At 55.9% G+C, this 115343-nt stretch carries 77 protein-coding genes and 1 tRNA gene (2 of these 78 cut by a window edge); 43 read left to right on the top strand and 35 right to left on the bottom strand.

The window, feature by feature from the left end:
* Both CEE69_RS19560 and CEE69_RS19555 read left to right on the top strand, forming a co-directional pair.
* Positions 1–78 carry the 3' portion of a DUF1573 domain-containing protein gene (locus CEE69_RS19560; RefSeq protein ID WP_099262292.1) on the top strand. It extends 1185 nt beyond the left edge of the window, so 78 of the gene's 1263 nt are visible here — the last part of the coding sequence; its start codon lies off the left edge, out of view; it ends in the stop codon at positions 76–78.
* 29 nt (positions 79–107) lie between these two features.
* Positions 108–2471: a multiheme c-type cytochrome gene (locus CEE69_RS19555; RefSeq protein WP_099262291.1), complete on the top strand. Its 2364-nt coding sequence runs from the start codon at positions 108–110 to the stop codon at positions 2469–2471.
* Positions 2472–2689: 218 nt separating this feature from the next.
* On the opposite strand, the gene CEE69_RS19550 is transcribed toward CEE69_RS19555, so the two are convergent.
* Together CEE69_RS19550 and CEE69_RS19545 are read right to left on the bottom strand one after the other, a co-directional pair.
* Positions 2690–3457, bottom strand: a complete 768-nt coding sequence (locus tag CEE69_RS19550; protein ID WP_099262290.1) for an ABC transporter ATP-binding protein — start codon at positions 3455–3457, stop codon at positions 2690–2692.
* An 84-nt stretch (positions 3458–3541) separates the two neighbouring features.
* Complete coding sequence (locus CEE69_RS19545) at positions 3542–5140, bottom strand: ABC transporter permease (protein WP_099262289.1); 1599 nt, start codon at positions 5138–5140, stop codon at positions 3542–3544.
* Positions 5141–5461: 321 nt separating this feature from the next.
* Here CEE69_RS19545 and CEE69_RS19535 point away from each other — a divergent pair.
* Positions 5462–5535: transfer RNA gene (locus CEE69_RS19535), tRNA-Met, on the top strand.
* Between the two features lie 171 nt (positions 5536–5706).
* On the opposite strand, the gene CEE69_RS19530 is transcribed toward CEE69_RS19535, so the two are convergent.
* Positions 5707–6852 carry an SGNH/GDSL hydrolase family protein gene (locus tag CEE69_RS19530; RefSeq protein ID WP_099262287.1) on the bottom strand — a complete coding sequence of 382 codons (1146 nt, stop codon included), beginning with the start codon at positions 6850–6852 and terminating at the stop codon, positions 5707–5709.
* 367 nt (positions 6853–7219) lie between these two features.
* On the opposite strand from CEE69_RS19530, the gene CEE69_RS19525 reads away from it, so the two are divergent.
* Together CEE69_RS19525 and CEE69_RS19520 are read left to right on the top strand one after the other, a co-directional pair.
* Positions 7220–8785, top strand: coding sequence for a DUF1570 domain-containing protein (locus CEE69_RS19525; protein ID WP_233215419.1), 1566 nt, complete (start codon positions 7220–7222; stop codon positions 8783–8785).
* The gene (locus CEE69_RS19520) at positions 8782–10248 is read left to right on the top strand and encodes an SHD1 domain-containing protein (protein WP_099262286.1); all 1467 of its coding nucleotides are present in this window, start codon (positions 8782–8784) and stop codon (positions 10246–10248) included. Before CEE69_RS19525 ends, CEE69_RS19520 begins: the two co-directional genes overlap by 4 nt.
* A 9-nt stretch (positions 10249–10257) precedes the next feature.
* On the opposite strand, the gene CEE69_RS19515 is transcribed toward CEE69_RS19520, so the two are convergent.
* Positions 10258–11007 (bottom strand): hypothetical protein, encoded by a 750-nt coding sequence (locus CEE69_RS19515; RefSeq protein ID WP_099262330.1) that lies wholly within the window; start codon positions 11005–11007, stop codon positions 10258–10260.
* A gap of 332 nt (positions 11008–11339) precedes the next feature.
* Between CEE69_RS19515 and CEE69_RS19510 the strand changes: the two genes are divergently transcribed.
* The 4 genes from CEE69_RS19510 to CEE69_RS19490 all read left to right on the top strand — a co-directional run bounded on the left by CEE69_RS19510 (position 11340) and on the right by CEE69_RS19490 (position 17101).
* Complete coding sequence (locus CEE69_RS19510; protein ID WP_099262285.1) at positions 11340–12764, top strand: Gfo/Idh/MocA family protein; 1425 nt, start codon at positions 11340–11342, stop codon at positions 12762–12764.
* 65 nt (positions 12765–12829) lie between these two features.
* On the top strand, positions 12830–13855 hold the full coding sequence (locus CEE69_RS19505; protein WP_099262284.1) for a Gfo/Idh/MocA family protein: 1026 nt from the start codon (positions 12830–12832) through the stop codon (positions 13853–13855).
* Positions 13856–14277: 422 nt separating this feature from the next.
* Positions 14278–15510 carry a DUF1559 domain-containing protein gene (locus CEE69_RS19495; RefSeq protein WP_099262282.1) on the top strand — a complete coding sequence of 411 codons (1233 nt, stop codon included), beginning with the start codon at positions 14278–14280 and terminating at the stop codon, positions 15508–15510.
* Between the two features lie 361 nt (positions 15511–15871).
* Positions 15872–17101, top strand: coding sequence for a DUF1559 domain-containing protein (locus CEE69_RS19490; RefSeq protein ID WP_099262281.1), 1230 nt, complete (start codon positions 15872–15874; stop codon positions 17099–17101).
* A 110-nt stretch (positions 17102–17211) separates the two neighbouring features.
* On the opposite strand, the gene CEE69_RS19485 is transcribed toward CEE69_RS19490, so the two are convergent.
* On the bottom strand, positions 17212–17406 hold the full coding sequence (locus CEE69_RS19485; RefSeq protein WP_233215416.1) for a hypothetical protein: 195 nt from the start codon (positions 17404–17406) through the stop codon (positions 17212–17214).
* Between the two features lie 487 nt (positions 17407–17893).
* On the opposite strand from CEE69_RS19485, the gene CEE69_RS19480 reads away from it, so the two are divergent.
* A complete protein-coding gene (locus CEE69_RS19480; protein WP_233215415.1) occupies positions 17894–19465 on the top strand; it encodes a hypothetical protein in 1572 nt (523 codons plus the stop codon).
* 13 nt (positions 19466–19478) lie between these two features.
* The gene (locus tag CEE69_RS19475; protein WP_099262279.1) at positions 19479–20975 is read left to right on the top strand and encodes a tyrosine-protein kinase family protein; all 1497 of its coding nucleotides are present in this window, start codon (positions 19479–19481) and stop codon (positions 20973–20975) included.
* Positions 20976–20998: 23 nt separating this feature from the next.
* On the opposite strand, the gene CEE69_RS19470 is transcribed toward CEE69_RS19475, so the two are convergent.
* Entirely contained in the window at positions 20999–21949 is a 951-nt protein-coding gene (locus CEE69_RS19470) for a ribose-phosphate diphosphokinase (protein ID WP_099262278.1), read from the bottom strand.
* The gene (locus CEE69_RS19465; protein ID WP_099262277.1) at positions 21942–22739 is read right to left on the bottom strand and encodes a sugar phosphate nucleotidyltransferase; all 798 of its coding nucleotides are present in this window, start codon (positions 22737–22739) and stop codon (positions 21942–21944) included. The genes CEE69_RS19470 and CEE69_RS19465 overlap by 8 nt, the downstream gene beginning before the upstream one ends.
* A gap of 802 nt (positions 22740–23541) precedes the next feature.
* On the opposite strand from CEE69_RS19465, the gene CEE69_RS19455 reads away from it, so the two are divergent.
* Complete coding sequence (locus CEE69_RS19455) at positions 23542–23862, top strand: flagellar biosynthesis anti-sigma factor FlgM (protein ID WP_099262329.1); 321 nt, start codon at positions 23542–23544, stop codon at positions 23860–23862.
* Positions 23859–24350 carry a hypothetical protein gene (locus CEE69_RS19450; protein ID WP_099262276.1) on the top strand — a complete coding sequence of 164 codons (492 nt, stop codon included), beginning with the start codon at positions 23859–23861 and terminating at the stop codon, positions 24348–24350. The genes CEE69_RS19455 and CEE69_RS19450 overlap by 4 nt, the downstream gene beginning before the upstream one ends.
* On the opposite strand, the gene hemL is transcribed toward CEE69_RS19450, so the two are convergent.
* Both hemL and hemC read right to left on the bottom strand, forming a co-directional pair.
* A complete protein-coding gene (hemL, locus tag CEE69_RS19445; RefSeq protein ID WP_099262275.1) occupies positions 24347–25666 on the bottom strand; it encodes a glutamate-1-semialdehyde 2,1-aminomutase in 1320 nt (439 codons plus the stop codon). The genes CEE69_RS19450 and hemL overlap by 4 nt on opposite strands.
* 65 nt (positions 25667–25731) lie before the next feature.
* Positions 25732–26706: a hydroxymethylbilane synthase gene (gene hemC, locus CEE69_RS19440; protein ID WP_261341357.1), complete on the bottom strand. Its 975-nt coding sequence runs from the start codon at positions 26704–26706 to the stop codon at positions 25732–25734.
* A 239-nt stretch (positions 26707–26945) separates the two neighbouring features.
* Here hemC and CEE69_RS19435 point away from each other — a divergent pair, with 239 nt between their 5' ends.
* Complete coding sequence (locus CEE69_RS19435) at positions 26946–29771, top strand: protein kinase domain-containing protein (protein WP_099262273.1); 2826 nt, start codon at positions 26946–26948, stop codon at positions 29769–29771.
* A 35-nt stretch (positions 29772–29806) separates the two neighbouring features.
* Here CEE69_RS19435 and CEE69_RS19430 read toward each other — a convergent pair whose 3' ends face one another.
* Positions 29807–33061, bottom strand: coding sequence for a [protein-PII] uridylyltransferase family protein (locus tag CEE69_RS19430; protein ID WP_233215413.1), 3255 nt, complete (start codon positions 33059–33061; stop codon positions 29807–29809).
* A gap of 495 nt (positions 33062–33556) precedes the next feature.
* Here CEE69_RS19430 and CEE69_RS19425 point away from each other — a divergent pair, with 495 nt between their 5' ends.
* Positions 33557–35245 carry an RNA polymerase sigma factor RpoD/SigA gene (locus tag CEE69_RS19425; RefSeq protein WP_099262272.1) on the top strand — a complete coding sequence of 563 codons (1689 nt, stop codon included), beginning with the start codon at positions 33557–33559 and terminating at the stop codon, positions 35243–35245.
* Between the two features lie 55 nt (positions 35246–35300).
* Here CEE69_RS19425 and CEE69_RS19420 read toward each other — a convergent pair whose 3' ends face one another.
* Positions 35301–36515, bottom strand: coding sequence for a chorismate synthase (locus tag CEE69_RS19420; RefSeq protein ID WP_099262271.1), 1215 nt, complete (start codon positions 36513–36515; stop codon positions 35301–35303).
* On the bottom strand, positions 36503–37777 hold the full coding sequence (locus CEE69_RS19415; RefSeq protein ID WP_099262270.1) for an LL-diaminopimelate aminotransferase: 1275 nt from the start codon (positions 37775–37777) through the stop codon (positions 36503–36505). Before CEE69_RS19415 ends, CEE69_RS19420 begins: the two co-directional genes overlap by 13 nt.
* A gap of 491 nt (positions 37778–38268) precedes the next feature.
* Here CEE69_RS19415 and CEE69_RS19410 point away from each other — a divergent pair, with 491 nt between their 5' ends.
* From CEE69_RS19410 to CEE69_RS19395, 4 genes are all read left to right on the top strand, one after another.
* A complete protein-coding gene (locus tag CEE69_RS19410) occupies positions 38269–39105 on the top strand; it encodes a sensor histidine kinase (RefSeq protein ID WP_099262269.1) in 837 nt (278 codons plus the stop codon).
* Between the two features lie 166 nt (positions 39106–39271).
* Entirely contained in the window at positions 39272–40363 is a 1092-nt protein-coding gene (locus tag CEE69_RS19405; RefSeq protein ID WP_099262268.1) for a redoxin domain-containing protein, read from the top strand.
* A gap of 88 nt (positions 40364–40451) precedes the next feature.
* Positions 40452–41402 (top strand): thiamine-phosphate kinase, encoded by a 951-nt coding sequence (locus tag CEE69_RS19400; RefSeq protein WP_099262267.1) that lies wholly within the window; start codon positions 40452–40454, stop codon positions 41400–41402.
* Positions 41403–41421: 19 nt separating this feature from the next.
* Positions 41422–41934: a glycine cleavage system protein H gene (locus CEE69_RS19395; RefSeq protein WP_099262327.1), complete on the top strand. Its 513-nt coding sequence runs from the start codon at positions 41422–41424 to the stop codon at positions 41932–41934.
* A gap of 201 nt (positions 41935–42135) precedes the next feature.
* Here CEE69_RS19395 and CEE69_RS19390 read toward each other — a convergent pair whose 3' ends face one another.
* Genes CEE69_RS19390 through CEE69_RS19380 form a run of 3 tightly spaced genes read right to left on the bottom strand, consistent with a single transcriptional unit; the run spans position 42136 to position 46292 of the window.
* On the bottom strand, positions 42136–44334 hold the full coding sequence (locus CEE69_RS19390; protein ID WP_099262266.1) for a sialate O-acetylesterase: 2199 nt from the start codon (positions 44332–44334) through the stop codon (positions 42136–42138).
* 42 nt (positions 44335–44376) lie between these two features.
* On the bottom strand, positions 44377–45237 hold the full coding sequence (locus CEE69_RS19385; RefSeq protein WP_099262265.1) for an SDR family NAD(P)-dependent oxidoreductase: 861 nt from the start codon (positions 45235–45237) through the stop codon (positions 44377–44379).
* A complete protein-coding gene (locus tag CEE69_RS19380) occupies positions 45234–46292 on the bottom strand; it encodes a DUF6807 domain-containing protein (protein WP_233215412.1) in 1059 nt (352 codons plus the stop codon). Before CEE69_RS19380 ends, CEE69_RS19385 begins: the two co-directional genes overlap by 4 nt.
* Before the next feature lie 237 nt (positions 46293–46529).
* Between CEE69_RS19380 and CEE69_RS19375 the strand changes: the two genes are divergently transcribed.
* The 6 genes from CEE69_RS19375 (at position 46530) to CEE69_RS19345 (ending at position 55245) form a co-directional block, all read left to right on the top strand.
* Positions 46530–48527 (top strand): DUF1549 and DUF1553 domain-containing protein, encoded by a 1998-nt coding sequence (locus CEE69_RS19375; RefSeq protein WP_099262325.1) that lies wholly within the window; start codon positions 46530–46532, stop codon positions 48525–48527.
* A gap of 93 nt (positions 48528–48620) precedes the next feature.
* The gene (locus tag CEE69_RS19370; protein ID WP_099262264.1) at positions 48621–49928 is read left to right on the top strand and encodes a DUF1501 domain-containing protein; all 1308 of its coding nucleotides are present in this window, start codon (positions 48621–48623) and stop codon (positions 49926–49928) included.
* Positions 49929–49940: 12 nt separating this feature from the next.
* Positions 49941–51002, top strand: a complete 1062-nt coding sequence (locus CEE69_RS19365) for a DMT family transporter (RefSeq protein ID WP_099262263.1) — start codon at positions 49941–49943, stop codon at positions 51000–51002.
* A 383-nt stretch (positions 51003–51385) separates the two neighbouring features.
* Positions 51386–52231, top strand: coding sequence for a 4,5-DOPA-extradiol-dioxygenase (ygiD, locus tag CEE69_RS19355; protein ID WP_233215410.1), 846 nt, complete (start codon positions 51386–51388; stop codon positions 52229–52231).
* Between the two features lie 384 nt (positions 52232–52615).
* Positions 52616–53794: a DUF5658 family protein gene (locus CEE69_RS19350; protein WP_233215409.1), complete on the top strand. Its 1179-nt coding sequence runs from the start codon at positions 52616–52618 to the stop codon at positions 53792–53794.
* Positions 53795–54435: 641 nt separating this feature from the next.
* Positions 54436–55245: a hypothetical protein gene (locus tag CEE69_RS19345; RefSeq protein WP_233215408.1), complete on the top strand. Its 810-nt coding sequence runs from the start codon at positions 54436–54438 to the stop codon at positions 55243–55245.
* 347 nt (positions 55246–55592) lie between these two features.
* Here CEE69_RS19345 and CEE69_RS19335 read toward each other — a convergent pair whose 3' ends face one another.
* Positions 55593–57026: a sulfatase-like hydrolase/transferase gene (locus CEE69_RS19335; RefSeq protein ID WP_099262259.1), complete on the bottom strand. Its 1434-nt coding sequence runs from the start codon at positions 57024–57026 to the stop codon at positions 55593–55595.
* Between the two features lie 83 nt (positions 57027–57109).
* Complete coding sequence (locus CEE69_RS19330) at positions 57110–58783, bottom strand: sigma-70 family RNA polymerase sigma factor (protein WP_099262258.1); 1674 nt, start codon at positions 58781–58783, stop codon at positions 57110–57112.
* A 763-nt stretch (positions 58784–59546) separates the two neighbouring features.
* Here CEE69_RS19330 and CEE69_RS19315 point away from each other — a divergent pair.
* The 4 genes from CEE69_RS19315 to CEE69_RS19300 are packed head-to-tail and all read left to right on the top strand — an operon-like array spanning position 59547 to position 64585.
* A complete protein-coding gene (locus CEE69_RS19315) occupies positions 59547–61160 on the top strand; it encodes a hypothetical protein (protein WP_099262256.1) in 1614 nt (537 codons plus the stop codon).
* Positions 61161–61172: 12 nt separating this feature from the next.
* The gene (locus CEE69_RS19310; protein WP_099262255.1) at positions 61173–62240 is read left to right on the top strand and encodes a hypothetical protein; all 1068 of its coding nucleotides are present in this window, start codon (positions 61173–61175) and stop codon (positions 62238–62240) included.
* A 58-nt stretch (positions 62241–62298) separates the two neighbouring features.
* Positions 62299–62544, top strand: a complete 246-nt coding sequence (rpmA, locus tag CEE69_RS19305) for a 50S ribosomal protein L27 (protein ID WP_007327901.1) — start codon at positions 62299–62301, stop codon at positions 62542–62544.
* A 25-nt stretch (positions 62545–62569) separates the two neighbouring features.
* Positions 62570–64585 carry an ATP-dependent helicase gene (locus CEE69_RS19300; RefSeq protein ID WP_099262254.1) on the top strand — a complete coding sequence of 672 codons (2016 nt, stop codon included), beginning with the start codon at positions 62570–62572 and terminating at the stop codon, positions 64583–64585.
* 226 nt (positions 64586–64811) lie between these two features.
* On the opposite strand, the gene CEE69_RS19295 is transcribed toward CEE69_RS19300, so the two are convergent.
* From CEE69_RS19295 to CEE69_RS19285, 3 genes are read right to left on the bottom strand one after another with little or no spacing between them, the layout of a single operon-like run.
* Positions 64812–66302 carry a sulfatase gene (locus CEE69_RS19295; protein ID WP_099262253.1) on the bottom strand — a complete coding sequence of 497 codons (1491 nt, stop codon included), beginning with the start codon at positions 66300–66302 and terminating at the stop codon, positions 64812–64814.
* Between the two features lie 47 nt (positions 66303–66349).
* On the bottom strand, positions 66350–67456 hold the full coding sequence (locus CEE69_RS19290) for an oxidoreductase family protein (RefSeq protein WP_099262252.1): 1107 nt from the start codon (positions 67454–67456) through the stop codon (positions 66350–66352).
* Complete coding sequence (locus tag CEE69_RS19285; RefSeq protein ID WP_099262251.1) at positions 67453–68046, bottom strand: peroxiredoxin family protein; 594 nt, start codon at positions 68044–68046, stop codon at positions 67453–67455. Before CEE69_RS19285 ends, CEE69_RS19290 begins: the two co-directional genes overlap by 4 nt.
* 140 nt (positions 68047–68186) lie before the next feature.
* Here CEE69_RS19285 and mch point away from each other — a divergent pair, with 140 nt between their 5' ends.
* The 3 genes from mch to CEE69_RS19270 are packed head-to-tail and all read left to right on the top strand — an operon-like array spanning position 68187 to position 71907.
* Complete coding sequence (mch, locus tag CEE69_RS19280; protein ID WP_099262250.1) at positions 68187–69188, top strand: methenyltetrahydromethanopterin cyclohydrolase; 1002 nt, start codon at positions 68187–68189, stop codon at positions 69186–69188.
* Complete coding sequence (locus CEE69_RS19275) at positions 69185–70165, top strand: ATP-grasp domain-containing protein (protein WP_099262249.1); 981 nt, start codon at positions 69185–69187, stop codon at positions 70163–70165. The genes mch and CEE69_RS19275 overlap by 4 nt, the downstream gene beginning before the upstream one ends.
* A complete protein-coding gene (locus tag CEE69_RS19270; protein WP_099262248.1) occupies positions 70162–71907 on the top strand; it encodes a fatty acid CoA ligase family protein in 1746 nt (581 codons plus the stop codon). The genes CEE69_RS19275 and CEE69_RS19270 overlap by 4 nt, the downstream gene beginning before the upstream one ends.
* 161 nt (positions 71908–72068) lie before the next feature.
* Here the strand turns inward: CEE69_RS19270 and CEE69_RS19265 are convergent, their stop codons facing one another.
* Both CEE69_RS19265 and CEE69_RS19260 read right to left on the bottom strand, forming a co-directional pair.
* Positions 72069–73529: an anthranilate synthase component I family protein gene (locus CEE69_RS19265; protein ID WP_099262247.1), complete on the bottom strand. Its 1461-nt coding sequence runs from the start codon at positions 73527–73529 to the stop codon at positions 72069–72071.
* 115 nt (positions 73530–73644) lie between these two features.
* Positions 73645–76224, bottom strand: coding sequence for an ATP-dependent Clp protease ATP-binding subunit (locus CEE69_RS19260; RefSeq protein ID WP_099262246.1), 2580 nt, complete (start codon positions 76222–76224; stop codon positions 73645–73647).
* A gap of 408 nt (positions 76225–76632) precedes the next feature.
* Here CEE69_RS19260 and arsS point away from each other — a divergent pair, with 408 nt between their 5' ends.
* The 3 genes from arsS (at position 76633) to CEE69_RS19240 (ending at position 81730) form a co-directional block, all read left to right on the top strand.
* Positions 76633–77631 (top strand): arsenosugar biosynthesis radical SAM (seleno)protein ArsS, encoded by a 999-nt coding sequence (arsS, locus tag CEE69_RS19250; protein WP_099262245.1) that lies wholly within the window; start codon positions 76633–76635, stop codon positions 77629–77631.
* A 77-nt stretch (positions 77632–77708) separates the two neighbouring features.
* Complete coding sequence (locus tag CEE69_RS19245; RefSeq protein ID WP_099262322.1) at positions 77709–78797, top strand: methyltransferase domain-containing protein; 1089 nt, start codon at positions 77709–77711, stop codon at positions 78795–78797.
* A 185-nt stretch (positions 78798–78982) separates the two neighbouring features.
* Entirely contained in the window at positions 78983–81730 is a 2748-nt protein-coding gene (locus CEE69_RS19240; protein ID WP_099262321.1) for a hypothetical protein, read from the top strand.
* A gap of 124 nt (positions 81731–81854) precedes the next feature.
* Here CEE69_RS19240 and CEE69_RS19235 read toward each other — a convergent pair whose 3' ends face one another.
* A complete protein-coding gene (locus tag CEE69_RS19235) occupies positions 81855–82847 on the bottom strand; it encodes an HAD family hydrolase (RefSeq protein WP_099262244.1) in 993 nt (330 codons plus the stop codon).
* Between the two features lie 778 nt (positions 82848–83625).
* Between CEE69_RS19235 and CEE69_RS19225 the strand changes: the two genes are divergently transcribed.
* Positions 83626–86328: a hypothetical protein gene (locus CEE69_RS19225; protein ID WP_158231049.1), complete on the top strand. Its 2703-nt coding sequence runs from the start codon at positions 83626–83628 to the stop codon at positions 86326–86328.
* A 340-nt stretch (positions 86329–86668) separates the two neighbouring features.
* Positions 86669–88222, top strand: coding sequence for an SGNH/GDSL hydrolase family protein (locus CEE69_RS19220; protein ID WP_099262241.1), 1554 nt, complete (start codon positions 86669–86671; stop codon positions 88220–88222).
* Between the two features lie 27 nt (positions 88223–88249).
* Here the strand turns inward: CEE69_RS19220 and deoC are convergent, their stop codons facing one another.
* Complete coding sequence (gene deoC, locus CEE69_RS19215) at positions 88250–88975, bottom strand: deoxyribose-phosphate aldolase (RefSeq protein ID WP_099262240.1); 726 nt, start codon at positions 88973–88975, stop codon at positions 88250–88252.
* A 278-nt stretch (positions 88976–89253) separates the two neighbouring features.
* Here deoC and CEE69_RS19210 point away from each other — a divergent pair, with 278 nt between their 5' ends.
* The 3 genes from CEE69_RS19210 (at position 89254) to CEE69_RS19200 (ending at position 92694) form a co-directional block, all read left to right on the top strand.
* Complete coding sequence (locus CEE69_RS19210) at positions 89254–90225, top strand: alpha/beta hydrolase (RefSeq protein WP_099262239.1); 972 nt, start codon at positions 89254–89256, stop codon at positions 90223–90225.
* Between the two features lie 85 nt (positions 90226–90310).
* A complete protein-coding gene (locus tag CEE69_RS19205; protein WP_099262238.1) occupies positions 90311–91717 on the top strand; it encodes an ArsB/NhaD family transporter in 1407 nt (468 codons plus the stop codon).
* Between the two features lie 29 nt (positions 91718–91746).
* Positions 91747–92694 (top strand): universal stress protein, encoded by a 948-nt coding sequence (locus tag CEE69_RS19200; protein WP_099262237.1) that lies wholly within the window; start codon positions 91747–91749, stop codon positions 92692–92694.
* 414 nt (positions 92695–93108) lie between these two features.
* Here CEE69_RS19200 and CEE69_RS19195 read toward each other — a convergent pair whose 3' ends face one another.
* From CEE69_RS19195 to CEE69_RS19175, 5 genes are all read right to left on the bottom strand, one after another.
* On the bottom strand, positions 93109–93471 hold the full coding sequence (locus CEE69_RS19195; protein ID WP_099262236.1) for a SpoIIAA family protein: 363 nt from the start codon (positions 93469–93471) through the stop codon (positions 93109–93111).
* Between the two features lie 318 nt (positions 93472–93789).
* Entirely contained in the window at positions 93790–97521 is a 3732-nt protein-coding gene (locus CEE69_RS19190; protein ID WP_099262235.1) for a PIN domain-containing protein, read from the bottom strand.
* A gap of 723 nt (positions 97522–98244) precedes the next feature.
* Positions 98245–99267: a class II fructose-bisphosphate aldolase gene (gene fba / locus CEE69_RS19185; protein ID WP_099262234.1), complete on the bottom strand. Its 1023-nt coding sequence runs from the start codon at positions 99265–99267 to the stop codon at positions 98245–98247.
* A gap of 148 nt (positions 99268–99415) precedes the next feature.
* Entirely contained in the window at positions 99416–100039 is a 624-nt protein-coding gene (locus CEE69_RS19180) for a superoxide dismutase (RefSeq protein WP_099262233.1), read from the bottom strand.
* Between the two features lie 85 nt (positions 100040–100124).
* A complete protein-coding gene (locus tag CEE69_RS19175) occupies positions 100125–100877 on the bottom strand; it encodes a response regulator transcription factor (RefSeq protein WP_099262232.1) in 753 nt (250 codons plus the stop codon).
* A gap of 323 nt (positions 100878–101200) precedes the next feature.
* On the opposite strand from CEE69_RS19175, the gene CEE69_RS19170 reads away from it, so the two are divergent.
* Complete coding sequence (locus CEE69_RS19170; protein ID WP_099262231.1) at positions 101201–102517, top strand: citrate synthase; 1317 nt, start codon at positions 101201–101203, stop codon at positions 102515–102517.
* Between the two features lie 30 nt (positions 102518–102547).
* On the opposite strand, the gene CEE69_RS19165 is transcribed toward CEE69_RS19170, so the two are convergent.
* Positions 102548–102901, bottom strand: a complete 354-nt coding sequence (locus CEE69_RS19165; RefSeq protein WP_233215405.1) for a hypothetical protein — start codon at positions 102899–102901, stop codon at positions 102548–102550.
* A 123-nt stretch (positions 102902–103024) separates the two neighbouring features.
* Positions 103025–103195, bottom strand: coding sequence for a hypothetical protein (locus tag CEE69_RS19160; RefSeq protein WP_233215404.1), 171 nt, complete (start codon positions 103193–103195; stop codon positions 103025–103027).
* 970 nt (positions 103196–104165) lie between these two features.
* Here CEE69_RS19160 and CEE69_RS19140 point away from each other — a divergent pair.
* Complete coding sequence (locus tag CEE69_RS19140; protein WP_233215403.1) at positions 104166–105248, top strand: tetratricopeptide repeat protein; 1083 nt, start codon at positions 104166–104168, stop codon at positions 105246–105248.
* 126 nt (positions 105249–105374) lie between these two features.
* Here the strand turns inward: CEE69_RS19140 and CEE69_RS19135 are convergent, their stop codons facing one another.
* The 4 genes from CEE69_RS19135 to CEE69_RS19120 all read right to left on the bottom strand — a co-directional run bounded on the left by CEE69_RS19135 (position 105375) and on the right by CEE69_RS19120 (position 114766).
* Positions 105375–106463 carry an L-threonylcarbamoyladenylate synthase gene (locus CEE69_RS19135; RefSeq protein WP_099262225.1) on the bottom strand — a complete coding sequence of 363 codons (1089 nt, stop codon included), beginning with the start codon at positions 106461–106463 and terminating at the stop codon, positions 105375–105377.
* Positions 106464–106514: 51 nt separating this feature from the next.
* Complete coding sequence (locus tag CEE69_RS19130) at positions 106515–111875, bottom strand: DNA repair ATPase (protein ID WP_099262224.1); 5361 nt, start codon at positions 111873–111875, stop codon at positions 106515–106517.
* Positions 111876–111877: 2 nt separating this feature from the next.
* Positions 111878–113938 carry a flotillin family protein gene (locus CEE69_RS19125; RefSeq protein ID WP_099262320.1) on the bottom strand — a complete coding sequence of 687 codons (2061 nt, stop codon included), beginning with the start codon at positions 113936–113938 and terminating at the stop codon, positions 111878–111880.
* A 105-nt stretch (positions 113939–114043) separates the two neighbouring features.
* Positions 114044–114766 carry an OB-fold-containig protein gene (locus CEE69_RS19120; RefSeq protein WP_099262223.1) on the bottom strand — a complete coding sequence of 241 codons (723 nt, stop codon included), beginning with the start codon at positions 114764–114766 and terminating at the stop codon, positions 114044–114046.
* A gap of 159 nt (positions 114767–114925) precedes the next feature.
* Between CEE69_RS19120 and CEE69_RS19115 the strand changes: the two genes are divergently transcribed.
* On the top strand, positions 114926–115343 hold the 5' end (the start) of the coding sequence (locus CEE69_RS19115; protein ID WP_099262222.1) for an MFS transporter. 968 nt of this gene lie beyond the right edge of the window; 418 of the gene's 1386 nt are visible here — the first part of the coding sequence; the start codon lies at positions 114926–114928; its stop codon lies beyond the right edge, outside the window.

Below are 115343 nucleotides of genomic sequence, written 5' to 3'. Positions count from 1 at the left end.
TTGGTGACGATTTTGTCCGATAACCCCAATGTGCCTTCCATGAAATTACGGCTGAAATTTTCGCTGCCGGCGCGTTAAGATAAACGGGTCGCGTAACCAAGGGGATCATGACGATGTCGTCGCTGCGATCGAATCAAAATATCAATGACGATCGCGGCCCCTTCTGCGTTGAACGTGAATCGTCGGAAAGAAGCTCTTTCAACGCCGTTGATCAGGCCCGGATGAACTCGCTACGCACCCATTTTCGCAATTTGTCAGCCCCGAATGGTGCGCGGACAAGGTCGTCTGTTAAACGCTCTCGATGGTCTTGCTTGATGGCCATCCTGGGGGCGTCCGCGATTGCGATGCCCGGGTGCAACTCGCCCACACCGGTGGCAGAACAATCCGAAGAAGAGCAGATCGCTTCGCTGAGGCCACCCGAATTGGTGGCGGTCAAACCTGTCGCAGTTGATGCAGACGCAGACTACCACGGTCGCGTCCAGCTACTGCCGGAAGATTGGCGTTTCGCTCGCGAGCAACCGCTTTCCTTCGCTACTTCTGCTGCGTTGAATGCGACTGAAAGGGAATCCGAACGGGAATTGACTTGGACGGTTGAAACCGATCAGGAGCCCTCCGCCGAGGAGCCTCAAACGCCGAAGAAAGAGGCAACGGGCAAGTTTGACGGTGAGATTGACCTGAGTCAGATCGACACCAGCGAAGACGCTCAGACGGAAAAGTCAGCTTCGGATCTGGGCAAAGTTGAAATCGTCCCCACGCCTGTGGCTCGCAAAGAGATCGAAGCGGAAATCGTTCCGACGCCGTTGGGGTTGCCGGAGAACCATCGTTCGACCGCTGCGAAGACAGCCGGTGTCGCTGGTCCCACCGCGGCACGCCGAGGCAATGCCCCCGCAGCGGATTTGTCGGACTCGCCAATCGATTTGATCTCGCCCGAGAAGATGATCGCCAAGCGTCCCGTCAACGATGCGGAGAGCTCGGCGGCTGAACGATTGAGTTTGCCCGCCGAAGCAGACGCCGCGTTCCAATTGACTGGACCCGATTCTCCCATCATCGACACGCTGATCGATGCGGAAACGGTCGGCGGAGGTCAGGAACCCGAGGACTACAACAGTTGGCCTGAGCCTTCGCTGACTTTGTTTGTGACCGGGCAACAACACGGCTACATCGAGCCATGCGGATGCACGGGGTTGGAAAATCAGAAGGGCGGCGTCGCTCGCCGGATGACTTTCCTGAATCAGCTTCGCGAGAAAGGTTGGGATATGGCTCCCATCGACGCGGGCAATCTGGTCCGTCGTTATGGTCGGCAAGCTGAGATCAAATTCCACCGCTCGCTCGAAGCTCTTCGCGAAATGGATTACGTCTCGGTTGGGCTAGGCCCAGACGACGTTCGTTTGAGCGTGAATGACTTGATCCAGGAAGCGTCGCCCGGCGATTCCGAAGAGGCGATTTATGTGTCCGCCAATGTGATCCCTTTTGATCGTTCGTTGATGCCAGCGCATCGCGTCGTTCGCAAAGGCGGAATGACGTTGGCCGTCACCACGCTTCTCGACCCTGATTCGTTGGAAACGAAACTCAGCGCCGATATTCAAATGACCGATCTGGTTGACTCAGCAAAAGAAGCTTTGGCATCGATTCAGAAAGAGAACCCTGACTACACCGTGCTGACGTTCTATGGCAAGGAAGAGAATGCTCAGGAGTTGGTTCGTGCGGTTCCCGGTTTCGATTTGGTCGTGATCGCGGGCGGATACGGCGAGCCAACGTACCAACCTCAATTGATTGAAGGCACCGAAACGAAGGCGATCTTGACCGGCGACAAAGGCATGTACGCGGGACTGGTTGGTCTGTATCCCGATGCTCCGATTCGTTACGCCCGCGTGCCTTTGACCCACGAGTTTGAAGACTCGCAAGAAATGCGAGACTTGATGAAGGACTACCAGTTCCAACTTCGAGACGTTGGTTTCGAAGGATTGGGTCTGAAACCCATCCAGCATCCATCAGGCGACAAGTTTGTTGGGGCGGAAGCTTGCGGCAAGTGTCACACAACCGCATTTGATATATGGGAAAGCTCTGCTCACTTCGAGGCAACCGAGCACCTTGTCAATCCAGGCGAACGCGGCGACGTTTCGCGGCACTTCGATCCCGAATGCATTTCTTGCCATGTGACCGGTTGGAACCCGCAAGGTTACTACCCGTACGTTTCCGGCTACTTGGAATTGGAAGCCAGTTCGCACTTGCATGGCAACGGTTGCGAAAACTGCCACGGACCTGGGGCGGCTCACACGAAAGCGGAAGAAGCCGACAGTGGAGTCAGCGACGAAGAAAAGACTCGATTGCGGGAAGCGATGAAGCTACCGCTGGATGAGGCTCGCGAATCGTGCATGAAGTGCCACGATCTGGACAACAGCCCTGACTTCCACGCCGACGGTGCTTTCAATGATTATTGGGCCGAGATCGAGCACTACGGTCTCGACTGATTGCGGGTGAGAAGATTGGTGGGATTGCAAATTGCATTGAACAATTCGCACTTTGCAATCATCCCACCGATGCAACCTCGTAGGTCAGGTCCCACCTGACACTGGTTCTTCGCCGGTGAATGTTGTTCTCGAGACAGAGTTTGAACCACGCCTCGCTTTGTTCCAAAGCATCGGCCTGGTCGCCAGGTCATGACCTGGCCTACGCCATCGACCGTCGATCAGGCAGCAACTGTTTCCAATTTTGCGGAACCTGAATGGTCGCTTGCGTCACGGTTGGATGCGTTGTCTTCGAGCAACCCATCGCACATCCGGTAGCAACGGTCGGCGGTTTCGGCGATTGAGTCATCGTGGGTGATCATCACGATTGTCAGATCGTCTTCCTGATTCAATTCGCGAAGTAGAGTCAGGATCGTTGCTCCGGTTTCCGTGTCGAGGTTGCCGGTCGGCTCATCAGCCAGTAGCAACTTGGGGTTGGACATCAACGATCTCGCGATGGCCACCCGTTGCATTTCACCGCCCGACATTTCCGATGGTTGGTGCTGACTTCGATTCAGCAATCCGACTCGGTCCAGCATCGCTTCGGCTCGAAGACGCAATGACTTTCGATCGCGAAGGTAGCCCAGAACGCTGCGGCGGATCATGGCGGGAGCCAACACGTTTTCGATCGCAGAGAGTTCCGGCAGCAGGTGATAGAACTGAAAGATGATTCCGATCTGCGAGTTGCGATACTGATCGCGACGGGCGCGGCTCTGGTTGTCGATGCGTGATCCGTCAAACCAGACTTCTCCCGAATCGGGTTGATCGAGCGTCGCGAGCAAGTGCATCAAAGTGCTCTTGCCGCTTCCGCTTCGTCCGACCAACGCCGACATTTCACCCGCGGCAAACCCCACATCGATGCCGCGAAGAATTGGCAGTTCGATTTTGTCCTTGTGGTAACTCTTGCGAATTCCACGGGCTTCCAGCAGCAGTTCAGGCGAGGAATGCATGGATCAAATCGTTGGTCGAAGGAGGGGGAATGGGGAGAGGTGTTACACAGCTGCGAACGGACGGCTCGCTTGAAACGACATCGATCACTCGAATCGCAACGCGGCGACAGGATGCATACGAGCGGCACGGATCGCAGGCAGAACACTGGCGGTGGTCGCAATCGCGACGGCTCCTGCCATGACCCAGGCCAACGTGAACGGGTTGAGGATTGTGGGGATCTCTGTGAAGTAATAAACCGTCGGGTCAAAGACTTCTTGACCGGTGATGGTTTCAATCACCGACGCGATATCGTTGATGTTGTGGACAAAAGCGATTCCGCCAACCAAACCCACTCCGCTGCCAACGATGCCAAGCAACAGACCGTAGCTGAGGAAGATGCTCATCACGCCGCTGCCACTGGCACCGAGCGCTTTCAAGGTTCCGATGTCGCGGGTCTTTTCCACAACAATCATGAAGAACGTTGCCAGAATGCCAAAACCAGCAACAGCAATGATCAGGAACAACAGGATGTTCAGGATGGTGGTTTCCAAGCGAACGGCGGCCAGCAAGGGGCCCTGCATATCACGCCATGTTTGGATGCTGTAGGCGTAGGTGTCGGGTGGAAAGCGTTGACGCAGAGCGTCGCGAACGGCGTTGAGGTCCGCTCCTTCGATCAGCTTCAATTGGATGGTGGTGACGCTGGTGGTATTCGAGATTGGGTCGATCATCCCGCGGAAATCTTGCAGTTGATCCAATCGCACGAACGCGAACGTGCTGTCGTATTCGCTCATGCCGGACTCGTACAAATCCACCACGGTGAACTTTTGATTGACGACCTTAGGTTTGTCGGATGCATTGGGGAACATCAAGCGGACGTCGTCGCCGGGGCGGCAATAGTAGTGGTCGCGGACGTTGCCTTCGGCATCACGAGACTTGTTGCTGCAGGTCGCAATTCCCAGGATGATGCCCGGGTATTGGTCGGCTTCTGGATCGAAATAGACCGGTTTGTCACCAGCCCCTTCTTCTCGAAGTCCCTCGGGGAGATTGGTCCCGATCGTAGGACCACCGAACCCGATCGATGGACCGTCGGAATCAACCATTTCTGTGTTGTCTTCTTGTGGTCGACCGCTGGCCAAGCGTGCTGCTTCACGGCTCAAGTCTTCAATTCGTTTGCGTTCGGCTTCCCAAGCCTTTTCCATTCGAGCGTGATCGCGACGATACTTCCATCCTGAATTGGGAAAACCTTCGCGTGCTTCTTCGTAGCCGTCTTCTCGCAAATCGAAGGAAACGGCGGTTTGGTTGTCGGGGTGAAGAAGATAGCGGCCAAAGTGGCTGACGTTGTCATAAGTCTCCGCGTCGATGCCGACGAGGTTGACGTGATGCGTGATCAACTGGCCGTTGAAATCGATACCGAGCATGCTGGGGACATGGACGCTGACCGACGAACCCGCGATTTGGTCACCGACGATTCGATTGATTTCGTCGAGGTGGGCATCAGGATCGGGCATGCCGCCGGAAGCGTGGCATTCGATGACGATGTCGGAGGCCAGTCCGTGCAGGCGTTCGTGCATCTCCGCGGAAAAACCCGCCATCACGCTGTTCACGACAATCAGAGTGGCCACGCCCAGCGTGACGCTGATGATTGACGCCAATGCGATGTAGCGTGTTCGCAAATAGCGAAAACAAAGCAGCAGTCGGTACATCCGAGTTCCTTCTCAGGGGGCGATCAAAAGGGTGATCGGTTCGCGCGATCGGTACGGTCCTTCGTCCCAAGGGGTGTTTGTAGCGGTCCGGGGGAAACCGCGACAACGTCAATCTGGCGAAGTCGGCTCAAGTCCGACGCTCGAAATGCCGATCAGGCTGGCTTCACGCCCGGAGGCGTTGGCGGAAATCGGAATTGCCGTCAAAACCGTCGCGTTGGAAGTGGCTGAACACCAGAAATCCCGCTGGGAAGCGACGAAGCCGTCTTTTCAAGCCTGCCGGATTCGCCTACATTCTCGCCCTCTCGAAATTCAATTTCGAGCGGCGGCATAGCTCAGCTGGTTAGAGCAGCGGAATCATAATCCGCGTGTCGGGGGTTCGAGTCCCTCTGCCGCTACTTCAGGGCCAAGCAGCCCGGGACACTCAAGGCCAAACTCTGTGTGAACACGGGGTTTGGCCTTTTTCTTGCGCCGACTTTCTCGGGGTGTCTCGCACTAACTGCTTCGGAATTTGCTTCGCCTTCATCTTTCGGCGGGCGGCACAGGTCAGCGCTCCGTCGCACCAAATCTCACTTTGCACGAACGTCCAGCTCGGTCCACCGTTTGAAAAGCTGCTCGGCGATTTCTTGATGCCCTTGTTCAGTCAGGTGAATCCGATCGCCCCGAAATCGTTCTGGATCTTTCTCTGTATCCGATTCTTTTCTCCAGTCAGCGGCAACGTCCACCAAGTGAGCGTTCGAGTTTGACTCAGTGAGTTGTCGCACCACATCGTTGTACTGATGGTGCGTTTGCGGAATGGCAGAAACGTCATTGGCATTCATCCCATAAAACTGACCGAAAAAGTCATACGACCAAGGTGGCATTTGGCCGTCGCGATACGCGGAAGGAGCCGTGACGAAGAACGTGGGGCAAGCATGCTCTTCCGAGCGGGAAAGGATCTCTTGCAGGTTCTCTTGATAATGTTCCAGCGGAACACGAACGGGCGCGTCGCGAATCGACTTCAACGGTGCAAGCTTGGTACGCAACGAGTACATGCACCAAAAAATTCGCGACTTCCCCAGCCAAGTGCGTGCTCGGTCGCTCAACATTTGTCTCTGCATCACGTCTCGATCCGTTTGACCGTTCAACGACTTCCAGTGATCGTTCCAACCAAAGTAGGCGACGACGATGTCCGGTTCCCAAGGCCACAGAGCTTGCAAACGTTGCTTGCCTTGGAAGGATGTGTAGCCCGGGCAGCTCGCGTTGACGACTTCAACGTCGAGTTCGGTGGCTTCCTCGATGAGGTTGGCGAAACGAGCCGGGTAAAGCGTTGTTCCGAGAAAGCTGCAGGAGTCGCCAATCACTCCAATTCGGTAAGTGTTGTCTCTCTTTGATTGTTGTTTAGGAGCAGGAAGTCGCAGCCCATCCGTGCCCGTGAACGGTGTGTTGGCGATCGGTTTCCAGAACAAATTCGGGTCGGCTTCGAATAGTGGCACGTCCTGATAGAACTCGCCTTCTCGCTCAATACCATCCCCGTCAAAGATTGGAATGCCAGTGTCGTAGCCAAACCGCAAAACGCCAATTGCGGGCGGCTCGCCAATCCTCGCAACACGCAGCAAGAGCTCGATCGATCCAAGGACTCCAACAACAAACACGAAGGAAAACAGGATCTTCTTCCGAACCGATAGCTGCGGCTTCGATGGCGAGGAAGGGGAACGAGGGCTTGGCGAGGTCATGGCTCACTTTGCGATGTTGCGGAAACGGCTTGTAGGCTTTCCGTCCTGGGATGCCATACCCTGATGCTACCTCGGCTTGAACGAAACGTGAACGTAGGAGCTTCCCTGGAAGAACGAGAGTATCGCTCGCTCGAGTCGCTTCTCGATTGGGGGAAATCAACTGATTTAGCGAGTGGTCTGATTTTGACGGCTGGAACCAGTGAATTGCGAGGATCCTTCCTGCGGTTGCTCGCAACAAAGCACTCTCGACCGAGTTACAATCACTTCTTTTTAGGGGAGGCTGGACACGCCTCAGGAGTAGTTCTGTTCACCCAGGACTGGCGGCTGAATAGTGTCTGGCCGGTGATTGCCACGATGGAGAAATAGGATGACGAGCATCCAGATTGGAGCTCACCAAGCGGACCGATTTCGCGGCCGAAGTGGAGACTTACCTTTGCAGACTTCCTCGCCGCATCGGCTGTGCAGGATTGAAGGTTCAGGTTGGATTCGCGTCATTGCAATCGTCAGTCTGCTGGCGAGTTGTTGCTCGTGGCAGGTTGCTCGGGCGGACTATGCCATCTACCAGATTCCGGGGACGGACGCCGGTTTGTTGCTGGAAGGCACGACGAATTACAACCCTGGAGGCACGGTCACCTTTCGTCATCCTCGCGGATCGCTGTATTTCAACGCTCGCGATTTGCAGGTGATTCAGACGCCAACCCGGCAAACCATCTTCAAACGCAAATCGGGGAAAATCCTCAGCGAAAAGACGGTCGACAACTACATCAAATTGGCCCAGTGGGCACTCCAGCATGGGATGTTGAAGGAGTGCAAGTCACTGCTCAGCGATGCTTGGAAATTGGACCCGTCCGATACGAAGATCAAAAAGTTGGCGTCGTTGATGGTGCACATCAATCGGCCGGTGCCCAATGATTCCGCGAGCGAGGCCCATGTTCGGAACTTGATCGGAGGGAGCCGTATGGAAATGTCGCGGAGCAAGCACTTTGCGTTGTTCCATGATGCCCAAAGCGAAAAAGACGCGGTGACCAAGATGACTCGAGCGGAGATGCGTCTGGAGTTGTTGGAGAAAGTCTACGAGTCGTACTTCCTGACATTTGCCCTGCGTGGGTTTTATTTGAAACCGCCAAGCGAACCGCTCAATGCCGTCTTGTTTTCGGAACACAAAGATTTTTTGTTGATGGAACGACGGCTCGAAATGGGTCTGAAGCAGGTCGCTGGTTTCTACCTCCCTGAGGAGAACGTTTCGTTTTTCTATGACTCGGGCACCACTGAAATCTTTCTGTACTTGAAAGAATTGACGGACAAGCTCGATGAAATGAAGGACCAAGCCAAGCGGACTCGAAGTCCCAACGCGGCTCACATCATTCGGTTCGCGAACACGGTTTCGTTGTTGATCGACATCGAGCACGAGAGCGAAGACGTCGCAACGGTCTCACACGAAGCGGTTCACCAATTGGCCGCCAACACGGGATTGTTCCCGCGGGATGGTGTTTTCATTCGCTGGGTCCACGAAGGTTTGGCGTCCTACTTTGAGTCATCGAAGTTAGCAGTTTGGAGTGGCGTTGGTGTGGTCGACCAGAACCGGATCAGTTACTACCGCGCGTTGGAAGGCGACACGGTTCGCGGAAGTGTGGAGTTCATCGTTTCGGACCTTGGATTCATTGTTGAATCGGCTCTTGGTGACCAGCTTCCTGCTTACGGGCAAGCTTGGGCGTTGACGCATTACTTGTTCACCGAACGGTTTGACGAACTGATTCAGTTTTACGGCAAGTCACGCAAAATTCCCGTCGACACGCCTCCCAAAGAAAAGGGAATGGAACTGGTGGAGTTGTTCAACGAGTGCTTTGGCGACCGAGTCACGTTGGAACTGGAGTGGCGACGCTACATGCGAACGCTCAAGACGGACATGGAACAGTTGGCGGAGGAATTATGAGTTGGGCGACGACGAGTCCATTGCAACGTTTGGTAATCGTGTTGTTCGCTGGAACGCTTGGGATAGCTAGCGAGGCTCGCTGCGAGGACGTTGCCTACTTGCCCGCGGTGGGCGAAACGTTTGACTACGGGATTGAGTACCGGATCATTGAAACCACCGAAGGCGAACGCAATCCCATCATGATCCGCCAACGATGCCGATTGCGTTACGTGGTGACGAAATCGGATTCCAAGGAATGGACAGGGACCTATCAGACGATTCCGTTCATGGGAAACAAGCTTGCCAACAAAGGTGCGCTTGCGACGTACCATCGACGTACGCGGGAGTCCTACGAAGCTGGCCCGAACAACCAATTTGGGCGGACTCCTTCCGATCCGGATATGGCACGTCTGCAACAAGCCGCGAGTCAGCGTGCCGAAGCGATGCGGATGGAGTTGCAGCGGCGAAAACTTGTCGAGCTGGAGCAATATCGGGGGCTGTTTCGCTTTTGCGACGGAGAGATCTGGTGCACGGCTTCAGGCAAAATTCGCGGCAAAGGTGAAAAGGGAAACCTGCCCTTCGCCACCGGTGCGATCGCGGGTTTGATCTTCTTGCAGCTACCGGATGACGGCAAAACAGAGTCGGGATTCAGCTCTCGTAGTGAAAGTGGTTTGAACTTCGTTTCATCGAATAACGACCAAGTTGCTCAGTCAACGATTTCCGTGTTTTCGCTGATGACTCCACGGGAGTCGCTCGAACAAGGTCACTTGGCTTTCGATCGCGAAATTGAAATTGCTGGAGGCGTTTCTGCTGGGAAACAGCTCACGCTTTCAGGTTCCGGGATGTGGGAATTCTCGACCGAAATGGGAATGCCATATGCCGGTAGCGTTGACTACAAAATCGAAGGAGCAAGCTATGTCGGGAAGGCAACCAAATTTGATTTGCGTGTCGGGTTTCATCACCTCGATCCGATTCGAGCGATGTTGTTTGACAATGATTTGATGCCCACGATGGAGGCATTCGATGCCACCAACCTGCCACGGCTGACTTCGAAGCAGCAATCCGAAATGGTGAAGCATTGGGAGCCACGATCTAAGAAAAGTCGGGTTCGACCGAACTATGCGCTGGGGAACCAGTTTGCGCAACTGGCAACCAACAGCGCGCCACCGCCAGCGAATTCGAAGTTGGAGCGTTTGCTGGAGGAAGAACTTCGCGACGAATCCAATTGGAAGAATGACATCCAATTCGAGCAGATTCTCAGTCGTTGGAAATCAATCCGGGAAGTCGCGACCAAGTTTCCGCGAGAGTGGTCGGACGACAGTGGATCGTTCACGATCAAAGCGATGTTGCGATCGGTTGATAAGTCGAACGTCTCGCTGTTGAGATTGGACAACCGGCAAACGATATCCGTGCCGCTCGATAAATTGAGCGAAGAGGATGTCGAGTTTGCTCGCACGTTTGGTGTGCCCGATCAAGGAAGCTGATCGAGTGTCTCACGGTTTGTCTTTGATACCCAAACCATGTTCCAGCACCATTTTTCGCGAATAGGCGAGGACTTCGACGCCGATCTCGGTCACGATGATTCGGCCTTTTGCGAGCCAAGAACTCGCGAAGGACCAAACGGCAATCCATTCTGCCCAGAACAGGAAGTTGTAGCCGTTCAGCCAATCCTTCCAATCTTGTGGCGTCAGGACCATGTAGCCGCCCATGGCGAACGTGATCAGCAAAATCGTCAATCCGCTGGCGCGAAAGGCGGCGGAGCGTTCGAACAGATGGGACTCGGCTTCACGTTTTGAATCCCGAGGAAAGTGATAGAGCGAGTAGAACGCCAGTGTTGTGAAGAACACGCCTCCACTGAAGGTGTGGACGTATCCCACGAACGACTTCTGAATCAGCGGATCACTGCCATAATCCAAAGGGAAAAGGGCGATCCCGATCGCTGCGACTGCCCCGATGTTGGCCGTCCAGTTTTCAATTCGATCGTATCCGCGGTAGCAAAACAAGAAAATGCTGATGGCGCAGAGCGTTCCCACAAACACGTCTCGGAGTGGCGTGTGGTAGTAGCTGCTCATGTTCTCTTGAATTTCGATCCCGAGCAACATTCCGCCGGGCCCCAGAACGAGTGGCAGAACCAAACCGCTCAGCCCGATTGCTCGGCGAATGTCCAGATACGAAAGCACCAAACGATCCATCATCGAGTCGGACGAATCGATTCGGGTGGAGGCTGAATCAGGGAGGCTCATCAGGGTTTCTTGCGCCGTGGAAGCGGTCGACGAATGACGGGAATCAACGTCAATCTCTTTCCCGCGTCGGCTCATGTCCAGGGTCCGAGTGTGAGCACGCGAATCGGGAGTCGCGGGAGCGAGCCCAATGCGGAGTCGATTCTGCGTACAATGAGCAGTCACGTCTCATCATGCACTCGAGTCAAACCCGAGTGCATGGCATCTTGAGTCGGCCGCCAGGCTGGTTCAAACGTCCCACCCAACCCTCCCACCTATCGAATGGGCCTTGGTGTTTCCGATTTGGAATCGCTGAGACCGGCCGCTGGTCGCAGTCGTTTTGAGTTTGTTTTCGCATGCGTCGTTGTTGTGCGAAGTCCAGCTTGTTTGGCGAACCGCGATCAACGCTTTCGATTCAACCAAAGGATTCCGCCGTGACCAAGCGTTCTCAGTATCCTGGTGTCCAGTCTTCTGCGTCGACGCAAACGAATCATCGTGCGCGTGATCGTCGTTTGTTCTTGAAGGCGGGGGCGGCACTGAGTGCGACGGTCGCAACTCGAACGGTGCTCGCCGAGACTTCTCCTTCGAAGTCACCCAACGATGTCGTTCGCATTGGAATCATGGGCGTCAACAATCGTGGAGCCGCCCTGGCAAAGGGCTTCATCAAGGATCCCGGATCCGACGTGGTTGCCATCTGCGATGTGGATTCGCGAGCATCTGAGAAGGTGGCTGGTTCCATTGCGGATGGACAACGGCACCGACCCAAGACGTTCGTTGATGTTCGGAAGATGTTGGACGAAGGCAACGTGGACGCGCTCGTGGTGGCGGCCCCGAACCACTGGCATGCTCCCGCTACGATTTTAGGGTGTGCCGCCGGCAAGCATGTCTACGTCGAAAAACCATGCAGCCAAACCGCCGAGGAAGGTGTGTTGGCTGTCGAAGCGGCACGGAAGCACAATCGTGTGGTGCAGATGGGATCGCAGCGTCGCAGTTGGCCGGCGATCATTCGTGCGATCGAATTGGTTCACTCGGGTGGCATCGGCGACGTTTCCTATTCACGCAGTTGGTACAACAACCGGCGCCCATCGATCGGGCACGGCCAAACGGCATCGGTCCCGGATTGGTTGAACTGGGATCTGTGGCAAGGTCCAGCGCCGCGTCGCGAATACGTGGACAATTTGGTTCACTACAACTGGCACTGGCGTTGGCATTGGGGCAACGGCGAACTTGGCAACAACGGCATCCATGTGTTGGATTTGGCTCGTTGGGGATTGCAAGTCACAACACCGAGTCGAGTTCGTGCGGGCGGGGGCAAGTACCGTCACGACGACGATCAAGAAACACCCGACACGATGATGGTGACCTACGATTTCCCCGAGGGAAAGACAGCGACCTGGGAAGGGCTGAGTTGGTCACCGTTGGGCCCCCATGATGCAGCGGTCGGAGTCAGTTTCCACGGCAGCGAAGGTTCGATTGTTATCCGTGGCAATGGTTTCACTCGGTTTGATGACCACAACAAAGAAATCGAAACCGTCAACGATGAAGGTGGCGATACGAGCCACCTGGCCGATTTCCTGGACGCCACTCGCACCGGCCGACTCCCCAATGCCGACATCCAGGAAGCTCACTTGAGCACGTTGCTTTGTCACCTGGGCAACATGGCGTACCGCAGTTCATCGGAACTGGAGATTGATTCGGCTACCGGCAAACCCGTCGGGAATTCCGATGCGTTGTCATATTGGGGCCGTGAGTATCAACCTGGTTGGAAGCCCGTTGTCTGAGCAGAACCAGTCGGCGCCGTTTTCAGTTCATCTAGTTTTTCATCTTTGTTCTTGTGAGTGATTCCATGCGAGTCGGTTTGGTTGTTGCGACAGCGTTTCTAGGCATGAGTGTCTTGTCTTCCGTTGCGACGGTGGTGGCGGACGAGCCCGTTCGGATTGGCATCATCGGGCTGGACACTTCGCACTCGCCAGCGTTTGCAAAGGAGTTCAATGCCGAGCATTCGGCCGATGATCCGTTGGCCGGTTTTCGCGTCGTTGCTGCTTACCCATTCGGCAGCAAATCGATCGAGTCGAGCAGCAGCCGAATTCCCGGCTACACCGAGCAGCTGGAATCGATGGGAATCGAGATTGTTGATTCCATCAGCGATCTGTTGTCCAAGGTGGATTGCGTGTTGCTGGAAACCAACGATGGAACGCTTCACCACGAGCAAGCGTTGCAGGTCTTCGAGGCGGGAAAGCCCGTATTCATCGACAAGCCTGTCGGGTCCGACTTAGCCGAAACGCTGGCCATCTATGCAGCGGCGAAACACTTCGATGTGCCGATGTTCTCCAGTTCCTCGCTGCGTTACAGCAACGGGGCTCAAGCGATTCGATCAGGTTCCGTTGGCAAGGTGCTCGGTTGCAGTGCCCATAGCCCCTGCAAGATTGAGCCATCGCATGTGGATTTGTATTGGTACGGAATCCACGGTGTCGAAACGCTTTACACCTGCATGGGCGTGGGCTGCGATACGGTGTCCCACACGTCAACCGACGATTTTGAGTTTGCCGTTGGTCGCTGGAGCGATGGTCGGATCGGAACGTTTCGAGGCATCCGGGCCGGCAGTTCCGGCTACGGCGGAATGGTCTACGGAGAGAAAGCCGTTCGGGAAATCGGAAAGTACGACGGCTACCGACCGCTGCTCGTCGAGATCGCCAAATTCTTCCGCACCGGTGAATCTCCGATCGATGCCGCGGAAACGATCGAGCTGTATGCCTTCATGCAAGCGGCTTACGAAAGCAAACGCCAAGGCGGCATACCCGTCGAAATCGAAGCCGTGATGCAGTCGGCTGAGAAGCAAGCGAAAATGCTCAACTCATCGCTTTCGAACTGATCGAAACTGATGCTTGGCCGAGCCAAATAGGGCAAGACAACCGGCTCGTTTGCGAGCGTTAGCCGAAGTGCGGTAGCGATGGTTGCTGCGACGCAACCGAGCCGAACGATCATCGGCTGTCAGCCGCCGGTGTTCCAATCCCTCGATGGAGGATGGAAGGCTCTTCGAGAAAAGTTTTTCTCAAAAAATGGTGGCGTTTTGCGGACGATGGCTGGTGGGCGTTCCCCCTCTTTGAAATGTCTGCAGGAGGGTTTGAGCTCCTCTTTTGGGGGTTTTTGGAGGTTCGTTCGACGCCAGCGTTTAATAGTGGTGTTCCTTTGAATATACAGTATGCGAAAAATACGCATTCTCGGTCTGCGCCTTTTGGCACGGCAGATCGAGAGTCTCTCGAACTCTGAACTATTCAAACCAGGAATGTTTCCATGTTAAGTAAAAATCGTTCTCGTCGAGCGTTCACGTTGGTGGAACTGCTCGTCGTGATCGCGATCATCGGCGTGCTCGTTGGGCTGCTTTTGCCCGCGGTGCAGGCCGCTCGTGAAGCCGCTCGGCGGATGAGTTGCAGCAACAACTTCAAGCAACTCGGGCTGGCGATGCACAACTATCACAGCGCGTACAACGGCGCACCGATCCACGGTGTTGGAACGGATGTTGGCGACAGCACCCACAATTGGTGGACCAGCTACACGACTCACAACTACTGGCGATTGAACGCTTTGGTAGGGATGACTCCTTTCATGGAGCAGCAAGCTCTGTGGGAACAGATCACGAACCCCAATTCAGAGCGAACCGATGGCAACACCGGTGCGGGAATTGGAGTTCCAGCCAATCCTTGGCCGCCGATGGGACCTGCACCTGACAACATTCAATACAAGCCATGGGCCACGGAACTCCCGACGCTACGTTGCCCCAGCGATCCAGGTGAAGGCTTGCCGAGCCTTGGTCGAACGAATTACGGAATGTCGATGGGCGATTCGTTTTGGTGGACGATGGACGGAAAGTTACGTCCTTCCAATCCAAGTGTCGCGAGCAATTACGCTCAGCAATCCCGTGCCGCCAACCGTGGTTTCTTCGTGATGCACTCGCAAACCAAATTTCGCGACGTGCTGGATGGTTTGTCCAACACGATTGCGATGGCCGAGATCGCGACTGATCTGGGCGATGCCGACAACCGGACCCGCGGGAAAACCCATTCGGGCGGTCAGGGTGCTCAAGCATCCATGCAGAACAACCCAAGGCTCTGCATCGAAGATGCATCTCCGATGATTGATCCGACTCGCCCGCAGTTTTGGGTCAACAGCGGTTTGGAAGGTGTGACGAAGGGCCGTGGTTTTCGCTGGGCCGATTCTCAGAATGCTCAGTCGAATGTTCACACCATCTTGCCACCAAACGCGCCGTTGTGCGTCGCGCACGATTCGAACGGCAATGCGATCATGACCGCATCCAGTCGCCACCAAGGCGGTGTGCACGTGTTGATGGGTGATGGTGCCGTGAAATTCATCACCTCGTCGATCGAAGCCGGCAACCAGAACAACCCTGTCGTGCACCTGGGCGGTAACGCCGCCAACCAAAACCAAGCCGGTGCGAAGAGCCCCTTCGGCTTGTGGGGTGCACTTGGTTCGCGTGGCGCACGCGAAGTGATTGACGGCGAATTCTAAGATTGGACGAGGTCACTAGACTGAATTTTCGATCGCCACGCTGACTGTTCAGCGTGGCGTATTTTTTTTGATGCTAAAGGAGCCGCGCACCTAACCTCTTTCCTCCCCTGCATGGGAGCGCTTTGCTGGTTCGCAATTTATGTCGAGAATTTTTCAATAAAAGAGTGACATCTTTACGCGTGAAGATTCTCACGTTATGCGCACGAAGAAGGTCCTAATGGCGATTTAGACGCCGTTGGGGGCTAGCTGTGGTTCTTGCGGCGGGATATGAGCATGGGAAACGGTCGGTATTTGGAATGTCTGTGCGAAGGACTTTCATTCAGGAGTCTGGATTCGCACTTCTATTCCGAGGAACGGAGACATGAACTTAAAGAGAAGCAGTCGGCGTGGTTTTACGTTGGTCGAGCTTTTGGTCGTCATTGCAATCATTGGAGTTTTGGTTGGTTTATTGCTGCCTGCAGTTCAAGCGGCACGTGAAGCGGCTCGCAGAATGAGTTGCAGCAACAATTTCAAGCAGCTTGGGCTCGCGATTCACAATTATCACAGCGCCTACAACGGCGCTCCGATGCAGGGCGTCGGAACGGACGTTGGGAACGGTAGCCACAATTGGTGGTCCAGCTACACAACTCATAACTACTGGCGACTGAGCGCTCTGGTTGGGATGACTCCATTCATGGAACAGCAGGGTTTGTGGGAGCAGATCACCAACCCGAATTCAGAACGCACCGATGGCAATACCGGAGCAGGAATCGGAACGACGGCGAATCCGTGGCCACCGATGGGGCCAACGCCTCAAAACATTCAGTACAAACCTTGGGCGACCGAATTGCCGACGTTTCGCTGTCCTAGCGATCCCGGCAAAGGTCTGCCAAGCCTTGGTCGAACGAACTACGCGATGTCGATGGGGGATTCTTTCTGGTGGACCATGCATGGTGACCTTCGGCCGGCCAACTCAGGTGCTGCCAACAATTACGCGCAGCATTCTCGCGCGGCGAATCGTGGATTCTTTGTGAAGCACAAGCAGGTCAAATTTCGAGACGTGCTCGACGGATTGTCAAACACGATCGCAATGGGCGAAATTGCGACCGACCTGGGAGATTTCGACAACCGAACTCGTGCCAAGCGTCACCCCGACCGTCAGCCAGCACAGACTGCCATTCGCCAAAACCCGCGACTGTGCATCGAGGATGGAACAATGATTGACCCACAGCGGCCGCAATTCTGGACTCCGGGTGCTCTCGAGGGAAACAGCAAGGGACGTGGCTTTCGCTGGGCGGATTGTCAAAACGCTCAATCTCAAGTTCACACGATCTTGCCGCCCAACAGCCCCACTTGCATTCCGCACGATTCGAACGGCCCATCCATCATGACAGTTTCGAGCCGTCACCAAGGCGGCGCTCATGTGTTGATGGGTGACGGCGCGGTCAAATTCATCACGTCGTCCATCGAATCGGGGAATCAGAACAACCCCGTGGTTTGGCGAAACGGAAACGATGCCAACATGAACCAGCCCGGAGCACAAAGTCCTTATGGTTTGTGGGGAGCACTGGGATCACGAGGAGCTCGCGAAGTGATCGACGGCGAGTTCTGATTCACCCTCGCAGTGTCACATCGGGTGGCAACATCGAGGCCGAAACAAAGAACGCCACGTTGAAGACAACGTGGCGTTCTTTTTTCAATTTGGCGTGACTGAGTGGCGTCTCACTCGGCTGCTTCCATGCCTTCTTGGGCAGCTTTCTCTTCTTCAGCGATCATGCGTTCGTAATCAGCGATTGCATCGAGGTCAGTTGAATCCACGACCGAAGCTGGTTCGTCGGAGCCACAACCGGGCAATGCACACGCGCCGAACGCGATCAAAGAGGCGAAGCAAACGCCTTGGAAAACTTGTTTCATCATTTAGTACCGAAAGGTTGGATACGGGATCAATCGAATGTCAACTTAGCAGAGTCGACGCGAACTGAGAATTGACCCCATCCGCTCTCCAGGGCAAGTCATTGGCAGAGTTTGAAAATATCGGCCGAGGTACGCTCGCACCGGTTTCTACGAGGCAACCGGGCCTAACGGCCATTGGCTAATAGTTGAAGTTTGAGAACGTGAGTTGCTCGAACAAGCTCTCGCGAAGTGTTTGGGCGGGAGTTGGTTGTTGGCCATCGGGGACGATTTTCTGCGATGGAAATGAAACGCAACTGCGTGAAACTGGTTCGGCGATGTTGGTGGCTTGATCCGTCTTGTCGTCGCCCGCAAAGTTTCGCTATTCCGGATTTCCTTCAAGATCGTTTCCATTTGATGTCGATCATTGATGGGGAGATGTTGCGCCTGGAGAGTCCTGTACGTGGAGGATGTTTCCGTCGACCACTCACGTTCCAAAACGAGAGAAGTACGCATGACAACCGCGTCCAAAAACACTGATCCAAGCCGCCGCTCCAATCCGTCTCAAGCGGACATGGATGCGACGGCGCCAACCTTGCTCCGATTGCCGGACCTTTGCCCGCCAGCGGACTCAGATGAGTCGTATATCGAAGAAGCTTCGGTTTCAAAAGAACCAGAAGACGGTGGGCAGTCATCGATGCAAGAGTTGCTCGATGTGGCAATGGAGGCCACTGATGATGCGGTTGGACAAGCCAGCGTCACACGCCTGCCTGACTTGGCACCGCCCCAAATTGACTTGAGTCCACCGGCAGCGCCAGTGTCTGCTTTTGCAATTCGTGATGCTGCTACGCCAGCCGCAGTCGCTACGTCGCCCGTCGATCAAACACCGAGTTCAACCGCGACGAAGGTTGCCGAATCGGAGCCAACTGGATCCGCGTCCAAACGATCCTGGAAAGAGAGTTCCGAGACGTTGAGCAATCGCGTCTTGGGCGTTGTTGGATCTCGCAACACGTTGCTGGTTTTGCTTGCCGTGATCGCTTGTTGGGCGGTGTTCGCACCGAGACGACATCCCAACGCTCAGCAAAATTCAGAGGCGCTGACGGCAAAAGAACCTGACGCCGATCGGTCTGCTGCGAAGAAGGGTGATCCGACGCCGTTCGAATCAATCGCCGCTGGAAAAACGATTTCGCGACCTAAGAATCCGTCTGGCATCCGCAAGGCAGCGGACAGCATCGCTGCGTCTGAAAGCGTTGCTGCGAACTCGAAGCCGCGAGCCGCTCGAGGTACATCCGGTCAATCCATCGCCGCTACGGCACCAAACGCACCAAAGCAATCAGTCGGCACTTCCACTTTGGGCCAACCTTCCGCTACCAACTCGATGGGGGCGGTTCCAGGTGGAACCAGCTTGGTGGAGTCGCAGTTGGCATCCTCGACGATGCAGCATGGCGTCGGTGGTGCGGCACCTTTCGATTCGGTCCCGTTTCACTTCGAAGCTCCAGCCGAAACGGCCTCGCAATCGGTTCGTAAACCTCAGATGGAAGAAGTGTCCACTGAGGCTGGTATGACAATCGATGCTTTGGCTGCCAATTACGGAGCGGGTTTGCCAGCGGAAACGACCGCGGCTTTGAACGAACCAACCGAGCCGGATGCAACCCAGGAAGCGATCGCAGGCAACGAACCGGCCGGCGCAGTCGCGACACAAGAGAACACGCCTCTAGAAAGTGGACCTGCGGCCGACGACGCACCGCCGGCCATTCCTGTTCCGCTTCAAACCGGAACACCAGGACCGATTTTGAACTGGATTGACTACCTTCCGCCAATGCCATCGGAGATGGGTGAGCAAGCTTCGAGTGCAACCACTGAGCCGACCGATGCTGGTTTGTCGGTGCCAGAGAACAGTGAAGAGGTTGCTTCGGAATACGATTTTCCATCGACGCAGTCTCCCGGAACACCGGACTTTCGCTTTGGATTGCCAGGCGATGGACCGGAGGGTTCCGTCGGAACTCAGACTCCGCCAGCGGGCGATCAGCCCAACGCACGGGTCGCCGCACCGCCTACCTATCCCGATTTTAATCTGCGCCGCTGAGTGACAGGGAAACGTGATGAATCAGCCCAATAATTTCATTCAATCGCACGCTCGGAATCGTCGCTACGTCTCCAAGACGGTGGCGCAAATGCAAGCAGTCGACTCGCTCGACTCTTCCTCCGCAGCACCACGGACAAACGACGCCACGATTCGAGAATCGTTGACCGGATTGGAGCGATCTGAACGAGTCACGCGGCGTTTGGACGAGGCGGTTCTGCGACTGGATCGTGCCGCATCGATGCGTCGTCAGCGCGGAACGGAAGAAACGCTCGGCGAAGCGACCGAGGTCGAGGCCGCACCCGTGGATAACGATCCCGTTGTGCCCGCACCGAAGTCTCATTTGCTCGAAGATTCGCCCTCGGCAATCAAACGGCCATCGGATCGATTGAAGTCGATGCGAGTCGACCGCCGCGATGACGCGACGGGAATGCAGTTGGATGCATCGGTTTCGGAATCGAGTTCCATCTGGATGGAAACCGCTGATCAGTCGACTCGTCTGCGAATCGATCGCCCGGTGGATGCGGAAGACACCGCTCGACGAATTGGCGAACCGCTGATTGTGTCTGGCGTTGCAAAGATTCCTGCTGCTCCAGTCGTCGATGTCGACTCGCTGCACACCGAAGTTTCGCAGCCATCATCGTTCGCTCCCGAAACAATCCAGACGCCGGTTCATCATCCCGAACCGCAACCGATGCCTGACGTTGCTTCTCGCGTGACACAAACGGTGAGCGAAGCGGAACGCTATCTCGCCGAGTCGATGCGTCAGCAAACTGCTCATATGGCCGACCTGGCACCGGTTATCGAACCAGAACCCGCCGCCGTGGTCCAACCGGTCACAGCACCAGTTGATGAACCGGTGGAAGTGGCCAAGCGACCCTTCGTCGCCGCATGGCAAGTGAACGAGCTGGAAATTCCAGACACAGTTTCTGAGTTGTTCTTGTGTGGATCGTTGGCCGACCAACTTGGCCAACACATCGTGGACGCTCAACTCGATGGACTCGGATCAATCGCCGTGACCAGTGTGTTGCCCGGCGAAGGTCGCTCGACCGTTGCCATGGGCATTGCGCTCAGTGTGGCGTACACCGGAATGAAGGTCGCTTTGGTCGATGCTGACAGCAACGGACCAACGCTTGTCGATGACTTCGCGTTGGAGCTGGATCATGACTGGATCGACGCGATTCGCGATGGAATTCCCGTTGAGGAAATCGCAGTGGCGTCCGAGTCTGATGCTTTGACTCTGATTCCATTGTTGCCCGGTGCGGAAGAACTGTCGCCCGCTTCGAGTGAACTGGAACAGGTCATCGAACGCCTCAAGCAATCCTTCGATCTTGTGATCATCGACTGCGGCACATCTGCTCTTTCGACGGCCAGTCTTTGTGACTCGGCTTTGGTCGTGCGAGACGCAGGCAGAACGGATGTTTCCGAAATTGAAACACTCGTTCAAGAGCTGCGTCGCAATGGATTGACCGGCGTTGGCATCGTCGAAAACTTTTGCCAAGACACTGAGTGATCACCGGTCTAATCCGCGATTGATCAACGTTCGCGAAAAAGTTCGCTGATCGATTGATCGTGGTGAATCCGCTTGATCGCTTCGGCCAGCAAAGGTGCCACCGAGAGTTGCACCAAGTTTGGCAGCAGCTTCTCACCGGTCACGGGAATCGTGTCCGTCACCGTGATCGAGTCGATTGGTGCTTCCCGAAGCCGTTCGATGGCGGGACCACACAAAACGCCGTGCGTGCACGCGATGTGGATCTCTTTCGCACCGGCTTCGTGAACCAGTCGGGCCGCCCCGCAGATTGATCCGGCCGTGCTGATCATGTCATCAAACATGAGTGCAACCTTGCCTTCGACTGGGCCGCCGATGATTGTGTTCTGGCGGACTTCCAAGGCATTGGTGCGACGTTTGTCGACGATGGCCAAGTTGCCACCGAGTCGTTTCGTGTGACCCAGTGCACGTTTGATGCTGCCTTCGTCGGGGCTGACCACGACAACTTCGTCACCGGCGAACCGGCGGCTGACAAAGTGATCATTGATCACGGGAGCGGCGTACAAGTGGTCGACGGGCACGTCAAAGAACCCTTGGATCTGAGCCGCATGCAGGTCCATTGTGAGGACTCGATCGGCACCCGCCCGCGTGATCAGGTTGGCAACCAATTTCGCGGTGATCGGCACACGGCCTTCGTCTTTGCGATCCTGGCGTGCGTAACCGAAGTACGGGATGACGGCGGTGATGCGTTCAGCGCTGGCTCGTTTGCAGCAATCGATCATCGTCAACAACTCGATCAAGTTGTCGTTGACGGGTGGGCAAGTTGGTTGCACCAAGAAAACGTCGCGACCGCGAACGTCTTCATCGAGTTTGCAGTAGTTTTCACCGTCCGGGAATTGGCCCAGCGTGATGCGGGCTGGCTTCAAGTGCAGGTGACGACACAGTTTGTCAGCAAGGTCATGGTTTGCTCGGCCACTGAAGATTTTCAGTTCACGCATAACCCATCGCTCGCATTGTTTGGTCGACCAATTGAAGTTCCTCGGGGTTGTTGATGGAAAGCGATTCGCAATCCTGCAAAACGGGCAAAGCTTCGACGGGGCGTCCGGCTTCATGAAGCAGGCGAGCACAATCCGTCAGGTAGTATTCGCCTTGTGCGTTGTCATTGCTGAGTTTGGAAAGTGAGTCCAGCAGGTCCGCGTTGTTGAACAGATACGTGCTCATGTTCACCTCGCGAATTTCGCGTTGTGCATCGGTGGCGTCTTTGTGCTCCACGATGCCGGTGAATTGGCCGCTGTCGTTTCGAACGATTCGGCCGAGCCCCGTTGGATCGTCTTTGGTCAGAGTGCCGAGTAGCAAAGCCGGCTGCGTGGCTTGGAAATGCTCGATCAACTTGATCAAGCTGGACGGCTGAATCAGCGGTGAGTCACCGGCGATGACCAGCGTCAGGCCGTCGTGGTCGGCCAACTGATCGAGGCACATTTGAACGGCATGTCCCGTCCCGAGTTGCTCCGTTTGCTCGGCAAAGGTCAGCGAGTCGTCATCGCGGGATTGCAGCTCCTTGCGAACCAAATCCGCTTCGTAGCCCACGACCGCAATTTTCTTTTGGATCCCAGCTTTGTCTGCGGCGTCCAAAACGAAATGAATCATCGGACGATCGACAACCGGACACAGCACCTTGGGAAGCTCGCTATTCATGCGAGTTCCTTTGCCTGCGGCCAGGACAACCAAGCAGACGTTGGCGGTGGAGTTCGCCGTCGGGGGAGCGGTGGACTCTGAATTCGTAGTCATCGGGGATCCGAAAAAGCCGTTTTGGCGATGGGGATGGCGAATGAAGAACGATGTGGGCCAACATCGTCCCTTGCCAGTACCTTTCGGGCAAGCCGGTAGCCGGGCCAAACTGCTGGTCCCCCGAGGGTCGGTATCAATCCACTTGAGCCCGAGCGGGAAACTCGAAGGTTTCACGCCGAACTGTCGACTAGTCGGGGGAGAATGCGGCGGTTGTTTTGGGGCTGGAGGAATGTGTCTCGGATGGCAACTGGCGAATGGTTTGTCGGTGAAAGATCCCTGGGTGACACAGGACGGCTCAGCCATTCCGCTGCCCAGTTTAGCGGCTGGTTGCGAGCCCTCCGGTTTGACCAACTCCAAGATTCAATCCTGACAAACCACGAGGCTTGAATCAATTCGTTTGTAAAAGCCGATTTTTTTGACTGCGTTGACCTTGCCGGCGGTTTCACGCGATTGATAGTGTGACGGAACAGAATTTTGCCCAGAACTTTCGCTCAGAATTCAATTGAGACTGCAGGCCGGCCGCGTTTTAGGCCGATATCAGACGTGTTCTCGAAACTGCGCTTGCGAAGTCTCCACCGATTCTGACGGATTGATTCCTGGGACAAGGATTGCAACGCTGATAACCGAGTCGAGAGTTCCCTGACTGGATGCGCCCCTTGGCGCTGGCCCATGACGGATCGGTTGTCGCACCCACAATCCTTTTCAAACTTTTGTCGATCGATCGACATGCCATATGGGCCACGAAGGTCCGGCGTGTCACGCGGTTGTCAATTCCGCTTTCCTCCCGGGAGCACACGTCAAGATGCAAATTTACGGTCCATTTCGACTTTCCACGAGCCAAGCCGCCTCGTCGGTTTCCAAGCCAGCTGCCAATGCTGGTGCGAACCGTCTGAAGCCGGATGCAACCACTTCCAAGACATCAGCCGCGCCGGTGGACCAACTCGATCTGTCCAGCGCCGCGACATCCGCGAATCGTTTGGATTCCACATCATCCATCGCTGGTGGTGGTGAAATCCGAATCGACCGCGTTGCTGATATCCGTCGCCAAATTGCCGACGGAAGCTATGACACACCGGAGAAGATGGACGCGGCACTCGACCGCTTCCTCGATGAGCTGGCGTGACCCAAAGCGACGTCAGAGATCTCGATTCGCTCGATGCCCTTCGCAAGGCAGTCGAGCGATTGGCGGACCGCTTGTGTCTGTCCAGCCATTCGATTCACGCGACACTGAATCGCGTTGATGAACACTTCTCGGTCAATCAAGTGACCTACTGGCGAGATCAAACGCGACTGGCCGAACGAGAGCTGACAGCGGCCCAGGATCAGCTCAGTCGAAAACGCTCCACCGTTCGGCCCGGCGAGCGAGTTCCTGCCACGGAAGAAGCCAAGAACGTGGCTCGCTGGAAAACCCGATTGCGATTGTGCCAGGACAAAGAACGCTTGGCGCGGCGAATCGCGATTGAGATTCAACAAGTCTGCGAAAAGACTCGTGGCCCATCCGCCGCCCTCACGGAACTGGGTGAAGTCGCACTGCCCACGGCCGCGAATCGACTGCTTTCATTGATCGATCGCCTGCGTGCTTATCAAGACGGGCAAGACCCGGGAGCTTAAAGCGACTTCAGGACCTTTTCCGCCGCGGCGATTGTTTCGTCGATCATCGCTTCGGTGTGTTGTTGACTGAAAAACAACGCTTCGAACTGGCTGCAAGGCATGTAGATGCCTTCGCTCATCATTCCCCAGAAGTAGCGTCCAAAGGCGTCTCGGTCACAACGATCTGCATCGTCCCAGCAATGGACCGCATCGGGATTGAAGAACAGCGTCAGCATCGCGCCGGCTTTGGCAACAGTGTGTGCCATGCCCGCTGAGGTCGCCGCGCGATCCAAGCCTTCGGCTAAGCGATCTGCCAATCGTTCCAGTTGCTCGTAGGGAGGGTTCTCTTTCAACAAACGAAGCGTTGCTGAACCGGCCGCCACCGCGACGGGGTTGCCGCTCAGCGTTCCGGCTTGAAAGACTTTGCCCGCAGGAAGCACTTGGTTCATGATGTCGGCACGTCCGCCGTAGGCTCCCAGCGGCATCCCTCCACCGACGATTTTGCCGAGTGTCGTCATGTCCGGTGTGACACCGAATCGCTCCTGAGCCCCACCGTATGCCACACGAAAACCTGTCATGACTTCATCAAAGATCAGGATCGATCCATGTTTCGAAGTCAGGTCGCGAGCGGCGTTCAGGAAGTCCATGGTCGGCAGGACGCATCCCATGTTTCCGACGACGGGTTCGAGGATCAAAGCAGCGATGTCATCGCCGTGTTGATCAAACGCGCTCTGCAAACCAGGCACATCGTTGTAAGAAAGCACCAGCGTGTCTTCGGCTGCACCGGGTGTGACACCCGGGGAATCGGGAGCACCCAGTGTCGCGGCGGCGCTTCCGGCAGCGACGAGCAGTGAGTCCACATGACCGTGGTAGTTGCCCGCGAATTTAATGACCTTCTTTCGTCCGGTTGCTCCACGAGCCACGCGGAGCGCGCTCATGGTTGCTTCCGTGCCGCTGTTGACCAAGCGGACTTTCTCGATGCTCGGAACAGCTTCGATGATTTGCTCAGCGAGTTGCGATTCCGCTTCGGTCGGCGCTCCGTAGCTGGTTCCCTTGGCCGCGGCGGCGGTGATTGCGGCAATGACCTCCGGGTGAGCGTGGCCCAGGATCATCGGTCCCCATGATCCGATGTAATCGATGTAGCGGTTGCCATCGATGTCGAACAAATACGGACCTTCGGCTCGTTCGATGAACAGCGGTGTGCCACCAACGGCACCAAACGCTCTGGCCGGTGAGTTGACACCGCCGGGCATCAACTTGGACGCACGTTCGAAAGCGGCAACACTCTTTGGACCAGCGGTGGGCAGAGCGGCAGAAGAGTTCGCGGGTGAGTTCATGGTCGTCGGTGGAGGTGAAGCGAAGTGGTGTTTGAAGGAGGCCGGTGTCGGAGGTCGCAGGGAATTCAGTGTGCGTCACGAACGGTGCTGATCAGTTTGTCCGCACCTTGTTCTCGCAATCGGTTGGCAACGCTTGTTCCCAATTCATGTGCGGTGGCGACTTCCAAGTCGTTGTCGTCCGGTGTGACAGCGATGCGAGCGGATTCTTGCAATCGTTCTTTGCCATCGGCTGACATCACGATCGCGTTGAGGCACAGTTCGGTGCCCGTGTCAGACGTTTCCAATTTGGCATGACAAGCGATCGGAGCCAAGCATCCGCCGTGAAGTTCCGACAAAACCTTTCGCTCCGCCGTCGCCGCCAACCGTGCCGCCGCGTCGTTCAAACTTGAGATAGCGTGCATCGCGTTGGTGTCATCGCTTCGAACTTCGATTCCCAAGGCACCTTGGCCGGGAGCGGGAATCATCTCTTCGAGCGGGAACAATCGGTGAGGCAGGTCGTTCATTTCCAAACGCAAGATTCCGGCGTGGGCCAAGACAATTGCATCGAATTCGCCAGCGTTAAGTTTGGCCAAGCGAGTCTGCACGTTGCCGCGGATGGGCAGGACATCGAGGTCCGGACGAAGCTGTTTCAGTTGAGCCAACCGGCGGGTGCTGCCCGTTCCAACACGTGCTCCTTGCGGCAAGCAGTCCAGTGGCGAGGCCGCGTCCGCCTGCTCCTTCAAATGAGGACTGTCGTCGGCGAAGACGAGGGCGTCCAAGACCGATTCACGTGGGGGAACCGCGGCCAAGGTGAATCGACTGTCCGGTTCAGTTGGCAAATCTTTGAGGGAGTGGACCGCCACATCCGCTTCGTCATCAACCAACGCCTGCTGGATGCGTTTGGTGAACAAACCGACTTGGCGAGTGCCGTCGATGGGGCGCATGTCGGTGTCGCCTTTGCTGACCAACGGCACGATTTCGGTCTGGAAACCACGTTTTTTCAATGATTCAGCAACGTGTTCGGCCTGCCACATGGCCAACGGGCTTTCTCGGGTGGCGATTCGGAGGCGGGGGGTGTCGGAGGGGGGAGTCGAGGCCACGGTTGCGGTTTATTCGGTGGGAAGGGTGGACGGAACGGCCGAAATTGCAAAAATCATGGCGGAAATTCTTCCGCTGCGTCGTTACGCTAGTAGGAAGAGTGTAGGCCGAGGGTGCCAATTCCGGAACCGAGTGCGACTTGGTCAGGAAGAGACTCGGTTGTGCCCTGGTACGCTCGCCATTCCTCATTCTTCGTCCGCCATTGTCCAATTCTTCTGACGAACCGGAACTGTTCGGCGATTCCGCCAGCAAGGCTATGCAACGTCGCGCCGAGAACTCCAGCGAGTCCGGAAGTGGCGATGGCAGTTCGTGGGCTGATTTGTTGGATGCTTCTCACGCGGATTCGATGGGCGAGTTGACTCGCGACCAAACGCATTCGGAAGTCGGATTTGAAGTCGAGAAGTTTCATCGGTCCATCCCTGAAATTGTAGGCGTCTACAAAGTCGGTCGCCCGATCGGACGAGGAGGCATGGGCGAGGTGTTCCTGGCGGAGCACCGATCGATGGGGCGAGTCGTTGCGCTCAAGATACTGCCGACCCGTTGGCTTGATCGTGTCGAGTCGGTCAACCGATTCTACGAAGAGGTCCGAGCGGCCTCGAGTTTGATGCACCCGAACATCGTCACCGCGTTTGATGCGGGCGAAGCGGATGGCATTCACTACATGGCGATGGAGTACGTCGATGGGCGAACGCTGTCGCAATGGGTGAACGACCAAGGACCGATGTCGATCGGTGACGCTGCGTCGGCGATTCGCCAGGCTGCCTTTGCGTTGCACCACGCACACGCGGCGGGCATCGTTCACCGCGATGTCAAACCTGGCAACCTGATGCGAGCCCATGATGGAACGATCAAGTTGTTGGATCTTGGTTTGGCTCGTTTTTCCGCCGAATGGTATCCGTCGCCTCGTGATTTGAAGCCGCAGGAGAAGGACCTGACCGAGGATCACAGTTCGCACAACTCCGCCTCGACCGATGCAAAGAATCGACCTTTGCTCGGGACTTTGTCGTTCATCTCACCCGAACAACTCGAGGACGCGAATTCAGCCGATTCGCGAAGCGACCAGTATTCGCTTGGGGCGACGTTGTTCTATCTGTTGATGGGGCATCCCCCGTTCACCGGTGATTTGGTCGAACAGGTTTACGGTCATCGGCACGGGGAAGTCCCGGATTTGATGACACTTCGAAATGACGTCGACCTGAAACTCGCGGACATCGTGCGAAGGATGTTGGCCAAGGATCCGGCGGAACGTTATGGATCGATGGACGAAGTCGCACGCGCGATGGCTCCATACGACAACGACCGTTCGACCCCGGCTTGGGTATTGGATTTTGCTCGGCGAGAAACTGGCGAAGACCACACAACCGTGGGCGGCGAATCGACCCGTCGTGGATTGCTCAGTGTCATTGGCATTGAACTTGGGATGACTCACGCGGCGACCGCGATCACTCAGTCCGATGGCACAATGCTGGCCGGATGGCCGGGGATGACCTCGCAAGGGCCTCGTCCATTGTGCCGAATCGCCGTTGCTGAAAAAACGGATCGTGACACGGGACAGTCGACAATCTTGTTTGGTCACAATGCCTACGAGCGTCGTGAACGCCATCCGCAACGGGTGGCGCACTGCCAAATGATGTACTTCGGCCGCGATGACATGATGCGGCGGATCGACGGACGAATGTGCCCGCCGGAAGTCACGATGGGATTGTGCTTGCGGCATTTGCTTGGCAACACACTGACTCAATTGGATTCTCCAGGTTCGCTCGATGGTGACTCTTCATCACCAATGGCATTGGGAACCAACTGGAAACGACATGCTCGTTGGCCCGATGCGGTCGCGATCACGGTGCCGTCGAGCTACGACCAACTGCATCGCCGCGCGATTCATCAGTCCGCACAATTGGCAGGGTTGCCCGCGGTACGTCTGATTGAACGAAGCATTGCGGTGACACGATTCGCGATGACGACTCCGCATCGAGGAAGCCACGCCGAAGATCGCCAGCCACCCATTGATTCACAGTCATCGGCGCCGATTTTGTACGTCGGCCTGACGGGGCAGTCGTTGGATATCTCCATCCTGCAAGTCTACGGCGGGCAAATTCGACAGATTGCGACTGCGGGGCATTGGTGCCACAGCACGATGGCGTGGTCTCGACGTTTGGTCGAGATGATTTCGTCACGATTGCCGAGTGCCCCCAAACGCATCCAAGGCTTGGCCACGAATCGCCAAGAATTGATTCATGTCACCCGCATTCAGATGGCGGGCGAACGAGCAATGAACCAATTGTTGCTGATGCCTGAAACTCGGGTCGAGATCGCTCATCAAAACCACGTCGATACCGTGGAGCTGACCCGAGACGAGTGGCTGACCGAGTGCGAAGACTTGTTGTGTTCAATCGAGGAAAGCATTCAATTGGTTTGTCAACGCGCAGGTGTGTTGCCATCTGACTTGAAGCAGTGTTTGGCCATGGGGCCGTTGCTGAGACTTCCCGCGATTCGCGACCGTGTGTTGACGAAGGGCGCACCCAACGCCGCGATCACCTTTTATGATCAAGTCGACGCGGCCCACGGTGCCGCCGCGTGCGTGGCGTCTGAGTTGCCCGGCCAGTTGTGTTCGGAACCGCCTGCGAAAAGCGTTGCTGGACACTCGGTTGGATTTGTTGTCGCTGACCGTGATGGCAAGCGACGAATTTTGCCAATCATCCCGCGTGGCACTCCCACACCGGCGCGCACGAACCGACAACTCAACGGAACGGCACGCGACAATCGAATGACGTTGTCGTTGGTGGAATCCTCGGGCAAGAATGGCGAGAATTGGCAAACGCTAGGTCGTCACATCATCGAAGTGGCGCCGGACGAGGTGAATCCCATGCGGCGTCTCGGCTTTGAACTCGACATCAACGGACTGCTTTCAGTTCACTTGGAACGTCCCGATTTGGGACGCACCGTGATGCTGCCTTCATTGCCAAATTCCGACATGGATGAAATGCAGTGGCAAGATTGGCGCGAGTGGATCGAGGCCACACTTTAGCCATTGGGCTTTTGCGAGGCGATGTCCATTGCCGCTCACTTCGGGACCAGCCGATTCAACAATTCGCGGTTTTCCTGGCGGACGATTTCACATTGGCTCAACAGTTCACCGGGCGATTCGGCTCCCGCTAGACTCGCCAGTTGCTTCAGTTCCAGCGGCGCTTCTTCGTCATCAAACCCAAGTGGCAGTTCATGCCGAGCGACCGTGTTGAGCAAGCGGAGTTTGCCTTCGATGCTTCGTAGCGTTCGGTAGTTGCGAGCCAACGTTTCCACATCGTCGTTGGAATAACAATCGGCACGCGAAAGTTCTTCCAGGCATTTGACCGTGTTGGCGTGCAGTGGAAAGTCGTCATCGCTCGCCATACGCAGAACACCAACGGCGGCGATCAGCTCGATGTCCACCAACCCACCAGCACCGCGTTTCAAATTGTTGGGGCCGGCTGTCGATTCACTGTTCTCTCGCCAATCGCGAAGATCGCCGTTCATGCTGTCTCGCCAGCTGACACCGCGGGTCACGCTGCGAAGCATCTGTTCGATTGATTCGCGAGCTTCGCGAGAGCCGGAGATAGGCCTCGCTTTGCACAAGGTGACGGACTGCCAAAGCGAAGCGGTTCGTTGACGAAACGGTTTGATGAATTGGTCTCGTGACATCGCCAACACGGACTCATCCGCACCACCGGCGAAGGGCAAGTCCATCTCGTACAAACGACCTTCGATGGATTGGTCCATTCGACGAAGGATATTGCCCGCGAGTTGATTGAAGAATTGGCGATTGGAAAGCGTCGATCGAGGGCCACCGACTCGGCGTTTGGTCTCGCCTTCAGCCGTGTACACAAACGTCAGGTCCAGATCGCTGTGGTAGTTCATTTCGCCGCCCGCGAAACGCCCCAACGCCACCGCGACCAATTCTGATCGCTCGCCATTTTTATCGAGGGGATCGCCGTATCGCTGAGCGAGAAGTTCGTGTTCCTGGTCGATCACTCGTCGCAAGCAGGCTTCAGCGATATCGGTCAGCGAACGACTGATTGAGTCAATCGATTCTTTGCCCAGCAAATCGCGAACGCCGATCATCAGATGAGCACTCGCTTTGACGTGACGCAGGACATCGACAATCTCATCGACTCCATCGCACAGCCGAATGGTTTGGGCGTCCAGTCGTTCAGTTGTTGGAAGGCGATCCATCACCAGTGAATCGATCAGCTCGTCGATCATTCCCGGATGATCAATCAAGATGTTCGTCAGATACGGCGCCAGCGAACACATCGAAATGGTCAGCTTTAACGTTGCATCGTTGGTTCGAAGCAGTTCCCAAAGAGTGGCTTTGGCACCAATCGAGTCCGTCATCGCGACCAATCGCGCGAGCGTCGAATCGGGATCGGGCGAAGCTGCGATCTCTTGCAAGACGCGCGGGGCGACGGCGGCGAAGAAGTGACGGCACCGGCGAGGCGAAAGAAACGAAACGGTTTCTTGGCTGAGCGCGAGCACGTTTGAAATGGCTTGCGGCACATTGTCGAATCGATACTGAGCAACCGTTTGTTGGAACACGTCCATGTCTGGAGTAGGATCCAGAATCAGTTCAGTGATGACGGCTAAATCGTGCAGCGATCCAGCTTCATTATTGGCGGCGGAACCAGAGCTTTCGCTGGCTTCTGAAGTCTCGCTCGGCGGGACTTCATCGACCATCAAGTGATTGATGATCTTGCGATTCACATCAAACGTTTCCTGCAGCATCTTCTCGAATCGATCCGCGTCGCCTTGGATATGAATCGCTTTGCCGCTCTCGGATTCCGTGCGGACTCCCAATCGCCAAGCGAGACGGGAACGCACATCGCGTTCTTCGGGCAAGTGTGAGATTCGGTGATCAAACAACACCGCCAACAAATGTTCCAGTCGACAAAGTTTCGCGTGGTTGGTCGACAGGATCGTGGCTTCTTGAGACGTCAGGCAACCGTGGCGTGACAGTTCAGAGATCGCGGGCAGCGTTCCGGTGACACGAACGTCGGGCAGGTCACCTCCGTGCAGCAATTGCAAGAACTGGATTGTGAGTTCAATGTCGCGGCGACCTCCCGGCACATCGGCGATAGGAGTGCCGTTGGTGGAAGAAGTCGCGACGGCTCGCTTTTCCAACTTTCGACGCAGCACACGAATGTCCGCGATTTCGCTGCGGGTCAACAAATGGTGATAGACCCACGGTTCGATGCGTTTTAGAAACGACTGGGACAGAGATTCTTTTCCCGCGGCGTGACGCGCTTTTACAAATGCCAACCGTTGCCAAGTGCGACCATTACGTTCGTAGTGCGTCGCGGCTTCGTTGATGCCAAAGAAATCAACGTCCGCTCCTGAACTGACCGTGCTCGAATTGTCAGACGTTTGTCGTCCCAGTGATGACTGAAGACGAGACGATTGAACGCCCAAGCGTTGCGTGTCCGACAACGTCATTTCGTTCTGTGTCGGTTGATGGTCGAAACGCAGGGTGAAGGGGATCACTTGGCTGCCATTGGATTGCAGCAATTCGACCAGACTTCGAGCCACTTGCCGATGAAATTCAATGTGACTGGCGTTTTTGCGGTCGATTTGGTCACACAGCAGCAACAGGTCCAACTGCGATTCGTAGCCGATTTCTTGACCGCCGTAGTTGCCAAGTGCGATGATCGAAAACTGAGGCTGGCTTCCGTCGATGCGTTGAGGGATGGATCGTTTGGCGGAAATGGAAGAAGTGGCAAAAGCCAGGGCCGCTTCCATGATCGCATCGGTGACAAAGCTGATCTGAGATTGAACCTTGTCCGGCGGAAGTCCCCGAACAAATTCGCCGTACGCGATCCGCAAGATTTCTCGACTCGCGAATCTTCGGATGGCGAACGCAGCACGGCGATTCGATTGGATCGTTTTCATCTCGCCGGACAGCTCGTCGACCAAGACCGATCGTTGGGCTGGGGAGCCATCACTGGCTCGGATCAGATCGAAACTTTCCGGGTCGTTGATCAGCAGTTTCGCGATCGCCGGGCTGGTGCTGAGGACCTGCAGCAACGCTGGCAGCATCATTGGATCACGTTCGAACAACGCGAGCAGAGCCATCGGGCTACGAGAGACGCCGATGAACTGACTCAATCGATCGATCGATTCGTCGGGATCGTCGGTCAGATGCAGGTGCTCCACCAAACTGGACCACAGCAACTGCAACAGGTCATCTGAAACCCCGCTGCCGGCGATCGCAGCCAATGATTTGGCGACACGAGAGGGATCGGCGACATCCTCGGGGCTCAGCGGCGCGTAGTCGGCCCAGTCACTCATCCAATTCATCCAGTCGCATTCGAGGGCTCCACGGAACTTCGCATCGTCGAGGTGCGTCCAATTGTATGGACCGCTTGCGCGACCAAGCAATTTGCTTTGACGCGACGAGCGAGTTTAAACGGTGGGTGGGGATCGTTGTAGCGGACGGTGGGGCACCCTGATTCACCGATGCAGCTCATGGAAGGTTTGCTGTAGCTGGTCGGGTGGAGTGTAGTCCCCACGGACCGGCTTGGTTGTTCCATCCATCGGGCCAAAATGATGACAACGAATTCCGAATCTTGTGTGACATCACTCAGACGTGACCTACGTTTTTGTATGCGAGGCGGGGGAACGTCGTGCATCCAATAGTCACGAAGTTGAGGCGTGTGGTGGTTTTTCATCGAGCGTTGCGGGAACGCAACATTGGTGATGTCTGGAACCCACATGCCACGTCGCAAGCTTATCCACCCCGTAGGCGGTTCGTCCGTCTAAACCTTTATGCGACAACGGTTTGCTATGATTTATGCGTTGCCTCAGCAGGCGACTGGCACCGCCGGTGCTTGGTCTCATTCACCCAACCGTGTTGATGTTGTTTCGGGTGTCGAGGAGACCTTGATGGGAAAGAAGCTCAGCCGCCGTAGCTTGCAGGACGACGCCTTTGATGCCGAGGATTCGGTGAATCGCCGGTCTCGCACAATGGGCCAAGAATTCTCGGATTCTATTTCCGAGGAAATTGAATCGGGTTCGACGGGGGATGAGGACGCTGTTTCGCGTCGCGACGAGTTTCCAACCGACCCGACAGAAGATCCCGTGCGGATGTATCTCATGCAAATGGGGCAGATCCCATTGCTGACACGAGATCAGGAGGTGGCCGCTGCCCAGCAGATCGAAGCCACTCGGGAACGCTATCGTCATTGCATGATGGCAACCGATTTCATGTTGCAAGCAGCCCTGAAATTGCTGCAACAAGTCCGCGACAAACAGTTGCGTCTGGACCGCACCATCGAAGTCAGCGTGACAAACGCGGCCGAGAAAAAAGCGATCATGAAGCGAATCGTTCCAAACACACGGACGCTGGATTACCTGCTGCGTGAAAATCGCGGTGACTACATGGTGGCGATCAATTCGTCGCTACCGATGCGTCGTCGCCGTGCCGCTTGGCGGAACCTGGTGATCCGCCGAAACAAAGCGGTTCGTCTGGTCGAGGAAATGAATCTTCGAACCAACAAGCTGCAACCCATCTTCGAAAAGCTGCGTCGCAGTTGCGAACGCATGCAAGAGATCAAAGCGATCTTGGCCGATGCTCATCGTTCAACCATGCCCGGTATGCCATCGGTGGATGAACTACGATCCGAGCTCCGCAGCCTGATGCGTTTGACCTACGAAACACCTCGCACGTTGTCTCGCCGAGTCGACCGTTGCGACACTTTTCGCGACGACTACGACGCGGCCAAACGAGTCTTGTCAGCGGGCAACTTGCGATTGGTCGTTTCGATCGCGAAGAAGTATCGCAACCGTGGTCTGTCGTTCTTGGACCTGATTCAAGAGGGCAACACAGGGTTGATGCGAGCGGTCGACAAGTTCGAACACGCCCGTGGGTACAAGTTCAGCACCTACGCAACATGGTGGATTCGTCAGGCGATCACGCGAGCGATCGCTGATCAAAGTCGAACGATTCGCGTGCCTGTGCACATGATCGACACGATGAACAAGATTCGCCAAATCACACGTGACTTGGTTCAGGAACACGGTCGCGAACCCACCGCCGAAGAAGTTTCCAAACGCAGTGGTTTGTCGCTCGATGACACACGCGTGATTCTGAAGATGAGCCGTCAACCGTTGTCATTGGATCAACCGGTGGGCGATCATGACGACAGCGTCTTCGGAGAATTCCTGCAAGACCACCGCGACGACGATCCATTGGTCGAAACCAACCGCGAAGCTCTGAAGCATCAGATCGACTTGGCAATGGAAACACTGAACTATCGCGAACGGGAGATCCTTCGTTTGCGATATGGCTTGGCCGACGGCTACACCTACACGTTGGAAGAAGTGGGCCGGATTTTCCAGGTCACCCGCGAACGTGTTCGCCAGATCGAGAGCAAGGCTGTTCGCAAATTGCAACAACCCTACCGAGCCAAGTCACTGGTCAGCTTCCTCGACGGAGCCGAAGTGTCTCTGTTCGAAGGCAGCGAAGCGATCTGAGAATCGTCGATGCATAACTCGCTCGATTTCGACCGAGCGAGCAACGTTCGCTAATTTAAAATAGCTGAATCGAGTCGCCGCAATGAGCGGTGGCTTGATACGCCAACACTGAGTTGAGCAGCTCGATCGCCATGCGTGATTCCAGAGTCACGCCGGCTCGAACGCCAACGCACGGATCGTGCCGGCCCTTCGCCAGCTCGAATTCGATTTCGTCCAATTGCTTGTTGACGGAATCTTGCGGCAGGTTGATCGTCGAAGTGGGTTTGAATCCGACTCTCGCGACCAATGGATTGCCCGTCGTGATGCCACCGATCAATCCACCGTGCGTGTTGGATTGGTATCCTCCGCTGCGAATGGGATCGTTGTTCTCGCTTCCGGTTCGCGGAATGACATCCACGCCCGATCCGATCTCGCAGGACTGCACCGCGTTGAGTCCACCGAGTGCTCCCATCAGGCGAACCTTCAGGCTTTGATACAGTGGTTGTCCCAGCAACGGTGGAACGCCGACGGCAACCACTTCGACGGCCGCGCCGAGGGAATCACCGCGTTTACGAGTTTCTTTGATCAGCTCGCCCGCTTCATTTGCGAAGTCGGAATCGATCGACGCGATCTCCGCCTCGCCGAGCGAGTTTTCAATCTCGTCGACGTTTTCGATTGTCAGTGAATCCGCCAAGCTACGTTCGGCCTTGAGTGAACCGACTTGGCAGATGGAAGAGACGAACCGGGTTCCAAAGCATTCACGCAAGATAATGCGAGCGACACTGCCGCCGATCACATCGGTGATGGTCGATCGGTAGCTCGATCGGCCTCCGCCGCGAACGTCGACGAAGCCTTTGGATTGATGAAACTTCACCAGGTCGGTGTGACCCGGACGGACTTCGCCGGTGGGACCGCTGAACTGGGTGTAGTCGCCCGATTTCTTGCTGGTCGAAAGAACGATTGCAGCGATCGGTTCACCGGTCGTGAAGCCGTTTTCGTAGCCTTCTGTTTCGAACGATTGGTCGTCGACATCAACCGTCAGTCTCGATCCGGTCAGCAACGCGTCGGTGTCGTCCTGGTACAGCCCCGACAGAAAAACGACTTTGTCTTTTTCGTTTCGGGGCGTGCCGTGTTTGTTGCCGCCCGGCCGACGTCGGTCGAGGAACGGTTGCACATCGCTGCGACGAATCCGGAATCCCGCGGGGGATCCATGGATGATCGTGGTGACCGCGGGGCCGTGGCTTTCGCCGGCACCCGCGACTGCGAAGTGGGGACCGCCTAGGATTTCCATTGGAAACCGGCTCCGCTCAACCGGGCTGCCGTTTCGGCCATCAAAGCGTCTTCGGCGGCTTCGTCTTCTGCGATGTAGGTCACGCTGAAGCGAAGGAACGAACCGGCGTCATCCCACGGCACGGTGACGATGCCGTTTTCTTCGATCAGGAATCGGGTTGCGTCTTCGGCCGCGGCAAAGGTTTCGCCGCTCGCGGTTCCCGAAGGAGATTTCGTGTAAAGGAAGTAAGTTCCTCCGGGCATCTCAGCTTCGAAGCCGCAATCACGCAGGACCTTGACCAGTTTTTCCATCCGGCGACGGTACTTGGTGCGAATGCGTTCTGGAATCGAGTCATCGTCCAGCGCCGCGGCAGCCGCTTTTTGAGTGGCGATGAACTGACCGCTGTCGCTGTTGTCTTTGACGTCCGAGAACGCTTTGACGACCAGCGGGTGACCAGCGACGAATCCCATTCGCCATCCGATCATGTCGTAGCCTTTGCTCATCGAGTGGACTTCGACGCCGACATCCAACGCACCCGGAACTTCCAGGAAGCTGGTCGGTTTGCCGTCGAAGGTCAGCATGATGTGAGCGGCATCGTTGACGACGACGAACTCTTTTTCTTTCGCGAGCGCGACCACGTCTTCGAAGAATGACTTTGGTGCCGTGCCGCCGGTGGGCGAATTGGGGTAGTTCAAAATCATCAACTTGGTGCGACGAAACACATCGTCTGGGATCGCGTCCAAGTCGGGCAAGAAATTGTTCTCGGCCAACAATGGCAAACGGTAGACATCGCCGCCGTAGTAACGAGTGTGAGTGCCAGCGACCGGATAGCCTGGCACGGTCATCATGGTGATGTCGCCCGGGTTGATGAAACACGCCGGTAACATCGCGTAGGCTGGTTTGCTGCCGATGCAGTGGTTGATTTGCGTTTCAGGATCCAGCTTCACGCCGAATTGACGCTGCATCAGCCGAGCGGCGGCCTCCTTGTATTCCGAGACGCCATTGTCGGCGTAGCCACGGTTTTCGACTTGATTGATTTCCCGGCCCATCACTTCGCGGATCGAAGCGTCGGCCATGGAATCGTTTTCACCGATTCCGAAATCCAACAGTTGGCGTTCGGGGTGATCAGCCAGGGCCTTTCGCTTGGCTCGCTTGATTTTTTCGAACTTGTAGATCTCGGTGCTTTTGCCGTAGTTCGCTCCGCCAATTCGTTCGGCAAACAGCGATTGAATGTACGGATCGGAGTTCTGAGTGGTTTCGGAAGCTGCGGCAGCGGAGGACATTTGCGACCCATCGAGATCGTTCGGGGAAAGAAATGAGCGAATCGAATGTTTTAGCTGCGAAGCACACGTTCGTCGAGGTCGTGAATGACCTCTCGTCTCCGGTGCGATTCCACGCCGGGGCTGCCTCTGGGCACTCGCCTGGAAAAGGGCGTGCCGTTTTTAACTGCTGTGTTGCCAAGCGTTTCTCATCACCCTCCCCGTGGGAGGGTCGAGCGAAGCGAGGGGAGGGTCGAGCATCGGAACCAGCGCGTAACCCTCCCCGGCCCGAAGCGGGCCGACCCTCCCAAAGGGAGGGTGAAATAAAACTGCACAACCTCCAAGGGGAGGGTGATGAGAAACGCTTTGCAAACCAACAACTTGAAAGCGGCACGACCTCGAAATCGGGAGGGTGGCAATCGGCAGCGGGACGATTGAGCGGTACAATGGACCGGCCCTGAGCCCTCCGGAGAGATGGGGCCGATCCGTTGCCCGCCCTTTTCCCGCGTTCATTCATGTCCGAGCCGATTTTTTCCAGTCACGACGACGCATTGCCTTCGGAAAATCCAGGTGCCCAGTCGGGCGCTGAACGCTCCCCTGCTCATTCGAATCGCAGCGATCGGTCTCGCGAGCAAGCACGGCACGAAGCGGAGATGCAAGAGGCACGCAGCCACTACGAAGAGCTAGCGGAACTCGCTGGGTCGCTGGCCCACGAGATCAAAAACCCGCTTTCCATCATTCACATGAACATCGATTTGCTGAGCGAAGATTTGATGGAGATTGATTCTCCGTCGAGTCGTCGCTGCCAAAATCGAGTCGACATGGTCCGCAATCAATGCGAACGCATGGAAGGGCTGCTGCGGGATTTCTTACGTTTCGCTCGATTGCGCCACATCGATTTGGTCCCCGGCAGTCTGAACGACCAAATTCAACAAGTCCTCGACGCCTACCAGGCTCAAGCCGATTCTCAGGACGTCGAACTGCAGCGCTACCTCGATCCTGATCTGCCGTCGATTCGTTTGCACAGCGACGCGTTGCAGTCGGCACTGATGAATCTGGTGAAAAACGCATTGGAGGCGATGCCCGATGGTGGCCAGCTTTGGGCGCGAACCTACAGCACGCGCGGCGGCGTGAATTTGGATTTAATCGACACCGGAACCGGAGTCGACGACAACACCGTGCTGCACATGTTCGAGCCGTTCTACAGCACGAAAGATGGCGGGTCGGGACTCGGATTGCCGACCGCTCGAAAGATCATTGAAGCCCACGGGGCACGCATTTCCGTCCAAAGCGAAACCGGACGTGGAACTAAATTCAGCCTGCAATTCCCGGTGCCGGCCCGTTTGGGGTGATCGTCACGAAGACGGTTCATTGGCGGGAAGTGGGCGAAAACAACCATTTCGCACCGGATCAGTTGCTTAGGCAACCGCGGCACTTCGTGAATTGAATCTGCCTCAACCATGGTCCTCTAATACTGCTTCTCCTCTAGCGACCCTGTCTTTTTAAAAGAGATTCCCGATGTCGATTCGAGTTTTCTTAATCTTGTTCGCTGGGGTGTTGGGGCTATCGACTGCCTCTTCGGTCTCGCACTCAACCTCGGCCGCCGAGCCCGCGGCTTCGCCTTTCGTCCTGCAGATGATTCGCGACGATTCGGTGCACGCGGAACTGCAGCTTTCGACGGACCAAATCAATCAGGTCTACGAGGCCATCGGCGAGGTCGATCCTCGTTGGTGGGTCAACCGGATCGCTCCTTTGGAGAAGCAATCGACCGAAATTCGCGAATTGACGGCGATGCTGAAAAGCCGATTGTCCAGCGTTTTGTCAGCTGACCAGATGAACCGGTTGAAGCAACTCGAAAAGCAAGCGGCAGGAACCCGCTTCGTCGTTCATCCGGATGCTGTCGCGGCGTTGGAGTTGAGCGAGAGCCAGGTTGAAAAGCTGAAGGAAACCTTTGCGGCGACGGACGAAGAAGTCGCGAAATTGCAGAAGCAGGTCGCGGACAAAGAGATGGAAGCCACCGACGCAGCAAAGGATGTCGCTGCGATTCAGGCTCGTGAGCGGCAGAGTCTGGTTGGCCTTTTGACTCGGGATCAGCAAGCCAAGATCGGAACTCTGTTGGGAAAAACCTTTGACTTTTCAAAGGTCCAACGAACCTACCCACGAGCCCCCGAGTTTGTGCTCGAAGGTGCGGAGTGGATCCAAGGCGAACCCGAAACGATGGAAGATTTGCGTGGCAAAGTCGTCGCGGTTTATTTCTATGCGTTTCAGTGCATCAATTGCCAACGGAACTTCCCGCACTACAAGGCTTGGCATGACGACATGGCCGATCAAGGTTTGGTCGTGATCGGAATCCAAAGGCCCGAAACGTCTGCCGAGCGAAATCGAGAACGCGTTTTGGCTGCTGTGGAAAAGGACGGTTTTGAATACCCGGTTTTGTTCGACGAAGAATCGGGCAATTGGAATGCTTGGGGAAATACCATGTGGCCGACCACCTACTTGATTGACAAGAAGGGGTTCATTCGTCGATGGTGGCAGGGTGAAATGAATTGGCAAGGCACACCCGGCGAGCAACAGATGCGAGGGAGCATCGAGCAATTGCTTGCCGAGTAAGCTGTGAGTGATTGCGATCGGCGAGCCAATTGGCCAATGATGATTGCTCGCTGCCCCAATCCCCCTGACAACGAAGCTGAATTTCAGAATGGAACAGTCCTTTCTCGCTTACCTCCGCGGCCGAACTCGCCAATTGCCCCAGGTCGCCGTCGGTATTGGCGACGATGCAGCCGTGATCGACTGGCCCGGAACCCCCGCGTCCGATCAGCCCCAACTTCGTCAGGTCGCTTGCACCGATCAAATTCTCGATGGCGTTGATTTTCGTTCCCAGGAACAGTCACTGTCCGACATCGGCTTCAAAGCCATGGCGATCAACCTCAGCGACATCGCAGCGATGGGCGCCTCACCTTCGTCGGCTTTGGTGACGCTGGCGTTGCCGGCTGAAAATGCGACGGAGATCGCGGGGGAAGTTTACGAGGGCATTCTCGAAGCAGCTCAGAAGTACAACGTCGCGATTGCCGGCGGTGATCTTTCGACTTACGACGGTCCGCTCTCGATCAGCATCACCTTGCTCGGATGGGTGGAAAAACCTTGGCTGAGAACGGGAGCCGAAGAAGGCGACGCACTGTTCGTCACCGGATCGCTCGGCGGCAGTTTGCTGGGCCGGCACCTTCGACCCGAACCGAGAGTCGAATTGGCTGCGAAGCTGAAAGAGAAAGTCGACGTGCACGCGGCGATCGATGTCAGCGACGGCTTCAGCTTGGATCTGGATCGGATGCTGGCGGCCAGTCGCATGGGAGCGGAATTGGAGCTCGAGACGCTGCCGATTTCGGAAGCCGCACATCGCTTTTCTGAGAAGAGTGGACGGACGCCGCTCGAGCATGCTTGGAGCGACGGGGAAGATTTCGAATTGATCTTTTGCGTTTCACCCGAGCAAGCTGCGATCATAGAATCGACCGACTGGGGCGTTCCGGTGACGCGAGTGGGCAAGGTCGTCGGACGCACAGGATTGTGGAAACGCGTCGCGACCAGCAAGTTCGAACGGGTGTTCCCGCAAGGTTTCGTGCATGGCGAAATTGATATCGCCCCAGCCAATTGATCCACCGAGCTTGATCCAAATGAACGAATCCGATCCGAATCCAGGAGAGCAGTTCAAGTTCGCGATGGGCGAATTTGATGCTTCGTTCCCCAAGGGTTATCGCTACGCGAAAAATCATATGTGGGCGACGCCATCGCCAGACCAATCCGCGGCATCAGGCGATGACCAATGCGTGTGGCGGTTTGGTTTGTCAGCTTACGCGGTGCGTTTGCTACAAGACGTCTATTTTCTTGATTGGCTCGTCGAACCGGGCACACCTTTGACGGCTCGCAAGACAATCGGATCGATCGAGAGCAAGAAAGCCGAGAGCGATTTGTTCTCGCCAATCGCTGGAGAGCTGGTCGCGATCAACGGTGACGCATTGGATGAGCCATCGGTCATCAATGCATCGCCCTACGTTGACGGATGGCTGATCGAAATTCGCGGCAACACGTCGGAAGAAAACCTGCTGTCATCGGATGACTACGCCGAGCACCTGAACGAAGCCTGGGAAGTCGCTCAGCGAACCATCAAAGGCCAAGCCAACCATTGAGGCACCGAACCATCACCGCAAGCCTCAACCTGTAGCTCGGTGGTCCCCCACCGAGATGAGCGCAAACTCACGTTGGAGACCAACGTGCGACAGCTTACTGTCGTTGCTATACGTTGCTGTCGCCCACCGACTCCGTTCGATGGTATCCGATCATCCATCGGTCGGAGCCGAGGGGCGACATTGATACTCGCGGCTTTGGTGTCACTTCACTGGGCGGACCAAGACCTGCAGTTTCTTGCTCGCATACTGCGACGCATTGCTGGTGAATGTCCAATCCTTGTGCTCGCCTGAGTGATTGCCAATTCCCAGATCCGCATTTGGTCCATTCTTCCAATTGTTGATTGCAAATACGGTTTGGCGTGCATCGACATTGTGAACCTGCATGCAGCCATAACCGCTGACCGGCATTCCAGGTTCATCGCCAAAGTCGAAGGCGGTTCCAGACGCGCCGGGAACCTTGTCAGCGTTGCTGGGGCTGTAATTGTTCGGCCAAAACTCGATTCGGCCATTTTTAATTTCGGCACCTGACGACACGCTGCTGTCGCTGCCGTAGACAGTCATCGACTCAACCGACTGTTGAAACTTCGCCTTTGCATCAGCGGTCGGAATGCCAATTTTCGCGATGTCATCGGTGAAGGCATCCATGCTGACGAAGACCGACTTCACATTGCCGCCGGCATCTTCCAGCGACACCAGGTAAGCCACTCGATCGAATTTGGAAATGCTTTCGTGATGGTCGACGTCGTACTGAATCGACGATCCCAGTTTGCTCAAATCCAACTCGTAGACCAATTCGTATTCGTCCGCGCCGGGAATTGTTTGTGCGAATTCGGGGACCTTGCCAGCTCGAAACGCCGAAAGCGGCAGGCCGGTCGCTCCACGCAGATTGGGTTCGGCGAGTTTGTCCCAGCCGAATCGCATCGCGGTTGGTTGCTGGACTTTGTCGGACGACAGGACAATCTCGTCGCCTTCGATCTTCGCCGTTGCCGCTTGGAACCCGCCGGAGTTTGGGCCAATGTTTTCGAACCAATTCGGTGCTTTGCCGTCGCTGGTTTGAAGTGCACCGCCGGTGTTTTTGAAACTCAGACGCAGTTTGCCGTCCTGCGTTTGCACGGAATCCAATTCAGGGCTGTCTGCGACCAAGTCCGTCTTTCCGTAGTCATAACGCAACGCGAGGTCGGCCAGACGTTTACCCACGTCTTGTTTGTTTGGCGGGTGAATGTCGTTGACCGTTGCGATGTCGTTGGTGACCACCATCGCTGTGTTTGGAATGGCCGCGGCCGCCGCTTGAGCTTCCCAGAACTTGGCCAGGACCGTGCCGGATTCATTGCCGTAGTGATACGGAGCGATCTGCACGAAGTAGAACGGGAACGGTCCTTGATCCCACTTGGCTCGCCATCCGTCAATCAAAGCTCGCATCTTGGCGGTGTAGAGCATCCCTTCGCGATGGTTGGCTTCGCCTTGGTACCAGATCGCACCACGGATGGGCATTTGGATCAAAGGATGGATCATACCGTTGTATAGCGTCGTTGGCTGGCCGTGCGATGTGAACGGCGTCAGCGAGCTGGGGTACACCGGTGCTGGTTCGATGAACGAATCTTTCGCGAGTGCTTGTTCAGCTTTCGCGACCCACGCTTTGGTCGATTGCACGTGGTTCTGAAGTGCTGATTCAAATGCGTCTGTTCCTGGTGTGCGCTGAATGACCGATTCGGAGATGTCCTTGAGTTCTTCGATGCCTTCAAACCCAACCGGTGGTGTCCAAGGTTCGATGCGGGTTCCACCCCAAGATGAGTTGACCAATCCGATTGGAACGTTCAATTCTTTGTGCAGTCGTCGAGCCATGAAGTATCCGGCCGCCGTGAACTGGCCCGCTGTCTCCGGCGAACAGACTTGCCATGGCGCTGGCACATCATCAACCGCCATGGGAGACGGTACGCGAGGCACTTTCATGTGCCGAATTTGTGGGTAGTTTGCCGATGCGATTTCCTCCGCCGCGTTCACGCTGGATTGGACTCGCCATTCCATGTTGGATTGGCCCGAGCACAACCAGACCTCACCAATCAGAATGTCTTTGAGCTGAAGCTCATTGTTGCCGGTCACTTTGATTTCAACCGCATCCGAACTCGCCGAACGTGCGGGGAGTTCAACCAACCAGTTTCCGTCTTGATTGGCTTGCGTCGCGGCTTGATCATCGCCGATTGTGACTTGGACTTTCTCAGATGGATCCGCCCAACCCCAAACTCGGATCGGCTTTTCTTGTTGCAGGACCATGTGGTCGGTGAAGAAACCAGGCAGCTTTACATCACCGCGAACGAGGCTTGGTTGCACAACGCTCGCGAAAAAACAGATCGATAGTGCCGCGAACAAGGCGCGTCTTGGGCCGAATCGGTGGTGTGTCATGGTGAGGAACTTCGGTGGGGAAAGGGGGGAGGGGAAAGCGGATCAGTGATCCGCGGGGAGGTCCGGTTGTTGCCACGCACTCATGCCGCCATCGACCAAGAGTGTTTGTCCGTGAACATGTGCTGCGACGTCGCTGAGCAAGAAAATTGCCGCTCCGACGCACGCGTCCGGCGACGGGATTTGCCCGTTGGGTGTGTGCAGTTGCATCCACGACTCGATCGCAGCGTCATGATTGACCACATCCGTGAGCTGTGTTCGAACCAAGCCTGGGGCCATCGAATTGACGCGAATTTGATGCGGTGCCAGCGACACGCAAAGCGAACGGACCATCGAAGCCACCGCACCCTTCGAGGTGTCGTAGGCGGTGTGATCCGGTTCTGCCAAGAACCCATTGATGGACCCGGTGAACAGAACGCGTCCAGCGACTTGGTTTGTCACCCAGCGTTTCGCGAAGGCTTGGGTGAGAAAGTACCCTGCCCCGACGTTGAGATTCATCGTGGCTTGATATCGGTCAGTCGTCATCTCCAAGAATGGAACATCGATGAAGGTGCCCGCGTTGTTGACCAGCGTGTCCACTCCCGGAAGCACTTCGTCGATTTGTGACAACAGTTGATCGATCCAGGTTTCTGCGGAAGTCGAAAGATCGCACAGGACCAACTCCGCACGCTGTCCGCTGTCACGGCAAGCGGTCAGGGTTGCTTCCGCGGCGGCGTCACGTTGGAGTCCAATCAAAACGACGTCCGCGCCGACTCGGGTCAGGCCACGAGCGATCGCTCCGCCGACTCCTTGCGTGCCGCCAGTGACGACAACGCGGCGGCCATCCAAGCGAAACCCGCTGGGATGAAACGCCGTGGAAGCGGACGCCGGCGATGGATCACCGGCAGATGGATCTGGCGAATTCAAAGCGATGGCTTGGTTTCGGCGTAATCAGCGAAGTGTTGCTCCGATTTTTCGCGATCGAAGCCACCGTCGTGCAACACGATTCGGAAGTGAAGGTCCAAGTGCTCTCCATCGGCGATTTTGACGCCTTCGTATTCAGGCTGGCCAAAGTGATGGCGGCCGAACGGGTTTGCTGCGAACAAACCGTAGGTCCGGACGTGCCAGTAGCAATCAGGTTGCGAGTTGCCCGGGTGATAGAACATCGTGATGCCCGCGGTGGGCCAATCGGATGGCTCGTCTGAACCGGCTTGTTGGATCGGGCCACTGTAGTCGACCCACGCTGACTTCTTGCCCCATGCGGCGCCGTCCTTCAGACCTTCTGCGTTTTGTCCGGTTCCACCGAGTTTCGCATCGACTTTCATCGAGCCCGCGACCCGAACACCAAGCGTGCCTTCTTTGGTGTCACCGAATGTAACATCGCCATCGGTCGCTTTGAGTCGAACGTCCAAGTCGATGACGGTGTCGCCTTGTGATTCGGAGAACGTCCATTGCCGCTGATCGCTCAAAACACGGTTGCCATCAGGGTCGTTCCAATCATTGTTCGTGGTCAGCGTGATTCCATCTTCGCCTTCCTCTTTGGACATCGAAGTCTGCACGACGTAGCCGGTGTGTGGCGTTGGTTTGTCCAACCAAAAATCGAGGTCGTTGACGATGCCGTGGGTGAACCACAGCGAACGATGGTGATGGTGGTCGTCCCGTTCATACTTGCCCTTGGCCTTCATCGGGTAGTCACGCGTCAGCGGCAAACCCGAGGGAGAATTCAGCGGATAGAGGCCAGGCGTGCCGAGCAAGCTGGAGTGGTGACGGGCGATCAATTTTCCACCCCGGTAGATCTCCACATCCTGTTGCTTCGAACCCTTGCTATCGGAAGCAACCGTTTTGGTTTCCCAGGTCGCAGCGGCTTCGGCAGCCTCTGGATTCGCGGCTGTCGCAGAGGAGGCGATCGAGCATGCTGCGATAGCAACGCAAGCATGCTGTGTGAGTTGTCGAAGGAACCGGCGAATACGCGGAGGATTCATCAAGGTGGGTCCGTTTGAGTTCATAGTCAGTGGGAATGCGTTTGAACGAGAGGTCGCAACGTTTGCCAAAGTGACCTCGACGCCAGTGGCACCGGCAGTCTCTTCGGATGTTCGTGCAACCATTCGTTGCGAAGGTGGGACTGGGAGGGGGGGGGTGAAAATCAGCGGGCGATCTGAGCGTTTGATTCGCCGGTTGCCCGCGAGTCGATGGATTATGATAGAGGGGGACGGAGCATGATGCCATCTTTTCTGAGTTCTGGTTTTTTCGGAGTGGACGCGATGTGTCACCGAGGCGGTTCGATGCGTTTGATGGGAATGTTTTTGTTGGCCTTTTGTTTGCTTGGCCCGGATGCGTTTGCCCAGCGAGCCAACCAACGAAACGTCAAAAAAACGAACTCGAAAACGAAGATTCGACTTCCAGAAAGCGTGCGTTCGAAGAAAACCGTCGACATGGAAGTCGCCCCTGTTCGCACGTCCAGTCGCCAGGGAATTCGCTACGCCGCGAACGAACTGGATACCTTCATCGAGCGAGAATTGTTGGCCGAGGGCATCACGCCGCAAGAACTGGCCAGCGACGAAGTGTTTTTGCGACGTGTCTACTTGGATGTCGCTGGACGCATTCCGACCTTGGAAGAAGCCAATCGGTTCCTCGAATCCAAATCCAGCGACCGACGCGAAGTGCTGATCGATCAATTGCTCTCCAGCCCCGACTACGTCAGTCATTCGTACAACTGGTGGGCGGACACGTTGCGATTGGTGGATCGTCCCCAGCCAAACTTGGTCGCCGATCCTTACAACGGGTACGTCAAGCAATCGATCGCCGAGAACAAACCCTACGACCAGTGGGTTTACGAGATGCTGACAGCGGACGGCAAAGTCTGGGACAACCCGGCCGTCGGATTTCAGCTCCGCGATGATGGGATGCCGCTGCCTTACATCGACAACACGGTACGAGTTTTCTTGGGGACTCAAATCGGATGCGCTCAATGTCACGACCATCCGTTTGATGAGTGGTCGCAGTACCAGTTTTATCAACTGGCTGCATTCACCGCGGGAACCAGCACTCGGATGCGAAAGGGCGATCCAGGATTCGAGAAAACCAATCCCGCCAACGCGCTGATCAACGAGGGGAAAAAACACTTCGACAAAGGACGCGTTCCCGGCGAGTTTCAACGCATCGCCCGCGCGAACACCTACGTTGTCAGTGAGCGACCGCGACGTCTGCGATTGCCGCATGACTATGCCTATCGCGACGCCAAGCCGAAGGACGTTGTTGAGCCCAAGGTACTGTGGGGCGAAATCCCAACTTCCGCCGCCAATGCGACGCCTCGTGAGCAGTTCGCCGCTTGGGTGACCAGTCCCGAGAATCCTCGGTTCAGTCAAACGATCGTGAACCGGCTTTGGAAGCGTTTGATGGGAGTCGGTTTTGTGGAACCCGTGGATGACTTCCGAGACGAAAACCCTTGTGTCAATGAAGCCGCGATGGATCACCTGTGCGAGGAACTGATTCGACGCGGATTCGATCTGAAGGAACTGACCCGCGTCGTTCTGTACAGCCAAACATACCAACGGCAAGCCGTTGACTATGACATCACCGATGGAGACATGTACTACTTCCCTGGGCCCACCGTTCGGCGGATGACAGCCGAACAAGTCTGGGATTCCATTCTGACATTGGCCGTGAGCAACCCGTGGCCATTCCAACGTCCAACGGCGGAAGAGATGAAGCCCGTTCTGGACCTGGATTTCTCCAAGGTGGATTTTGCGGAGGTCAAGCGGCGTTCCGCGAAGTTCAAAGAATCCTACTTCGCTCCGGTCTACAAACGGAATCTGAATCAGCATGCCTATCAACGCAATGTGCTGTGTCGCGCCAGCGAGCTGCCTGCGCCTTTGCCCGCCGATCACTTTTTACGCCAGTTTGGGCAAGGTGATCGCGAGGTCATCAATGGATCGCAGGATGAGGCCACTGTGCCGCAGATCTTGGCAATGTTCAACGGCCCGATCACGCACGTGATGTTGGAACCAGGCTCAGCTTTGGTGGACAACGTTTTGCAAGTGAACAACGTCAAGAAACGAATCGATGCGATCTTCCTGAGCGTGTTGACTCGCAAACCATCGACGGATGATCGCGTTCTCGCCTCGCGCGAATTGTCCAGCCAAAACCAAACCGGTGTCGGCTACGGCAACATCATTTGGGCGTTGCTCAACACGCGAGAATTCTTGTTCGTCCAGTGACCCACTGGGGCGTTGGTTGGCATTGCATCCCCACTCTTTCCTATCCTTTTTCCTCATCGCCCGCGTTGCGGTTCACCCCCACGAGACCGAATCATGGCCGGAATTGATTTCACCCTGGAAGATCGACGACGATTCATCAGCCGTTTGGCAAAACAAACACTCGGCGTGTCCTTCGCCGGTGGCGCCTTGGGCGGGCCGTGGTGGGATGAGTTGTCGCCCAGCAGTCGCGCTCATGCTGCGTCCGCGTCTGCCAAAAAAGCCAAGCACATCATCTATCTGTTCATGGATGGTGCGATGTCGCATTTGGACACGTTCGATCCCAAAGTCGGTGTGGAAGAGGCAGGCGAGACAAAACCCATTGCGACTCGAGTTCCCGGCATCCAGTTCGGAGATCGCTTTCCAAAGCTTTCTTACCTTGCCGGAGCCATCGCGACGGTTCGTTCGCTGTCCACCGAAACGGGGGCACACGAGCAAGGGCGTTACCTGATGCGGACCGCCTACAAGCAGATCAACTCGATCCAACATCCTGGCATGGGGGCGTGGATGGTGGACCGTAAGGGGCGAGAGAACCGAGAGTTGCCGGGTAACTTTCTGATCGGCAGCGGCAATCGGCATCCCGGTGCGGGCTTCTTGCCGCCAGCGTTGTCGCCAGTCCCGATCGCAAACCCGAACGCAGGTTTGCAAAACATCAAGCTGCCAAAGTATCTGGATGAAAAACTGTTCTATCGCCGATTGGCTCTCGCCAACCGATTCGACAAATCGTTTCAATCGCAGCGGAAGAACAACGATGTCGAAGCTTACAACCAACTCTACTTGGAAACTCGCAAGCTCATGGGAAGCGAGCACTTGAAAGTGTTCGACTTGAACGAAGAGGATTCCAAGATTCGTGACGCCTATGGTCGCAACTCGTTCGGCCAAGGTTGCTTGCTTGCCCGCCGTTTGGTGGAGTCGGGAGCTCGGTTCGTCGAGGTGAATTTCGGTGGATGGGACATGCACCAAGACCTCTATTCGCGTCTGAACGAGAAGGCGACCCAGGTCGACGACGGGATGGGGTTCTTGCTTCGCGATTTGCACTCGAAGGGGTTGCTCGACGAGACGCTGGTGGTTTTGACGACCGAATTTGGCCGCAAGCCGAAGCTGAATGCGAACGCGGGCCGTGATCACCACCCGGGCGTGTTCTGCAGTTTGCTGGCGGGGGCCGGGATCCAAGGTGGGCAAGTCCTGGGGGCATCGGACAAACACGGCAGCTATGTCGATGAGTATCCGGTGAGCGTTTCATCGTTCAACAAGACCATCGCTGCGGCGGCTGGATTGCCGTTGGACGAGGAGTTCTTCGCGCCCAACGGGCGTCCCTTTAAGATCGGGGGCGACGACGATCCCATCCCCGAACTTCTTGCCTGATGTTAGCTCCCATTGTCAGAATCAGCCCAATTGGTCTCGCATCGTCGTGCTGTTCTGGCGTTGGTTGTTGTCAACGTGCTGTGGGGATCTTCGTTCCCATTTATCAAGGCGTTGAACCTGCTCGCGGATGAGCACTTTGGTGTGGATGAGCACACCGCCTCGGGAGCCTTCCGCGCGGCGGCGTCGGCGTGGATGACCGGCTTGCGTTTCGCGTTGGCTGGCGTGTTGTTCGCGGTCTGTTGCAGCGGAGTGCTCCGACGTGTCCGGTGGCCACACTTCCTCGCCGGAATCGCGATTGGGTGCCTGTTCGTCGTCGGCATGGTTTTGCAGGTTTCCGGTCTGTCGACCATTCCCGCGTCTCGGAGCGGTTTTCTGACCAGTCTTGCCGTCGTTTGGACGCCCGTCCTAGCAACACTGTTTGAACGTCAGCGTCCCCGGTCGACCGTTCTGCTCGCCGCCGGAGTTTCCCTGTTCGGTGTCGCGATCCTGACTGGATTGCTGCAGTGGTCCAACGGCGGCCTGCATTTCGCGCCCGATGGGCTGGGGCAATGGAAAACCGGTGACACGCTGACTCTGTTGGCGGTGCTGTTTTTCAGTGGCCAGATCGTGGCGGTCGATTGGTTTGGGAAGCGATTGGATTCGCTCGCGTTCACACCGTCGATGTTCGGAACCACCGCCGTGTTGGCGTTGCTGTTCTTCGCGCTGATTCAACCCAGCATCCCAGAGATTTCGGCGAGCGATTCCACCAACCCTGGGTGGTACGCGTTGACCATCCAGCCTCGCTTCTACGGGCTGATTGTCTTGCTAGCGATCTTCCCATCGTTGGTCGCGTTCTCGCTGATGAATCGATTTCAACCTAGCGTTTCACCAACGCAAGCATCGGTGCTCTACACCCTGGAACCACTGATGGCATCCACCTGGGCCATGTTCATTCCTGGACTGCTCAGCGTTTGGTGTTCCGTCCAGTATGCAAACGAAACGTTGACCTTCGAATTGGTTCTGGGCGGAACAATCCTGATTCTCGCGAACTTGCTGGCGCTCTGGCCAACCAAAAAGTCGCGGACCGTTTCTTGAAACAACACACCCATTACCCCACACGTTTGGGTTTGAACTTAGCCTTTGGCCAAGATGGGAGCGTGTTAATCTGGTCCAGGGGCGTTGCCCGCTGGCTATGTTGAAAAGGCCGTTGGCCATTCAATGAAAAAACGCGGCTTCAAAACGCGTCAGCGAGGCAAGAATCCATTTGCATCGTTCCTCGCTGACACTTCGGGTTACCAAGAGCCAAGAGCCAACGCAAAATTGCAACATAAAAACTTTCGTCCTGCTCACCCCTCATTCACTCTTCGAAAGGGTCGAGCGGAGCGAGGTCGAACGAAGATGCCCCAATCCGAGTACCACCAACCCACCTCTTTTGAACCCAACGCCTTTTGGCTGCCCACATGGAGTGGATGAAAACGATGGCAATGACAAGTGGAGCGGTGACGATCGGAACGTCACTGCGAGCCATGACAGACACCTTGCCCGAAGACGGCCACGTGATGCCCGCTTTCTTCATCGGACACGGAAGCCCGATGAATGCACTGGAAGACAACGAGTTCACACGTGGTTGGAAAGCCGAAATGGCCAACGTGCGCAAACCCGCTGCGATTCTCTGCGTCTCCGCTCACTGGCTCACCCGTGGCACTTGGGTCACTGCGATGGATCACCCCAAGACGATTCATGACTTCGGTGGCTTCCCACGGGAACTTTCTGAGGCTCAGTACACGGCTCCAGGTCTTCCCGAGTTGGCGCGACGGGTCAGTGAAACAGTCCAAGGAACGCCCATTGGTTTGGATCAAGACTGGGGATTGGATCACGGCACTTGGTCCGTGTTGAAGCCCGTCTTCCCCAAGGCAGATCTCCCGGTCGTGCAAGTCAGCATCGACCTGTCCAAACCCGGCGCGTGGCACTATGAATTGGCCAAAGAATTGAGCAATCTTCGCCGTCGCGGGGTGCTGATCCTTGGCAGCGGCAACATTGTTCACAACTTGCGGTGGATGGACGGTCAAAGGCTCGATCAAGGCTTCGACTGGGCGTTGGAGACAAACGAGCTCACCAACCGACTGATTCTCAATCGCGATCATGCGAAGTTGTGTGACTATCAATCGTTGGGCAAGTCAGCCGCACGAGCGATCCCAACGCCGGACCACTACTACCCGCTGCTCTACACGCTGGCTTTGCAGGGACCCCAAGAAGACGTCAAAATTTTCAACGACAAAGCCGTTTTGGGGTCCATCACGATGACCTCTGTTCGCATTGGCTAGCTCGATCACGATCAACCAGACCGGTCGCAGGACTCCGGCGCAGAGCCTCGACAACCTCCGCGATTTCATGCCTGTGTTTCTCACTCGGTCGAACGTCTGAAAAGTTGGTCACAGACAAAACGGCGAGAAAAATCCGGGACGGCTCCCGTGCTGCCTGTTGAAAACCGGCGTGTTTTCAAGTGGGCATTGGATCGTTCTCACGTTGAAAACGTTTTTGCTAGGCAAAACGCAACTTCGGTCCACTTTCGGTGTTCACAGACATAGCCAGCATATCCCCTCCTCTTTTCTCGCATCGTTGTTGGCGAGCGTGAGTGAATCGCGCGCCTGTCGAATGACATCGCGGACGAGATGAACTTCGCACGCTTCTCGATTGCCCCATTGAATATGACTTCTCATCCCCTTCTCTACGCAATCGTTTTCGCCGTCTGTTTCTCAACGAATGCATTGGCACAACCGGGAAACCGAGGCTCCGGCGGCCTGAAACCACTTGAGACCGATCAAGGTTCCTTGCTGATCGATGGTGTCTATGTGGAGACTCCGTACTCGATCGATGTCTCCGCCGATGAACGATCCATCGTGATCAATGGCGTCTCCTATGGCGCCGACTATTTCGATCTTTCGCAGTTAGCCCAGCAGCGCGGCCGCGAAGAACGCGGTCGAGGAATGGGGCGAGGACCAGGAGGAGGACGCCGTGGCGGTGGTGGTCCTCGCGGTTGGGACGACGGATTCGAAACGCAAAACGAACGGTTCCGTGGCGGTCCAAGAGTGAATGGAAACGTGACGGAAAGCGATCCGCTTGAGAAAGACGCGCTGGCGGTTCGCCGTCTACTTCAAAGCCTACAAATGCTGGATTGGGGAGCCATTCACGTTCTCGACCAAGGACAACCGCCCTGGCAGCTTTGGCACGATCAGAGCGGCCATGAACTATTGGAAGCACTGATCGCCAAATCGAAAGGCGAAGCTTACAGCACGGACGTTCCCAAGCAGGCAGCCAGTTCTGGTTATGACGAGCGATGGGCATCCACGATCGTCAACTTTGAACCCAGCCCCAGCTTTCGAGATCGAGCCGAGCAAGCCGTCGCTTTGGTCAACGAAGCGGAAGCCCAGAACGCTTCCGTCCAGGCTGCCAATCTTTTGATCGCGCGGCTCAACTACCCCATGACCATGTTGGCGCTGGTCCTCGTCGTCTTCGCGGTTGGGCATCTGATGGCGGAAGCGTCGCAGATTTTCTCCTCGACCGAAGAACCAACGGACACACCCAATGTTCGCAAGAAACTCGTGATCTCACTGGTCATCATTGGGCTGATGTCCGGCATTGATCTCGCGTGGACCTTGATCGCTCACCAATCGGGAACCATGCGAGAGCTGAATCCGGTTGGCAGTCGCCTGATCGAAAACCCTTATACCCTGGCAGTGTTCAAAATCTTGATCACCAGCATGTCTCTTGCCCTGCTGTTCTACCTGCGTCAGAAACCGTTGGCCCGAAAAGCAACCTGGTGGTGCTGCCTTGTACTCACGCTTTTGACCGCACGATGGCTGACCTTTCAATCGCTGTTCGCATAGGAACAACGACGCAACCCAAGACGATGAAAAGCTGACGAACAAGCCTCGGGTTTCCATTTTGATGGGCTTGGGAGCTCATCGTGCGAGGATGCGCCGAGCGTTCGATATTGAGGCGGCAACCAACTGTCGTCGCTCCGCGACTCAAGAGATGCGTGTCGTTGGCGTGTGACCTTGGGTTGAAAACCCAAGGCTTTCGGCTTCCGTCGCTCCGCGACTGGTTGTGTTTCCGGGGTGATCGAACAACCGCGGAGCGGTGACAGTTGCCAGCCTCGGGTTTTCAACCCGAGGTCTTGGGTGTCGTGACCTCGCTCGGCAAGCCGCGGAGCGGCGGCAGGTGGCGGGAAGCGACGGGGGATGGATTGAAAAAGTGAAATTGTAAATTGGAAATTTCAAAATCGGGGCCGTGGAGGCGATGACGGGGCACGGAACGGAGGAGCATCAGGCGGCCATCCTCGCCCCGGACGGGGCCGTCTTTCTTAGCTCGGGGCGGAAGCCCCGAGACCTTTAGGACCCGATGAAAGCACCGGCGAGCGAGAGTGATCTTCCCCAGCCCTTTGGGTTGTGTAAGCTTGGTGCCCAGTCCTCGGGATCACGATCCTGGCGGTCAACGAACCGAACGCACCTTCTCTGCCGATACCTGCATGTCACACGAATCAGCCGCTGCCCCGAGTTCAAGTGAGCGTTCAGCCGAACCCAATCTCGATTCGACGAAGTTTGCTGAGGTGACATCGGGGGTCTATCGCCGCTTCGATGCGGAATCAGTTTGGATGGCATTGCGTTATGCGATCGGGCAACAATTGTTCGAAGAGAACCCGACGATCATGTTGATGTTCGTTCGAATTGCGGAGATCTATCCGGAGGCTCATGCACGATTGCAGGAGATCCGGTCCCAGGAATCCGGTCCGTTGCGTCAAGCGATTGACTTGATTGTCGATCCCCCCAACGAGCTTCGTGAAGCGAAGTACCTGCCCGATTCGATTCAGTCGCCCGGTGAGATGGATCTGTGTTGGGCGGAATTTCTAGTGACCGGGAAAACGGAAGTCATTACGAAGATTGTCGCCGTGTTGGACCGTGACGACCGGACCCGTGAATTCCTCAATCAAACGCTCTCCAGCGAAACGCCCGATTTGCTATTGTCCGATGCGGAGCGTACTGAGCTTCAACAATTCGGAATCGGAATCGGGAAGTTGTCTGAAGATGCTCGTTGGGAGGTCATGACACCAGGTGATTGCGATCTGTTTCTATGGTTGGCGATCAAAGACCAAAATGCGACCTGTTCGCGGATTTTGCATGCCATGGACGAATCACTGAAACTGCACTTGGCGAGCAAGGGAGCCGCCCTCTGGTCACTTCAGGCGAATGCAACGCAGCACGGAACAATTCGCTTGCTTTGTGAACAGGCAAGCAAGCACCCTGGTGGCTTCGGACGAAAACTCTTGGTTCCGGCCTGATGTTTCACCCACCAAGCCTTGAGTCATTCATGAACGGCTAGAAAAAGGGGACGGGGGTCAAATGAGGTTGGTTGGATCACTTGGGCCTTCGTCTTGAGGGGAGTTTGGCCCACAGGTCGTATTTGTCAGCGAGCTTTTCGCCCGTGTCGATGTTGCCGAAGAGTTCTGAGCGGTGGTAGTTTTCGATTGGCGGGATGGGAGAGTTGCTTCGTTGGTGGTGTCGCTGCAGGATGCGATTGAGGCGGTTCTTTCTTAGGTGGAACCGCCCCTGAAACGTTTTCGATTCAGAGGCGGTAGGTTGTCTGCTTTGCCGTAAGACGCCAAGCAGCTTTTGGTGATCCATCTCTTTAGGAGCCGATCAGTTCGCCGGAAAGTTCGAGGTCGTCGCCGAGTTCTTTTTGCAGGCTTTGGAGTTGCTCGAAGAGGTGTTTGACGATGGGTTGCATGGCGGGATTGGTGGCTAGGTCGGTTTGCTCGCCGGGATCATTTTGCATGTCAAACAGTTGCACTGTTTTGGCCTTGGGGAACACGATGAGCTTGTGTTCAGGCGTGCGAATGCTGCGTTGAAGATCCAGGTAACTTCCGTAGATGGCTGGGTAGGGTGTCACCGCTCCATCCATCAACGGTAGAACGCTGTGGAAGTCGACATGTTCGGGCTTTTCGAACTTTGCCAGTTCCAGCGTCGTTGGCATCACGTCTTGCAAGTAGATCGGCTCGTCAATGCGTGCACCGGGTTTGACGCCAGGACCTTTGACGAGGAACGGCACGCGGACGCTGTGGTCGTACGGGTTTTGCTTTCCAAGAAGACCATGTTGGCCGACAGCGAGACCGTGATCGGCGGTGAAGAAAATCCATGTGTTGTCAGCTTTGTCGGAAGCTTCGACCGCATCGAGAATACGCCCGATCATCGCGTCCATGTGCGTCAGCAACGCGTAGTACTCGCGGCGGTGAACTCGAACGGCGTATTCAGTTCGTGGAAACGGAGCCAGACGCTCGTCACGAAGTTTGCGTCCACATCCAATTTCTTCCGCATAAGGATGCAGCGGTTGATAGTTGGCCGGGACCACGATGTTTTCTGCTGGATACTTATCGAGGTATTCCTGTGGAGCTTGGCGAGGATCGTGCGTGGCGTTGAACGCCAAGTACATGAACGCGGGCTCGTCATGTTGGGCCGCGTCGGCGAAGAAATCGTCGGAGTGGTTCGCGATGACTTCGCTCCAGTGCGTGCCACCTTCCCAAAAGCCACCCCACTTTGGGTCGGACGGCGACCACGGATCGGGTTGGCCTTCGATCGGGCGGTTGTATCCCTCGGGGAAATCTTTGGGCATTCCCGGACGGGTGTCCCGAACGACGTCGAAGGACTTCTCGGCATTGGCCCGACAATGCCATTTCCCGGTCATGTAGGTGCGGTATCCGGCGGCCTTCATCATCTCGCCCCACCAACGCCCTTCAACACGCTCCTTTTCGGATTGATTGTAGATCTCTTGCGCCTGCCAAACGAAGCGTCCTGAGTTCAGCATCGTGCGGCTGGCCAAGCAAACCGCTCCGCTCCACGAACCCATGTTGTAGGTGTGGTTGAACGAGGTTCCTTCGCGGGCCAGGCGGTCGAGGTTGGGCGTCTCGACCTCTTCGTTGCCAAGTTCCGCGATGGAATCGAAGCAGAGGTCATCCGCGAAAATGAAGATGATGTTGGGGCGTTCATCCGCGAAAGATTGGTTCGCGGTGAGGTTCAGAAACAGCGTGCCCAGAGCAAGGCACGCCGCGATCATTGAGCGAGGCATGAGCAAAAAAGCTAGGTGGGAAGGGAGTGGGGAAGCCTCCCAGTCTAGCTCAATGATTTTGACTCGGGTGCACTCTATCGAGTTCAGCTGGCGCCCAGTTCGACATCGATTTTGGCGTCTCGCGCCGCGTCACGCAGTTTGCTGAGTGCACGAGCTTCCAGTTGACGCACTCGTTCTTTCGTCACGCCCATTTCCTCGCCAACCTCCTTCAAGGTCAACGGTTCCACGCCGCGTTGCAAACCGAATCGAGCGGTGATGATTTTCTGTTCTCGTTCATCCAAACGGTCCAGGATGCGAGCCAACTCGCGTTGACGTTGCAATTGAACGGTTTCTTCCAAGTACGGGTCCAAACGCTCGTCTTGATGTGCAACGAACATTTCGTCCGGGGTCGCTCGGAAGCGATCGCGATGTTTGAACTCGTTCGGAATTGTCCGAGCGAAGTTCTTCATGATCGCCCAAGAAGCGTAGGTGCTGAACTTGTTGCCTCGCGAGTAATCGAATTTTTCAACCGCTCGGATCAGGGACATGTTGCCGTCACTGATCAGCGAGAAGAAGTCTTCCGCGGAGGCGACGTGGCGTTTCGCGATCGAGACAACCAATCGCAAGTTCGCTTGCACGATCTTGTTCTTCACTTTGACAGCTTCTTCGTACAGCGATTGGATTTGATCCATCACCGCGGTATCCATGCGGTCCGCGTCCGTCAAAGACTGACGCAGTTTGTTCGCACGGTGCTTCAGGTAGTTCATCTTGCGGAAGAGGTGGCCCTCTTGTTCCCGCGTCAACAAAGGCACGTCGTAAAGAGCCGCCAAGTAACTCGGCAATTCCGAAGGAGCACGCACTTTGCGAGCGGTTTCGGCAACGGGCATTTCAGCCAGGTATTCGCTCTCTCGGGTCGTGTCTTCGAAGTCTTCGTTGTAGATGTACTCCAGAGGCATTTCGAGCAAGTGCTGCATTCGAACTTCGTTCAGAATGCGTTGAATGCTCGTGCGGGTTCGTTTGAACCGTTTGCACAATTGCGGGATCGTTGCACCGTGCAACTGCAGTTGGTGGATGACTCGCTTGTCTTCTTCGCTGAGCGTTTCACGGTGATGCGGGAAGATCGCAAGTTGGCGATTCTTCGCGTCGAAGTTCTTCAGCGTGTAGCGAACCGTTTCGGGCGAACGATGCATGATCGTCGCAATTTGTTGGATCACTTCGGCGAAGGTGGCTCCGCCTTCGACCAACTGACGAGCGCGTTCGACCATCTCGGTCTTTTCGTTGTCCGACAGTTGGCTGAAGCGTTCGCCGCGACGGACCTTGTCGCGATTGTTTGCGATGAATCGATCGACGCTGCTGTTGAGGAAACCAACACGTTTGCGTTTGCCAAATAGGAACTTCCGGCTGACCAATCCGGCATCACGCCAGCGACTGATCGTCTTGGTGGAAACATGGAAGTTGCGGCTGAGGTCGGCCACGGTGTGCACGTGCTCGCCAGCTTCGTTGGCACCGATGTCGGCCGAATCCGAAAGGTCTTCGATCAGCAGACGCAGGTCGTGCACCAAATCGGCCGAGGCGATCGTTTGCCTAAGTGCCGATTCGGGGCGGTAGTTGGTGATGCGGAACGTGACGTAATCCATCGAATAATCGCGATCGGGTTGAACTTCCGACAGCAATTTTTCGGCCAAAAGGGACTGCTCGATCTTCTTGGCTCGAGGGCTAAATCGAGACAATTGATCGCGAAGTTCTTTGACAGCAATGTTTCGGTAAGACGTATGCATGATCTTGGTTTCCCAATGCCAGATTGTCCGTGCCGTTGTCCTTGCGACCCCGGCGGGTCGTCAGCACGTCAATCCAATTTGCCCGGGGGTCGCCTTGTCCGTAAGACGATCGGTTTGATCGGGCGGGGAGACTTTGTTTTCGAGACCACCACATAGGAGTGCTCAAAAACCATCCAATTTCTCACCACCGTCTCGTCCGGCGCGACTCCGTGCCACGCCAGTTGAAGAAGACCGAGCATCAGAGCACTGATTTTCGGCAGACTTCGTGGGCTGTTCTGATTAGAGCGTGTGATCTCACCGAGAGTTCGCTGAGACCACCTTTGATAGCGAAAAAGACGAGTTTTTTCGTCTCCGTCACCTCGCCAAGTTTCCCCCGTCGACCCAAAGTCAAAACGGAAGCGAACTTGCTGAAGTGCGCGGCTACCCTGCCCAAATCAGGACGATGGGGTACTAGTGAAAGTTTCAGGCCAAACAGAGCTGGCAAAGTTCAAAATCGCATTTGACTTTGCAAGTGTCCGGCAAAACGCTTGGTTTTTGCTGACACAAATTTTTTGAGGTTGCGACAAGTGTCCTTGTCACTGCCAAAAAAGTGCAAAGTTTACAATCAGATTGAAACTTTGGCGGTCTCACAATGAGAAAGCCGGCAAGAAGAACGAGATCAGATCAACCGCGAGAACCGGTTGAGCCGATTGAATAGGTTGAGACCGCTAATGCGATGCGGTCGCGCGATTTTCGACTCTGCCGCCAATCCGCTGAATTGATCATGACGAATTCGAATTCCAAACGTATCACTCCGAATTCTTCGCCCGCATCCCGTCGTGCGTTCCTCGCTCACCTGGCAACAATCGGCGGACTTGCCGGGACGATGGGGACAAGTTCGATGGCGAATGCCGCGGGATCTGCGGCGACCAACGACGTGATCCTTCGCCCGCGTTTGGACCTCGGCCTGTACCGCGTCCGGATGGAAATGGACGTCAAAGGCAACGTCAATCTGACGAAGGATCCACTGCTTGCTCAAACGGCCAAACCGAGCTCGAAACAGCAGTTGCCGATCACGGCAAAAGTGGCGTTGGATTACGAAGAGCGTTACCTGCGGCCTCGAAACGCCGACATGGAATCGCCCATCATCGCGGCGGAGCGGCACTATCACTCGGCACAAGGCGTCAGCCGGTTGAGCCGGATGGATCAGACCACCGAATTGCGTGACAACTTGGGCGTCGTTGTGGCTCGCCGTGACACACTGCCGGAAGCGATCTACGCAGCGGACGACTATCTGAACCACGATGAACTCGATCTGCTTCGCACGCCGATCGCCAGCGTTGCGCTCGACCGACTTCTGCCGACTCAAACGTTGTCAGTTGGTGAAAAGGTCGCGCTGGATTCGAACGAATTGGCGTCGGTGTTCAACCTGAGCGGCGTGGTGGGCAGCGACGTCGAGATCAGCTTGGTTTCCAACGACGCGAGCAATGCGAAGCTGCAGTTCCAGGGAAAACTGGATGGTTCGGTCAGCGGCGTGCCGACCCAGTTGCGAGTGCTGGGGAAACTGACGTTCCAGCATTCCACCCGGACGGTCACTTGGGCGGCGGTCGCCATTCATGAGACTCGCGAAATTGGAATGGCTGAGCCTGGCTTTGATGTCACCGCGACGATTCGGATGATTCGCAAACCGCTGGCAAAACCCCAAGCATTGACCAGCTCGGCAGTCGCGGTCGATTTTCATTCGCCGCCCCCATCGCAACGGATGTTGATGGCGGTTGATTGCGAGAAAATCGGCGTCTCAGCGTTGCTGGATCGTCGTTGGAGAATCATGCAGGACGGTGCTGGGCAAGCCATTCTGCGGATGATCGAGAACGAACAAAGCATCGCCCAGTGCAACTTGCGATCGTTGCCGCATCTGCCGGAGGGCAACCAGCTGACGTTGGAGGCATTCGAAGCGGATGTCCAGCGAACGTTGGGCAAACAGCTCGATCAGCTGGTGCGATCCGAAGAGCAATTGGCCGATTCGGGACTGCGAGTTTTGCACGTCACCGCCACCGGCGAAGTGGAAGGAATTCCAATCCAGTGGATCATGATGCACTTCAGCGACGATTCGGGACGCCGCGTTCAAGCCACCCTGACGATGGACGGCGACAGCGTGAATGATTTGGATGGATCGGACGTCCAGTTGGCCGCATCGTTGCAGTGGTCCGGTCCAGGCGTCACCGCTGGTGAAGAAATGGACGTCGAGTCGGCAGAAAAATCCGGCTTGGAAGGCACGGAAACAGCTTCCTCCGCCGGCCAGCAATTAAGATTGGACCCGGCTGACTTGGTTGATCCGAGCAAAATGGGCCCGGAACACGTAATCTCAGCCAGTGACCTTCCCACGACCAAGCGTTAACGACGGCTTTTCATGTCAACTTTCGCCCCACGAACTCGATCTTTGAACGCTTGTTTGGCCGGCTCGCCGCCAAGGCGAGGCTGGACCGGCGTGCTGGCGCAGTGGAGTCGAAAACCGTTGGTTGCGGCCGCGATTTGCGTTGCTGCGAGCACATTTGGCACCGCACAGGCGCAGGACGCTGATCCCTCGGTTCGAGTTCAGACCGAATTTGCACCGGGTGTTGTGACCGCGATTCCAGCCGCTCCGGATCCGAAGGAAACGTTCGACGGACCGCTGACGTTGAAATCGATCATTGAGAGCCATCCGGAAATCGCTTGGCAAAGCGACAAACACCCCGATGGCGAGCCTCATTTCGACCCGCGTTCGCGAACGCTCGAAGAAATGGCGAAGCAAGTGATTTTGCGTCGCGAAATTTTCTGCTTCGAGTTCTCGTTCAAACCGCTGCGTCAGATGTACTTGGACGTTCCGCGTCCGGACGGCCGAATGCAGCGGAAATTGGTGCACTACATGGTGTATCGCGTCCGCTACCGCGGCGGTGATTTGCGTCCCGCTGTCGACGACCCGAAGAATCCGATCTACCAGCGGATCGAATCGGTCAGTTACAGCTCTCGCCGGTTCTTTCCGATGTTGGTGCTGAAGGATCACGAGAGCGATCGCAACTACGTTGATCAAATTTTGCCTGTCGCCCGCGATCGAATCGCGATTCGCGAGCAAATCACGGCTCCACTTCACAATTCGGTTGATATCAGCACCGTCAAAATCCCTCGCACATCCGACGATCTGGCTCCCGGAGTTTGGGGGGTGGCGACTTGGGTGGATGTGGAACCCGGATTGGATTTCTTCTCAATCGACGTCTTCGGATTGACGAATGCATTCGAACAGGACGGCGAAGGCGACGACGCTCCTTACCGCCGCAAAGCATTGACGCTGAACTTCTACCGTCCCGGCGATGGGATGGACCAAACGGAAGATCGCGTGCGGTTCGGCGTGCCCGCTTATTCGGATCCAGAAGAACAAAAATACATGTTGGATCAATATGGGCTGGAACAACGACTTGATTACACGTGGACGTTCCGCTAATCTCTCGCCCTCTCAAAAATCTACACCCATTTCTCACTGATCAAAACGCAGAACTTCGATGGCACACAAAAAGGGTCAGGGCAGCAGCCGCAACGGTCGTGACAGCAACGCGCAACGCCGCGGTGTCAAGAAATTCGGCGGTGAAGCCGTTATCGCCGGCAACATTTTGGTCCGTCAGGTCGGAACAAAGTTCCACCCAGGTGCCGGCGTCGGAATGGGCAACGACTACACCTTGTTCGCGTTGGTCGACGGCAAAGTCCGTTTTGACCGCGAAGGTCGTCGCGTCAACATTGACGTTGCCTGAATAGCATCCGGCTGAATCTTCTTCCTTGAGCACGTTTGATGTTGCGGGTCTAAACCCGCCACAAGCCAAGGCGGTGCAGACTTTGTCTGGCCCGCTTCTGGTGCTCGCCGGTGCTGGCACGGGAAAAACCCGTGTGGTGACATTTCGCATTGCGAACTTGATCAAGCATGGCACGAAGCCAGATCGCATTCTCGCGGTCACGTTCACCAACAAAGCGGCTGGTGAAATGCAGGATCGCGTGGGCGAACTGCTGGGCTACAAAAACCAAAAGCGAAAACGCGGCCAAAAAGGCCCGCCCAAGCCCACGATCAGCACGTTCCATGCTCAGTGCGTGAGAATCCTTCGCGAGCACGCACCTGCGATTGGTTTCCCCGCGACGTTCGCGATCTATGACCGCAGTGACCAAGAGTCGCTCGCACGTGCAATTCTGCGGGAACTACGGCTGCCCAACGCGGCGTTGAAACCCGGCGACATGCTTTCGATCATCAGCGGTTGGAAAAGTGCGTCGGTGTTTCCTGAGCAAGCGATGAGCATCGCGAGCACCGACAAAGAGCACTTCGCCGCGTCGGGATATCGTCGCTACCAGAATGGTCTGCGAGCACGCGGGGCCATGGACTTCGATGACTTGCTGCTGCACACCGAGACTCTGTTTAGCGAGCACACCGAAATCCGTGATCGTGAAGCAAACAAGTATGACCACGTGCTCGTTGACGAATATCAAGACACGAACGGCAGTCAGTACCGAATCACAAAGCACTTGACGGAAGCACACCGCAACCTGTGCGTTGTCGGCGACGATGATCAGTCGATCTACGCGTGGCGAGGTGCGGACGTATCGCACATTCTCAGCTTCAGCAAGGATTGGCCGGACGCGAAGGTGGTTTGGTTGGAGGACAACTATCGCAGCACCGGTGCCATCCTGGAGATGGCGAACACGCTGATCGACTTCAACACCGTTCGTCACGACAAGGTGCTCAAGCCGTATCGTCCGTCGGGCAAGCGTCCTCGGATCGTGCAGCACAAGGACGAGCAGGCCGAGGCAGAAACCGTTGTTCGTGAGATCAAGCACTTGATCGACAACGAACACATCCAGCCCAAGGACATCTCAATTCTGTTTCGCACCAACGAGCAACCGCGGTTGTTCGAAACGGAGTTGCGAAAGCACGATGTGCCTTATGTGATGCTGGGTAGCCAGTCGTTCTTTGATCGACGGGAAGTCCGGGACATCGTGGCTTATCTGAAATGGATCAATCAGCCCGACGATGAGATCTCGTTGTTGCGTGTGATCAACACTCCCGCTCGTGGACTGAGCAACAAGTCCGTGCGGATGTTAATTGATCGAGCTGTCGCGAAAGGTATCCCGGTTTGGCAGGTGATGAACGACCCCGAGTCGGTCGCTGACCTGACGCCCGCGGCGCTGCGAGGAATCGATCAGCTGAAGCAGTTGCTCGGTGACGTGCAACAGCGGCTGTCCAATGAAACGATGCGAGAAGGTCTCGAGACCTTGTTGCAGCGGACCGCCTACGCGGACGAGATCGCACGTCTGTATGACCAGCCCGATGAACGTGAGTCACGCATGGCGTCGATCGGCGAAGTCGCCAACGCCGTCGCCGCCTACGAGGACAAGAACGAAGAACCGGATCTATCAGGGTTCTTGTCCGACATCGCGCTTGCCGGTCGAGAGATGGGCAGCGAGAAGGACAAGCTGGCGATGAAGAACGCCGTGTGGTTGCTGACCATGCATGCGGCGAAAGGTTTGGAGTTCCCGGTTGTTTACATGGTCGGCATGGAAGATGGCATTCTGCCGCACAGCCGAACGCTCAAGGGTGGGATGGACGAAGACATCGCCGAAGAACGGCGATTGTGTTACGTCGGGATCACTCGAGCTCAAGACCAACTGACAATGTCGCTGGCGCTGACGCGTCGGAAATGGGGCAAGCCTCGTCCGACCAAGCCAAGCATGTTCCTGTACGAGATCACCGGCCAAGCCGATAATCCGAACAAGTATCGAAAGCGGAAGCAGGGCGCGACACGGTCCTAGTCGTGACCTTCGCTCTTCAGAGGTCGGGTCGCTTCGGGCCGGGGAGGGTTACGCGCTGGTTCCGATGCTCGACCCTCCCCTCGCTTCGCTCGACCCTCCCAAGGGGAGGGTGATGATAAACGCTTGGCAACGCAGCACTTAAAAACTGCACGACCTTAGGGAGGGTAATGGTGAAATGCCCGGCGATGCGGGGCTGAATATCCGCGAGCCCTCTTCTGCGGGACGATCAGTCCTCGAACGGATGCCAGGGTTGTTGGCCATCTTTGGGCTGAAGGAATTTCGCATCCACGTCTTTGTACCAACGGTGAAGTCGGTCGCGCATCGCGGCCACTCGATGGGCGTTTTGGCTCGCGACATCATTGAGTTCGCCGATGTCTTCTTGCAGGTTGTACAGGTGCACTTGGCCGTCCTCGTATCGCTCAACCAGTTTCCAGTCGCCTTCGCGAATGGCGCCACCGGGGAAGCCACCTTGGTTGCTGTAGTGAGGGTAGTGCCAGTAAAGCGATTCGCGGTCCAGCGATTCTTCACCGCGTAGCAACGGTTGAAGGGACACGCCGTCGAGCGTCTTTTCTTTCGGTGCGGCCTGCCCACAAAGGTCCAAGATGGTGGGATAGAAATCGATGCTGCAGACCGGTTCGCTGCACGTCGTGCCCGGCTTTGTGATCCCGGGGGCTCGAATCATGAACGCCTCTCGGATACCGCCCTCGTAGATCCAGCCCTTGCCTCCTCGCAGCGGCAGGTTGGATGTTGGCCAGCCTTCCGAAGTGCTCAGGCCGCCGTTGTCCGAGGTCAAGATCACGATGGTTTCTTCGGTCAAACCAAGGTCATCAATTTGCTTGAGAACGCGGCCGACGGCTCGGTCCATTGCTTCGACCATGGCCGCGTAGGTCGCGTGGCTTTGAAGCTGACGCACGGGGCGTCCTTTCCAATCAGCCTTTCCCCAGACTTTTTCTTCTTCACCAAAAGCTTCTTTGTCGGTCAGGCCGAGACGCTTGGCTTTGTCTTTGTATTTCTGCACCAGTTCAGGCGGAGCCATCAACGGAGTGTGGACGCTGTAGAACGACAGGTACGTGAGGAACGGTTCGTCTTTGTGTTGCTCGATGAACTTGGAGGCTTCTTTGGCAAGGCGATCTGGAAGGTGTTCGCCGGTGGTGTTGTCTTCCAGACGCGGATTTTCGAACGGAGAAAAGTATCGTTTGCCGCTGTATGGACCGCCGGCGTTGTGACCGCCTTGGTTGACGTCAAAACCTTGATGCTCGGGCCAGTATTCTTCGGATGGTCCGAGGTGCCATTTGCCAGCGAAAAAGGTCGCATAGCCGGAGGCTTTCAACGACTCCGCGAGCGTGACTTCCTCCAGTGGCATTCGGTTGTTCAGCGGCGCGGGCCGGAATTTGCCCGGGCGTGTACCGGTGAAGAAATTGGTCGCGTCGACTCGCGTCGGATACTTGCCCGTCAGAATGCTGTACCGGGTTGGGCTGCAAACCGGATTGGCCGCGTAGCCGTCCGTGAATCGTGTTCCCGATTTCGACAGCTGATCGATGTTTGGCGTTTCGTAAAACGTATCCGGGTTGTTGGCACCGATGTCCATGTATCCCAGGTCATCGACCAGGAAGAACACGACGTTGGGCGGCGAGTTTTCATCGCCCGTCGCGAGTGAGGATGTTGCGATGGCCAAAAGCGGTAGCAAAGCCATCGAAAGGAATGAGCGGATCAGCATGTCACGGAGTTCCGGTTGGGGCTCATGGGTAGGAAGCATCTCAAAGTTTAGTCGCTTGCCGAGCGGTCGTGCTTATCGTTCAAATGGTCCATCGCAATCTCAACCATGCGTCGCGAATATCCCGTCAGTTTCGCGTGTCCGGGGCACCAGCCTTCCAGGAAGCGAACAAAATCCGCCCATGCGATCGGGTACAGATGTCGCCACGAGGATTCCAGCGTTGCGAAGTCGACTTGATCGATGCCGCGAGTGGACATGGCGTCATGCAAGGCTTCGAAGTAGGTGGCGAGGTAGCGTGATTCGTTTCGTTCGCAATCTGATTCGCTCATGCAACTGCTCAGGAAATAGGCGACGTCCTTCATCCCGCAACTGCGGCCCACGTATTGAAAGTCGACCATCGCGGGAAACCGGTTTGGATCGTCCGCGAAACACATGTTGGCGACTTTCGCGTCGCCGTGCACCAGCGTTTGAAACTCACTTTGATTGAGCCGATCGTCCAGTGCGGACGCGGCATCTTTGAGCGTTCCGCTGGGCATCGCATCGAGTTCATCTGGGCGAGTCGCGAGGTGCCAGTAAGTTCCAACGGGCCAGAGTTCACTCCACTGATCAGCCTGGTCTCGATCGGCCCAATTTCGGTCGGCCTGTTTCGCTGAGTGCAAGAACGTGGCATGGAAATTCGCGAGCCATTGAAGGCCTTGGTTGACTCCGGTGGCGTCGAGACTGTGGTGCCGCACAGGGAATCCTGCGTCGTCTAAATCTTCCAAGACCATGATTTGGCCCGATGGAAGGTCAGCCTGTGCGAAGCATTTCGCGACGCGGCAGAACTCGTTGCATCGGCTGGAGTGCTGAGCGTAGAAGGCCGACTCAACTTCGTAGGATTGAAGTTTGCGGCGGTGAGATTGTGACGTGTTCCAGCCGCGAGGGTGTCCGCCGCTCGGTTCGTTCAAACCGGGCGGTGAGATTTGTTTGACGATGACGTTGGTTGCTTGGCACGCCGTTGTGTTCGAGGCCAGATCCGGCCAGCTTGGTTGTTTCAGTTTGACTCGCAGGATTTGTCCGTAGCCACTCCAGAGCGTTTGGACCTGCTGAACATCTTCGATCGAAGATGCTCCTGAGACGTTTTGCAGCCAAGTGGCCGATTCGGGTGTCAGTGTCAAAGTTGATCCAGAACGGTGGCCGCTGTCGTGCGACCTCGGTGAGTTCGGCTGATGTTTACAAAATCAATTTTGCCATCTTTGCCGATCACAATGGTCGTTGGGTAGGCGGTTTCTTGTGGCGCGTTCCAACGCAGGCCATAAGCATTGGTGAACGCGTAGTCAGGGTCCAATAGCATCGTGAACGGCGATGGCAATTTGGTGTCTTTCAGAAAGTCTTTGGCTTTGGCCCTCAGCTCTGATGCGGGACCGGGATAGACCAGCAAAACATTTGCGTTGCGTTCTTGGAAATATCGAGCGTGCCGAACCAAATCAGCGACCTGTCCGGCGCAGGCGGGGCATTGGCGATCAGGGAACCCTCTCAAAATCGCGATGATGACCGGGCCTTCGCCGGTGACGTCGCTCAATCGGACCGCTCCTGTCCGCTGACCTGCGGCCACCTCGAGCTCGAAGTCCTTGGCCAAGCGTCCGACTTCTGGTTCCGATTGAATTGCTGGGAAGGACGTGTCAGCCGCGATCGCGGATCCACTGCACATGAAACTGCTGGTTACAGCAGCCAATGCTAGTGCTGGCAAAGTGGTTTTAGAAATCATCGTGTCGTCTCAGTTGGGGCAAGTAAATCAACGCACTTTTGGCATACCCCGATAGCATGCTCATTTTGAGCTTCGGTCCGCCGCAGTCGATTGCTTGAGGGGCAATCGTCAATCCTGAGAGGGGCCGCTAAGTTGAATGCATGAAATCCGCGACACCCAACGATCTTTCCACTACCGAATTTGGTCCTGATCTTTGCCGATCAGCGTCACAATGCTTTGAAACCTTGTGGCGCGACGCTCCAACGCTGAAGTGTCGCGCGTTAAACATTGCTGGCGCCCGTGTGCTGGACGCTGGCGTGAATTGCAGCGGGTCGTTGGCGGCTGGGCTCGCGTTGGGCAGGCTTTGTTTGGGTGATTTAGCGACTGTCCGGTACGCGCCGACATCACCGCAAGATTTGGTTGGTTTGGTCGTGACGATTCAAACCGATTATCCCGTGCTGGCGTGCTTGGGCGGCCAGTATGCAGGCTGGCCGGTGTCGGTCGGTGACTACTTCGCAATGGCCAGCGGGCCAATGCGTGGTCTTCGTGGCAAAGAAGCCATGTTGGAAGAACTGAAACTTTCGCGTCAGGCAACCAAGGAAGACTTGGCGGTCGGAGTCTTGGAATCCGACAAGCTGCCTGGCGAAGACGTCATTGAATCGATGGCGGAAGAGTGTGGCGTCGATCCTGGGCGGCTGTGTTTGGCAATCGCGCCGAGCACCAGCATCGCCGGTAGCGCCCAAGTCGTTTCGCGAAGTGTCGAAACGGCGCTGCACAAACTGCATGCTTTGGATTTCGATGTGACTCGCGTGATGTCCGCTCACGGCGACGCGCCGTTGCCTCCTCCCGCGAAACTGGGTGACACGATCGGCGGCATCGGGCGAACGAACGACTCGATGTTGTATGGAGCTCGCGTGACGCTTTGGGTCGACGCAGAAGACGACCTAATCGAGAGCGTCGCGTCGAAGGTGCCCAGTGACTCTTCGGAGGATCATGGCCAGCCATTTGCGAAAATTTTCAAGCAATATGACTACGACTTTTACAAGGTCGACCCGATGCTGTTCAGTCCCGCGATGGTGACGATCCACTCGTTGCGGTCCGGAAAGACTTGGCGTCATGGTCAGTTGAATCAAGATGTCCTGCGAGAATCGTTTGGGCTATGAGTCGAGCCAGTGTGTTGGTGCTCGGCGGACGCGATGCGAACGTTGGGGCGTCTGGATCCCGATCGCTTGGCCGCGTCGCCACGTTGGGTTGGCACTTGTCGGAGTTGCAAGCCGCAGCGGCACGCCGGTCGGTTCAGCTTCACTTCGCCGACTATGAATCTCTGCGAAGCCAAGTCGGACGCAGCGACGATTCGGGCTCGACCGCTTGGTGCCAAATGCACGATGGGACGGGGGGCAGCGAGCGGTCTCTCGATGACTTCGATGCCGTTTTGACTCGGACCATGCCAGCCGGTTCGTTGGAGCAGATCACGTTTCGATTGGCGGTGTTGCATGACCTGGTCGGGCGACAAGGCAAAGCGTGCCGGTCGACATTGGTCAATCCACCATCGGCGCTCGAGATCGCCATCGACAAATTCGCAACCTTGGCTCGCGCGAGGACGCTCGGTGTTCCTGCGCCAGCCACACAAGTGGTGCAGTCACGAGCGGCGGCGATGGAGGCGTTTGACGAGTTGGGTGGCGATGTTGTGGTCAAGCCAATCTTTGGTGGTGAAGGTCGAGGTGTGATGCGGGTTCGAGATGCGGAACTCGCTTGGACAACCTTCTCGACTCTCACTCAAATGAACGCGGTTTGCTATGTTCAACAATTCGTGCCGCCCGGCGGAGTCGATTTGCGAGTTCTCGTCATTGGTGAGCACGCTCATGCGATTCGGCGAAGCAGCGAGTCCGACTTTCGCACCAACGTTCGCGGCGGCGGGCGAAGCGAATTGGTGCCGATGCAATCGACGTGGGAGCAATCAGCTCGGCGAGTCTGCGAGGACTTCGGATTGAAATTCGCCTCGGTTGATTGGCTGGAAACGGAATCGGGCGAAATGCAATTGATGGAAGTCAACGGGATCCCCGGTTGGAAGGGAGCTCAGCGGGTCGTGCAAGAATCGATCGCAGATCAAATTCTCGAAGTGTTGGTGAACGAACGATGAGCGACGGTCCATGCAATCGAGAATCGTCACAGGTTCTGACTGAAACCGCGGGCTCCTCCGGCAACGTCGCGTCACGACTGACCGCGATCGCGAAAATTCTGCCTGGCGCGATCGCGATCGCGGAGCCATCGGGACCAGCCAAACGAGATGGATCGGATCGCGATTACGCGCTGACGACTTTCAAGACCTTGGACGAACGCAGCACCCAGACCGCTCGCGGGTTGTTGGCTTCGGGGATCGAACCTGGGATGCGATTGGTCAGCCTGGTTCCCTTTGGTGCCCAGTTCATCGAGCTCGTTTTCGCGATGATGAAAGCCGGCGTGGTGGTGGTTCTGATCGATCCGGGGATGGATCGAAAGCACCTGATTGGATGCCTTCAGGAGGTGAACCCGGATGGCTTCTTGGGGATTCCAAAGGCACAAGCAATTCGCACGGTTTTGCGAAGCAAGTTTCCAAACGCGAAGCGCAACATCACCGTCGGCCGTCGTTGGTTTTGGGGTGGCAAAACGCTGAAGCAAGTCATGGAATTGGGCGATCAGAATCCTTCTTTAACACTGCCCGATGTTCAGACACTCGATGATGCAGCGGTGATCTTCACGACGGGAAGCACAGGACCGCCAAAGGGCGTCGCCTACACGCATCAAACGTTCCACGCCCAGATCGATCGAATTCGCAGTCGCTACGAAATCCGGCAGGGTTCTCGTGATTTGGCGTGCTTCCCGCTATTCGGTTTGTTTGATGCGGTGATGGGAGTGACGACGATCATTCCCGACATGGACCCGACTCGACCCGCGGATGTGGATCCTCAAAAGTTGATTCAAGCGGCTCGCCAATGGGAGGTCGATCAATCGTTCGGTTCTCCGGCTCTTTGGAAAACGGTGACGCGTTGGTGCGAAGCGAATGCGGTGGGAAGACCATTTCCAACTTTGAAACGCGTTCTGTCAGCTGGAGCTCCCGTCCCCGCCGCAACGCTGCAGTCGCTTCGTCGATTCGTTCATGAAGATGCCAAGATTGAAACGCCCTATGGTGCGACGGAAGCGTTGCCGATCGCATCCATCGAATCGCGTGCTGTGATTACTGAGACTGGCCCGGCGGCTGCGAAGGGCAAGGGTGTTTGCGTCGGGGCTCGATTTGATGGAGTGCGATGGAAGGTGATCGAAATTGACGATGATCCGATCGCGAGCATCGACGGGGTCAACGAGTTGCCGCGAGGCAAAATCGGAGAGTTGATTGTCAGCGGTCCGATGGTGACCAAGCGGTACGTGACTCGCGCGGACCAGAACGCTCTGCACAAAGTCCATGACGAGTCGGGTGAGACAGGCGAGCGGTTTTGGCATCGTATGGGTGACGTTGGTTATCTCGACGAGCAAGATCGTTTCTGGTTTTGTGGGCGGAAAGCTCATCGGATCGTCTCCTCTCGGCGAACGTTCTTCACGATTCCATGTGAGTCGGTTTTCAATGTCGATGAACAAGTCGACAAGTGCGCGTTGGTCGGTGTGGGGAAGCCGGGGGAGCAGACTCCCGTGTTGGTCGTCCAGCCGGTTGATTTATCGGTCGGGACGGATCCCACTCGAGCGAAAGAGCTGGAGGCAAGGCTTCGCGACCGTGCGTCTCGCAACCCGCTGACACAGCGGATCGATCGTTTTGTCATTCGAGATCAACCGCTGCCGGTCGACATTCGGCACAACAGCAAGATCTTCCGCGAGAAATTGGCGGCGGAATTGAATGACTTTGTTGTCTGAATGGTGGGTGGATTCGACGAGTCTTTGAGGATGTTCGTTGGGCCACGTGGGCGGAGGCTGGGGCGGCAAGAAGACGAATCCGCAAGCAGCGGTCGGGTGTATGGCGGTTGGTTGTTCGGGTTCTTCGATTGGGCGGAGCCAATCGGCGACAGTTGGTCGAGCTAGGTTGATTCGGGGCGGATGGCTCGCAGCAACCCGGCCGCTTTGGTCCAGGTCTCTTCCAGTTCGCTTTGCGGTTCGCTGCGAGCGGTGATTCCACCGCCGACGGCAAAGTGCCATTGGCCGTCTCGCTGGGTCACAGTCCGGATCAAAATGTTGAAGTCCGCGTTGCCCGAAACGCTCACGTAGCCCATGGATCCGCAGTAGGCTTCCCGAGGTTGGCCCTCGAGGCGAGCGATCGTTTTCATCGCCTCGATCTTTGGCGCCCCGGTGATGCTACCGCCGGGGAAACATGCTGCGAGCAGTTCGCTGATGGTGGCGTTGTCTCGCAGTTCCCCTTCGACGGTCGACACGAGATGTTGAACGCTCTGGTAACGTTCGATCTCACAAAGCCCGGTGACTCGAACGCTGTCGTCGGTGCAGGCGATGGAAAGATCGTTTCGCATCAGGTCCACGATCATGATGTTCTCGGCGCGGTCCTTCACGCTGCCGCCAAGGACTTGAGCCAATCGCTCGTCCTCGATCTCGTCACCAGTTCGCGGCACGGTTCCTTTGATCGGACGGGTGACGACGTGGCGATCACGAATTTGCAGGAAGCCTTCGGGAGAAGAACTCAGGATCTGCTCACTGCCGAGATCAAAGAATGCCGCGTAAGGTGCCGGATTGGATTGTCGCAGTCTTCGGTAGAGGCCTTCTGCACTGTCGTTCGCTTCGTGCGTGAGCGTCTGAGCAAGATTGACCTGGAACGAGTCTCCGGCGCCGATGCGATCGATGATTTCAGCGACCGCGGCGACGTAGCGTACCGAGTCAAAGTTGCTTCGGACTCCAGCTTCCCCGGTTTCAAAACCGGTTGGTTCTGATGTCGGAGTCTTTGACGCTGAGCCGGAAATGGGAGGAGGTGTGGATGATCGCAAACGCTGGAGTATTGATTCGCCACGCACGCGGGCCCGTTCAGGGTCGGCGTCGAGCGAATCATTCAGACCATTGCAAATCAGCGTGGCTTTGCCGGTGGAGTGGTCCAGGGCGATGGTCCAATCGTAGATGCCAATCGCCATTCCGAGGGGAGGATGATCGCCAAAGGAAGTCTCGGGCATTCGGACGCTTGGTTCTAGCCACCAAGCCGCTTCGTAGGGGACCAATCCAGCCAGGCCGCCACAAAATGGTGGCAACTCAGCGTCGTTACTGAACAGAGGCAGTCGCGAACACCATTCATGGAACTGCGGCCAAGGATCGGGATCCAGAAGCGTCGCATGTAGCCAGCCGACCGGATCAGCCGTCAAAAACGAGTAACGTCCCCGATCGTGCTCATGGTCAGAAACCGAATCCAGCCAAAGCCGATGTTCTAACCCAGCGAGTTGCTTGAATAGAACGTCTAAGTCTGCAACCTGTCCGAGCGGATGTGTCCACAGTGAGGTCTCAGGCTTGTCATTCGTCGAGCTGTGGTTGCTGGCGGTCTCAGGCATCGCAGGCAGTTTGACTGGTAGACGTAAGCGTGATTGGCATGCCGCCGGGGCAAAAAAAATGCCTCGGCGAGTGATGGACTCGCCGAGGCACGTTGATATTCATCTGCGAAGCAAACTACGAAGCGTCGGACTTCGATTGATCTTCACTGCTGGATGCTGGAACCGTTTCCTCTTCGGAATCGCTGTCAGCCCAGCCACGGCTTTCGCCTTCGAAGTTCAGACGCGTGATCTTGCCACTGTCGTCTTTGTGAACATCGATGATGATCGTGTCCTTGCCTTCGAAAGCACCACGCAGCAATTCTTCGCCAAGTGGATCTTCGATGCGTTGCTCGATCGCACGACGAAGTGGACGAGCCCCGTAATCGAGGTTGCTGCCTTTCTTGATCAAGAACTCCTTCGCTTCGTCGCTCAAGTCGATGGCCAAGCCACGGTCGAGCAAGCGTTCGCGAACCTTCGACAGTTCGAAGTCGATCACGCCCTTCAAGTCAGTCGTGGTCAAGTGACGGAAGATGATCGTGTCGTCCAAGCGGTTCAAAAACTCAGGTCGGAAGACGCGTTCGATTTGGTCCATCACGCGAGACTTCATCGAGTCGTAGCTCGCATCGCCATCGGGTTTCTGGAAACCGAATGCCGATTCGTTCTTGATCGCTTCCGCACCCGCGTTGGTGGTCATGATCAAGATCGTGTTACGGAAGTCGACGTTGCGACCGAACGAGTCCGTCAAACGGCCCTCTTCCATGACTTGCAACAACATGTTGAAGACATCGGGGTGAGCCTTTTCGATTTCGTCGAACAGCACGACCGCGTACGGACGCCGGCGAATCTTCTCGGTCAGCTGGCCACCTTCTTCGTAACCCACGAATCCGGGAGGGGCACCGATCAGACGGCTGACGTTGTGTTTCTCCATGTACTCGGACATGTCGATGTGCACCAACGCGTCGGCATCACCGAACATGTATTCAGCGAGAGCCTTGGCGAGCAACGTTTTACCGACGCCGGTTGGACCAGCGAAGATGAACGAACCGGTTGGACGCTTGGGATCTTTCAAACCCGAGCGGCTTCGGCGCACTGCCTTGGCAACCGCCGTGACAGCCTGGCTTTGGCTGACGACGCGTTTGTGCAGTTCTTCTTCCATCTTCAGCAGACGCAGGGAGTCTTCCGTTGACAGTCGAGTCAATGGAATGCCCGTCATCTTGCTGACGACTTCCGCGATGATTTCTTCGTCGACGACGCCGTCGGTTTGCTGACTCTTTTCACGCCACTCTTGGGTGATCTGCTCTTTCTTCTTGCGAAGTTTTTCAGCTTGATCACGAAGGTTGGCGGCTTTTTCGAAGTCTTGGTTTGCGACCGCGTCTTCTTTGTCCTTGTTCAGCGTTTCGACTTGCTCGTCGATCTCTTTCAAGTCTGGTGGACGAGTCATGGTGCGAAGACGCACGCGAGCACCTGCTTCATCGATCACGTCAATGGCTTTATCGGGCAAGCAGCGAGCAGTGATGTAGCGTTCGCTCATTTCGACGGCCGCCACAACGGCGTCGTCGGTGAACTGAACACGGTGATGTTCTTCGTACCGTTCGCGCAATCCCTTGAGGATCTCGATCGTTTCCGCCTTGCCGGTCGGTTCGACCATGATCTCTTGAAAACGACGTGCGAGAGCGTTGTCTTTTTCGATGTACTTGCGGTACTCGTCCAAAGTGGTCGCACCGATGCACTGGATCTCGCCCCGAGCCAAAGCTGGCTTCAGAACGTTGGCAGCGTCGATGGCGCCTTCTGCTCCACCGGCACCGACCAGCGTGTGAAGTTCGTCGATGAAGAGAATCGTGTTTTTCACACGACGCACTTCGGTCATGACCGCTTTGATGCGTTCTTCGAACTGACCGCGATACTTGGTACCAGCGACCATCATCGCCAAGTCGAGAACGACGATGCGTTTCTCGGCCAAGATCTCAGGCACTTCGCCGCCGATGACTCGTTGTGCGAAACCTTCGATGATGGCGGTTTTACCGACACCGGCTTCGCCCAACAGGACGGGGTTGTTCTTGGTACGACGACAAAGAATTTGGATGGCGCGTTCGATTTCTCGTTCGCGACCGATGACGGGATCCAATTCACCTTTCTTGGCCAATTCGGTCAGGTCGCGGCCAAAGCTGTCCAGGGCAGGAGTCTTGCTCTTGCCGCTTTTGCTGCTTCCGCTGCCGCCACTGCTTCCTTCGCCATCGCCACCACGGCCACCGCGTTCGCCAACCTCAGCGCCTTCGAGCCCGTGTCCAAGCAGATTAAGAACTTCTTCGCGGACGTCTTCCAGCTTCAGACCCAAGTTCATCAGAACCTGAGCGGCGACGCCTTCTTGTTCGCGAAGCAATCCCAATAGGATGTGCTCGGTGCCGACGTAGCTGTGATTGAGATTGCGTGCTTCTTCCATCGAGTATTCGATGACTTTCTTCGCACGAGGTGTTTGCGGCAATTTGCCGACGGTCACCATTTCTGGCCCGCTTTGCACCAATTTTTCGACCTCGAGCCGGATCTTTCGCAGATCAACTTCGAGATTTTTCAACACGTTGGCAGCCACGCCGCTGCCTTCTTTCACCAACCCCAACAAAATGTGTTCGGTGCCGATGTATTCGTGATTGAATCGTTGAGCCTCTTGGTTAGCCAATTGCATGACTTTCCTGGCTCGGTCAGTAAACCGTTCGTACATATTCTCCGTCCCTTAGACCAGACCGACTGTCAAACTGGCGAATCTTTCGACCCGATTTGTTTCCCTACGCAAACTGTACGCCACAAGTCACCCACAAGACGAGGGAAGTCAGGCTCCGTCGTCTCAAAAACCAATCAATTGCAGGGAAAATCGTTTCACGCGTGCTTTTTGCGAAAACGAACTTCGACGCACAACCGGCCGGTTCCCCATACCGTGATCACTTCATCCTACCGTTTTGTCCCAGTAACGGGGATAGGACTTCGTTGGTCATCTTGTACGTTGGGACTGCTTTGATGGTTTCCTTTCCGACTTTGGCGGCGTATCTGCTCGAACTGTGCTGTTGCCGACGTCGGATCGTGCGATTTGAATCGATCCTGCCGCCCCGATGAATCCTTGGAGAATGCACCTGTGTCGAGTTTGTTACCGATTGTGAATGAAGGCCTGCCCACCGGTGTGGTGCCAACATTCGCGTCGCGATTGGAAAACGGCATTCTCTGGCGCAACCAATTGAATCAGTTGCAAATCAATCTCGGCAAACTTTGCAATCAAACCTGCACTCACTGCCACGTGGATGCTGGGCCGACCAAGAAACGCGAAAACATGGACGACCGCACGGCGGATCGTTTGCTGGAATTGGTCGCGTCTTGCCCCGCCATCACCACTGTCGATTTGACCGGCGGCGCACCGGAGATGAACCCGAATTTCCGACGCTTGGCCAAGACTTTTCGAGACGCCGGATTGCGAGTCATCGACCGTTGCAACCTGACCATCCTGAGCGAACCCGGTTACGAGTGGGTGGCGGAGTTTTTGGCGGAGCACGAAATCGACGTGGTGGCATCGCTTCCGTGTTACCTGGAAGACAACGTCGATGGTCAACGCGGCGGGGGCGTTTTTGGCCGCAGCATTGACGGACTGCTGAGGCTAAACGAACTCGGATATCGACGCGAAAGCGAAACGCATCGACTTGATTTGGTCTACAACCCCACCGGGCCTTCGCTTCCGCCGGACCAATCCAAATTGGAAGCCGATTACCGCCGCGAATTGGCTGCTCGATATGGGATCGAGTTTGGCCGTTTGCTGACCATCACCAACATTCCCATCCGCCGATATGCCCAGTTTTTGCAAAAACGCGGCTTGCTGGATGATTACCTGCGATTGTTGTCGGAGAGCTTCAATGCGAAAGCCGCAGAGGAAGTGATGTGCCGGTCATTGGTGTCGGTCAGCTGGGACGGTCAAATCTACGATTGTGACTTCAACCAAATGATCGATCTGTCTCAAAAGACTCGCACGGTTTGGTCCATCGAATCGTTGGATGAGTTGGTGGATCAGCCCATCGCATTGGCGGACCATTGCTACGGTTGCACCGCAGGGGCCGGCAGCGGTTGCGGCGGCGCACTGCTCAACTGAGCAATCCGAATCGTTGAGCGATCGCCGTCTCCAAATTTCATTGTCCTTTTTTCTCTTTGTGCATCGTTATGTCGTCTTTGAATGTGGAAGCTGCTGTTCGTGAACGCTACGCCCAAGCCGCCCAAGAACGTGAGGCCGAACTTTGCTGCCCCGTCGACTACGACGCGAAGTATTTGAAAGTCATCCCTCAAGAGGTCATCGATCGCGACTACGGTTGTGGTGATCCGTCGAAGTATGTTCGTCCGGGCGAGACCGTTTTGGATCTGGGCAGCGGCGGCGGAAAGATTTGCTTCATTGCCTCACAAGTGGTTGGTGAACAAGGTCACGTGATCGGTGTCGACATGAACGATGACATGCTTACGCTGGCTCGTGAATCGCAGCCGAAGGTCGCCGAAGCGATCGGCTACGACAACGTTACATTCTGCAAAGGCAAAATCCAGGACTTGGCGATCAACCGTGACGAGGTCCAGGCTTACTTGAAGCAGCACCCAGTGACCGACGATGCGGGGCTTCGTGCGCTCGAGGCATACTTGGCCGAGCGGCGTCGGGAATCACCCATGATCGATGACGAAACGATCGACGTGGTTGTCAGCAACTGTGTGTTGAACCTGGTTGATGCGGATGAAAAGGAGTTGTTGTTCGACGAGATCTTCCGTGTCTTGCGACCCGGCGGACGAGCGGTGATCAGTGACATCGTTTGCGACGAAGAGGTGCCTGAGGCGATGCAAGCGGACCCTGAATTGTGGAGCGGTTGTATCTCCGGTGCCTACAAGCAAGCGGCGTTCTTGGAAGCGTTTGAGAACGCTGGTTTTGAAGACCTTCAAATCGCGGAATTGCAAACCGAGCCTTGGCGAGTCGTCGAAGGCATCGCGTTCCGATCGATGACCGTGATCGCAACTCGCCCCGATGAAGAGGCAATCGAATCCGGAATTGCGGCGACGAGCGGATTGCAACGGGTCTATCGCGGGCCGTTCAAGTACGTGTGTGACGACGCCGGTCGCATGTACACGCGAGGTGAGGTATGCACCGATGAACTCGCCGAAGCGGCGTCGCGGGAAACCATCGCCGATCAATTCGCGGTCTACACCAGCGACTCAAACGCAAAGCCCAAAAGCTTCTCCCTGCCAACCGCAACCGACTGCTGTTCCGGCGACAGTTGCTGTTGAGCCGTTCGGTTGGCTCGATTGACCCCAGCTCCGCATCGAATCTTTTTGGTGGGGGTGGCGTGTCACCCTGCGGTGCCTGTTGAGTTAGGATATTCGGACGAACGCAGGGAGTGGCGGATGCTGGTGTCGATGACGTGGCAACACCCCTGCGCAGGCGAAATCGAACGCAGGCGGAATTGTTGGGCATGTCAAAATCGGAGTTGGAATCGAGCGGAAAGACCAAGAGTCGACTTTTGTTGAAGGTCCTGCTGTTAACGCTGGTACTGATTGCCATCGTGGTTGGTGGCATCGGCTTGTATCTCTACCGAGCGGAGCAAAACCGGTTGGCAGCTTCGGCGGCTTCGTCTGCCGCTATGGCTGAGCGGATGAAATTGCAGGCCGAGCTGATGAGGTATCGGGACGAATCCAAGGTGACTCTGAAGGATCTGGAGTCGGAGGAATTCGTGGCATGTCTCGACCAGATTCCGATCGATGAGGAAACTCAAAAGTTGCGGCTTCGCGATGCGGTGAAGGCGCGTACAAAAGTCGATCCACATCTGAAAACGGCGTTGCTGGATGTATTCGATGCGCCGCTTGTCGGCAACGAACCTCCCGTTCGATACGCGGACCTGGTGAATGATTTCGCGGGTGACATTGATTTGATGCTGGAACGTTTTGTCACGCGCAATCAGCAAAGCGAAGATGTCGAGCGTGTCAAAGCTGCCCTTCGCCAATGCCTGTTGGACGGATTCCGTTTCGAGCATCCGTCAGAGAAAATCCTGGAGACTGTGAAGTCGGCGGAGTCACTCGGGGATCCAATTGTTCTGTTTGCATTATTCAAATCGGATACCGGCGTTTCCAACGAAATAAAATGGAAACGAGTGACAACTGCTTCGGATCGCATGGCTGAATCGCCAGAAATGTTTGATCCGATGTTCGTCGCGATGGTGCATGTGGACGCGTTGCGTTTCCATGCCGACGATAAAACCTCAGATGAGTACGATGCGGCCATACGACGGTATCTTTCCGCTTGGCCTGCCGCATGGCAGGAAGCGGCCAGGAGAAAACCAAGTGTTGGACGCGATCATATTTGTCTGAGTTCATTGTTCTTATCGCTTGGGCTTTTGAACTCCATTGCTCAGATGGATCTGGTCGAGGCATTGGTCTCCGTCGAGCAACCGAAAGTTCCCACGTACGTCGTTCATCACATCGTTGGGCAGCTATTTCGCGAAGTTGCGTGGGATCATCGCGGTACAAAGTTCGTATCGGATACGGATGCCTCTGCGATGGAGATGTTCGACAAACTTGCAACGATCGCCTCATCGCACGCGGTCGAAGCTTATTTGCTGCGACCGGAGTTGGCTTGGTTGGCTCGGCAACCATTGAAGCTGCAAATGGCCAATGGCAGCACTCCCCTGTCCGTGCATCATTGGTTCAGGCTGGCACTGAGCGGGCACATTGATCATCAATCCGCCTACTCGGACTACAGCTTGGCATTGATGCCTCGATGGGGCGGAAGCGAAGATTGGCAAAAGAACATCGCAAATAAATGTCTTGATACGGAGACAGAAGACGGGGTGGTTGAGCTCCGTTCCAACGTATTCATGGATGACTATCTGATGCGTCGCACGCCCGACGTTACGATGGTTGACGATCCGGCGAATCTATCGTGGGCGAAACGTTCCATTGCTGCCTGGGGCAAATTCAATCAGAGCAACCGAACATATGGGTTCGGGATACGCGGTGCCGAGCTTGCCCTGCAAATTCTTTGGGAAGCAGGGCAGTTTGAGGATGTCTCTGAGTTATTGGAAGTTCTTGGACCCCGCACCGAACAGATCAACTGGGGAACACGCAACATGAACGAGGAGGAAGTGCGTTTCATTTGCAAGATGGCCGACGGCCCCGCTTACCTGTGGTGGATGCCGATTCAACAGCGACTGGTGTTCAATAGTGAAAGGTTGGATGAAACGAATACCTCGGCTCTGCACTTGAGTTTGGATGCGTTGGAGACCGTTTGGCTTGATGATCAAGATTTCGTTGTGTCACGTTTTCCCGGGCTATCGGACGAAGAGATCCAGTCGAAGCGTGCCTACGCCAAACAAATCTTGGACAACCGGCGAACCCAGCTGAATCTCTTGGAACGGTACCATCGCGGCGAGATGATTCACTTCACCACCAACGAATTGGCTGCCAGTTTCACCCCAATCGGCACGCCCGAAAGTGTGGAATTGCGTTCCAGTGCGAAGTGCCATCAGGACGCGATGCAAATGGCACGTGAGTTCGAAGACTTGGATGCGAATGACTTGGACGAAGCCGAAGCGGACGGCGGATCTGAGGTGCCGCGAAACGAAACGCTCGATGAGATTACTGACGTCGCAGGCGGTTTTCGGGTGGCGACCGATTGGCTGGATTACACGTTCCTGCTTCGGAATCAGATTCGGTATCCGCTGCCAGCCACCTATGAAGTCACGGTCACGTTCATCGAAGCACCGAAGTCGCCACACGGGGTGAGTCTGCTTTGTGGTCCCGATGGATTGGGCGGGCTGATGAACGAGTTACGAGGAACGCAAATTCGTTTCTCGCCCGGGGGTGAGTTCCTTCTGACCGATGAGCTCCCCGAGCGTTGGGGGAAAACACCCATCTTTCGCCAATGGATGTTGAAGGGCACCAAAAAACGAACGCGGCGATTGCGACTGGATATTGGCGAGGGTGGCTACCGAATCTTCGTCGATGGGGAGCAACTTCACGAGAGGGAAACCTCGCTCCAAACGAACGGTCTGTTCCAAGTCGGCTGTGCCAGTTCACGTCGCTTTGATCAAACGCCTGGCATTCCACACGTTTTTAATGTCTATGATTTTCGTGTGCAGAAATTAGAGGAACCTCCCTTTCCAGATGCACCGAGTTACGATTCTGAATTCTTGGATTGGGAAGCCGATTCGGATGGCTTTCTTTGATCGCGAGCGAGCCCATGGTTGGAACGCCACTTGAGTCAAAACGAGAATACGCCACGCGGTAATGGCTCGATAGCGAACCTCGTTGAATCATCTGGCGACTGTCTTGTGAGCGTTGGTCGTCGATTCACTCACCTGGATAAATTGTTTTCCAGTCCTGCTTCATGTCGACGACGGTCCAGCCTTTCTGCTTGGCATCATCGAGAGCTTTATCGAGTTGGCCAATGTGCGATTGGCGGTCGTACGCCCATTCGCGTTCGCCATCGGTGTGGTGCACGATCAAGGCGAAACTCGGTGAATGGCCAATCGTGGTGTACTGAAGCATTTGCCAGTCACCGTCGGAGTTGCCCGCCGCAAGAATGGGACGTCTGCCAATGTGCGAATGAATGCCCACCGGTTTGCCTTCTTTGTCGTCAACGAAATCAACCTCAGGCAGTCGCACAATCACGGGCTTGCCATCGCGAACCTCGTAGCGTGTTTTGATGCTGCTGCCGACGACCTGTTCTGGTGGAATGCCATAGGTGGCTTCCGTCCATGGCCGCATGAAAGCGATTCCGCCGCCCGAGACGATGAAGGTCTTGAAACCGTTGGCCCGAAGATAAGTCAGCAGTTCCAGCATCGGCTGATAGATCATTTCCTTGTACAGACGTCCGGTCTTGGGATGCTTCGCGGTCGAGATCCAATCCGTGACGATCTGTTCAAACTCGTCGGCTGTCATGCCCGCGTGCGTTGCAGCAACGATCTCAATCAGCGACTTTTTTCCGCCGGCCATGACAGCATCGAGATCGCCTTCCAGGACACCCTTGAACGGTTGTTTGGTTTTCCATTCAGGGTGATCCGGTGCCATCGCTTTGACGCGGTCCAGTGCAAACGCGAGCTGGAAATAGTAGGGCTGCTCACTCCATAAGGTTCCATCATTGTCAAAGGTGGCGATGCGTTCTTCCACCGGGACGAAGTCTGACGAACCCTCTTCGGTGACACGCTCAACAAAGACCACGATGGATTGTTTCGCCGCGGTGTCATTCCACGAGGGAAGCGGGTCGTTGGCCACCGCGGTAACGGGCGAGGTTGGCAAAATCACCACAAACGCGGCGAGGGACAACAGGTGATTGATTCTCATGGTGTTTCGTTATGACGAGTACGGGACGAGTAACAAGCGAAGCGTCGCAAAAAGGACCGTTTGCAATGATCTGAAAATCGGAAGGGTTTGTCAGCTCAATCAAGCCGATGGCTGGATTTGTTAGCGGTAATTTAATCAACCGATTCTACGGAAGCATTCAGTCGAAATGCCGTTGTTGATTCACTACGGCAATTTCGCTCCGGACTGGCTTCGTTTGCCTTCAAGAATTCGGGAAAGCTTCTGCAGTGCCTCTTAGTTTACGAGGTAAATCACGATGGAGAGTCGGGAGAGGAGTGAAATCTGGACGGAGTCGACGATTCCATCGGAGGCTACCAAGTCGCAAACGATTGGGTGGATCGTTCATCCTTTCTTGAGAACCTTGTTCAGTATTCTTTGGCAGGTGGTTGGTGGCAATTGGGAGAGCGTTTCCGTGCTGGTGCCATCCAAATTCGTCATGCGGATCTCGTGCGGGGTGCCGGCAAGCCCCAGCTAGGGGCTTCTGGTGTACGATGAATTTGTGATTGAGCGATTTGGCAGCAATTACCCGGCGTTCGGGACCATCTGATCGAAGTTCGGTCCTGGGGGCAAACGCATCAGGTGTCAACGGATGTTGTGATCGAGTGATCGCCCATTCAAAACGTTGCGAAGAAAATGGTGGACTGGGAAGATGGAAGATCAAAACTCGATGACTGAAGATTCGATGCGCGAGACAATGGTGCACGAAGACGGCACCAACGGCTCCAAGACAAGGGGGAGCAGTTATTGGCGGATTCTCAAAATGGCCACGGTCATCGTCCTGTTGTTGGCGGCATGGTCAGTGGCATGGGGGTGGAAGGTCTACCGGTCATCGAATGCAACGTTGGAGCAGGCGAGAATTTCTTCAGCAGCGATGGTTGAACAAGCGAGAGTAGAAGCGGAAAAGCTACGCTATCGCGAGCGTAATCCGTTGTCGGCCGAAGATATTCGCAGCGACAGGTTCCAATCTTGCTTGGATAGGATTTCGGTCGATGTGACCTCTCAGAAAATTCGCCTTCGCGACGTAGTCAAGGCTCGGACGAAGACCGATCCTCATCTCGAGGATGCGTTGCTCAACGTCTTTGACGAGCCTCTGGCTGGATCCGAAAAGCCTATCTATCGGGATGATCTCTACGAAGAGTTCATGATTGATGTCGACGTCCTGATTGATCGTTTTAAAAAGCGTCATGAGCAAGTCAGCGGCATCGACAGTCTTGCAGAAAAGGTGCGCGACTGTTTTTGGCACAACTTGATGAACAAGCATCCGCCGGTCGAGTCGCTGAATGCGTTGATTGGGCAAGAAGAGTTGGGGGACCCATTGATTGGACTGGCACTCACGCTTTGCGATCCCGATGGGGGCGCAAAGACCCAACTCAATCGAGTACGCGATGCGTCAAACCAAATTGCGGAGGCGGAAGAGAGGTTCGATCCGCTACTCACGGCGTGGGTCAGCACGATGTCGCTCGGGATTCAGGCTCAGCACTACGATGCTGATCAATTCGATACCTCCATCCGGCGGTACATGTCGGCTTGGCCAATTGCTTGGTGTCAGTTCTCGCAACGTGCTGACAGCGTGGGGCGAGACCACGCCTGCTTGCTTCGAATGTTGGGAGAACTGGAGCGACTGAATGCATCGGCGACGATGGACTTCTTCGATGAGTTGACTTCTAGCAAGGTTGATGGTGTTCCTGATTTTGTGCTGCACGCGGTCGCCCATGAAATCATCAGCAAGGTAGCTTGGGACTACCGTGGAAACCAATTTGTCTCAAAGACGAATGAATCGGATTTCGATGTGTACCTTGAGCTGGCAGCCATCGCGAATACCCACGCGGTCGAAGCTTATGTGCAACGTCCAGAATTGGCCAAATTGGCTACCGAAGCATTGTCCATGCAGAAGCAGTTGTCGAAGACTCCGTTGTCGACGCATCACTGGTTTCGCCTAGCGCTGAGTGGACACTTGGACTACGATCCAGCTTTCGGTGCATATTCCATATCGCTCATGCCTCGCTGGGGTGGCAGCGAATCCCTGCAGAAGAAAATGACGATGAAGTGCCTTGAAGCGGACAGCCCCGATGGTGCCGTCGAAATGTGCAATACCAAGTTCGTCCGTCCCTATCTCGAGAGAAAGTCGAAAGACGAGTCGGCAATCGAAACGCCTTTCAATTTGGCTTGGGCTCGCAAGTTGATATCAGCCTGGAAGAAATACCATTCCGTCGATCGAACTTACCAGCTCCGAACTGCAGTGCCATCTTGGGCACTGCAGATACTCTGGGAAGCCGGAGATTTTGAAAATGTGATCCTAATGATGGATACACTGGGAGAGCGTGTGAATGAGGTGGACTGGGTTGGTCACAACATGGATTCCAATGAAGTACGGTTTGTCTCTGAGCTGGCGAAAGGAGAATCGCGTAATCTTTGGATGACACTGCACCGTCAAGTTGTATTCAACAGCGAAACATTAGATGCCGAGCAGCTTCCAAAGTTGCGCAAGAACCTGGACACGATCGAAGAATCCTGGCTCGGGACGCCGAATGCTATCGAAGCGTGCTGCCCGGACGGAACTGAAGAGGATTTCGCGAATGCCAGAGCGTCGGTCGAGAGGTTACTGAAGAATCGGCGCGAGCAACTACAGTTGCTGGAAAGGTTTCACCGTGGAGAGCAGATCCACTTCACGTTCAATGAGTTGGACGCCACGATGCGGACGTCAGGCCCGTTTGAGCGTGCTGACTGGCGAACAATCCCACAATGCGAGGACGATGCGTTGAGGTTGACGGAACATTTTGACAGCGGTTCCGGTCCCTTTGACGAATCCAACGAAGCTGCTGCGATTGAAGAACCTGAATGGGACGGTGACGCTATCGGCGGAATTCAGGTCAGAGTGGATCGAATGAATCGGTTCTTCTACCTGCACAACAATACAAGATATCCCTTGCCAGCTCGGTACGAGGTTACGGTCACTGCATCGAAAGATGAGTATTCACCTTATGGGATGGGGATTCTCTGCGGGCCGGATTGGAATTTTGGGCTCAGAAGCAAGCTGAATGGGATGGTCTTTCGGTTCGCTCCTGGAAGTCGCTATTTCTACGTCAATGATACCCCAGACGATTCACGCTTTAAGACCAATTACCGCGAGTGGTCGGGATTGAAAGAAAGCGATCACACGATGCGGATGCGACTAGATGTAGGGCGTCGCGGTTATCATGTGTACGCTGACGATGAGCTTCTCCACAGCTCAAGGCAATCACTGCGAACGGGTGGGATTTTTCAGGTTGGCCGGTCCAGCAATCGAGCCTACGACATCGATGCCGGGAAGGAATGCATCTACAACCTCTATGACTTTAAGGTTCAGAAACTGACGCAAGGTCCGTTCGAAGCAAGCCAGACAGACGATGTCGAAGGGCAATCATCCGAGTCGGAGGAAGGACGAACGAATGAAGCAATGAGCGACTCGGAAAACTTTATCTGAACGGACACGGGCGAATGGCTTCAATGTCAGGCCGAATGGATGGGGGAACCATTTTAGGATTGCTGAGATTCTTTCGATGCATTGTCTTCAGACAACCAAATCGATTTCGCCTTGGTTTTACTGGTAGAGGTTCTGGGGTTGCCTTGAGCCAATACAGGGGGGCTGTTTCAAATTTGGCTGCTATGTTGAGTGCGATGGTGAGCATGGACGTGATGGAGCGTGAAAGTACGCGGGAAGAGTCGCCGGCGTCGCGGTTGCAATTCTGGAAAGCAATCCGAAGAGAAATACAACCGGCGATCGTTTCGGTGGAGTCAATCGTCAACGACAGCAAGGTGTACCGTTGAAGTACGAGCGTTTCACTGACGGCGGCTGTGCGAAAGAGGAGGTGCGTGCCCCGGGAGGGCGACTTCGACGCAGGCGTTGGGTGATGCGGTTGATGGCGATGCTGGTTGCTTGCTTGCCGGTCGTGCTGTTGGAGTTGGGGCTGCGCGGAATGGAAGATTCCGCCGACCAGGCAATCGACTACGATCCCTATGTGGGACTCAATCAACTGCGGCCCTTGTTTGTTCTGAATAAAGATTCAGATCGGTGGGAGATTCCACCGGAACGATACAACTTCTTTCGGCCCGAATCGTTCCCGGCGAAGAAGGCACCTGGGACTCGACGTGTCTTCGTTTTGGGCGGGTCGACGGTTCAAGGCAGACCCTACGCGACGGAGACTGCCTTCTCAACTTGGTTGCGTTTGTGGCTCGAATCAGCCGACAGTGATTTCGAATACGAGGTCATCAATTGTGGCGGGGCGTCTTACGCCAGTTACCGGGTGGCAAAGATTCTCGAAGAGGTTTTGGAGCATGAACCTGATGCGATTGTGCTGTACACCGGTCACAATGAATTCTTAGAGGACCGCACCTACGCACACGTTCGCGAAATGGGCACGGTGAGTCGTTGGGCAACTTCGATCGGATCAAGACTGCACACGGTTCGTTGGGTGCAGTCATTTTTTGTTGCCTCCAATAAACCAACGGAGTTGGCCGCGAATGTGGACACAATCTTGGACCGCCCCGGTGGATTGGAAAGCTATCAGCGTGACCCAATTTGGCAACGCGGCGTGGAAGGGCATTTTGCCACCTCGTTGGAAAAGATTGCCGGGCGAACGCGGGAGAATGATTTGCCTTTGATCATGTGCGTTCCCGTATCTGATTTGGTCAATACGCCACCCTTCAAGATACAAACGCGATCGGATTGGACCGAAGACGAAGAGAATCGTTTTCGTTCGGCTTGGTCAATCGCCAGCGATTCGGATCGGAGCCCATCTCGCCGCATCGATGCTCTTCGCGAATGCTTGGAAATGGATCCAGCCCACGCGGGAGCAAACTATGTCTTGGGGCGGCTTCTCTATGACCGGGGTGACAGCGAACCGGCACGGCAGTATTTGATCGCGGCTCGTGATCATGATGTTTGCCCACTGCGAGCAACGAGTGCGATCGTTCAATCGACCAAGGCGATCGCCGAGCGATACCGGGTTCCGTTGATTGATGCGCCAACGTTGCTGGACGAACGAGATTTCCGTGGTGCTTTGATCGCCGATCAAATTCCCGATCCGAGTCGGTTCGTCGATCACGTGCACCCCAGCATCGTCGGGCACCAAAAGATCGGTGCCGCGCTGGCACAGCAGTTTGAGAAGCTCGGTTGGGTGGAGCTGACTGAGCAAAGTGCGGTGCGATACGAGAACGCCGTCAAAGAACACCTGAGCAAGCTTGACCAGGATTACTACGTTCGTGGCAAACAGCGTTTGGAAGGGTTGCGGTTGTGGACGATGGGACGCGCCGGGCAGCTCGCAACAGAGATGGCGGACGATCCATCCAACCTGCAAGAAGACCAGCAACAACCCTGAACCATCAAATGGCTTGTGCGATCACAGTCAGTACCCGGAGCTGCCGGTCGCGGTGACTTCGATTTCCGGCAAGCCGAGTTCTTTTCGGGCTGCACCAAGCATCTCGGCAGTTCGGCTGGCACCGCATCGGGTGACGCCGAGAGCTCGTACTTCCAGCAGCGTTTTCAGATCTCGGACGCCGCCGGCCGCTTTGACTTGAACATCCTCGCCCGAGTGTTGCCGCATTAGCCGAAGGTCGTCCATGGTTGCGCCGCCGGTGCCGTAGCCGGTGGAAGTTTTGACCCAGTCGACTTTCACTTCGGTGCAAATCTCACACAAGCGAATTTTGTGTTCGTCCTGCAGGTAGCAGTTTTCGAAGATCACCTTGATCTTTTGTCCTGCCGCATGCGTCAGTTCGGTGACGGCACCGATTTCGTTTTGAACGTAGTCCCATCCGCCACTGAGCACTTGCGAAATGTTGACAACGAAGTCGAGTTCTTCGCAGCCGTCTTGGATTGCTTGCTCAGCTTCGGCTTTCTTGATCGCGGTGGTGTGGCCGCCGTGTGGGAAGCCAATCGTGGTGGACGCTTTCACTCCAGTCCCGGCCAGCCGCTGGGCGCATTTTTTCAAGTAGTAGGGCAGGATGCAAACGCTGGCGACTTCGTAGGCGATCGCCAAATCGATTCCGGAATCCAAGTCGGCTTCGGTCAGCGTTGGTGGCAGCAACGAGTGGTCCACCATCTTGGAGACGTCGTGATATTGGTAGTCAGCCATGGTATGGGGTGTCCGTGGAGCAGTTGCGAGGAAGCGAAACGTTTTGAGTCGCGAAAACGGGGGAATCGAAACGTCAAGAGCTTACCGCCAGAGTGACGTAGCCACAATCAAACCGCTCAATCCGATCTTTGCGGCATCGCTCAGGATCGGGACGCATTGAGAGGAGTCATCGCAATGGTGCGAGGCGCGGGCGGGCAATTGGCGAGCGGCCCGGGGGTGCATCGACAAAGCGGATTGTTACCATACGCCGGCATTCACCGTCCCACCGGAATCGAACCATGACACTTCACCCGCAAGCTCAAACCTTTGTCGCTTTGCTGCGAGAGCTGCAGCCACCTCGGTGGGAAGAGATGGGCGTCGTGAAGGCTCGACGTGGTTTCTCGGCTTTGGTCGACAGCTTTGGGGATGGGCCGGCGATGCAGTCGGTGGAAGATCACCGAGTCGAAGAAACCACTGCCGATGGCCAGTCACTGTCCGTGCCGGTTCGCGTCTACCGTCCGGAAGGTTTGCCCGATGCGGCTCCCGTGATCATGTTCTTTCACGGCGGCGGATGGGTGCTGGGTGATGTTGCCTCGCACGATTCGACTTGTCGACGTTTGGCGGGTGCATCTGGGGCGGCGGTGGTTTCCGTTGACTATCGCCCGTCGCCCGAGTCGCCGTTTCCCGGGCCGGTTCAGGATTGCTTTGTCGCGACGAAGGCGATCGCAAAGTTGGCGGGTGAGTGGAAGCTCGATGCGGATCGAATGGCGGTGATGGGCGACAGTGCCGGTGGCAATTTGGCCGCGGCGGTGGCGTTGCTTGCCAAAGACGATCCAGACGTTTCAGTGAAGTACGCGGTGTTGGTCTATCCAGTGGTGACACCGAGGTTTGATTCTGGATCCTATCGCGAGTTTGAGAGCGGGTTTGGTTTGACCAAGCGGACGATGCAGTGGTTTTGGGCCAACTACTTCGGACTGGAGGAAGACGGCTTCTTTGGCATCGAAGCTCATCAGGACGCCGATCCACTCGCGGATTTGATGGCAGCGGATTTCACGGGCTTTCCGCCGACGCATGTTCTGGTGGCCGGCTACGACGTCTTACGAGACGAAGGGTTGGCTCTTGCCGACAAGATGGAATCATCTGGGGTCAGCGTGACGCGAGAGAATGCCTCGGACATGCTGCACGGGTTCATTCACTTTGCCGGCCAGTTCGAGACCGGAGTCACGGCCATGCAATCGCTCGGCAAGCGAATTGCGAATCAGCTCGCGTGAGCAAATCCGATCCGCGGTTGGTTGCTTTCCAGTCGTGCGTTAGGCTGCCGTGTGAACGTGTCCGAGTTCTTTCCGGAGTGATTTCATGATGTTGGCTGCATCGCTGACTGAGATGCCCACCGCGTCCGCACCCGCTTGGGTGATGGTGCTGTTTGCCGTGGTGATGATGGCAACGTACGTGGGAGTGGCGATCGAACGCTTTCACAAGACGGTGGCGGCACTTTGCGGTGCAGCGGTCTTGGTGATCCTGAGCGTCGCGTTGGACTTGTTCGAATATCCAACCGTCTACAACTTCCTGAAAGAAGATCTCAATATCTTCGGAGTCATCATCGGCACCGGGGTTTTGGTGGATGTCGTCGGGAAGAGTGGACTGTTTCACTTCATCAGCATGTGGATCGTCCGGCTGACGGGCGGCCAAGCCAACCGGCTGTTCATGACCCTGTGCGTGGTCACATTTTTGTTTGTCAGTGTGCTGACCATCGTGCCCGCGATGCTGATCCTCAGTTCGCTGGTGTTGGTGATCTGCCGCTCGCTCGGTTACAAGCCGATGCCGTTGTTGCTGTCGGTGGCAGTGTGTGCGAACAGTGGTGCGATCGCGACGTTCGCCAGCGGATTGCCCAACATCATGATCGGGACCGCGGCCGGCATTCCTTACGTCGATTTCTTGCGAGTCTCGCTGCCCTACGCCGTGGTCAGTTTGGTGGTCGCGATTGCGGGTTTGCGTTGGTTCTTTCGAAATGATTTGCCGTGGAAGCAATCCGACGAAGACAAAGCCGCGTTGAAACAGCAAATCGAGGGTTTCGATCCTTGGGCGTTGGTCGAGAACAAAGGCGTCTTGTTGCGAAGCTCCTTGATTCTGCTTTGCACCGTGATCGGTTTTGCTTTGGCACAACCACTCGGAGTTGGCATGGATTTTGTCGCGATGGTGGGAGCCACCGCGGCGTTGCTGTTTGCGGGCAAAGGTGTGGAGGATGCGATTGGCAAAGTGAACTGGACCGTGATTTTGTTCTTCATGGGGCTGTTCATCATCATCGGATGCGTCAAACACACCGGGGCATTGAAATGGGTGGCTCAGCAAGTCGTTGTGGTGTCCGACAATCGGATCGAATTGCTGGTGCCTTTAATGGGCGGTTTCTCGGCCGTGGCTAGCTCGATTGTCGACAACATTCCGGTTGCCGCGACGTTGATTCCGATTGTCCAAGATGTGTCGGGCGGTGACACGGGAGTGCCCGCCGAACCGTTGTGGTGGACGCTGGTGATTTGCTGCAATCTTGGCGGCAACGGAACACCGATTGGTTCCATCTCATGCGTGATCGCGATTTATGCTTTGAAACGCGAGGCTGGCATTCACGTTGGCTGGGGCACTTTTTTGAAGCTCGGCGGTGGCATCATGGTGGTGCAGGTCATCGGCGCGATTCTCTACATCATGTGGATGCACCATCAGGGATACATTCCTGATATCACGGCGATACCGACCTTGCCGGCCCACTGAGTTTCCTTTTCTAGCGAGCGACTTGAGTAATGGATCAATCACCCGATTTGGATCGTGATGTCGACGATTCGATGCGCATGTTCGAGCGAGCGAAGGTGGGATCGGCAACTCCGATGACGCCCATCCGACCGTCGCGAGTGATGTTGGTTTTGGATGGTTCGCCGCAAGACGCGACGTCCATTGAATCGGCAAAAACGCTTCGCGAAGAATTCAATACCGAGACGTTGGTGTTGGACGCTCGAGACGCAGCGGAATCGACCGATGCGGCGACCGAAGATGCGATTCAGGCGGCTCGGCAAATGAGCGGCGCCCGCGCGATCGCTCGTGGAGAAGGCGAAGCGTTCGAAGTCATTCTGCAAGCGTTGCGAACGCACGACGTGAACATGGTCCTTGTGCCCTGCCCCTTTGGACGCTCGTTCGAGCGAGTCGGAACGGACAGCGTTGGGACCGTGATGGATGTCCTGCTATCGCGATGCCCGGTTCCGATTTTGGTGACCCGCCGAGAAGACCAGGTGTTCCAGACTTGCCGTGGGCGAGTCCTATTGATGGCGGGAAGCGAGTGTGACGTCGAGAGCCGAGCGGCGGCCTGGGCGTTTGGATTGGCGTCGCCGGGCGCCGAGGTCTCGTTGAACTTGATCGTCGAGAAAGAGCACTTCGAAAACGTGCGAAGCATTCTGGAAGCGATCCGTCCGGATGAAGCGTTTGATGTCGACAAGCTGAGCGATGCTCTGGCGCAATCGCACACGCAATTGCACGCCGCGATGAATGCGACCGCTCGAGAAATGAAGATGAGCTACGCATTGATCCCGCAAGCCGGCGAGCTCGCACCGCCACATCCACTTTCCGATTCGACGCAGCAATTGCTGGTGATGCCATTGGAAGTCGATGACCGATTCATCCAAGGCTTTGTGAACGATCGTCTTCGTCGCAGCCCGCATCCACTGTTGATCGTGCCCGGACACGTTCTGTCGGAATAGGTATTCGATTCGCGAATCTTCGCGTGCTCTCCTATCAGCCGTTTGGCGTTCGGACTGAGTCGAAAAGAAGTGGCATAGGCTTCCAGCCTGTGATTGCACCCGATCCTTTCTCGGCTTGTTGATTGAGTCGTCAACAACGTTGGAACGCCTGTAGGATGGGCACTCTTGCCTTTTTATATCCCACATCTCGAAACACCAAAGATTAGTGTCCGATCAGAGCGGATTAGTGTTCCACCAGAGCGGTCAAGGGAACACTAATCGCCGCTAATCAAACACTAATGATTCCTCGGCAAGGGATGTTCGGTCTTAAACCGCTTGGATTCCCAACGCAAGCGGCTCTCAAAAGATGTAGGGTACAAAAAGGCACTCTTGCCCGTCCGAGTCGCGGTTGTCGGCCAAGAGTGGCCAACCTACTCAGGTTTCTTGGATCCAAGCCCGGGCATCTTCGATGTTCGCGAGATCAAAATATTTGACGGCAGCTTTGGTGAACGGTTTGCAGAAGGTGGCCATGCCGGCTTCCCACTTCGATTCGCCGACGAGTGCGAGTCGTTCGATATCGCTGAAGTGTTTCATTGCGAACTTGGTATCGGCCCAGAGTGCGGCCGCGTCCCAGCCATGAAAGTCGGTGAGCACGACCATCATCCGGACTTTGCCCCAGCGTTCAATTTGGGCATCCACCACCGGCACAAACTGCTCGTAGGCTTCCCCGGTGAGTTTGCCAGAGAGAACCAGTTCGATGATCTTGCCCTCGGCAATCTCGGTGATTTCGTACGACATGACGGTTTTCGTGTGGATCAGAGAGATGGGATTTGAGTGTCTAAGTTTCAGTTTAGCGAAGGGGCACAAGTGGCTGTGAGCCAGCGCAAAAAAACTCGCTCAGCCGTTTGCCCACGGTCCTCTTCAACTGAGACGATCAACTCGTTGACCGACGTGACCTTCGGGCCACATTTCGACAGCAAGGAAGGCGCTGAAAGCAGAGACGCCTCCAATTGCCCCCCGTCTCCTTTTGGGCTTCCGTTAAAAATTGGCCTGTAGGATAGCCACTCATCACGTGGTGTTCGAACTGTACGAGTTGCGGTGCAGCTTGATACCAACTTATCTCAGCTTGGCCCAGTAGATGAACTCCTCTTTCAGGAAGCTCGCCGACGGAAAATCGATCGGGAAAAACTGGTCAACGTGACGAATCATCAGCCGTACTGTTGCCGCGCAGTTCAACTCATTGAGGGTCGACTGTACAATCGTAGTTTGCTTGAATTCGACACACGATGACCTGCGAAGCTGTCGAAAGAAGTCTAGCATATGACGAGCCTTTGCAGATCGTGGCATCCTTAGTGAGCGAAAAAGACGCAGGCACTGTTTCAGAGGCCAGGTATTGATATCCCAGTTACATAGTTCGCCTGCCGCAACGACATCTTCGTTGTTCCAAACTGTTGACACGTAATTCCAGCCAGCTAGTTTAGCCACCATTTCGCTGTAGAGCTGAGGAGTTGCAGGGCTACCATTCGCTAAGAAGGCCCTGAGAAGCAACTGGGTCCATATTCGATCCACACCGAAATCAGTCTCTGCGATCATGGCAGTGCAAAAGTCATCGGTCCACAGTAAAGAGTGTTCGTCGACAGCTATGCCAATCGAATCAAGGCTATGGAGCCCGATGAACTCACCGTAGAGTTTGCGTTTCTTTGGGGCAAGATTTACCATTCCAGGGGAATCCCTCACCTCGCAGTGTGACTCAACGAAGGAAACGATTGATTCTATTTCTTCGCGGTCGCGTTTCGCTAATTCAAACGGCACCTCCCGAATGGTGAATTCACCTTCTGCGGTGAGGGACGCATAGGTGTCCGCCCCTTGTTCGGGATCAGGAAGTTCGCTGAGCCAATCAATAATTGTCTCTTTGGATTTTCGAGAAACGATGAATTCGTATTGGTCAGCGAGGCAATCCAAAATGCCAAGTCGCGTGATGGTTACAAGAGCAGATAAATCCGTGACGATCTTCTGCCCTTCAAATCCTTCAACAGCACGTTCATCGAACTCGCTTGGAGAACACTCGTTGCACCGTAGCATCCAGGCGTCATTCGCAGTCAGACCATCCATGGTTTTGTACTCGCTTAACCCTATGCGAGTTGCAAGTAGATGCAAGGAACAAGGTTCCTCGTGGTAGAATGCTATCGCCTTGTCTACATATTCCTTCCGTTCCTTTAGACTCTCAACGAGGGGAGCTGGATCTAGGTCGTCCGGTGTTCCCATGTTGATCGACTGTATTGATGCCTCGCCTGGAAATCGAATCTGGAAGTTCTTTATCGAATCTTCGAAGCGATACGCGTATTTTGACTTGACGTCGACGATCCGTTCTTGATGAGGCTGCGCCGTCAAGCGAGTGAGGTCGACAGAGTCGCCTCTATGTTTCCCAACCAACGGTTGGGCTACGGGCGAAGTGGCCGTGAATTCATCCCTCGCAGGGTCTGGACTTGTATCCTCTATGACGACCCAACGAGTGTCTTCTTTCGACGAGTTCTTGAGCTGAACCGCACTTTGAACGTCTACAACGTTGGGTTGGACTGCAATCTCGGCTTTCTCGGCAAACCTTAAAAACGTCCAGATAAATTGCCCATGCGCGAGCGCGCTGGAAAAGTGGGAGCGCAGTTGGTGGTAGAGAAAGTCAATCGCAAGCAAGTAACACGATGTTTCGATAAGCGGGACAACTACTAGGTACGCTTCTTCGGGGGAAATTTTTGGGGCGTGCGATGCCAACTGTTTAGGGAGATCGACTTCTCCGAGCTTGGCGAGGCGAATCGCAAGGAAATTTCGCATCGCACCATAGTAGACATTGTCAAGTTCTCGATATTTGGTCGCCAGTTCAAAAGCCTTCTCTGGTTGATACTGAGATAGGAGTTGAATCTCAACTTTTCGGATCAATTGATCTTGTTGACCTGTTTCCCTGAGCTCAGAGCAAATGCGCAGAAGAGTGTCGTGGCGATCGAGCCGCTGAGCGCAACTAAACAACGCTTTGCAGTCGTCGTTCAAGATCCCTGGCACAGCCGCTTGCTCCCAAAGCGGGAGGGCCTTTTCCTCTTCGCCAAGGCGGACCAGTATTCTGGCTAATATCGCAATCTCCATTCGATGGGCAGATTTCGAGCTTGAATTGAGCGCATCGAAAGCGAACTCACCTGCACGGTTTCGCTTCCCCGATTCGAGCTCAATCCAAGCCAGTAAAGAATTTCCTTGGAATGAAAATTGGTCAACGAAACTGTCGGGCACACATTCTCGGGCAAGCGATAGATTTGAAAGCTCGATTGCCCATTGAACACAGAAGTATCGAATTTCGTTCGACCTATCAAAATTACGTTCGGTCAACTTGATGAAATCAGACAGTACCTCCATTTTGTCACGCGGAGAAGCGCAGTGGTACTTTGTAACTCCAATCAGGAAGGCGGCTTCATCCGACGATGAGTCAAGCACTGGAAGCATCTCCTCTGCTGACTCGTAATCGTCCTCGCTCAAAAAGAATGATACTGCTGCTTCTGCGTAGAGACTTGGAACACTAGCGGCATCAACAGCGGCACGAAAGTCCGCGTCGGCTTTGTCGAGTTGCCGCAAGAACGAATTAACTCTCGCACGGTGAATAAGTATTTCAGGGATCAGGCCGCGATAATTGTCGCGAATTGCCGCCTTTATAGCGTCCGAATAATGCTCAATCGCTTTGGTGAGTCGCTGTGTACGTGTCTGCCAATCGCCGTGCAGAGCTAGGTGGTGGGAGACCATGCCCAGTGCAAATTGGGCGTGTGCGGAGTCTGGGGATAGTTCAACTGCCTTACTTGCGGCTTCCCTGGCGTCCTCAGCTCTTCCCCACTTCAGGTATCTTTGGGCCAGCTCAATGTTGACATCGATATCGGTGGAGGAGTGCGTGTTGATGCTCTCTTGGTACGGCTTGAGATCGGAGGCTGTTTCCGAGTTTCGGATAATAAACGCCATCAGATATGACGACTGATCGCCATCGTTTATCAGATTCTTTGCCTCGATTAGTGCTTGCTTACGGTCCCCAGCGAACTCCAGAGCGAGTACTCGATTCCGCCTTGCTTGTTGCAGGTTTGGGCATGTTTCATACGCAAGGTGGAACAGGCGTATCGCTTCGTCGGCCTGTAGAGTTTCCAAAGCCATCTTCGCCCTGAGTCGCAGAATCGCGTAACGCTGATTCGTCTCCAGAGCCTCGTTCTGTTGAGGATCTGGCAGCTTATCAATCTCATGCTGAGCCGCTTCAAGCTTTCTAACCTCGAATAGCTTATGAATGTCCTGGAAGAGTTCGTCAGCGTTGTCCTGGTCCAAGTCGACAGTTGGTTGGTACGAGGCTCGGCTTACTCGGGCCAACGGAAGAGCCTCTATCGATTCGGAGTACACGATGAACTCGGCGACCGCCCTTCCAAACCCGTCCAAGTAACCGCAAACATCCTCCCAAAAATGAATTTCGACCTTAAACGGAGGGCAACCTGCATTTCTTTGGTTTAGCTGCAAGACAGTATCCTGAGCGTTTTTGCTCTTCCTAGCTGTTGTGGAGATAATGAAACGGTCAATGCTATGCGCTGAAGCCTCTGCAGCGAAAACCTCATCGTTGATTTCTTTTGGTGGAATCGTCTTCGTCGGCTCGTGGTTTTTGCACTGGATGACGTGGAGTGGTTTCATTCCAAGCTGATCGATGATATCGATTCCATCTTGCTTTTCTCCTCGCTTGCCATATCGAACTAGCCCTTCGCGACGTAGAAGATGACGATAGAACCTTACGCAAAACTCTTCAAATTCATCTTCGTTTCCGGGGTGTGGATACCTGAACCGCATACTGTCTTCACACCGTAAGTTGTAAGTCGCGTCTATGGTGCTAGGCGACCCATTGCCACGCCTAGGCGAGTAGGAGAGCACTTCGCCTGAGATTAATTAATATTTACCTGACTATTATTGCAATCGGGCTAATGCCCGTCATTCACAACCGTTTCTCATCTGCTTTGTATCGTTTCCCAGAAGCTCTGCCTTCACTTGTTGATCACGAGACAGCGATTTGGTGAGTCGGCTTGCGGTTGTTCTTAAAAACCTTCGGTGCATTCTGGGTGAATCTACGTGCAAGTTGCGATTCCAGGTCAGCTCGTTTGGTCGAGAACGACGAAAGTTCGGGCGAGTCAGCGGTTTTTTGGAAGGACTAAGGTACCATGTCTGCTGCCTGTTGTGACTGAATGGTTTCTCATCGTTCACGCTAGTGGAAGGCAGGCGAGCAATCTGGCATCGGCGCGTTGCAACCGCACGTTTTGGCGATGTCGGTGGCAGGCCTTGCCATTGAAGGCCTCGCTGGTTGTACAGCAAGTCGCAACGCCCTAATGAGTCATATGGTTGTGCTCGATAGTTTCTGCCGACCTGTTTGGTTTCTGGCGTGCCGTTGGCGTGAAGGCCTTGTCGCCTCGTCCATCACGGGGTTTGGGCATGAAAAAAGCCTGGAGCGGAGGGTTCCGTTCCAGGCTTTTGAATTGTGTGTTGTTCGTTCGCGTTTAAATTGGTGAAACGCGAGTTGGATCAGACTGCGGCGCCGAGAGTCGCACGCAACTTGGCACCGTTGCCGGCTTGGCCGAAGGCGGTCATGCGAGCGACGCAAACGTCCTTCATCGCGGTGCGGGCTGGTTTCAAGTAAGCGCGTGGATCGAAGGCGGCTTTGTCTTCGGTCAAGACTTTGCGGATCGCACCGGTGATCGCCATGCGGCAATCGGTGTCGACGTTGATCTTGCGAACACCGCTCTTGATACCACGTTGGATTTCTTCCACAGGCACGCCGTAAGTTTGCTTCATCTCACCACCGAACTGGTTGATGATGTCCTGCAATTCTTGTGGCACGCTGCTGCTGCCGTGCATGACCAAGTGAGTGTTGGGGAGCTTGGCGTGGATGGCTTCGATGCGATCCATGGCCAGAACTTCACCGGTTGGTTTCTTGGTGAATTTGTAGGCACCGTGGCTGGTGCCGATCGCAACGGCCAGTGCATCGCAGCCGGTTTCTTCGACGAAACGTTGAGCTTCATCGGGGTCGGTCAACAGTTGGTCGTGGGTCAGCGTTCCGACTGCACCGTGGCCGTCTTCTTGTTCGCCGCCACCGTCTTCGAGCGATCCGAGGCAACCCAGTTCGCCTTCGACGCTGACGCCGCGAGCGTGTGCCATCTTCACGACTTCAGCGGTGACTTTGACGTTGTATTCGTAGTCGGCTGGGGTTTGACCGTCAGCTTCGAGCGAGCCGTCCATCATGACGCTGGTGAAGCCATTTTCGATGGCCGACAAGCAGGTCTCGGGGCTGTTGCCGTGGTCTTGGTGCATGACGATTGGAATCTGTGGGTACAGTTCCGCCGCGGCGACCATCAGGTGACGAAGGTAGGTGTCTTGGGTGTAAGCACGAGCGCCACGCGAGGCTTGGATGATGACCGGTGAATCGGTTTCATCGGCAGCTTCCATGATCGCCTGGATCTGCTCCATGTTGTTGACGTTGAACGCCGCAACGCCGTAATCGTTTTCGGCGGCGTGATCCAAGACAACGCGAAGTGGGACGAGTGGCATGGCGTTCAGTTCCTAAGAAGTCGTGTTTTTTTAGTGGGAAAGATCGCAATTATCTCGGTGAATCTCCATTTCGCAAGGGCATGAAAAAACCGCTCACCCGAGGAGGGGCAAGCGGTCTCGCAAGTCAATTGAGTTGAAAACTCAGGGGTTACTTGGCAGCCGCAAAGCGGGTGGCAACGGCGTCCCAGTCGACCACGCTCCAGAATGCGGAGATGTAATCGGGGCGACGGTTTTGGTAGTTCAGGTAGTAAGCGTGTTCCCAAACGTCCAATCCCAAGATCGGTGTGCCGCTGATGCCAGCGATTGCTTCGCCCATCAACGGGTTGTCTTGGTTGGCGGTGCTGCCGACGTGCAGCTTGCCACCGGAAACGTAGAGCCATGCCCAGCCGCTACCGAAACGAGTCGCAGCCGCGTTGGCGAATTGTTCTTTGAAGGCGTCGAACGAACCGCAAGCGGCATCGATCGCAGCGGCCAAATCGCCTGATGGCGAGCCACCTTTGCCAGGACCCAATACGGTCCAGAACAGTGAGTGGTTGGCGTGGCCGCCACCGTTGTTGCGGACGGCGCCGCGTTTGTCGTCGGGCACAGCCGACAAGTCGGAGATGACTTCTTCGATCGACTTGGAAGCCAGATCGGTACCAGCCAACGCGTCGTTGGTCTTGGTGACGTAAGCGTTGTGGTGCTTGGAGTGGTGGATTTCCATCGTCCGCGCGTCAATGTGCGGCTCGAGGGCGTCGTAGGCATACGGCAATTCGGGCAGCGTGAAAGCCATGGTGCTCGTGGGGGTTTGTGGTTGGCGGATAGAAAAATCGTCGCATGCGATAGCGTACCAAGCCGTCCAGGGACGGGCGAGCGGGTCAGCTCGCCGACGCTTCCGGTTCCAAAGTTTCGGGTTCCAGAACGAATCGGTATCCGGCGTCGCGAACGGTCAACAAGTGAACGGGTTCCGCGGGAGACGGTTCGATCGCTTTGCGAAGCCGAGCGATGAATTGGTCGACCGCTCGAGTCTGCAAATTGCCTGACATCTCCCACACCTGGGTCAATAATTCGGATCGGTTGATCACGCGTTCAGGATTCTCGACAAAGTAACGCAGCAAACGGAGTTCCTTTGGCGTCATTTTAATGGGCTGGCCGTCGACCGAGACTTGGTGGGTCCGGAAGTCCGCTTCGACTCGGCCAAAGGCGATCGTGTTGACGGTTTCGGGTGCGGGAGGAGCGACGCGAGCGACCGTCCCGGCCGGTGAAGTTTGCAACAAGTTTTTGACGCGGCTGATCAGCTCGTACAAGTCAAACGGCTTGCTCATGTACTGGTTCGCACCAACGTCGAATCCACGTGCACGATCTTCGGACAACGTTCGGGCGGAGAGCATCAGCACGGGAGTCGTGTTGCCCGATTCGCGAATTTGTTCGCAAACGGTGTATCCGCTCATCCCGGGAAGCATGAGGTCCAACACGATCAGATCGATCGCGTTGCTGGAATGCTCGATCAACTGCAACGCCGACGGGCCGTCTTCGACCAGCGAGACGCGATAGTCTTCGGCCTCGAGGTTGTATTTTATGCCAACACCAAGGTGTCGCTCGTCTTCGACCACCAAAATATGAGCTCGCATCCGACTCCTCGGGATTGTTTGATTCATTCGCTCACGCAGCAGGACATCGATCCCGACGGAATCAATTCGGCCAAACGTTGCGGAAGTGATGTTCCGCAACCGCACCGGCGAATGAACACGGGCAAATGAAATTGGCACCGCGAATCACGGCAAGTCAAATTGTGACACGGAAAAACCTTCCAACCAAGACGCCCGCCGAATCTCGGTCATTCGAGCCGGCTCTGATCGAGGTCTGATTGTCGCTTGCATGACGCAGGGCTACACTACGTCTGTCACCCCAACGATGTCCCGCCAACTCGTCAATTGCATCCAATAGATCGCCCATGAGCTCCTCCTCCAGTTTGGAAATTCAACGAGCCGACACCGTCCGAGTCCAATTCGGGGATACCAACCTTGAGTTGCCTTTGGTGGAAGGTTCCGAAGGTGAACAAGCGATCGACGTCAGTCGCCTGCGTGCCGACACCGGTGTGATCACTTTGGACGATGGGTTCGTCAACACGGGCAGCACTCGCAGTGCGATCACGTTCTTGGATGGCGAAAAAGGTATCCTGCGTTACCGCGGTTACCCCATCGAACAACTCGCCAAAAGCTGTGACTTCGTTGAAGTCGCTTATCTGCTGATCTTTGGCGACCTGCCCAACAAAGACGAGATTGAAACGTTCCGTTCGGGGATTCGTGAACACACGATGATCCACGAGGACATGCGGTCGTTCTACAACGGCTTCCCGCGAGATGCCCACCCGATGGCCATTCTCAGCAGCGTTGTGGGAGCGTTGTCGACGTTCTACCAGGATTCGATGGATCTGAATGACCCACGTCAGGTCGAGATTTCCATCTATCGCTTGATCGCGAAACTGCCAACGATCGCGGCGTACAGCTACAAGAAGTCGATGGGCCAACCGTTCATGTATCCCAAGAACGAGTTGGACTACTGCGAAAACTTCTTGCACATGATGTTCGCGACACCGACCTCGGATTACATGGTCGATCCCGATTTCGCGGAAGCACTGAACTTGCTGTTCATCGTGCACGCTGATCACGAGCAAAACTGCAGCACGTCAACCGTTCGCATGGTCGGCAGTAGCAACGCGAACTTGTTTGCGTCAATCTCGGCTGGCATCGGTGCACTGTGGGGACCGCTCCACGGTGGTGCCAACGAAGCTTGCGTCAACATGTTGGAACGAATCGCGGCCGATGGCGGCAACGTTCAGAAGTATGTCGACATGGCGAAGGACAAAACCAACGACTTCCGCGTCATGGGATTCGGTCACCGCGTTTACAAGAACTCGGACCCTCGAGCGACGATCATTCGCGCCAGTTGCGACAAGTTGCTGGCCAAGCTGAACTTGGACGACCCGTTGTTCGAGGTCGCTCAAAAGCTGGAAGAGGTGGCGCTCAAAGACGAGTACTTCATCGAACGCAAGTTGTATCCCAACGTCGACTTCTATTCCGGCGTGATCTACCGTGCTCTCGGGATTCCGGTCCAGATGTTCACGGTCCTCTTCGCGATCGGTCGATTGCCCGGTTGGTTGGCTCACTGGCGTGAAATGCACGCGAACCCGGCTTCGAGAATCAATCGTCCACGTCAAATCTACACTGGCGCGACTGAGCGAGACGTGATCTCACTTGACCAACGCTGATCGCTCAGCGGTTTTGCGACACTGGCTCGCTCACGCGAACGACACGTCTTTTGTGTAGAGGTCCAGCATCTGGCCTTGGACCTTGACCGCGCGAAGCAGTGTCCACAATTGGTCCGGTGAAAACTCAATGGGGCCGTCGTTCAGCAGCGTGTCCAATTCGCGTGAGACGGCTGCGTGTTGGTCCGTCGCCGCTTCGAAGCGGAAGCTGACGTTTTGCCAGATGGACTGCAGGGCCGCCGGATCATCCAGACGCGATGGGTTCTCTTCTTGATTGAGGATCATCAAACAGAGACGCGCGACGTCCGTTGGCGACAACTCCGGTCGCAGCTGCGAGACTTTCTCAGCGAGTTCGTGACACTTCATATCGAAGCCTACGTTATTCATGCGGAGTGCCTTCAGAAATCTGCGAGAAATCAATTCGCATTCAGCAACGTTGTTTGCAACCGCATTGCATGTCTGGAATGGCTGAGGATTCACGCCGCAGGGAACCTCGCCAACGTGCCAGGATCAGTCGAGCGGTGTGGTGTCCGGTTCGATTTTCAATCCGCTCAGGACTTCGTTGAGCTTGGCTTCCAGATCATCCAGTTGAGCCAGGACATCGTCTTGGCGACGTTCCAACTCTTGCAGCAGCATTCCAGGAGCTTCTTCTTCCGATTCGGCAAGCGAATGTGGCAACATCAATTGCATTCCGTTTGGAGATGAACACGTGACACGTGCCCTGGTGCGATCCATCACGCGAAGATTCCCACGCCGCAGTGCGTTTGAGATGCCCTTCGCTGTAGCTGATCGATCGGCTGATTCTGAGCCGGTTTGCACTGACGATTCGGTCGTGACGGTCGGTCCGGTCAAGCAAACGCTTCCGATCCAATCGCCTGTTCCGGTCTGGTAAACCTTGCCGGTTCATTGGCAGGCAAAAGCGAGCTCGGCTGGCGGGAGGCCGTGCCGTTTTACTGCCACCTCCCTTTGGGAGGTCGTGCGGTTTTCTGATACCGCTTTTCGGGAGAATTCCGCTGGCGTGCCTCTCCCGAAACGAAGTTTGGGGTGAGGTCGAGCGACGCCGTTCACGCGTACGCGAGGGTGAGCGTCGAGCATGGGAAACGGAGCGCACTTCCCTCCCCGGAATTCTCGCTGAACGCTCGGATACCGACCCTCCCCAACTGCGTTGAGGTCGTGCAGTTTTAGATGCTGTATTGCCGGGCGTTTGTCATCACCCTCCCTCTGGGAGGGTCGAGCGAAGCGAGGGGAGGGCTCAGCATTGGATCCAGCGCGTAGCCCTCCCCGGCCCGAAGCGGGCCGACCCTCCCAAAGGGAGGGTGAAATAAAACTGCGCGACCTCCTGCGTTGAGGTCGTGCAGTTTTTAGATGCTGTATTGCCGGGCGTTTGTCATCACCCTCCCGCTGGGAGGGTCGAGCGAAGCGAGGGGAGGGCTCAGCATTGGATCCAGCGCGTAACCCTCCCCGGCCCGAAGCGGGCCGACCCTCCCAAAGGGAGGGCGAAATAAAACTGTACGACCTCGAGACTTGGCAGCTTGCGAGATTGGCGGGGTTTTTCGAGTTCTCTGGCATCGGGGAACGTCATTTTGCTATGCGTGAGAGTGGCGCCGCGTTTGTCGTGCGGTGCCGCTTGTTTTCCTCCGGAACTAACCGCGTGAAACCGTTGCGTCTTCCAACCGATTGGCATCCAAAGCGATGCAACCGATGGATGCGCATCGTTGGCGTGGAGTCAGTCGCGTCGTTGTCGAAGAAGGCGTTGCGGCTGGGATTATTGATGACGTGTTTCACGACCATCCCACCCTCGGCAGGCTGTCGCGGCATCGGACGGTTCGGTGAAAGCCGGCAATCAATCGCCGCTCGACGTCTATCGCGGCAGGGCACGAAAGCGATGCGTCAAGGCGATTGGACGGTCGCGGAAACACTGTTCACGGAGGCGCTCGACGTATCCAACGTCAACGACGCGGCGCATCGTGGGATGTCCGAATCGCTGTGGCAAAAAGGTCTTCGAGAAGAAGCGATCGAGCACCTCGAAAAGGCGGTTCAGCTTTCGGCCGGCGATCCTAAGCACATGCAGCGTTTGGGGCGGATGTACTTGGAAGTGGGACGAGTCGACGAGGCGGCACGGCAGTGTCAAATTGCACTGGACTCGGATCGTGAATGGGCGGCCCTCTGGGCTCTCTGGGGCGATTGCCAAGTCGCTCGAAACGAGAAAGACGAAGCGTTGTCGGCTTACCACCGAGCTTTGTCACTGCAGCCCGACTACCCGTACGTTCAATTGCGAACGGCAGAGATTTATCACCAACAGAAACGCTACGATCGCCTGCTTGCAACTTTGGATCGCTTGCGTGAAGACGCTCAGGTCGTAGGCGACGTCGACGAGGCCATTCGCCCGGGAGCCGCGGACTTGCTGCGAGGAATCGCGATGCGAGAACTGGGGCGAACCGAAGAGTCGGTCCAGTACTTCATCGCCTCGGCTCAGAAAAACCCAGAGGATGCGACGTCACGTTTGCAACTGGCGTCGATCGCAGTTGATTCTGGCCAGCCCGAGATCGCACAAACCTGGTTGGCTCAAGCGATGCGGTTGGATCCATCCGCAACCCGCCAAGCCGGCTGGAACGTGGAGACGTGGTTGGCGACACCGCCGGGAATGATCGCACCCAACAACGGCACCATCGAATCATCTCAGCCGCCGATCATCGCGGTTCAGCCGGATGCATCGCGCCCTTGGCTGAAGTGATCGAAGCAGGTGACTCGACTCGGTGGACGCCACTTCAATCAGCCGCTCGGCGTTAGCCGCGGTTCTGTCGCACTGAGAACCGTGCCCAACGCGAAACCGATGATTCAAACTTCGGCTGCCGCTTGCTCAAGTGGCCGAGTCGTCTTGGTTGGACGCGCGACGCAGTCGATCCGAAATTGCGGCGAGCAAGTTGGGGTTCCCCGCTTCGCTCCATTCCTGCACGTTGATTTGATCGATCTCGATCGATTCAAATTCGCCCGAATCCGCTCGCCGCAGGGCATCGTACAACCGGTTGGCAATTTCAAAGGGATCACCGGCCGGCGACAGACTCCAAACGTCGGCGTATCCAGGCAACGATACGGCAGGACCGCGGAGTCGGATCCTCAAGATGCGGCTCTTGTTGTTTCCACCGTCGTTTGATGGGGCAACATTTTCGGTCGCCGCAACCAACCGGAGTGGCGTTCGAGGCGAATAGTGCTTGCGATGCAAACCCGGTGAGGCGGCTGGTGCGTTTGATTGAGACTTCAATAATTCCATGTTGGTTGTGGCGGATGACAACACAGGTTCGCCGAACACGGCTTCCAGTTTCGCTGCTGACAGCACGCCTTCGCGAAGGATCGTCGGCGGAGACTTTGGGTCGGCGATCGAGAGCACGGTGGATTCCAATCCGACATCACAGTTGCCACCATCGAGCACCCATTCGACGGAGTCTACCAATCCATCAATCACATGCTCGGGACGAGTCGGGCTGATGTAGTTCGATACGTTGGCGCTTGGGGCAGCGATCGGAAGCGAAACCTCTCTCAGCAATTGCAATGCGACTGGATGAGCGGGAACACGCACGGCCACGGTGTTGCCTCCCGCGGTGACGCAGTCCAGCACCGACTCGGATCGCGGCAGAACCAATGTCAGTGGTCCAGGCCACAAGGAGGACGCTGCTGCGAAACGCCGCCGCGTGATGTCCGAATCCATCGAGACCAATGGATGAACTGCGTCGGGATCGCCCACGTGCAAAATCAGCGGGTTGGTCGCGGGCCGTTGCTTGGCCGCGAAAATTTTCGCGACCGAATCGGGACGATCGCCTCGTGCGGCCAAGCCGTACACGGTCTCGGTGGGCAAACCGATCAACTTTCCATCACGCAGCGCGTCGCTGGCGAGTCGGATGGACTCCGGCGTCGCGGGCAAGATTTTCAGATGGGAAGGGTCGAGATTCATGACACGGAAGTTTGATCCATTCCGGCGGAATGGCAAGATACCGGCGTTCCGTCAAGCCGAATCGTCCGGTGATCGAAATGAGTTCTCCACGTCCTGGTACGTTTTCAGCATTTGATCGAGTTGTTCCTGCAATCGGCCGAGATCGCGGCTGTTGTCGATCGATTCTTCCAGCAGCGGACGCATCCATTCCTGCATCAGGTGGAATTGCCCTTTGACCAAATCCGCGATCACGCGTGGGACTTTGTGTTGAACCAGGATCTTTTGGTCGGGCGGCGAAGCGGCTTGTTGCCGTGAGATGGCTTCGAGCTGACTCGCGGTGGATTCCAAACGGCCCGACATCAATTCGCCCATCGACAGCAACGTTTGACGCAGCGTGTCGACTCGCGAATCCATGCGTTCTTCGGCCGAGTGATCTTCCATCGCGATGGCCTTGGCGATGACTTGCCGAATCGATTCCAGACCATCTCGCATCGACGCGAGTTGCCGGAGGACTTGAGCGGCCTGGTCTTCGCCGTCCATTCCCGCCATCCGAACGCTTTCCACAAACGCGTACTTGATCGCGTCCCAACGTTGTTTCTCTTCCGAAGTCAGAATGCCCATCAGTTCTTTGAACTTCAGGACGTTGGCTTCGTTGTCCGTCGTCAGCGTTTGAGCGTCTTGTTCGTAGTTGCTGATGATCAGCGATTGCAGTTCGGCATCGTTCATCACCGGAGCGACTCGTTCGGCGATCCGGTTCATGTTCCGATAACTGCCCTGCAGCTTGAACGGCGGCTCGGTCCGGTATTCGTCGGCTTGGGCGGCCGAGCGGATGTAGGCGCGGTTGACTCGCAGCACGACATCACGGACTCGCAGCAATTTGCGAGTGACTTCGAACATGTCCCGTATTTGGTCCAAGCTGAAATTGGCTTCCAGTTCGATGCCTTCGACAGAATCCCGTCCTGCCGCAGCGATGATCGCTCGAGCGTCCGATGGCGACGCGTTGGAAAGCGGTGCCAAGGTCACGTTGCTGGTCAAACAGTTCTCGAGGTAACTCATCTCGAACGCGTCAGCCGATTCGCCGATGATCTCGCCCAAGTTGTAAACGTCGGCTCGGTTGGAAAGCATGTCGGGGATTTGGAAGCGATCGCCCGATTCGGTGTACGGGTTGCCCGCCATGACCACCGCGACTCGCCGGCCACGCAGGTCATACGTTCGCGTCTTTCCGTTTCGAACGCCTTCGATTTTTCGTGTGGCATCGCACAAGGAGATGAACTTCTGCAGCAATTCCGGGTGCGTGTGTTGGATGTCATCGAGGTACAGCATTACGTTGTCGCCCATCTCGAGCGCCAAGTTCAAACGCATGACTTCTTCGCGGGCCGCGGCATTGGGGGCTTCCGCTGGATCCAACGACGTCACACCGTGACCGATCGCGGGGCCGTTGATTTTCATGAACACCAAACCCAGTCGGCTGGCGATGTATTCCATCAACGTTGTTTTGCCGTAGCCGGGTGGCGAGATCAGCAGCAGCAATCCCATTCGGTCGGTGCGTTTGTCTTCGCCGACCGTTCCCATCTGTTTGGCGAGGTTGTCGCCGATCAGCGGCAGGTAAACTTCGTCGAGCAATCGGTTGCGGACGAAACTGCTGAGGACGCGAGGTTTGAATTCATCCAAACGCATCGATTCGCGAGCGGACTCGACGCACTCGGTTTTGGCTTGGTGAAGCGAGCGGAATCGCGGCACCACATTTTCGCGGTAGCCACGCAGTCGCGTGATGTATTCGTGATAGTGCAGCGGCATCTCGCCACGTCCGATTCGGGCATGGCTGCCAACCAACCCCGTCAGGCGTTTCGCGACGGGGACGTCGATGACTTCGTTGGCAGGTCGAGCCGTCGTGGTTGTTTTTTTGGCATCCATCGCGGATTGGAAAATCAGCCAAGCCAATTCGTCTCGGTACCAATGCGGTGAGTCACCGGTTTCATTGCTGTCGTCGTTCGCCCGTTTGTTCAGAAACGCGTCGGCCCAGTTGCGAGCCAGCACGAAGGTGTGAACCGGAGAGGCAGTGTTGGGTTTCAGGCCGCCGAGGACCCACCGTTTTTGATCCGACTCGGGAAGCGAGCGAAGGAAGTCTTCGTGCAACGTGTTTGTTTGGCCGCTGATGGCGACCTTGTCGGGTGCCCTCGTCAGTTGTTCAAACAGGTAGTCGGCGATCCGTTCCGGCGTGATCACTTTTTCGAACAGTACAATCCACTCGGATTGATGTTCGGCTGCCAGTTCAGTCAGGTGTTGACGGAATTCGACGGCAGGTTGAGCTTGAGGGAACGCCATCGCGAGCTTGGCAAAGCCCGCGATCCAGTTCTTCATTTTGGTGCGTTGTTTGGTGTCGAGGAAGCATTGCCACCAAAGCTGGGATGCGGTGCGAAGTGATGGAGCGTGACGCAGCAGCCCAATGGACCGATCCAGGTCAATCAAACCTCGCAAGATGATCGCGGTGTCGACATCGTGAACGCCTTTGGCATAGCCTTCATCGAAACGGCCGGCCATGCGTTCGGCGACCCAAGCCGCATTCAACGTTTCCAACTCTTGAATCGATTCCGCTTGGCCGGATTCGAACAGATCCATCGCCAGGAATTCGGCTCGGTAGACGTCGGAGTTCTCGCTGATCAGCGATTGGTTCCAAATGTCGCGGGCGGCGATCAGTCGCTCGTCGTCGATGGGATCGAAGTACTGCGTGCCAGTCAGGTGCAGGCAGAGTTCGTCGCTTCGTAGGACCGTCGTCAGGTCCAGAGGCTGAGTGTTGACCGCGAATTTTCGTTCGCCCAGTCGGATGACATCGCCACCGTCTTCGTAGAGATCTTGGCGATCTTTGAGGCCTCGTAGCGCGTCTTCGCGAAGCGTTTTGAGGCGGCTTTGCAAATCACCGACGCGAACGGCATCGCCGAGTTCATCGAGTTCTTCGATCAGGCTGCGAATCTTGCCGACCATCAAGTCGCCAGCGAAGTACGCAGCGATTTGATCGATCGATTCCATGTTCGAAACGCGATGCTGGATCCCGCTGAGGATCCGTTCGGCGGCGGAACTGAGAGCCTCGGCACGTCGATTGCGTTTTTCAACCAACGCAACTTTTCGCGATTCGAAAGCGCCGTAAACGTCTTCGCGACGAGAGGCGAGCGTTTCGATGAACTCGTCGAATTCGGCGAAGCGACCTTCGAGCTCTTCGAGTTGCACCATGACTTTCGTCAGGTACTCGTCACAACGAGCGGGCGTGTCGCAGACGTCGAGGTAGCCAGTCGTGGTTTGTTCGAGCAATTTCAACTGCGATGCAAATTCGGCTCGGCCTTCGACGCCGATCAGTTCTTGCTTGCGATTTTTCAGCGCACTGCGAACGCGATTGACGGTCGCGAAGACGTCGCCGATCGCATCGATGATGGTGGTGCGCTGAGTCGCGTCGTCGATCTGCAGGTTGCTCACCGTTTCGGTCAGCAATTCCAAATCGGCAGCGGATTGGTCGATCTCTGCTTCGAGTTCTTTGGCTTGAGCGACGCCCTTGATTTCGGGAACGCGGTTATCGGCTTCGGCAACCCGGTCGCGATAAGGTTGCAATGCATCTTCGCCGAGCAGGAATTCGACGCAGCGACGGCTGAGACGATCCGATTGCTCGGCGGTGACCGATTCCAATTCTTCCACGACGGAAAGGTCGACGAACCGAAGTTCACGCAAAGCGATCGCACGGCCTCTCTGGACTCGCAGTTGCGCCAGCGAAGCGACGAACTGGTCAATCGAAGTGAACCGCGAACGCTCGATCTCTTTCAGCGTCGTGTTCGTGTCCGATTGGACCTGGCGAGTTTGCTTGGCGGTGGCTTCGCGAACACGAACGACTTTTTCGTATTCTTCGATCGCCGCTCCCGCCGTTTCGCGAATTTTGCGAAGTGGTTCGGCGAGGTGATGAGTTTCTTCGTTGTCGATCCAGAAGTAGCTGTCGAGGACATCGCCGGACTTCTTGGACAGGTCGATGTACAAATCGTTGTAGCTGTCGTCCTTCTCGATCAGTTGCAGCAGTTCGCTGCACTCGGCCATCCCGCGAACCAAGTCTTTGTTGCCGATTTTGAACAGCAACGAATCGGTTTGGTTCTCGGGCAGGTAGTCTTCGCTGGTGAACGGCGTTTGCCACAACTGAATCGCATGGTGCTTCTGCGGCGTGTCTTGGCCTTTGAAGCAGACCATTTCGCCGGCTTCGAAGAACGTTTGACCGTGGCACACGAGCGGTGTGTCGACCGACTGGCGGATTTGGTTGTAACGCAGTTGGATGTAGGTTCCGTCTTCCACATTGGAAAACAGATACAAGCTGTCTTCGCCGTTGGGCGAGTTGATCGTTCGCTCGTAACGCATGTCGACCAGTCCGTGGTCAAAGCGTTTGAACTCGCCGGATTGCAAGTAATAACCGCCGGGGAAGATCAGACCTTGGTCGCCCGGCAGCATTACGCAGGCGTGCTGGATCTCGTCCAAACGGATCGCTTGGTTGATCTTGCCGTTGAAGATGATGTAGCGAAATTGGTTCTCTTGATACGGTTTGATCTTCAGCAAGACCAAGTGACCGACGATTGCGTAATGAATCTCCGCGTCGTCGAGTTTTTGGTCGAAGTTGTCGACCGGTTCGGCGTAGATGCCTTCGCCGACGCTGGTGTTGTTTTCGACTTTGATCGTCAGGTCACCGCCGACCGTTTCGACGAACACGCGGTCATCGATGGAGATATGCGGGTGCTCACCGTAGTGATGCATGTCCCGCGTTGTCCTCTGCCAGCGAAATTCGTGCTGGTCGGGCAAGCGGACTTCGTGGTCGCTGCGATTGTCGACGTATTGCAGGCCTTCGGGGCTGCGACGCCATTTGAATGATTTGATGTCTCGAGCGGTTTTGCCGACTTGAAACACCATGTGCAAGATCGGGCCGGACACAAAGAACCGCAGGAACGTGGTGTCTTTGTAGAACCGGTACAGCTCGTGGAAATCACTGACGAAGCGATCGTCCATGATTCGCTCGAGTGGCCGTTCATGGAACTCGGTGGATTCCATGCGGTAGATCGAGAACACGTCGGCCAGTTCGATCTCGGTTTTCAATCCGAACTGAACGTTGTATCCAAACAGGAACTCGTCGCCGATCGAGACAATGTCTCGTGGGACGCAGTTGTGTTCGGTCGAGACCCGCTGCGTCGCAATCAATCGCGTTTCGATGTTCCCGAAGACTTCGCCGCGGTCTTCGTTCAGCTTGGCGAGTCGATCGCGAAGATCACCGGCGGCGGTGCGAAGGCGGTTGCGAAGGACTTCGTAGGTTCCGCCCGACAACTGCGAGGCGGCGTCCTTGGAAATCCCTGCATCCGATCCACCATCACCAGCGGAACCAGGCAGCGAAGTCGCTTCGGTGGAAGCGTCCTCAGCCACGATCAGGCCTTCTTCCCGTTAGGCGAGACTTTTTTCGCTGGAACGGTATTGGACTCGGACGTGAGCAAGCGACTGACCTTTTGGTCGGCCACGTTGGCGGTCCCAGCCATGCTGAGCAGGCTGGTCAACTGCGTTCGAACATCGTCGGTGCTGGACATTCCCATCAACTTGGCAATCAAAGCCGCGATGGAAAGGTCTTTCACGCCGTCGGTGTCCAATCCGAACTGTGAGATCAGCTCTTTGACTTGATCGCGGAAGTAATCCGCGTTGCCATCGAAGAACGTATTCTTGACGTCCGTCGCGACTTGGCTGTTGTAGACAAATCGGTCGATCGCTTTGCCGCCTTTGACCGCGGAAGTGATCTGTTCGAAGAATTCTCCGTCGCCACCAACGATGTCGATTCGAGCGGCTTGCAAGGCTTCGCCGATGACACCGGCTTGGCTTTCGGCAATTCCGCGTTGAGCTTCGATCGCAGCAACTTCGACGAACTTCTCTTTCTCCAGTTTGAGTTTGAACTCTTCGTGTTCTTTGCCGACGCCGTCCAGCTTCTTCATCGCTTCTGCTTTCTCGGTGATACCGGTCGCTTCGGCCGTGTATTTCTCGCGAGAAACCTTGGCTTCGGCCATGCCTTCTTTTTCCAGTGAGACGGCTTTGGCCTCTTGGACTTGAGCTTCGGCCAAACCAGCGGCAGCGGCTTGAGCGGCTTCGGCTTCGGCCAGCATCTTCGTTGCGGCGGTTTCTTTTTCGGCCGCGTCGCGTTTGGCTTCGGCTTCGATGCGGACTTTTTCAGCCAGCAACTCGCTGCTTTCCTTCTCGGCTTGAGCCAGCTTGGTTTGTCGGATGAGTTCTTCTTCCGCTTTCATTTGAGCGGCGGTGATTTGGACCGTTTTTTGACGTTCGGCCTTGGCGTGTTCTTCGGTGTCTTTGATCCGTTCTTGTTCTTCGACCACGGCACGTTCGACAGCGACGCGTTCGCGAATCACTTCTTGAATGTTGCGTTTCTCGACTTCGATCGCTTTTTCTTTCTCGACATCGGCGACGCCCACGACACGCATGCGTTCGGTGGCTTCCAAGTCGCGATCTCGGTTGACGCGTTCCAGTTCGACCGCGTCCGTCTTTTCCTTGTTCCGCATTGCGACCAAGACCTGACGAGCCTTGTTCTCTTCGGCGATGCCAATTTCTTCTTCGGTTTGGATGCGGGCTCGTTCGGATTCCAGTCGTTGTTCTTCGCGAACTTTCGCAGCCGAGGCTTGTTCACGCGAAGTGATTTCTGCGATTTCGCGTTGTTGTTTTTCGACCGCTTCGACGCGTTGTCGTTCCAGTTCGAGGATCGTTTCTTCGGCTTCGACGTCCTGCTTCTTCAGCGTCTTTTCTTTGTCGCGGGTGAACTGGTTTTCCTTGACCTTTTCCATCGAGGTCAGTTCGGTGATCTTCTTGATGCCCTCGGCGTCGAGGATGTTGGTTGGACTGAGCATGTCCAACGGCGTTTGTTCCAGGTAATCGATCGCGGCGTCGTCGAGGCGGTAACCGTTGAGGTCGGTGCCGATGACTTTGAGGATTTCTTCTTTGAACTTGTCGCGTTGGTCGTACAGATCGACGAAGTCAAATTGCTTGCCGACGGTTTTCAGTGCTTCGCTGAATTTCGCATCGAACAGTTCACGCAGCGTTTCCAGTTCGCTACAGCGTTTGGCACCGATCGACTGAGCGACCTCTTTCATTTCTTCGGGGCTTTTGTCGACACGCACAAAGAACGCGACTTTGATGTCGGCGCGAATGTTGTCGCGGCAGATCAAACCTTCGCTGCCCTGGCGATGGATCTCAAAGCTTTTCAGCGTGAGGTCCATGAACTCGTATTGCTGGATCAGCGGGATGATCAGCATGCCTTCGCCGGTCACGGCTTTGACGCCGCCGGAACCCGATTTCACGATGGCGCGATCGGGACCGACTTTGACGTAGTAGCTCTTGTAGAAGAGCGCGACGACGATGCCGACGAGGAAAAGTCCCCCGACCAAAATGATCGCCACGTCCGCAGCGAGGCTATCTGTGATGAGAGCAACCAGCATGAGTGTTCTTTCGAGTGATTGACTGCGGGATGATTCGATGACGAATCCCGAAAACATTTTGCCTGTTGGTCAGGCGTGGAATATCAGCCAGCGGGGCGCGCCGAATCACGTCGAAGCCGAAGAATCAGCCCGCACCAGGTAGGTTTTGCTGTTTTGATCATAGTTCACCACCGTGACACGTACCCCTTTTGGGATAATTTCACCACCGGTTCGGACGGAAATCAGCAGAGGGGCCGCATCAGTCGCAAAACGTGCACGACCGAACGATTCGTCGGCTTGCCGGGTTTCGATGGTGGCCGATCCGCCAACCAGGCTGGAGGCGTGGAATTCGGTCGGCGGAACCATGATCCGGTGCAGTGGCCAGGTCGCCATTTTGGTCGCGACGATCCCCAGAACGCCGTTGCGGATCGTCAGCAATCCGCTGGTCAGGAAGTCGGGATCGTAGCGCCGCACGTCGTAACCAAACCACAGGTAAAAGCTGATCACCCAAAACAGGACACTGAAGACCGAAAACCAAACGACCAGCGGCACTCGGTCCAGGTTCATGGCCCGCAAAGTGGCCGCGCCCGCACCGCCAAACCAGTCACCGTGCATGGGTTCGCCGGAAGCGTCCATGCCTAAATCGCCACCGACGTCGCCCGCCAGATCCGGGGCATCCAGATCGGGGATGTCCAAGTCGACATCGACATCCGCGTCGACGCCAAACTCAAAAATGCCCAGCATCGAGACGAGGGCGTAGAGCAGAAACAACGCGGCCAGAACGGTGGCAGGCCACATGGGCCCCACAAGGATGGAGTCGAGCCGTTCGGTCCAAGTCATCGCCAACATGCGTCTGTCTCCTGAAAAGGAATCCTCACGGTTTTCGCGGGGGAAAGAATCTTATCACGTGGCGGGGTTTGACGCCGATGTGGGCGCAGTAATGCCGCAGTCTTGCAAAGAAACGACCTGTTGAATGGTCCGGGAAAGAAGTACAAGCACGCCTGACAACTGCTTCCACAATTTCGCATCTTTTTAATGGACCGAATCCTCAATCCCGCAACGATTCATCGCACTTCTTCCGCTGGTAAAAGCGACCGGAACCTCACCCGAAGCTTGGGTGATGCGGCGTGTTTTGGCGGCATGGTTGGATGCGGTGAAACCTACTTTTCCGCGTTCGCGTTGGCGGTGGGGCTGAGCGAAACCGCGTCGGGTTTGATCGCCAGCATTCCGCTGCTGGTTGGCGGAGTGATCCAGTTGGTCTCGCCCAAGGCCATCTCTTGGATTGGCGGCTACCGACGTTGGATCGTTGCGGGCGCGGTGTTGCAATCGCTCGCGTTTTTGCCGCTGGCGTATGCGGCCTGGACCGGAAGTCTGTCGATCGTGATGTTCCTGTTGATCGCGTCGGTCTACTGGGCCGCGGGCCTGT

It is taken from the genome of Rhodopirellula bahusiensis, from assembly GCF_002727185.1.
GTDB classification, from domain to species: Bacteria; Planctomycetota; Planctomycetia; order Pirellulales; family Pirellulaceae; genus Rhodopirellula; species Rhodopirellula bahusiensis.
The sequence above is the reverse complement of the archived record's forward strand: the minus strand, read 5'-3'. Positions and strand labels throughout refer to the sequence as shown.

Bases quoted from the DNA above. Each gene is read 5' to 3' on its own strand.
- CEE69_RS19555 (WP_099262291.1), top strand. From the start codon at position 108: ATGACGATGTCGTCGCTGCGATCGAATCAAAATATCAATGACGATCGC.
- CEE69_RS19550 (WP_099262290.1), bottom strand. From the start codon at position 3,457: ATGCATTCCTCGCCTGAACTGCTGCTGGAAGCCCGTGGAATTCGCAAG.
- CEE69_RS19545 (WP_099262289.1), bottom strand. From the start codon at position 5,140: ATGTACCGACTGCTGCTTTGTTTTCGCTATTTGCGAACACGCTACATC.
- CEE69_RS19530 (WP_099262287.1), bottom strand. From the start codon at position 6,852: ATGACCTCGCCAAGCCCTCGTTCCCCTTCCTCGCCATCGAAGCCGCAG.
- CEE69_RS19525 (WP_233215419.1), top strand. From the start codon at position 7,220: ATGACGAGCATCCAGATTGGAGCTCACCAAGCGGACCGATTTCGCGGC.
- CEE69_RS19520 (WP_099262286.1), top strand. From the start codon at position 8,782: ATGAGTTGGGCGACGACGAGTCCATTGCAACGTTTGGTAATCGTGTTG.
- CEE69_RS19515 (WP_099262330.1), bottom strand. From the start codon at position 11,007: ATGAGCCTCCCTGATTCAGCCTCCACCCGAATCGATTCGTCCGACTCG.
- CEE69_RS19510 (WP_099262285.1), top strand. From the start codon at position 11,340: ATGCGTCGTTGTTGTGCGAAGTCCAGCTTGTTTGGCGAACCGCGATCA.
- CEE69_RS19505 (WP_099262284.1), top strand. From the start codon at position 12,830: ATGCGAGTCGGTTTGGTTGTTGCGACAGCGTTTCTAGGCATGAGTGTC.
- CEE69_RS19495 (WP_099262282.1), top strand. From the start codon at position 14,278: ATGTTAAGTAAAAATCGTTCTCGTCGAGCGTTCACGTTGGTGGAACTG.
- CEE69_RS19490 (WP_099262281.1), top strand. From the start codon at position 15,872: ATGAACTTAAAGAGAAGCAGTCGGCGTGGTTTTACGTTGGTCGAGCTT.
- CEE69_RS19485 (WP_233215416.1), bottom strand. From the start codon at position 17,406: ATGATGAAACAAGTTTTCCAAGGCGTTTGCTTCGCCTCTTTGATCGCG.
- CEE69_RS19480 (WP_233215415.1), top strand. From the start codon at position 17,894: ATGACAACCGCGTCCAAAAACACTGATCCAAGCCGCCGCTCCAATCCG.
- CEE69_RS19470 (WP_099262278.1), bottom strand. From the start codon at position 21,949: ATGCGTGAACTGAAAATCTTCAGTGGCCGAGCAAACCATGACCTTGCT.
- CEE69_RS19465 (WP_099262277.1), bottom strand. From the start codon at position 22,739: ATGACTACGAATTCAGAGTCCACCGCTCCCCCGACGGCGAACTCCACC.
- CEE69_RS19455 (WP_099262329.1), top strand. From the start codon at position 23,542: ATGCAAATTTACGGTCCATTTCGACTTTCCACGAGCCAAGCCGCCTCG.
- hemL (WP_099262275.1), bottom strand. From the start codon at position 25,666: ATGAACTCACCCGCGAACTCTTCTGCCGCTCTGCCCACCGCTGGTCCA.
- CEE69_RS19430 (WP_233215413.1), bottom strand. From the start codon at position 33,061: ATGAGTGACTGGGCCGACTACGCGCCGCTGAGCCCCGAGGATGTCGCC.
- CEE69_RS19425 (WP_099262272.1), top strand. From the start codon at position 33,557: ATGATTTATGCGTTGCCTCAGCAGGCGACTGGCACCGCCGGTGCTTGG.
- CEE69_RS19420 (WP_099262271.1), bottom strand. From the start codon at position 36,515: ATGGAAATCCTAGGCGGTCCCCACTTCGCAGTCGCGGGTGCCGGCGAA.
- CEE69_RS19415 (WP_099262270.1), bottom strand. From the start codon at position 37,777: ATGTCCTCCGCTGCCGCAGCTTCCGAAACCACTCAGAACTCCGATCCG.
- CEE69_RS19410 (WP_099262269.1), top strand. From the start codon at position 38,269: ATGTCCGAGCCGATTTTTTCCAGTCACGACGACGCATTGCCTTCGGAA.
- CEE69_RS19405 (WP_099262268.1), top strand. From the start codon at position 39,272: ATGTCGATTCGAGTTTTCTTAATCTTGTTCGCTGGGGTGTTGGGGCTA.
- CEE69_RS19400 (WP_099262267.1), top strand. From the start codon at position 40,452: ATGGAACAGTCCTTTCTCGCTTACCTCCGCGGCCGAACTCGCCAATTG.
- CEE69_RS19395 (WP_099262327.1), top strand. From the start codon at position 41,422: ATGAACGAATCCGATCCGAATCCAGGAGAGCAGTTCAAGTTCGCGATG.
- CEE69_RS19390 (WP_099262266.1), bottom strand. From the start codon at position 44,334: ATGACACACCACCGATTCGGCCCAAGACGCGCCTTGTTCGCGGCACTA.
- CEE69_RS19380 (WP_233215412.1), bottom strand. From the start codon at position 46,292: ATGAATCCTCCGCGTATTCGCCGGTTCCTTCGACAACTCACACAGCAT.
- CEE69_RS19375 (WP_099262325.1), top strand. From the start codon at position 46,530: ATGCCATCTTTTCTGAGTTCTGGTTTTTTCGGAGTGGACGCGATGTGT.
- CEE69_RS19370 (WP_099262264.1), top strand. From the start codon at position 48,621: ATGGCCGGAATTGATTTCACCCTGGAAGATCGACGACGATTCATCAGC.
- ygiD (WP_233215410.1), top strand. From the start codon at position 51,386: ATGGCAATGACAAGTGGAGCGGTGACGATCGGAACGTCACTGCGAGCC.
- CEE69_RS19350 (WP_233215409.1), top strand. From the start codon at position 52,616: ATGACTTCTCATCCCCTTCTCTACGCAATCGTTTTCGCCGTCTGTTTC.
- CEE69_RS19345 (WP_233215408.1), top strand. From the start codon at position 54,436: ATGTCACACGAATCAGCCGCTGCCCCGAGTTCAAGTGAGCGTTCAGCC.
- CEE69_RS19335 (WP_099262259.1), bottom strand. From the start codon at position 57,026: ATGCCTCGCTCAATGATCGCGGCGTGCCTTGCTCTGGGCACGCTGTTT.
- CEE69_RS19330 (WP_099262258.1), bottom strand. From the start codon at position 58,783: ATGCATACGTCTTACCGAAACATTGCTGTCAAAGAACTTCGCGATCAA.
- CEE69_RS19315 (WP_099262256.1), top strand. From the start codon at position 59,547: ATGACGAATTCGAATTCCAAACGTATCACTCCGAATTCTTCGCCCGCA.
- CEE69_RS19310 (WP_099262255.1), top strand. From the start codon at position 61,173: ATGTCAACTTTCGCCCCACGAACTCGATCTTTGAACGCTTGTTTGGCC.
- rpmA (WP_007327901.1), top strand. From the start codon at position 62,299: ATGGCACACAAAAAGGGTCAGGGCAGCAGCCGCAACGGTCGTGACAGC.
- CEE69_RS19295 (WP_099262253.1), bottom strand. From the start codon at position 66,302: ATGCTGATCCGCTCATTCCTTTCGATGGCTTTGCTACCGCTTTTGGCC.
- CEE69_RS19285 (WP_099262251.1), bottom strand. From the start codon at position 68,046: ATGATTTCTAAAACCACTTTGCCAGCACTAGCATTGGCTGCTGTAACC.
- mch (WP_099262250.1), top strand. From the start codon at position 68,187: ATGAAATCCGCGACACCCAACGATCTTTCCACTACCGAATTTGGTCCT.
- CEE69_RS19275 (WP_099262249.1), top strand. From the start codon at position 69,185: ATGAGTCGAGCCAGTGTGTTGGTGCTCGGCGGACGCGATGCGAACGTT.
- CEE69_RS19270 (WP_099262248.1), top strand. From the start codon at position 70,162: ATGAGCGACGGTCCATGCAATCGAGAATCGTCACAGGTTCTGACTGAA.
- CEE69_RS19265 (WP_099262247.1), bottom strand. From the start codon at position 73,529: ATGCCTGAGACCGCCAGCAACCACAGCTCGACGAATGACAAGCCTGAG.
- CEE69_RS19260 (WP_099262246.1), bottom strand. From the start codon at position 76,224: ATGTACGAACGGTTTACTGACCGAGCCAGGAAAGTCATGCAATTGGCT.
- CEE69_RS19240 (WP_099262321.1), top strand. From the start codon at position 78,983: ATGTCAAAATCGGAGTTGGAATCGAGCGGAAAGACCAAGAGTCGACTT.
- CEE69_RS19235 (WP_099262244.1), bottom strand. From the start codon at position 82,847: ATGAGAATCAATCACCTGTTGTCCCTCGCCGCGTTTGTGGTGATTTTG.
- CEE69_RS19225 (WP_158231049.1), top strand. From the start codon at position 83,626: ATGGCCACGGTCATCGTCCTGTTGTTGGCGGCATGGTCAGTGGCATGG.
- deoC (WP_099262240.1), bottom strand. From the start codon at position 88,975: ATGGCTGACTACCAATATCACGACGTCTCCAAGATGGTGGACCACTCG.
- CEE69_RS19210 (WP_099262239.1), top strand. From the start codon at position 89,254: ATGACACTTCACCCGCAAGCTCAAACCTTTGTCGCTTTGCTGCGAGAG.
- CEE69_RS19205 (WP_099262238.1), top strand. From the start codon at position 90,311: ATGATGTTGGCTGCATCGCTGACTGAGATGCCCACCGCGTCCGCACCC.
- CEE69_RS19200 (WP_099262237.1), top strand. From the start codon at position 91,747: ATGGATCAATCACCCGATTTGGATCGTGATGTCGACGATTCGATGCGC.
- CEE69_RS19195 (WP_099262236.1), bottom strand. From the start codon at position 93,471: ATGTCGTACGAAATCACCGAGATTGCCGAGGGCAAGATCATCGAACTG.
- CEE69_RS19190 (WP_099262235.1), bottom strand. From the start codon at position 97,521: ATGCGGTTCAGGTATCCACACCCCGGAAACGAAGATGAATTTGAAGAG.
- fba (WP_099262234.1), bottom strand. From the start codon at position 99,267: ATGCCACTCGTCCCACTTCGCGTTGTCTTGGATCACGCCGCCGAAAAC.
- CEE69_RS19180 (WP_099262233.1), bottom strand. From the start codon at position 100,039: ATGGCTTTCACGCTGCCCGAATTGCCGTATGCCTACGACGCCCTCGAG.
- CEE69_RS19175 (WP_099262232.1), bottom strand. From the start codon at position 100,877: ATGCGAGCTCATATTTTGGTGGTCGAAGACGAGCGACACCTTGGTGTT.
- CEE69_RS19170 (WP_099262231.1), top strand. From the start codon at position 101,201: ATGAGCTCCTCCTCCAGTTTGGAAATTCAACGAGCCGACACCGTCCGA.
- CEE69_RS19165 (WP_233215405.1), bottom strand. From the start codon at position 102,901: ATGAATAACGTAGGCTTCGATATGAAGTGTCACGAACTCGCTGAGAAA.
- CEE69_RS19160 (WP_233215404.1), bottom strand. From the start codon at position 103,195: ATGTTGCCACATTCGCTTGCCGAATCGGAAGAAGAAGCTCCTGGAATG.
- CEE69_RS19135 (WP_099262225.1), bottom strand. From the start codon at position 106,463: ATGAATCTCGACCCTTCCCATCTGAAAATCTTGCCCGCGACGCCGGAG.
- CEE69_RS19125 (WP_099262320.1), bottom strand. From the start codon at position 113,938: ATGCTGGTTGCTCTCATCACAGATAGCCTCGCTGCGGACGTGGCGATC.
- CEE69_RS19120 (WP_099262223.1), bottom strand. From the start codon at position 114,766: ATGTTGGCGATGACTTGGACCGAACGGCTCGACTCCATCCTTGTGGGG.